93 protein-coding genes and 8 pseudogenes (1 of these 101 running past the window's edge) are annotated in these 115343 nt (G+C 70.1%); 53 read left to right on the top strand and 48 right to left on the bottom strand.

Annotated features, from left to right (window positions below):
• The 4 genes in view from ACQF4J_RS46865 to ACQF4J_RS46850 are tightly spaced (each overlapping or abutting the next) and all read left to right on the top strand, a layout consistent with a single transcriptional unit that may run on beyond the window.
• A protein-coding gene (locus ACQF4J_RS46865; protein ID WP_217367972.1) for a KAP family P-loop NTPase fold protein crosses the window boundary here: on the top strand, positions 1-239 show its 3' portion. Its footprint begins 1609 nt before the window's first position; 239 of the gene's 1848 nt are visible here — the last part of the coding sequence; its start codon lies off the left edge, out of view; its stop codon occupies positions 237-239.
• On the top strand, positions 239-1015 hold the full coding sequence (locus ACQF4J_RS46860; protein WP_120049520.1) for a hypothetical protein: 777 nt from the start codon (positions 239-241) through the stop codon (positions 1013-1015). Before ACQF4J_RS46865 ends, ACQF4J_RS46860 begins: the two co-directional genes overlap by 1 nt.
• Positions 1015-2304 (top strand): 7-cyano-7-deazaguanine synthase, encoded by a 1290-nt coding sequence (locus ACQF4J_RS46855; protein WP_120049519.1) that lies wholly within the window; start codon positions 1015-1017, stop codon positions 2302-2304. The genes ACQF4J_RS46860 and ACQF4J_RS46855 overlap by 1 nt, the downstream gene beginning before the upstream one ends.
• The gene (locus ACQF4J_RS46850; RefSeq protein ID WP_120049518.1) at positions 2301-3074 is read left to right on the top strand and encodes a TatD family hydrolase; all 774 of its coding nucleotides are present in this window, start codon (positions 2301-2303) and stop codon (positions 3072-3074) included. Before ACQF4J_RS46855 ends, ACQF4J_RS46850 begins: the two co-directional genes overlap by 4 nt.
• Positions 3075-3241: 167 nt before the next feature.
• Here the strand turns inward: ACQF4J_RS46850 and ACQF4J_RS46845 are convergent, their stop codons facing one another.
• From ACQF4J_RS46845 to ACQF4J_RS46830, 4 genes are all read right to left on the bottom strand, one after another.
• The gene (locus ACQF4J_RS46845; protein WP_120049517.1) at positions 3242-4351 is read right to left on the bottom strand and encodes an ATP-binding protein; all 1110 of its coding nucleotides are present in this window, start codon (positions 4349-4351) and stop codon (positions 3242-3244) included.
• Positions 4348-6726, bottom strand: coding sequence for a DDE-type integrase/transposase/recombinase (locus ACQF4J_RS46840; protein ID WP_120049516.1), 2379 nt, complete (start codon positions 6724-6726; stop codon positions 4348-4350). Before ACQF4J_RS46840 ends, ACQF4J_RS46845 begins: the two co-directional genes overlap by 4 nt.
• Entirely contained in the window at positions 6723-7457 is a 735-nt protein-coding gene (locus tag ACQF4J_RS46835; protein WP_120049515.1) for a hypothetical protein, read from the bottom strand. The genes ACQF4J_RS46840 and ACQF4J_RS46835 overlap by 4 nt, the downstream gene beginning before the upstream one ends.
• A 164-nt stretch (positions 7458-7621) precedes the next feature.
• Positions 7622-8572 carry a hypothetical protein gene (locus tag ACQF4J_RS46830; RefSeq protein ID WP_162951931.1) on the bottom strand — a complete coding sequence of 317 codons (951 nt, stop codon included), beginning with the start codon at positions 8570-8572 and terminating at the stop codon, positions 7622-7624.
• Between the two features lie 386 nt (positions 8573-8958).
• Between ACQF4J_RS46830 and ACQF4J_RS46825 the strand changes: the two genes are divergently transcribed.
• Positions 8959-12570 (top strand): DEAD/DEAH box helicase, encoded by a 3612-nt coding sequence (locus tag ACQF4J_RS46825; RefSeq protein WP_120049513.1) that lies wholly within the window; start codon positions 8959-8961, stop codon positions 12568-12570.
• A 53-nt stretch (positions 12571-12623) separates the two neighbouring features.
• Here ACQF4J_RS46825 and ACQF4J_RS46820 read toward each other — a convergent pair whose 3' ends face one another.
• The 4 genes from ACQF4J_RS46820 to ACQF4J_RS46805 all read right to left on the bottom strand — a co-directional run bounded on the left by ACQF4J_RS46820 (position 12624) and on the right by ACQF4J_RS46805 (position 17701).
• Positions 12624-14474: a hypothetical protein gene (locus ACQF4J_RS46820; RefSeq protein ID WP_120049512.1), complete on the bottom strand. Its 1851-nt coding sequence runs from the start codon at positions 14472-14474 to the stop codon at positions 12624-12626.
• Positions 14467-14943, bottom strand: coding sequence for an ABC-three component system middle component 2 (locus tag ACQF4J_RS46815; RefSeq protein WP_120049511.1), 477 nt, complete (start codon positions 14941-14943; stop codon positions 14467-14469). The genes ACQF4J_RS46820 and ACQF4J_RS46815 overlap by 8 nt, the downstream gene beginning before the upstream one ends.
• Complete coding sequence (locus ACQF4J_RS46810) at positions 14940-16055, bottom strand: ABC-three component system protein (protein WP_120049510.1); 1116 nt, start codon at positions 16053-16055, stop codon at positions 14940-14942. The genes ACQF4J_RS46815 and ACQF4J_RS46810 overlap by 4 nt, the downstream gene beginning before the upstream one ends.
• Positions 16056-16630: 575 nt before the next feature.
• The gene (locus ACQF4J_RS46805; RefSeq protein ID WP_246090766.1) at positions 16631-17701 is read right to left on the bottom strand and encodes a hypothetical protein; all 1071 of its coding nucleotides are present in this window, start codon (positions 17699-17701) and stop codon (positions 16631-16633) included.
• Positions 17702-17868: 167 nt separating this feature from the next.
• On the opposite strand from ACQF4J_RS46805, the gene ACQF4J_RS46800 reads away from it, so the two are divergent.
• The 7 genes from ACQF4J_RS46800 (at position 17869) to ACQF4J_RS46770 (ending at position 23966) form a co-directional block, all read left to right on the top strand.
• The gene (locus ACQF4J_RS46800) at positions 17869-18132 is read left to right on the top strand and encodes a helix-turn-helix transcriptional regulator (RefSeq protein ID WP_093457786.1); all 264 of its coding nucleotides are present in this window, start codon (positions 17869-17871) and stop codon (positions 18130-18132) included.
• A gap of 158 nt (positions 18133-18290) precedes the next feature.
• Positions 18291-19175 carry a DUF6083 domain-containing protein gene (locus ACQF4J_RS46795; RefSeq protein WP_427168757.1) on the top strand — a complete coding sequence of 295 codons (885 nt, stop codon included), beginning with the start codon at positions 18291-18293 and terminating at the stop codon, positions 19173-19175.
• A complete protein-coding gene (locus ACQF4J_RS46790) occupies positions 19172-19654 on the top strand; it encodes a hypothetical protein (protein WP_427168756.1) in 483 nt (160 codons plus the stop codon). The genes ACQF4J_RS46795 and ACQF4J_RS46790 overlap by 4 nt, the downstream gene beginning before the upstream one ends.
• Positions 19651-21216 carry a UvrD-helicase domain-containing protein gene (locus ACQF4J_RS46785; protein WP_427168754.1) on the top strand — a complete coding sequence of 522 codons (1566 nt, stop codon included), beginning with the start codon at positions 19651-19653 and terminating at the stop codon, positions 21214-21216. The genes ACQF4J_RS46790 and ACQF4J_RS46785 overlap by 4 nt, the downstream gene beginning before the upstream one ends.
• A gap of 296 nt (positions 21217-21512) precedes the next feature.
• The gene (locus tag ACQF4J_RS46780) at positions 21513-21803 is read left to right on the top strand and encodes a helix-turn-helix domain-containing protein (RefSeq protein WP_120049506.1); all 291 of its coding nucleotides are present in this window, start codon (positions 21513-21515) and stop codon (positions 21801-21803) included.
• Positions 21800-23365 (top strand): helix-turn-helix domain-containing protein, encoded by a 1566-nt coding sequence (locus ACQF4J_RS46775; protein WP_427168753.1) that lies wholly within the window; start codon positions 21800-21802, stop codon positions 23363-23365. Before ACQF4J_RS46780 ends, ACQF4J_RS46775 begins: the two co-directional genes overlap by 4 nt.
• Positions 23366-23393: 28 nt before the next feature.
• Positions 23394-23966 (top strand): transcriptional regulator, encoded by a 573-nt coding sequence (locus tag ACQF4J_RS46770; protein WP_427168752.1) that lies wholly within the window; start codon positions 23394-23396, stop codon positions 23964-23966.
• A 215-nt stretch (positions 23967-24181) separates the two neighbouring features.
• On the opposite strand, the gene ACQF4J_RS46765 is transcribed toward ACQF4J_RS46770, so the two are convergent.
• Positions 24182-24802: an NAD(P)-dependent oxidoreductase gene (locus ACQF4J_RS46765; protein WP_427168751.1), complete on the bottom strand. Its 621-nt coding sequence runs from the start codon at positions 24800-24802 to the stop codon at positions 24182-24184.
• 371 nt (positions 24803-25173) lie between these two features.
• Here ACQF4J_RS46765 and ACQF4J_RS46760 point away from each other — a divergent pair, with 371 nt between their 5' ends.
• The gene (locus tag ACQF4J_RS46760; protein ID WP_120049502.1) at positions 25174-25647 is read left to right on the top strand and encodes a hypothetical protein; all 474 of its coding nucleotides are present in this window, start codon (positions 25174-25176) and stop codon (positions 25645-25647) included.
• A gap of 63 nt (positions 25648-25710) precedes the next feature.
• Here the strand turns inward: ACQF4J_RS46760 and ACQF4J_RS46755 are convergent, their stop codons facing one another.
• Entirely contained in the window at positions 25711-27534 is a 1824-nt protein-coding gene (locus tag ACQF4J_RS46755) for a PQQ-binding-like beta-propeller repeat protein (RefSeq protein ID WP_427168749.1), read from the bottom strand.
• Positions 27535-28326: 792 nt separating this feature from the next.
• On the opposite strand from ACQF4J_RS46755, the gene ACQF4J_RS46750 reads away from it, so the two are divergent.
• The 3 genes from ACQF4J_RS46750 to ACQF4J_RS46740 all read left to right on the top strand — a co-directional run bounded on the left by ACQF4J_RS46750 (position 28327) and on the right by ACQF4J_RS46740 (position 30971).
• A complete protein-coding gene (locus tag ACQF4J_RS46750; protein WP_120049499.1) occupies positions 28327-29247 on the top strand; it encodes a dioxygenase in 921 nt (306 codons plus the stop codon).
• A gap of 84 nt (positions 29248-29331) precedes the next feature.
• Positions 29332-30114 (top strand): fumarylacetoacetate hydrolase family protein, encoded by a 783-nt coding sequence (locus ACQF4J_RS46745; protein ID WP_427168748.1) that lies wholly within the window; start codon positions 29332-29334, stop codon positions 30112-30114.
• 95 nt (positions 30115-30209) lie between these two features.
• Positions 30210-30971: an aldolase/citrate lyase family protein gene (locus tag ACQF4J_RS46740; RefSeq protein ID WP_427168747.1), complete on the top strand. Its 762-nt coding sequence runs from the start codon at positions 30210-30212 to the stop codon at positions 30969-30971.
• Positions 30972-31207: 236 nt separating this feature from the next.
• Here ACQF4J_RS46740 and ACQF4J_RS46735 read toward each other — a convergent pair whose 3' ends face one another.
• A complete protein-coding gene (locus tag ACQF4J_RS46735; RefSeq protein ID WP_120054163.1) occupies positions 31208-31717 on the bottom strand; it encodes a MarR family winged helix-turn-helix transcriptional regulator in 510 nt (169 codons plus the stop codon).
• A gap of 147 nt (positions 31718-31864) precedes the next feature.
• Here ACQF4J_RS46735 and ACQF4J_RS46730 point away from each other — a divergent pair, with 147 nt between their 5' ends.
• The 3 genes from ACQF4J_RS46730 (at position 31865) to ACQF4J_RS46720 (ending at position 34103) form a co-directional block, all read left to right on the top strand.
• Positions 31865-32473, top strand: a complete 609-nt coding sequence (locus ACQF4J_RS46730; protein WP_427168746.1) for an NAD(P)-dependent oxidoreductase — start codon at positions 31865-31867, stop codon at positions 32471-32473.
• 63 nt (positions 32474-32536) lie between these two features.
• Complete coding sequence (locus tag ACQF4J_RS46725; RefSeq protein WP_120049495.1) at positions 32537-32977, top strand: DUF6069 family protein; 441 nt, start codon at positions 32537-32539, stop codon at positions 32975-32977.
• A gap of 91 nt (positions 32978-33068) precedes the next feature.
• Positions 33069-34103 carry an SMP-30/gluconolactonase/LRE family protein gene (locus ACQF4J_RS46720; protein WP_246090762.1) on the top strand — a complete coding sequence of 345 codons (1035 nt, stop codon included), beginning with the start codon at positions 33069-33071 and terminating at the stop codon, positions 34101-34103.
• 316 nt (positions 34104-34419) lie between these two features.
• Here ACQF4J_RS46720 and ACQF4J_RS46715 read toward each other — a convergent pair whose 3' ends face one another.
• Genes ACQF4J_RS46715 through ACQF4J_RS46695 form a run of 5 tightly spaced genes read right to left on the bottom strand, consistent with a single transcriptional unit; the run spans position 34420 to position 39037 of the window.
• The gene (locus tag ACQF4J_RS46715; protein ID WP_427168745.1) at positions 34420-35430 is read right to left on the bottom strand and encodes an alpha/beta hydrolase fold domain-containing protein; all 1011 of its coding nucleotides are present in this window, start codon (positions 35428-35430) and stop codon (positions 34420-34422) included.
• Positions 35420-35818, bottom strand: coding sequence for a metal-sulfur cluster assembly factor (locus ACQF4J_RS46710; RefSeq protein ID WP_427168744.1), 399 nt, complete (start codon positions 35816-35818; stop codon positions 35420-35422). Before ACQF4J_RS46710 ends, ACQF4J_RS46715 begins: the two co-directional genes overlap by 11 nt.
• The gene (locus ACQF4J_RS46705; protein ID WP_427168743.1) at positions 35815-36891 is read right to left on the bottom strand and encodes an amidohydrolase family protein; all 1077 of its coding nucleotides are present in this window, start codon (positions 36889-36891) and stop codon (positions 35815-35817) included. The genes ACQF4J_RS46710 and ACQF4J_RS46705 overlap by 4 nt, the downstream gene beginning before the upstream one ends.
• Positions 36888-37379 (bottom strand): GlcG/HbpS family heme-binding protein, encoded by a 492-nt coding sequence (locus ACQF4J_RS46700; protein WP_427168742.1) that lies wholly within the window; start codon positions 37377-37379, stop codon positions 36888-36890. The genes ACQF4J_RS46705 and ACQF4J_RS46700 overlap by 4 nt, the downstream gene beginning before the upstream one ends.
• A complete protein-coding gene (locus ACQF4J_RS46695) occupies positions 37376-39037 on the bottom strand; it encodes a GMC family oxidoreductase (RefSeq protein ID WP_427168740.1) in 1662 nt (553 codons plus the stop codon). The genes ACQF4J_RS46700 and ACQF4J_RS46695 overlap by 4 nt, the downstream gene beginning before the upstream one ends.
• Positions 39038-39494: 457 nt before the next feature.
• Between ACQF4J_RS46695 and ACQF4J_RS46690 the strand changes: the two genes are divergently transcribed.
• Genes ACQF4J_RS46690 through ACQF4J_RS46680 form a run of 3 tightly spaced genes read left to right on the top strand, consistent with a single transcriptional unit; the run spans position 39495 to position 42194 of the window.
• Positions 39495-40793, top strand: coding sequence for an aromatic ring-hydroxylating dioxygenase subunit alpha (locus ACQF4J_RS46690; protein WP_120049489.1), 1299 nt, complete (start codon positions 39495-39497; stop codon positions 40791-40793).
• Positions 40794-40800: 7 nt separating this feature from the next.
• Positions 40801-41769 (top strand): PDR/VanB family oxidoreductase, encoded by a 969-nt coding sequence (locus ACQF4J_RS46685; protein ID WP_120049488.1) that lies wholly within the window; start codon positions 40801-40803, stop codon positions 41767-41769.
• A 23-nt stretch (positions 41770-41792) separates the two neighbouring features.
• A complete protein-coding gene (locus ACQF4J_RS46680) occupies positions 41793-42194 on the top strand; it encodes a YybH family protein (protein ID WP_246090758.1) in 402 nt (133 codons plus the stop codon).
• Positions 42195-42223: 29 nt separating this feature from the next.
• Here ACQF4J_RS46680 and ACQF4J_RS46675 read toward each other — a convergent pair whose 3' ends face one another.
• Positions 42224-42919 carry a TetR/AcrR family transcriptional regulator gene (locus tag ACQF4J_RS46675; RefSeq protein WP_246090756.1) on the bottom strand — a complete coding sequence of 232 codons (696 nt, stop codon included), beginning with the start codon at positions 42917-42919 and terminating at the stop codon, positions 42224-42226.
• Between the two features lie 127 nt (positions 42920-43046).
• A complete protein-coding gene (locus tag ACQF4J_RS46670) occupies positions 43047-43793 on the bottom strand; it encodes an SDR family NAD(P)-dependent oxidoreductase (protein ID WP_120049485.1) in 747 nt (248 codons plus the stop codon).
• A gap of 361 nt (positions 43794-44154) precedes the next feature.
• Here ACQF4J_RS46670 and ACQF4J_RS46665 point away from each other — a divergent pair, with 361 nt between their 5' ends.
• Both ACQF4J_RS46665 and ACQF4J_RS46660 read left to right on the top strand, forming a co-directional pair.
• Entirely contained in the window at positions 44155-45864 is a 1710-nt protein-coding gene (locus ACQF4J_RS46665) for an MFS transporter (protein ID WP_120049484.1), read from the top strand.
• A gap of 160 nt (positions 45865-46024) precedes the next feature.
• Positions 46025-46444 (top strand): nuclear transport factor 2 family protein, encoded by a 420-nt coding sequence (locus ACQF4J_RS46660; RefSeq protein ID WP_120049483.1) that lies wholly within the window; start codon positions 46025-46027, stop codon positions 46442-46444.
• Between the two features lie 28 nt (positions 46445-46472).
• Here the strand turns inward: ACQF4J_RS46660 and ACQF4J_RS46655 are convergent, their stop codons facing one another.
• Entirely contained in the window at positions 46473-47252 is a 780-nt protein-coding gene (locus tag ACQF4J_RS46655) for an IclR family transcriptional regulator (protein ID WP_120049482.1), read from the bottom strand.
• Between the two features lie 148 nt (positions 47253-47400).
• Here ACQF4J_RS46655 and ACQF4J_RS46650 point away from each other — a divergent pair, with 148 nt between their 5' ends.
• Positions 47401-48621: an FAD-dependent monooxygenase gene (locus tag ACQF4J_RS46650; protein ID WP_120049481.1), complete on the top strand. Its 1221-nt coding sequence runs from the start codon at positions 47401-47403 to the stop codon at positions 48619-48621.
• A gap of 212 nt (positions 48622-48833) precedes the next feature.
• On the top strand, positions 48834-50528 hold the full coding sequence (locus ACQF4J_RS46645; RefSeq protein WP_120049480.1) for a thiamine pyrophosphate-binding protein: 1695 nt from the start codon (positions 48834-48836) through the stop codon (positions 50526-50528).
• 133 nt (positions 50529-50661) lie between these two features.
• Here ACQF4J_RS46645 and ACQF4J_RS46640 read toward each other — a convergent pair whose 3' ends face one another.
• Positions 50662-51912 carry an acyl-CoA dehydrogenase family protein gene (locus ACQF4J_RS46640; RefSeq protein ID WP_162951927.1) on the bottom strand — a complete coding sequence of 417 codons (1251 nt, stop codon included), beginning with the start codon at positions 51910-51912 and terminating at the stop codon, positions 50662-50664.
• Positions 51913-52144: 232 nt separating this feature from the next.
• Here ACQF4J_RS46640 and ACQF4J_RS46635 point away from each other — a divergent pair, with 232 nt between their 5' ends.
• Positions 52145-52627 (top strand): VOC family protein, encoded by a 483-nt coding sequence (locus ACQF4J_RS46635; RefSeq protein WP_162951926.1) that lies wholly within the window; start codon positions 52145-52147, stop codon positions 52625-52627.
• A 140-nt stretch (positions 52628-52767) separates the two neighbouring features.
• Positions 52768-54060 carry a PucR family transcriptional regulator gene (locus ACQF4J_RS46630; protein ID WP_162951925.1) on the top strand — a complete coding sequence of 431 codons (1293 nt, stop codon included), beginning with the start codon at positions 52768-52770 and terminating at the stop codon, positions 54058-54060.
• Positions 54061-54166: 106 nt separating this feature from the next.
• Here ACQF4J_RS46630 and ACQF4J_RS46625 read toward each other — a convergent pair whose 3' ends face one another.
• Positions 54167-55198, bottom strand: a complete 1032-nt coding sequence (locus ACQF4J_RS46625) for an AraC family transcriptional regulator (protein WP_120049476.1) — start codon at positions 55196-55198, stop codon at positions 54167-54169.
• Positions 55199-55468: 270 nt separating this feature from the next.
• Here ACQF4J_RS46625 and ACQF4J_RS46620 point away from each other — a divergent pair, with 270 nt between their 5' ends.
• The 4 genes from ACQF4J_RS46620 (at position 55469) to ACQF4J_RS46605 (ending at position 59001) form a co-directional block, all read left to right on the top strand.
• Complete coding sequence (locus tag ACQF4J_RS46620) at positions 55469-56350, top strand: dioxygenase (RefSeq protein ID WP_381066822.1); 882 nt, start codon at positions 55469-55471, stop codon at positions 56348-56350.
• Entirely contained in the window at positions 56347-57420 is a 1074-nt protein-coding gene (locus ACQF4J_RS46615; protein WP_427168739.1) for a maleylacetate reductase, read from the top strand. Before ACQF4J_RS46620 ends, ACQF4J_RS46615 begins: the two co-directional genes overlap by 4 nt.
• A gap of 325 nt (positions 57421-57745) precedes the next feature.
• Complete coding sequence (locus ACQF4J_RS46610; RefSeq protein WP_427168738.1) at positions 57746-58306, top strand: flavin reductase family protein; 561 nt, start codon at positions 57746-57748, stop codon at positions 58304-58306.
• A 116-nt stretch (positions 58307-58422) separates the two neighbouring features.
• Positions 58423-59001 (top strand): NADPH-dependent FMN reductase, encoded by a 579-nt coding sequence (locus tag ACQF4J_RS46605; RefSeq protein WP_427168737.1) that lies wholly within the window; start codon positions 58423-58425, stop codon positions 58999-59001.
• Positions 59002-59175: 174 nt separating this feature from the next.
• Here ACQF4J_RS46605 and ACQF4J_RS46600 read toward each other — a convergent pair whose 3' ends face one another.
• Positions 59176-59754, bottom strand: a complete 579-nt coding sequence (locus ACQF4J_RS46600; RefSeq protein ID WP_120049471.1) for a TetR family transcriptional regulator — start codon at positions 59752-59754, stop codon at positions 59176-59178.
• A 191-nt stretch (positions 59755-59945) separates the two neighbouring features.
• Here ACQF4J_RS46600 and ACQF4J_RS46595 point away from each other — a divergent pair, with 191 nt between their 5' ends.
• Positions 59946-60500, top strand: a complete 555-nt coding sequence (locus tag ACQF4J_RS46595; protein ID WP_425471395.1) for an ATP-binding cassette domain-containing protein — start codon at positions 59946-59948, stop codon at positions 60498-60500.
• Positions 60501-60980: 480 nt separating this feature from the next.
• On the opposite strand, the gene ACQF4J_RS46590 is transcribed toward ACQF4J_RS46595, so the two are convergent.
• Together ACQF4J_RS46590 and ACQF4J_RS46585 are read right to left on the bottom strand one after the other, a co-directional pair.
• On the bottom strand, positions 60981-61340 hold the full coding sequence (locus ACQF4J_RS46590) for a lipocalin family protein (protein ID WP_246091273.1): 360 nt from the start codon (positions 61338-61340) through the stop codon (positions 60981-60983).
• 102 nt (positions 61341-61442) lie between these two features.
• Positions 61443-61511: pseudogene (locus tag ACQF4J_RS46585) on the bottom strand (hypothetical protein); the annotation flags it as partial.
• Positions 61512-62326: 815 nt separating this feature from the next.
• Here ACQF4J_RS46585 and ACQF4J_RS46580 point away from each other — a divergent pair.
• Positions 62327-62992, top strand: a complete 666-nt coding sequence (locus tag ACQF4J_RS46580) for a TetR/AcrR family transcriptional regulator (protein ID WP_246090752.1) — start codon at positions 62327-62329, stop codon at positions 62990-62992.
• An 80-nt stretch (positions 62993-63072) separates the two neighbouring features.
• Here the strand turns inward: ACQF4J_RS46580 and ACQF4J_RS46575 are convergent, their stop codons facing one another.
• The 7 genes from ACQF4J_RS46575 to ACQF4J_RS46545 form a co-directional block, all read right to left on the bottom strand.
• Positions 63073-63999, bottom strand: a complete 927-nt coding sequence (locus ACQF4J_RS46575) for a dioxygenase (RefSeq protein WP_174856855.1) — start codon at positions 63997-63999, stop codon at positions 63073-63075.
• An 11-nt stretch (positions 64000-64010) separates the two neighbouring features.
• Positions 64011-65078: a maleylacetate reductase gene (locus tag ACQF4J_RS46570; protein WP_120049468.1), complete on the bottom strand. Its 1068-nt coding sequence runs from the start codon at positions 65076-65078 to the stop codon at positions 64011-64013.
• The gene (locus ACQF4J_RS46565; protein ID WP_120049467.1) at positions 65078-65674 is read right to left on the bottom strand and encodes a nuclear transport factor 2 family protein; all 597 of its coding nucleotides are present in this window, start codon (positions 65672-65674) and stop codon (positions 65078-65080) included. Before ACQF4J_RS46565 ends, ACQF4J_RS46570 begins: the two co-directional genes overlap by 1 nt.
• 124 nt (positions 65675-65798) lie before the next feature.
• The gene (locus ACQF4J_RS46560) at positions 65799-67289 is read right to left on the bottom strand and encodes an aldehyde dehydrogenase (RefSeq protein ID WP_120049466.1); all 1491 of its coding nucleotides are present in this window, start codon (positions 67287-67289) and stop codon (positions 65799-65801) included.
• 148 nt (positions 67290-67437) lie between these two features.
• Entirely contained in the window at positions 67438-67854 is a 417-nt protein-coding gene (locus ACQF4J_RS46555) for a YybH family protein (RefSeq protein WP_120049465.1), read from the bottom strand.
• Positions 67851-68816 carry a PDR/VanB family oxidoreductase gene (locus tag ACQF4J_RS46550; protein ID WP_120049464.1) on the bottom strand — a complete coding sequence of 322 codons (966 nt, stop codon included), beginning with the start codon at positions 68814-68816 and terminating at the stop codon, positions 67851-67853. The genes ACQF4J_RS46555 and ACQF4J_RS46550 overlap by 4 nt, the downstream gene beginning before the upstream one ends.
• A gap of 10 nt (positions 68817-68826) precedes the next feature.
• The gene (locus ACQF4J_RS46545; protein WP_120049463.1) at positions 68827-70122 is read right to left on the bottom strand and encodes a Rieske 2Fe-2S domain-containing protein; all 1296 of its coding nucleotides are present in this window, start codon (positions 70120-70122) and stop codon (positions 68827-68829) included.
• A gap of 313 nt (positions 70123-70435) precedes the next feature.
• Here ACQF4J_RS46545 and ACQF4J_RS46540 point away from each other — a divergent pair, with 313 nt between their 5' ends.
• Both ACQF4J_RS46540 and ACQF4J_RS46535 read left to right on the top strand, forming a co-directional pair.
• Entirely contained in the window at positions 70436-71077 is a 642-nt protein-coding gene (locus ACQF4J_RS46540; protein WP_120049462.1) for a TetR/AcrR family transcriptional regulator, read from the top strand.
• Between the two features lie 117 nt (positions 71078-71194).
• Complete coding sequence (locus tag ACQF4J_RS46535; protein ID WP_120049461.1) at positions 71195-71617, top strand: GlcG/HbpS family heme-binding protein; 423 nt, start codon at positions 71195-71197, stop codon at positions 71615-71617.
• Positions 71618-71848: 231 nt separating this feature from the next.
• Here ACQF4J_RS46535 and ACQF4J_RS46530 read toward each other — a convergent pair whose 3' ends face one another.
• Positions 71849-73033 (bottom strand): cytochrome P450, encoded by a 1185-nt coding sequence (locus ACQF4J_RS46530; protein ID WP_427168727.1) that lies wholly within the window; start codon positions 73031-73033, stop codon positions 71849-71851.
• A gap of 188 nt (positions 73034-73221) precedes the next feature.
• Complete coding sequence (locus ACQF4J_RS46525) at positions 73222-74103, bottom strand: LysR substrate-binding domain-containing protein (RefSeq protein ID WP_120049459.1); 882 nt, start codon at positions 74101-74103, stop codon at positions 73222-73224.
• 71 nt (positions 74104-74174) lie between these two features.
• Between ACQF4J_RS46525 and ACQF4J_RS46520 the strand changes: the two genes are divergently transcribed.
• The 3 genes from ACQF4J_RS46520 to ACQF4J_RS46510 are packed head-to-tail and all read left to right on the top strand — an operon-like array spanning position 74175 to position 76761.
• Complete coding sequence (locus tag ACQF4J_RS46520) at positions 74175-75380, top strand: thiolase family protein (protein ID WP_120049458.1); 1206 nt, start codon at positions 74175-74177, stop codon at positions 75378-75380.
• Positions 75377-76072 (top strand): 3-oxoacid CoA-transferase subunit A, encoded by a 696-nt coding sequence (locus tag ACQF4J_RS46515; protein WP_427168728.1) that lies wholly within the window; start codon positions 75377-75379, stop codon positions 76070-76072. Before ACQF4J_RS46520 ends, ACQF4J_RS46515 begins: the two co-directional genes overlap by 4 nt.
• Entirely contained in the window at positions 76069-76761 is a 693-nt protein-coding gene (locus ACQF4J_RS46510) for a 3-oxoacid CoA-transferase subunit B (RefSeq protein ID WP_120049456.1), read from the top strand. The genes ACQF4J_RS46515 and ACQF4J_RS46510 overlap by 4 nt, the downstream gene beginning before the upstream one ends.
• Before the next feature lie 460 nt (positions 76762-77221).
• On the opposite strand, the gene ACQF4J_RS46505 is transcribed toward ACQF4J_RS46510, so the two are convergent.
• The 3 genes from ACQF4J_RS46505 to ACQF4J_RS46495 form a co-directional block, all read right to left on the bottom strand.
• Complete coding sequence (locus tag ACQF4J_RS46505; RefSeq protein ID WP_246090750.1) at positions 77222-78913, bottom strand: MFS transporter; 1692 nt, start codon at positions 78911-78913, stop codon at positions 77222-77224.
• A 169-nt stretch (positions 78914-79082) separates the two neighbouring features.
• On the bottom strand, positions 79083-79562 hold the full coding sequence (locus tag ACQF4J_RS46500) for a MarR family winged helix-turn-helix transcriptional regulator (protein WP_246090749.1): 480 nt from the start codon (positions 79560-79562) through the stop codon (positions 79083-79085).
• Between the two features lie 127 nt (positions 79563-79689).
• The gene (locus tag ACQF4J_RS46495) at positions 79690-80304 is read right to left on the bottom strand and encodes a TetR/AcrR family transcriptional regulator (protein WP_427168731.1); all 615 of its coding nucleotides are present in this window, start codon (positions 80302-80304) and stop codon (positions 79690-79692) included.
• Positions 80305-80601: 297 nt separating this feature from the next.
• Between ACQF4J_RS46495 and ACQF4J_RS46490 the strand changes: the two genes are divergently transcribed.
• Positions 80602-84270 carry a family 78 glycoside hydrolase catalytic domain gene (locus ACQF4J_RS46490; protein ID WP_427168732.1) on the top strand — a complete coding sequence of 1223 codons (3669 nt, stop codon included), beginning with the start codon at positions 80602-80604 and terminating at the stop codon, positions 84268-84270.
• Positions 84271-84965: 695 nt separating this feature from the next.
• Here ACQF4J_RS46490 and ACQF4J_RS46485 read toward each other — a convergent pair.
• Positions 84966-85640 (bottom strand): GntR family transcriptional regulator, encoded by a 675-nt coding sequence (locus ACQF4J_RS46485; protein ID WP_120049453.1) that lies wholly within the window; start codon positions 85638-85640, stop codon positions 84966-84968.
• 208 nt (positions 85641-85848) lie between these two features.
• Between ACQF4J_RS46485 and ACQF4J_RS46480 the strand changes: the two are divergent.
• From ACQF4J_RS46480 to ACQF4J_RS46450, 7 genes and pseudogenes are all read left to right on the top strand, one after another.
• A pseudogene (locus tag ACQF4J_RS46480) lies at positions 85849-87202 on the top strand (MFS transporter).
• Positions 87203-87207: 5 nt separating this feature from the next.
• Positions 87208-88113, top strand: coding sequence for a transketolase (locus ACQF4J_RS46475; protein ID WP_217367971.1), 906 nt, complete (start codon positions 87208-87210; stop codon positions 88111-88113).
• Positions 88110-89105 (top strand): annotated as a pseudogene (locus tag ACQF4J_RS46470) (transketolase family protein). The gene ACQF4J_RS46475 and the pseudogene ACQF4J_RS46470 overlap by 4 nt, the downstream one beginning before the upstream one ends.
• Positions 89106-89144: 39 nt before the next feature.
• A pseudogene (locus tag ACQF4J_RS46465) lies at positions 89145-89911 on the top strand (SDR family NAD(P)-dependent oxidoreductase).
• Between the two features lie 506 nt (positions 89912-90417).
• Positions 90418-90525, top strand: a pseudogene (locus tag ACQF4J_RS46460) (hypothetical protein); the annotation flags it as partial.
• A gap of 211 nt (positions 90526-90736) precedes the next feature.
• The gene (locus tag ACQF4J_RS46455; protein WP_427168735.1) at positions 90737-91258 is read left to right on the top strand and encodes a DEAD/DEAH box helicase family protein; all 522 of its coding nucleotides are present in this window, start codon (positions 90737-90739) and stop codon (positions 91256-91258) included.
• Positions 91240-92070: a helicase-related protein gene (locus ACQF4J_RS46450; RefSeq protein WP_427168734.1), complete on the top strand. Its 831-nt coding sequence runs from the start codon at positions 91240-91242 to the stop codon at positions 92068-92070. Before ACQF4J_RS46455 ends, ACQF4J_RS46450 begins: the two co-directional genes overlap by 19 nt.
• A gap of 2944 nt (positions 92071-95014) precedes the next feature.
• Here the strand turns inward: ACQF4J_RS46450 and ACQF4J_RS46445 are convergent.
• The 6 genes and pseudogenes from ACQF4J_RS46445 to ACQF4J_RS46420 form a co-directional block, all read right to left on the bottom strand.
• Positions 95015-95545 (bottom strand): hypothetical protein, encoded by a 531-nt coding sequence (locus ACQF4J_RS46445; protein WP_427169018.1) that lies wholly within the window; start codon positions 95543-95545, stop codon positions 95015-95017.
• 59 nt (positions 95546-95604) lie between these two features.
• A pseudogene (locus ACQF4J_RS46440) lies at positions 95605-96132 on the bottom strand (DEAD/DEAH box helicase family protein); the annotation flags it as partial.
• A 433-nt stretch (positions 96133-96565) separates the two neighbouring features.
• Positions 96566-97332: pseudogene (locus tag ACQF4J_RS46435) on the bottom strand (SDR family NAD(P)-dependent oxidoreductase).
• A 39-nt stretch (positions 97333-97371) separates the two neighbouring features.
• Positions 97372-98363, bottom strand: a pseudogene (locus ACQF4J_RS46430) (transketolase family protein).
• Positions 98360-99265: a transketolase gene (locus tag ACQF4J_RS46425; protein WP_217367971.1), complete on the bottom strand. Its 906-nt coding sequence runs from the start codon at positions 99263-99265 to the stop codon at positions 98360-98362. Before ACQF4J_RS46425 ends, ACQF4J_RS46430 begins: the two are co-directional and overlap by 4 nt.
• Positions 99266-99270: 5 nt before the next feature.
• Positions 99271-100623, bottom strand: a complete 1353-nt coding sequence (locus ACQF4J_RS46420; protein ID WP_427168733.1) for an MFS transporter — start codon at positions 100621-100623, stop codon at positions 99271-99273.
• Between the two features lie 208 nt (positions 100624-100831).
• Between ACQF4J_RS46420 and ACQF4J_RS46415 the strand changes: the two genes are divergently transcribed.
• Positions 100832-101506 (top strand): GntR family transcriptional regulator, encoded by a 675-nt coding sequence (locus ACQF4J_RS46415; protein WP_120049453.1) that lies wholly within the window; start codon positions 100832-100834, stop codon positions 101504-101506.
• Between the two features lie 695 nt (positions 101507-102201).
• On the opposite strand, the gene ACQF4J_RS46410 is transcribed toward ACQF4J_RS46415, so the two are convergent.
• Positions 102202-105870, bottom strand: a complete 3669-nt coding sequence (locus ACQF4J_RS46410) for a family 78 glycoside hydrolase catalytic domain (protein WP_427168732.1) — start codon at positions 105868-105870, stop codon at positions 102202-102204.
• A 297-nt stretch (positions 105871-106167) separates the two neighbouring features.
• Between ACQF4J_RS46410 and ACQF4J_RS46405 the strand changes: the two genes are divergently transcribed.
• The 3 genes from ACQF4J_RS46405 (at position 106168) to ACQF4J_RS46395 (ending at position 109250) form a co-directional block, all read left to right on the top strand.
• Entirely contained in the window at positions 106168-106782 is a 615-nt protein-coding gene (locus tag ACQF4J_RS46405) for a TetR/AcrR family transcriptional regulator (RefSeq protein ID WP_427168731.1), read from the top strand.
• Between the two features lie 127 nt (positions 106783-106909).
• Positions 106910-107389, top strand: a complete 480-nt coding sequence (locus ACQF4J_RS46400) for a MarR family winged helix-turn-helix transcriptional regulator (protein ID WP_246090749.1) — start codon at positions 106910-106912, stop codon at positions 107387-107389.
• Between the two features lie 169 nt (positions 107390-107558).
• Positions 107559-109250: an MFS transporter gene (locus ACQF4J_RS46395; protein ID WP_246090750.1), complete on the top strand. Its 1692-nt coding sequence runs from the start codon at positions 107559-107561 to the stop codon at positions 109248-109250.
• Positions 109251-109710: 460 nt separating this feature from the next.
• Here ACQF4J_RS46395 and ACQF4J_RS46390 read toward each other — a convergent pair whose 3' ends face one another.
• Genes ACQF4J_RS46390 through ACQF4J_RS46380 form a run of 3 tightly spaced genes read right to left on the bottom strand, consistent with a single transcriptional unit; the run spans position 109711 to position 112297 of the window.
• Positions 109711-110403 carry a 3-oxoacid CoA-transferase subunit B gene (locus ACQF4J_RS46390; protein WP_120049456.1) on the bottom strand — a complete coding sequence of 231 codons (693 nt, stop codon included), beginning with the start codon at positions 110401-110403 and terminating at the stop codon, positions 109711-109713.
• Positions 110400-111095 carry a 3-oxoacid CoA-transferase subunit A gene (locus tag ACQF4J_RS46385; RefSeq protein WP_427168728.1) on the bottom strand — a complete coding sequence of 232 codons (696 nt, stop codon included), beginning with the start codon at positions 111093-111095 and terminating at the stop codon, positions 110400-110402. The genes ACQF4J_RS46390 and ACQF4J_RS46385 overlap by 4 nt, the downstream gene beginning before the upstream one ends.
• Positions 111092-112297 (bottom strand): thiolase family protein, encoded by a 1206-nt coding sequence (locus ACQF4J_RS46380; protein ID WP_120049458.1) that lies wholly within the window; start codon positions 112295-112297, stop codon positions 111092-111094. Before ACQF4J_RS46380 ends, ACQF4J_RS46385 begins: the two co-directional genes overlap by 4 nt.
• Positions 112298-112368: 71 nt before the next feature.
• On the opposite strand from ACQF4J_RS46380, the gene ACQF4J_RS46375 reads away from it, so the two are divergent.
• Both ACQF4J_RS46375 and ACQF4J_RS46370 read left to right on the top strand, forming a co-directional pair.
• A complete protein-coding gene (locus tag ACQF4J_RS46375) occupies positions 112369-113250 on the top strand; it encodes a LysR substrate-binding domain-containing protein (protein ID WP_120049459.1) in 882 nt (293 codons plus the stop codon).
• Between the two features lie 188 nt (positions 113251-113438).
• Positions 113439-114623: a cytochrome P450 gene (locus ACQF4J_RS46370; protein WP_427168727.1), complete on the top strand. Its 1185-nt coding sequence runs from the start codon at positions 113439-113441 to the stop codon at positions 114621-114623.
• A gap of 231 nt (positions 114624-114854) precedes the next feature.
• On the opposite strand, the gene ACQF4J_RS46365 is transcribed toward ACQF4J_RS46370, so the two are convergent.
• A complete protein-coding gene (locus ACQF4J_RS46365) occupies positions 114855-115277 on the bottom strand; it encodes a GlcG/HbpS family heme-binding protein (protein WP_120049461.1) in 423 nt (140 codons plus the stop codon).
• Between the last annotated feature and the right edge of the window lie 66 nt (positions 115278-115343).

Below are 115343 nucleotides of genomic sequence, written 5' to 3'. Positions count from 1 at the left end.
CCGCCGTGCGCGGCGTCGTACGCATCACCACCGCCTACCCGCCCACCACGGAGCGGGCCGCACGGCTCCTGCAGTCCGTCCCGGCCAGTGAACTGGAACCGGCCACCATCCTGACCGTCCCGGCCGCCACCCCAGCCTTCCGCAGCGTCCTGGAACACTGGAACGTCCACGCCCCGGCCGACCCGGACCGGATCAAGCGGGCCCTGGAGATGGCGCTGAGCACAGGAAGCCACTCCTGATGGGCACCAAAGGCTCCTACACCGGAAGCGGCACACCGGCCAGCAAACAACTGCAGCAGAACGTCACGCAGTGGCTTGATGCCCTGGCCGGCTCCGGCCCTGGTGCACCCCCGCAACCCCTCAGTCCGGACCAGCTGCTGCCTGCCCTCGGTCTGTTCAGGCCCTCTGGCGGGCACGCGGACGGTCCCGGCGGCGGAGCGGGCGGGGGAGGCGCCGCCGGCGGAGGAGGCCGTGCCGGGGGAGCACAGCGCACGATCGCCCAGTCCTCCCGCACCGCGGGCCGCGCGGCTGCCGCGGCCTACGCCTACCGCACCGGCAACGTGCAGGCCCTGCAGGAACTCGGCCTCAACTACGCGGAACTCCAGGCCGCAGCCAGCGATCCGATCGACTGGACCCGCCGGATCGTTCAGGCCGCCTGCGGACCGCTGTCCGACGGCACCATCGAGGACCAGGAGCGCCGCTTCGTCGCCAGCGAGGTGGCCCAATGGGTCCTGGAAGCCGGTGCCGACGGCGCACCGCCAAGCCCCGAGGACGTCGTCCGGGAAACCCTGGCCCTGATCATCTTCGAGGCGGTCATCGGGGAGACCGCAGCAGGGATGAACGACGGCACCCGCCCTGCCTGGGCCACCGCCGACGGCGAACGCCAACTGCGCGAGACCGCACGAGTCCTGGCCGAGCGGGCCTCCCTCACGGTCACCGGTCCCAGCACCGCAGAGATCACCCGGGCTGTCGAAGAGGGCATCGACGCGATGCGGTCCATCTGGATGGAGCCCTGATGCCTGCCTACACCCTGCGCCTGGACGCGGACATCTCACCGTCCGAGCCCGACGGCATCACCCCGTTCTGGTGGCCTGCCGGTCCGGGCGGCTCCTTCGTCTCCACCCTCGGACCACGCCTGGGAGCACTCGGTCCCGTCCCCGAACCCAACATCGAACTGGTGCGCCTGGCCGCCCTCGTCTATGCCGCCGACCGCACGACACCCCGCCGTGCCGCCCGCGCAAACTGGACCCAACGCGCCTTCGAACTGGACGTGCCCGTCTACGCCCCGGCCCGCTGGGACGTGCTTCGTGAACGGCTCGAAGCCCTTCTGGGGTTCCTGTCCGGCGATCGGTGGTCGATCCGCTTCCACCGCGCCGACCCCCCGCAGGAAACAGTCCGCGACACCCCGTATCCCGGGGTCCGGCGCGTCGTTCTGCTCAGCGGCGGTGCCGACTCCGCGATCGGTGCTCTGCTCTCCCGCCACGACCTCGGCCCAGACCGGCATCTCCTGCTCTCCCACGTCGGCGCCACCACCCTCGCGCCGATCCAGCGGGACATCGCCGCCTGCATCGCCCGCCTCATCGACGGCCCTCCGCAGTACCACCAGGCGCTGCGGTTCTCCCGCAGAAGCCATCAGCCCACCGGCGCCAAGCTGCGCAACGAGTACTCCACCCGCACCCGCTCGCTGCTCTTCCTCGCCCTGGGCCTGGCCGCCGCAGCAGTGGAGAAGGTACCGCTGTGGATCCCGGAGAACGGCTTCGCCTCCCTCAACGTGCCGCTCACCGCCGACCAGCGCGGCGCCTTGTCCACCCGCACCACCCACCCCTTCTTCCTGCAGACCCTTGCCGCCGTCGCCCGCGATGCCGGAGCTCACGCCGTCATCCACAACCCCTTCGCCACCCGTACCAAAGGCGAGATGTTCACCCAGGCCGCCGAACTGGTCGGCCCCGCCCCGGCCGCCCGGCTGCTCAGCAGCACCCACTCCTGCGCCCACACCGGACACCGCAGCCATCGCATCCCCGTACGGACCCACTGCGGAGTGTGCTTCGGCTGCCTGCTGCGCCGGGCTTCCTTCCGCGCGGCCGCCCTCGACGACTCGACCGACTATCTCCACGCCCGCCACGACGAGAACCTCAACACCTACCTGCACGGCAAGTCAGTCGAACCGTCACTGCGCACCTTCCTTGCCCGCGGCCTGCGCCCGGCCGACATCACCACGCTGAACCTGCCCCCCGACTACCCCACCCGCCAGGCCTACGAGCTGTGCAGGCGGGGCATCGCGGAACTGGAGCTGCTGTACCCATGAGGACGAGCGCACTGCCGCCGCTGGACATGCACGCGCACATCGACACCAGCGTTCCGGCCGACGACCTCGCCGGCTTGGGTGCAGTCGTCTTCGCTGCCACCCGCTCCCTGGCCGAGGCCGCCCAAGCCGTCCAGCGGCATGACGAGCGGATCATCTGGGGAGTCGGGATCCACCCCGGACTCGCCCGCAGCCACACCGGCTTCGACCCTGACACCTTCACCCAACTGATCGACCGCACCCCCCTGGTCAGCGAGATCGGACTCGACGGCAAGAGCCGCATCCCGATGGACCGCCAGCAGGCCACCCTCCGCCGTGTCCTCGCCGTGCTCGCCCACACCCCGCGCATCGCCAGCATCCACAGCTACGCCGCCTGCGCGCAGGTGCTGGACGAACTCGAACGGTCCCCGGCACCCGGCATGGTCCTCCACTGGTGGCTCGGCGAACCCGCTCTGACCGCCCGCGCCGTCGGCCTCGGCTGCTACTTCTCCCTCAACGCCTCCGCCATACGCAACACCACGCTGCTGGAAGCCATCCCCCTCGACCGTGTCCTGACCGAGACTGACCACCCCTTCGGAGACCGCAGCTCCAGACCACCGCTCCCCGGCAACGTCGCCCTAGTGGAGCAGGCACTCGCGCGCCACCACCAGATGAACCCCGAGGACATCCGCCGGATCGTGTGGCGCAACCTGGCCACGCTCGTGCGCGACACTCGATGCGCAGCTCAGCTCAGCCGACGCGTGCGATCCCATCTCGCCTCACTCCCGCTGTGATGAGCGGATCAGCCTGGTGAAGCCTCGTTCCTCCGGCTTGGTCACACGACGAGCCGGAGGAGCGGCGTCATGGGTACGGGCGTCAGCGAGCCGGAGTCGGCGGGTTGCTGCCACCACCGGCGGCGGGCTTGCCGGGCTCTTGGCGAGTATGAGGGGACGGGGCCCGGTCACTGCGTCGTGTCGTTCTCGTCTGCTGTGGGCAGGCCGAGGTAGCGGGCAGCGTCGTACAGGACGTCGCGGGTGATGGCTTCCGTGCGGTCGAGGATGGCAAGCTGGCCGGCCATGCCGACCAGAGGGGTGAGATGTTCCATGAGCCCGTCGGTGATCCGGTAGATGTCCTCTTCGTAGTCCAGGAGGCTGCCGGGCCGGTGATGGCGCAGGCTCAGCCGCCCGTCGAGGGTGGCCACGGTGCTGACCCATTCGTCGGGGTGCTCCTTGCAGCGGGGCGGCAGCCGGTTGACCCACAGGGTGGGCACCGAGCGCGGCCGGATCTGCGCGGTGGCCTCGGTAGGACGCCGCAGGGCGGGGAAGCGAGCTGCGCGGGCTTCCCGGAGGATGTCGCTGGAGCCGATACCGCTCCAGAAGACGGTCAGCTCCAACTCGTCGGCGAGGTAGTCGAAGAAGTCGAAGGTCGGCTGCAGATCCTCGGGCCGCAGCCGGTCGATGCCGTCGACGAGGCAGACCTCGGTGCGGGAATGCCGCATGACGTGGACGGCAGGGCCGGTGAAGTCCTTCATGCGCTGCACGGGCCGCTGCTGGGTGTCGGGGCGGTAGAGGTCCCAGCCGAGGAAGGCGGCCAGGGCCGCGGACCAGTCGGCGGGCGTGCCGGGCTCGGGCGGGGCGTTGATGCAGACGACGGGGATGCGGCTGTCGTCGATGCCGTAGAGCTTTTCGCGGCGGCCCTGGTGACCCAGGCCGATGTGGTGCAGCAGCGTGCGTTTGCCCGTGCCGCGGCAGTCGCTGTCGATGGCGACGTGCGGGCAGGGATGGCGGCGTTCCCCGTTGTGACGCAACAGCCGCCGGGCGGTGAGCGATCCCTTGATGATGTCGGTGGTTTCGACGAGTCCGAGCTGTGCGTGGTAGCGCACGCGGGGGTCGTTCTCGTCGACTCCGTCCTTGCCGGCGGGCGTGGAGTCGTCGGCCGGTGGCGGGATCGGGGGACGGGAGGGCTTGTGCCGCACGCGGGCGCGCCAGCCGTCCAGGGTGGTCGGCGACCTCAGAGGCAGGACCGGGGCCGGGGGTGAAGGGCTGCGCGTGTCGCGTACGGGCGTTTTCACTGTTCGTCTCCTTGCCGACCGCTGCCGGGGCCGTCGCTGGGCAGGCCGCCAGGCGGCGCAGGATGGGTGTTGTTGTCTTCCGGCGTGGCGGGGCCGGGGCCGGGCGGATGCAAGCCGGGCAGGGACGCCAGGAAGTCCTCGAGGGTCTGCTCTGCGCCCCGGACGGGCTCGGGTGTGTCGAAGAGCTCTCCGGCGGGCCGGTCGAGCGTGCGGAACGGGCGGACGGTGTCCGGGTCCAGCGGCGGCATGTCGGCGGCGTAGGGCTTGGCGGGCGCCGGCAGCGAGGGCCGGGACGGGCGGGGTGCCGTAGCCGCGCGGGGGCTCGGTGACGCGTTGCCGGGCGCGGGCCCGGCGGCCAGGTCGCGCAGCAGCTGGGTGGTGGCCCGGGCGATGGCCGCCTCGTTGTGGCGGCTGCCGCCGGCGGCGAGGTGGATGCGCAGGCCTTCGGACCAGGCCTCCTCGGTCCACCGGTCAGTGAGCAGTCGGCGGTGGATGAAGGGCACCTCGATCCACGGGTCGGTGCCCGGTTCGGCCCGGTGGTTGAACAGCCAGGCGACCTCCGGGTTGTCGGGGGAGTAGTGGACCTCCCACCGGCCCTGCTGAGCGGTGATCCCGGAGGACCCGCGGCAGGGGTCCAGTTTTCCCCGGCCGAGGTTGTAGGTGCGGTTGTTGATCTGGAAGCCCTTGCGGCTGACCCGGACCCACACTGCCGGCAGCATTTTGCGGTTCTCCTGCGCGGTCAGCGCGGTGGACCGGTAGCCGCGCAGGGAAATCAGGGCTGCGTACATCTGGTTGGGGGTCAGGCACAGCCCGGGCGTGAAGGGGGAGCGGAGTGCTCCGTGGGGGGTCTGCTGCCAGTGCAGGACCACCCACTGCTCGAACAGCTCCTGGAGTTCGCGGATGGTCCACAGCGGCTGCTTGCGGACACGCTTGCCTCGCAGGTCAAGGCGATGGTGGGTGTAGGAGGCCAGGTACTGGCTAAAGCCGGTCTTCACCGCCCGCATGGCGCGCTCCACGATCGCCTTGTCGGCGGCGGTGCGCAGGCGAGCCTCGCGCACCTCGATGCCCACGGAGTGGCAGGCGCGGGTGAAGTCCGCCGAGATGAACGGCGAGCCGTGGTCGACGACGAGTGTTTCCGGCTTGATGACGGGCCGTGCGGCGGCACCGGCGAATCGGGGGTCGGCGGCCAGAAGGTCCTCGAAGGGCAGGTCGGAGCCTTCCATGAACGTCTCCGGTGCCCAGCCCGGCCGCGCGGGCAGCGGGGCTGTGGTCTGGGCAACGACCTGCATGGTGTCGAAGGAGCGGGTGGCCCGCCCGGCGAGCCACCGTCCGGTCCCGGCTGTGCGGGCGACCCGTTTGGGTACGATCAGCGAGCCGACGATGCTGCGGGTCGCGACACAGATCGCGATCGTGAGTTCCACGGAGATAACCCGTCCGTCGTCCCCGAGGACGAGGACGTCCAGCCCAGTGGTGTCGATTTGCACCAGTTCCCCGGGCCAGCGGGCCCAGGTCGCCCGCCGGGCGCCGGGCCGCGCCGACGAGATCGCGGGCCCGGCCGCATGCCGGGCCGCGGCGTCGTGCGCGTTTTCCGCAGTGATCCCCAGTCGTTCCAGCAGCCGGTAGAACGTCGCCGGACTGTTCACCAGCCCGCGGGCGGTTTCCGGGTCGAGGAGCAGGTGCGCGTAGCGGGCCCGGATCGTCTGCTCCACCCGGTCGATCAGCCGGGACAGCGTTCCCGGTGACAGGCCCCTGGCACGTTCGTCGTCCAGGATCTCCCACACGATGTCGACCACGCGCCCGTCGACGCGTCCATGCGAGGTCGCGGTGCGCAGGTGCCGTTTGTCGACCAAACCCATCAGGCCTTCTTTGCGCCAGGCCGCGCACTTTCGTTCCACGGTGGCCGCGGACACTGGCACTCCGGCCTGGGTGAGCTGCTCGGCCTTGGTCTGGTACCGCTGGCGCAGGGTACGGAGCTTCGGGTCGAAGGCCGGTCTGGGCGGCGTGGTGGCGGGAACGTTCGGGGCCTGCTGGTGCAGTACCTCCATGACATGCCGCTCCCACTTCTCAGCGGCCTTGCGTACGTCGCGGGGCAGGGCATGGAACTCGCCGATGCGGCCGGGCAGCGTACTGCGCGGGGCCGCCCGGTTCAGCACGGCGAAGTCGGGCGCCGAGGTCACTGCCGTCTGCAGGATGATCAGTGGCTCAGCCGGTTCCCCGGGTTCCACCGGCTCCGCGACGTCGAGGAAGAGACGAGGTCCGTGGAAGGCGGTGACCACCCAGGCAGCACCACGGAAGCGGATGGTGTCCCCCAGCGCGATGGTGTCAGCAGCAGCCGCTGCTGCCGCGGTGGCGGCGTGCCGGGGAGCTGCGGTCACGCGACCTCTCCAGCGCAAGCCCATGCCGTCGACGACGGTGTGAGCGGGATGCTCATGTCGGTGTGCAGACGCCGCGCCCAGATCAGGTGATAGGCGAGGTCCAGCCCCAACAACAGGGGCAGAGCGGCGGCGCGCACCCCGGAGCGGATGGTGCGCGGCGAGGTGAACTGCTCGGCCAGCACCTGGTCCTGCCCCACCGTGAGCCACCGTGGACTGCGGGTGGCATAGACGAGTTGGAGATTGTCCAGCTCGGCCCCCTCGGGGGGCACCAACACTCGGACCTGCCAGCCGGCGGCTGACGCCGCCACCGCCAGCACCTCCTGCTCGTACCGCCACTGGTCGGTGAGTTCCTCCGGCTGTACGCAGATCACTTCGCGCTGTCCTGCCCGAGAGACGACGAACGCCGGCCGCATACTGCGACGGCGCCCCTGCCCGCTCCAGCGCAACTCCATCGGCCCCGCGCTGCGCAGTCCCACCGCGGGATCGCGGTCCAGGAGGATGGCGCAGTGCTGCTGACGCAGCGAGCCGCACGCCAGCAACTGGTCGGTGGCCGAGGCCCACGCGTTGGTGACGAACGACTGTCGTCCCGGGTAGGGGATCGGCCGATCCAACGGGCCCAGCTCTTCGAACGGCACCTCGGCGACCCTGGTCACCGCAAGCTCACGCCGACGCCCGAACCGGTCTACATAAAGGACGGCGATATCGCCCGCGCTGACCGGGATCCCCAGCATGTCCGCCCCCTCTTCCGCCGGTGCTGCGGGCCGCAGCCGTGCGGGTCCCCGCTCCAGCATCCGGCAACGGAAAGACGTCCGCAGCGACTTGCGTCTCCATCATCCGATCGGGGAAGCGTGCGGACGTGTGTGCGAATCAAGGGGGGTCTCGCCCGTGCGGGACTTCATACGGCGGTGAACGGATCGCTCCAGTCCCAGGGCAGGCAGCAGCGGTCGAGTGACGCCGGATTCTCGTCGCCCTGATGGATCAGCGCCGTGACCGGCCGCCGCTCACGACGCCGGCCGCTGCCCTCACGGTCCCCTGCGGCCGGTGCGCACTTGTGGTGCCGGCCGAGCCACTCCGCCACCGGCACCTGCCATCTGCCCGGTGGCAGCCCGAGCTCACTAGCCAGTTGGGACAGCTCGGCCACCAGAGCAGCCTCGGCCGCGGCCCAGGGCCCGCCGGGCAGAGCGCCCCGCTGCAACTCGTAGCGCAGCAGCGCCCGGGCCACCTGCAGCACCTCCGGATACACCAGCAGCCATGCCGTCTCGACGTCTTCGGGCTGCAGCCCTGCCCGCGCGGCCCGCTCGGCCCACCGGCGGGTGTGCGGGGCACGGCGCCACCACCATCCGGCCAGAGCAAAGGCGTCCGCGACCAGCACGGCTGCGGTGGGTCCGAAGCGCCGCTCGAGCCTGCCCCGCCTGCGGTGCGCGCCGACGGACTCCGGCAGCCGGGCCAGATCGACGCCTCCCGGGCCGCCCTGGCGCACATGGGTGAACCGGCCGTGCCGCTCGCAGATCCTCCATCTCTCCGGCCAGACCAGCCACACCTCACCCCAGCCCCCGCCCCGCACCGCCGCGCACAACCTGCAGGCCGGCACCAGACAGTGCGCCAACGGCTCCCACGGCCACTCCCACCGCGCCCGCTCGCCTGGCAAAAGATGCGGTGCGCGCAGATGCGGCAGAGCCCACCGCAGCCGGGCGGACGACACACCGAGCATCTGCGCGAGCCGGTCCGCCGCCGCGCCACTCAGGAGCACTTCCGCCAGATGCGGGCGCAGGGCCTGCTGCCCCGGCGGCCCGTCACCCAACTCGGCGAGCAGGAAGCCGACCTCCACCCCCTGCACACCGGCCACCCGCCACAAGAACGAACAGTTCGACTCGTGCGCCACAAAACGAACCGGTTGCCGCGACAGGCTCCCGCCCCACACCGCATCCCCCAACATGTCGCCCGCGCCCGGGCTCAGCGGCCACCCGGCCACAGCACCCCCGCACAGCCCTTGTCGATCCTTGCCGTCCGCCCGGCTGATGGGCCGCGGGCAGCGCCCCGCCGTATGGCTGTCCCGGCCCTGGTGCCCTCGAAGCCCGTGCGGCACTGCGCCCTCTCTACCACGGCGCACCGCTCTTCGACCGGAGGGTTCACCCCCAGGGGTGAGGAGGCCCGTATTGAGCACCCAGTGCCGTACACCCGTCCGCATCCTGCCCTTTGAAGCATCATCAGCTCGAGCGGGGGAGCCATCCTGTGCTGCACGACCTGCCTGCCGAACGCCTGCCCAGCGAACTGTGGACGCGCCAGCGTGCGGCGGCGGACTGCGTGCTCAACGCGTTCGCCATGGGATCCGAACGCCAGCAGGTCATCATGCCGTGCGGCACGGGGAAGACCCACCTCGCCGTCCACATCGCCCACGAAATCACCTCCGGCAGCCGCACCCTGACGGTGATGCCGACCCTGGACCTGCTCAACCAGACAGCCCGCGTCTGGCACACCTCCGGCCGGCCGGGCCACTTCTTCGGCCTGTGCTCCGACAAGCAGACCAGCGAGCCCGTTCTCAGCGGCGTGCTCACCATGACCAACGACCCGGCCTGGCTGGCCGCCGCCGTGCGCGACGCAGACGGGCCCGTCAGCGTCTTCGCCACCTACGCCTCGCTGCCCAAACTCGTTGAGGCCCACCAGCGCCATCTGCTGCCGCGCTGGGACATCGCTGTCGTCGACGAAGCCCACCGAACCGCCGGCGCCCGCGCCAAGCCGTGGGCCGTCATCCACGACGACGACGCCATTCCCGCCCGCCACCGGCTCTACCTCACCGCCACACCCCGTATCTGGGACGTCAACCGCGGCATCACCACCGAGCCGATCGCCTCCATGGACGACGTCGACCTCTTCGGCCGCATCGCCTACCGCTACTCACTGGCCGAAGCCATCCACGAAGGACGGCTCGCCGACTACCGCATCGCCGCCCCCGAAATCCACAACGCGCAGCTGCACGCCTTCCTGGCCGGGCGCACACGCAAGGGGGCCCGCCGCACCCCCCAGGCCGACGCCATGCGCGTGGCGGCGGCCCAGCTGGCCCTGCTCAAAGCACGCGAAGATCACGCGATTCGCCGCGCGGTCGTCTTCAGCCGCAGCATCATCCAAAGCGAGGCCTTCGCCGAAACCTTGCCCGAAACCGCCGCCGCCATCCCCGGCGGCCACGCCGAGGACCTGTGGGTCACCAGCGTCCACTCCCGCAACCGCCGCCGTGAGCGGCAAGAGCGCCTGGCACGATTCGCACAGCCCCCACTAGACAAGCGCGCCGGCCGGCTGGCGGAGCTGAGCGTGCTGTGCAACGTCCGCCTGTGCGTCGAAGGCGTCGACTTTCCGCTGGCCGACTCCGTGCTCTTCGCCGACCCCAAGCAGAGCACCATCGACATCGTCCAGGCGATCGGCCGCGCGCTGCGCATCGGCCCCAGCATGAACAAGGTCTCCACCCTGGTCATCCCCGTATTCTTCGGGCCCGGGCAACGCGCCGAGGAAGCGGCGTTCGGCACCCCGTACCACCTGCTGCACCAGGTCATGATCGCGCTCAAGGCGTACGACGAACACTACTTCTACCGTCTCCCGGTCAACGGGCCCCGACTGCTGCTGCCCACACCGGCTTCCGCCATCCGGCCCGCACGCGCCCCGGAGATCGCCCCGCACCTGATGCTGCGGATCATGGAACCGGAGCCCGATGTCTGGGAGACCGGGATGGCCTGCGCGCAAGCCTTCTTCGACACCCACGGACACCTGAGCGTCCCCAGCAACCACATCACCCCCGACGGCTTCCACCTCGGCTGCTGGCTCGGCTACCAGCGCGCCCTCAAGGCCGCCGGCAACCTCTCCGCAGCCCGCGCCGCCGCGCTGGCCACCTGCAACATGCCCTGGGCGCACCCCAAGAACAGCACGGAGACCTTCCTGGAACTCGCCCAGGCCTACGCCCGCGAGCACGGCCACCTGCTCCCGGCACCGACACAGACCTACCGGGGCCGTCCCCTGGGCCAGTGGCTCGCCGAACAGCGCCGCCAGGCAGCCGACGGCACCCTGCCCGCCCCCTACCAGCGCGCCCTGAAAGACATCGACCCCTGGTGGAACCCCGCCTGGCCCGAAGAGTGGCAGCGCATGTGCGCCCGCGCCCGCACTCACGGCAAGACCCTGGCCATCCCCACGGGCACGCTGCCGGCCGACGCCGACGCCCTCACCCGCTGGCTGGACGAACAATTCGACACCTTCCCCGCCCTCGCCGAGGGCCAGCAGGCGCAACTGGCCGCGCTGCCCCTGCAGCACGACCCCCTGGCTCTCGCACTGCGGCGCCCCCTCGCCAGCCAGGCCGCCCATCACGCCCGCGGCCTGCGCGCCGCCCGGCGCTTCTACCGCGCCCACCAACACCTGCGCGTTCCCGTCGCCTACCTCGACGACCACACCAACCCGTGCTTCCCACTGGGCAAGTGGATCGCCGACCTGCACGTCCTCGCCAACGCGCGCCTCCTCAGCCGCGAAGAGATCGACTCCGTCGAAGCCCTGGCCATGGAATGGGCCCCAAGGCCCCAGCATGGGCGCACCCCGGCCACGCTCCCTGTCACATCAGCGGACACCACCGACAAGCACCCGCCTGCCCAGTGGCCGCAGCCGACACCCGGTATCGCCGACTCGCATGAACACGGTCAGGATTTCTGGGTCGCGGGCCGCGAACCGTCACCCCCCATGCTGCCCGACGTCATCCTCAACGGCGGCCGACGCATGCTGCTCAGCATGCCGGCCGGGGCAGGCAAGACCATGACGGTAGCGACAGCGGTCCATGAAGCCGCGAGCCGCGCGTGCCTGGTACTCGGGCCGGACCGGACCTACCTCCACCACGTGGTCAAGACCTGGCGCATGGTCAGCCGGGGGCCCCTCGTGGGCATCAACATCCGGCCCACCAACAGCGGCAAGGCGGGCGAGAAGCTGACCACCGCAGACCAACTGGCCGACTGGGTGGCACAACAGCCTCCGGGAGCCCTCGTGGTGGCCCGCTACAGCGATGCCGGGCTCATCGCCGAAAGCCACCGCGACCACCACCTGCCGCCCTGGGAACATCTCGTCGTCGAGGAAGCCCACCGCACTGTTGACGGCATCACCAGCTCGGACCATCCGCACGCTGTGATCCACTACGACGACGGCATCCTCGCGTACAAGCGTGTTTATCTGACGGCCACACCCCGCATCCCCAGCGAGCTGCCCGGCCCCGGCGACAGCCGAACCGAGACCGCCTGGGCCGTGGACATGCCTTCCCAGCCGATCTTCGGCACCCACCACCCGAGCGTGGACCGCGCAGAACTGGTGGACAAAGGACTGCTCAGCCCATACCAGCTGATGCGGATCCGAGTGCCCGAACTGCCCAGATTCCCCATCTGGCGGCCCCAGGCCCTCGGCGCAGCCCACCTCATCGAACAGCACCGCCTGCGCCGCGTGGTGGTTGTACTCCGGGACCGGAAGCAGGCCGAAGCCTTCGCCTGCCAACTCGCCGTCCGCATGCTCGACGCGGAGATCATCATCCCCGGGCAGGGAGCCGTGCGCTACCCGCACAACCAGCCGGTGATCCGCTGCCAGCGCGCGACCGACCCCACGCCTCCCGACCTCGACGCCCTCGTGCTCCCCTCCAGCGCCTACACCACGCTGGAACTGGTCGACGCCCTCTCGCCCCTGCTGGGCCAGCACTCCGAACGTGCCGCGCAGACAGCGATCATCGTCCCTGAACCCTATGACCCCGACGTCGACGCACCCCCCACCGCGCCCCCTGCCGTCCTGCGCCGCATCGCAGCGGCACTCTGGGCACACGACCCCGCCGGCCCCCGGTGACACCCGCCTTGCGGCCGGGCCGACGGGGAAGCAGCCACCGCTGCTGTACCCCGTTACTGTGCCGGGGCGGACGAAGACGTCAGAGGGAAGAATCCGAAGCGCTGGCCGTGGGCCTCGCGGCTGAACATGTAGACCTGCCCTTGATCGAGGACGTCGGAGGGCGGGTCGGTGTTCTCCACGACGACGGCCTGGCCGTGGAAGGCGTTGAGCAGGTGCCGGTAGAAGTGCTGGGGCACGTTCTGGCGCAGGTCCGCCTCCCGCACCCCGGGTTCCCGGAAGGTGACCAGGGGGGAGTCCAGCACGATGAACCCGGGATGGCTGCGCCGTTGCTCCAGGCAGTAGTCGGCCAGGGCGGTGGTGAACGCGGCGTGCAGGACGGCGCGCATGCCCTTGCCGTGGCCGGAGCGGGACCGGTCGCCCACGTACAGCTCCGCCGTGTACTGGTCGTAGGTCACCTCTTCCTCCCGCCGTACCCGCCAGGCATCCAGCGTCCGCTCGATGGTGCGATCGAAGCCGGTCAGCGTGGCGGGCGGGATGCCACGGCTGGGCTGCCCGCCCGGCTGGGCCTCTTCGGAGACCAGTTGTGCTCTGACGTCTTCCAGCTCCTCGATCCGTGCGTGCAGGCCGAGTTCGTTCTCCAGGCGGGAGCGGGTGGCCATCACCTCGGCCACCTGGTCCTGCAGGGGGGTGAGTTCCTCGCGTTCGATGCGGGTGATCTCGGCGTCCGCCTGCTCGGCCAAGGCGGCCTGTACGGCCTGGTCCTCGGCCACGTACGCGCGCTGCGAGCGCAGGTCCTCGATGGTGACCAGCAGGTCGGCCAGGAGCGTGCGGGTCTTAGTGCTTTCCGCGGTGACGGCCTGGTGCAAGGCGGTAGTTTCCATGGCGTCGTGGCCGGCTTGCTGGTGGTGGGGCTCTGCGCCGCAGAACACGCACGGGCCGCTGCGGAAGTAGCCGAGCAGGCTGCCGGCCTCGCTGACCATGCCCAGGCGGGCCAGGTCGGACTCGTACTGCGTGCGCAGCAGCTCGAACCGGCCCAGCAGGTCATCGGTCTCTGCCAGGCGCTGGGCGTAGTGGGCCAGCGCCACGGACAGGGTCGCGCGGTCGGAGGCCGCCTGAGCGTGGCGGCGGGTGACGTCCCGCAGCGACTCGGCGCGGTTTTCTTGATGTTCGAGCAGCCGCCGCAGCTGTTGCTGCAGCTGGCTCTGGTTGGCCTCGCGTGAGGCCAGTTGGCGTTGCAGTCCGAGGATCAGATCGTCCAGCAGGCTGATCTTGCCTTTGTGGACGCGGCGCTGTGCCTGGTTGAGGCGGCTGGGCGAGGGCTGCTCGCCCGCCCCGGTGAGCAGGAGCTTGAGGGACGACTTGTGCGCGGTCTGGCCGCTGGTGCCCGAGGTGCGCAGGACGGGGGAGACCTTCGAGACCATGCGGGTCTCGCTGATCAGGCACAGGTGCAGCAGGTCCCGGAAGCCGGCGAGTTTGGTGCCCCCGGAGTCATTGGTGGCCAGTAGCGAGCCGTCGAGCCCGATGCGCTCCATCAGGTAACGGGAGAGGTTCTTGGTGGTGCGGGGGCTGTGCTGGGCCGAGAGCACCAGGTCCGGCGACCGGTAGACGAGGTCGCGGATATCGTCCTCGAAGACGCTGACCCGCCCGGACTGGGGCGCCCGCATCAGGGTGATGACCGATGCGTCGGGCAAGGCGATGCCCAGCAGGATCTGCGAGTAGCCCTCGGCCTCGGGGATGAGGTTCAGCTTGCGGGCGCCGAGCATGTAGTCGATCGACTCGGTGACGAAGGACTTGCCGGTGTCCGAGGCGCCGTAGACGATCGTCAGGCGGGGATCGAAGTCCACGCGGGCCGTCTCGCGACCCATGCCGGCGTAGGTCAGATGCAGCAGGCGCAGCTCAGTCATCGTCGCCTCCCCGGCGCGGGAGACGGCTCTCGAACGTCTCCATCCACCGCTGGGTGATGTCGTCCGTGGCGGCGCGGCTGTCGGCCGGGGCGCCGTAATGGAAGGCCAGCGCCCACTGCGCCCGCTCCCGCAGGGCTGCGACATACGGGGCCTCGAGCAGGTCGAGGAAGCCCGGGCCTTCCTCGCTCGCCCGGTACATCAGCCCGCCGTCGTCCGCCTGCACGTCGGCCAGGCCCGCGCGCATCAGCACCACCAGTCCCTGCTCGAGCAGCTGGCGCTTCATGGCCAGTTCGCCCGGGCCGGCCGGCAGTGACGGGTGCACGCTGGGCGGCCCGTCCATCTCGCCGCTGTGCAGCATCGCGTAATCCAGATACACCAGTTGAGCCAGGTCCAGGGGCCGGGGAAAGGAGGCGGCGAGCAGCACCAGAGCGCGCACACCGACCTCCAGCGGGCTGTTGAGCGCTCTCACGTCTCCTCCTCGACCCAGGTCAGCCGGTCGTCGTTGGCGAGCTGGTGACAGATGCCCATACGGTCAATGGTCTCCACCACGTGGACCAGGACGTTCGTTCCCAGCGGCATGTCGCGTGCCGCGTCCTGCACCGCGTTGAGCCGGTCGAATCCGGTGGCGAAGTCCCGCCAGGTCACATTGACGACACCGTCGTAGACGTTCTTCTGCAGCGACTCGAAGGTGCCCTCCGGCACGCTGTCGCGGGCGAACACCCGCAGTTGCTCGGCGCAGTAGAAGGCTTCCCGCTGGTGCTGCAGGTGGGGGCCCGCCTTGGAATGCGCGCGAACCTGCCCCATCGCTGCGGGGTCACAGCCCCATTTCTCCTGGTAGACGTCCAGGAGCTTTTGGATATACCGGGTCTCCACCGGTGTGTGTTCCGGCGGGGGAGCCTGACGGGCTTCGCGGTCCGGCAGCCGCGTGCCGAATCTGCGCACGTGATACGGCGTGGTGGCGTGCTGTTCGAGGATCCGGTCGAGATTGGCCGCCTCGAAGCGGGCGAAGTCCGTCTCCCGGGCCAGCTCCAGCGCCGCGCCGAGCGGATCTGCGCCGTACTCCGCGGTCAGCCGGTCGGTGCCCTTGGCGGCCCAGTCGAGGAACGTCTCCTTCAGCTCCGCGGGTTTGGCCAGCAGCTGTGTGAGGGAGGCGCCGATCCTGGGTGCCACGAAGACGTAGCGCTCGGGCAGCGTGCGGTACTTGCCGTCGGCTACCACCGCGATGATCTTCAGTATCTCGACATAGGCAATGGCCGGGGTGAGCGCCTTCCCGTAGTGCTTGCACTGATAGCAGTGCCACCGGTCGTCCGTCCGGTGCGCCGTGAGGAACGCGGCGACATCGGCGCCGCCGTCGTGGGCGCCGCCCAGCTGCATCACGTCCACGTATCCCTCCTCCCTCAGCGCCAGCAGCCATTCGTAGACGAACTCCTCGAACTGAGTCGGCGAGTGATGCGCAAGGATCTGCTTGGGCGTCATCGCGGGGCCTGTCGCCATCATGGGGGACAGCACTGTCACTGGGACCTGCGACGGCTTGGGGACCTCGGAGAACAGCGGCTCGGCGGAGCCGTCGGGTGAACTCATGCATCCCCCGTCGCATGATCATGATCGTTGCCCAGAGCACGTTCTTACCATCGCCCACCGCGCCCCGAAAGTGTGCATTCCGCCATTCAGGACCCATGTGGCCGAGGTGCAGGCAATGGCTGGCGCCTCGGGGTGAGGGGGTCGACTGCGAAACCCTCGCATGGCGTTCGGTGGCCGTGCTGCTGCGCGCGACGGGCGGCCGACTCGGCGGCCATCTGCGCGGCGGACGACGCCGCCGTAAGCCTTCCGTCGCCGGGTGGATCCTCAGCCAGCCTGTCACACCGACGGCTCCCCGGCGGCTGTGCGACGGAAGGCGCTGGTTGATCTGGGCACGCCGCATGACGTGCGCGCGTGACGCTGGCCTTTCCTCGGTTCGCGGCCGCGGAGTGAAGCAGTGCGGGACGGCCGCGGCGACGCCGTGCACTGGCGCCGGAGTGGGCGGGCGGGCACGCCTGCTGTGTCAGGTCCTGGCGCAGAGGCAGTACGCGGGGCTGGAACTGCTTGTTCCGGTTGAGGGACGCCTTTCCGCTCATACCGTGAGGCGCTCATGGGCGGCTTCCCTGTCTGTGATGCCGCTATCGCAGGCGACCGGGTCCGGGCCGGGCCGGGTCGCGAGGTGTTGCGGGCGGCTGGGGCGGAGGCAGGTGCCAGGCCACCTCGTCGGTCTCCCGGTGGTGGTGCCAGGCCGTCAGGATGCGGGCGGCCACCAGCCGGTCGAGGAGTTCCTCGGTCTGGTGGCAGGAGTGCCCGCACAGTCGGGCCAGGATCTCCAGGTCGGCGCTGTGGCGGGCGAGCGCAGAGGTGTGCGCAGCCAGTACCAGCGTGGTCAGCTGCAGGGCGGAGGGGGCGGTGGGCGGCAGTGCCAGGGGAATCGGGTGCGTCGCCCAGTGGGCGGCTCGGTGGCGTGCGCTGCGGCCGGGTGCCTGGTCCAGGACCGCGGGATCGAGCAGACGCACCGTCAGGTGCGCCGGCCTGGGGGCAGGCAACTCCAGCCAGCCGGCGTGGGCCAGTTCCTCCCACAGCTCCCGGCGTCCATGCAGACGCATGCCGCGCAGCAGTCCCGCCGGCAGCCGGACGTGTCCCCGGCTGTCGGCACGCAGCGCGCACTGCAGGGCCAGGAGGCGGGCCGCGGGAGAGGCGAACTGGGGAAGCGCCGTTGCGAGGTAGGTGAGCATCTCCCGTACCCGCAGTTGCTCATGGAAAGTGGAGGGCGAGGCGGGCGCGGGGGCGGGGGCCGAGGTGCGTTGCGCGGCGTGGGGCCGGTGCGGGCCGAGCAGGGTGTCCGGTACGACGGCGGTGTTGCTCGTCGCTGCGGCGCAGGCCGCACACGTGTCGGCCAGCCGCCAGGCGCGGCCACCCCGGTCGCGGGTCAGAGCGAGCAGCACCGGCCCTGCACAGCCACGGTGCCGCGGATGCCAGCAGCACCCCTGCGCCCGGCACTGACAGGTGCGCAGATGTCCGGGCAGTACGTCGGTTCGGGCGTGGCAGGCCAGATGCGCCAGGACGGCAGACCGTGCGGAGGAGGCCTGGAGGGGAGGGGTGTGGGCGGTGCAGTGGACGCAGACGAGGCTCGGCCCGCCCGCCCGTGGGCGCAGTTCCACCGTCCAGATACGCCGCACCGTGGTGTGCGCGCCGGCCAGCCTCATCGGCCTGTCGCCCTCCTGTCTGTCGGTGCGCGGGCGTCCCAGCCACAGGCGTCTGGGACGCCCGCACGGTAGTGCAGATTTCTGCACCGCGAATGTCACTCCCCCTCCGGCAGATAGTGCAGAAGTCTGCACTGACAGGGCAGGGTCCTGCACCGTCGGATGGTGGGGTGACGATCTTGCCGCCCGATCCCGACCTCACCGCGCTGCGTGTCGAACTCGCGCGCCTGCGGGGCGAGCGCGGCTGGACCTTCGACGAACTCGCCGACCGGAGTGGTCTGGCCCGCCGCACCCTGATCGACCTGGAGCACGGCCGTACCACCGGCAGCGTCACCACCTGGCACGCTCTCGCCCACGCCTTCGATGTCCCCATCGAGCACCTGATGGGCACCCTCTGTGACGACCACACCCCGCCCGGGGCGAAGGACTCCTGACCCCGCCGAGCCCCCGTTCGTGAATCACCCGAACCGGCGAGCAGGCACCGAACGGTCACGCGGAAACTCGCATGCGCGTTCGCCCTGGATGGGCTGCCCGGGGGACACGTCCCCGCCGTTCCCGTCACGTCGGCGCGCCGCCTGGCACGGTCCGGGCCATGTGCCCCAACACCGCTTCCACCGGCCGCCACTGGGACGGCAGCCCCCGCGCCACCCGCGCCCATCGCCCGCTGCGGGTGGCCGACACCAGCCCCAGCCGCCTGCTGCGCTGCGGGCAGAGCGCCCGCTGCCGCCTGTGCGGCAACCGCATCGACGTCTACACGCGCAGCGACCAGCGGCCCATTGCCCTGCACCCCGACGAACTGGCCACCGCTCAGATCCCTGAACCCTGTCGCTGGCACCTGAGCTGCGGCATCGCCCACCCGCACGGAGACGGCAGCGCCTGGTGCCGCCTCCCGCACACCGTCCTGTGCCCCGGCCGCACCACACCGGCAACCGCCCAGCTGAGCCCGCGCCTCGAAGCGGTACGCCGCCAACTCGCCGTCCGCTCCCGCCGCCTGATCGACACCGGCGCATTCACCCCGCCGGCCCCGTCCGCCCCCGCCTGCCAGGAGCAGGTTTCCGACATCCGCCGCCCCGCCCGGCCCGCCCGGCCCGTCGTGCAACTGCTGCTGGGCCGCTACCTCGCCGACCTGCCACTCGAGGAGATCCGGTGCGTGGCCCAGACCCGCCAGCGCCACCGCTGCTCCCAGCACCTGCTCACCTCCCACACCCCCGCAGGCCGCTGGATCCTGCTGCCCGCCGGCCCGCAACGCGGCCAACTGGCCCTGCCCACAGTGCTGATGGCCGTCTACGACCTCAGCCGCCTGCCCTACCCCGAACAACTGCGCTGGCGCAGCCAGCGCTGCCCCGTCCACGCCGCGGCCCCCGGTGCTGCCGACCTCGCCCTGACCGGATGGCAGGTCTTCGATCCCCTCCGGCACGCCGAGCACATCCACACCCGCCTCCCGCACGCCTCGGCCAGCCGCCCGCGAGAGGCATGACGATGCCCCACCACGCCCTGGAGATCACCCTCACCCGGCCCCTCACCCCGGCCGAACTCCACACCGCCGCCCGCGTGCTGCCGCTCGCGGCCAACAACGACGCCACCCGCCTGATGGCCCTCGTGCACGCCAAATCCCCCGGCCGGGCCGCCCGCCGCCTGCGCCACCGGCTCGGCGAACGGCTGCCCGTCGATGTGATTACCACGCACTACCCGGACACGGCCCGGCGGGTCCTGCTCAACGTCGCCTTTCCGCCCGCCGTCCATGCCGCCATCCGTCACGCCGCCGGACAGGCGGGACAGTCTCCGGGGCTGTTCCTGAACCGGTCCCTGGAGCGTGCCCTGGCCCGGCACGCCAGCGAGGAGGCCGACCGCCTCGACCGGGCCGTGGGCGAACTCCTGGCCCACACCACCTCCGCTCACCTGCTGACGGCCCTCGGACGTGCCCTCAGCCGCTATCCCGGAGCCGCGCAGCCGTGAAAGCGACCGACGAACAGATTGCCGCAGCCGACGCCTTCCACACAGGCGACCACGTGTCCCTGCAGGCCGGTGCCGGGACCGGCAAGACCACCACCCTGGCCCTGCTCGCCCACACCACCACACGCCGGGGCCGCTACCTCGCCTACAACCGGGCCATCGCCCAGGACGCGGCGAGTCGCTTCCCGAAAAACGTCTGGTGCAAGACCGCCCACGCCCTGGCCTACGCCGCCGTCGGCCACCGCTACACGGCCCGCCTGAACGCACCCCGCCGCCCGGCCTGGCAGACCGGGCAGGCCCTCGGCATCACCAAAGCCATCCGCATCGGCGAACGCGACCTCTCCCCAAAGGCCCTCTCCTACGCGACCCTGCGCACCGTGGCCCGCTTCTGCCACACCGCCGACGACGCTATCGCCTGCCACCACGTCCCGCAGCTGCGCGGCCTGGAAGACCGCGGCCTGCGCAACGAACTTGCCGCCCATATCGTGCCGTTCGCCCAGAAGGCCTGGGTCGACCTGCAGCACCCGGACGACGGAGCGGTCCGCTTCGACCACGACCACTACCTCAAAATCTGGGCCCTCACAAGACCGACGATCGATACCGACTTCCTCCTGCTGGACGAGGCCCAGGACACCAACCCCGTCGTCGAACAGGTCTTCCTCGCCCAGCGCAGCCACGCCCAGCTGGTCATGGTGGGCGACTCCGCCCAGGCTATCTACCACTGGCGCGGAGCCAGGGACGTCATGACGGGCTTCGACGGCACCCGGCTGGCCCTGTCCCAGTCCTTCCGCTTCGGCCCGCTCCTCGCCGACGAGGCCAACCGCTGGCTGGCCATCGCCGAGGCCCCGATCCGGCTGACCGGCACCCCCGCGGTACCCACCGAACTCGGCCCCGTCGCCCAGCCCGACGCGGTGCTGTGCCGCACCAACGTCGGCGCCATGGCCCAGGCCATGGAACTGATGGCCGCCGGACACCGTGTCGGGCTGGTCGGGGGAGGAGACAGCCTGCGCGCTCTGGCTCTGGCCGCCCGGGACCTGAAGGAAGGGCGCCGCACCACCCACCCCGAACTGGTCCTGTTCCCCTCCTGGGGCGAACTGCAGGACTATGCCGCCCACGATCCGGCCGGGCGCGACCTGCGGCCCTTCGTCGACCTGGTCGACACCCACGGTACGGACGCCATCCTGGCTGCCGTTGCCCAACTCGCCCCCGAACATCAGGCCGAGGTGACGGTTTCGACCGCCCACAAGGCCAAGGGCCGCGAATGGGCCCATGTGAAGATCGCCGACGACTTCACCCCGCCCAAGGACAGCGATCAGCACGACGGCATCGGCCGCCCGGTACCCGGCCCCATCGACGACAGCGAGGCCCGCCTCGCCTACGTCGCCGTCACCCGCGCCCGCCACCGACTCGACATCGGCGGCCTGTCCTGGATCCACGACCATCCCGACGGATCGCCCGGCGCGCCCGTGCATATCGAGCAGCATGCTCACCCCACCCCGGCAGTGGAGCGAGCACCAGCCGCTTCTGCCGCATCCCGGGCCCAGCCCTGGGCCGAGAGTGGATGACCAACGCCGGACAGTGCGCCGCACGCCCTGCCTGCGGCCTACTTACCTGCCCGGCCGCTCACCTGAGACGACTCTTTGTCTGCGGCACCCCAGGGGCTGAGCATCAGGGGGCAGGGGAGAGGCTGAACGAAACGCCGGCCAGTCCCTGCCGGGCTCGGGTCACCCCGCGGTGTGCCCGGTGTGGAGCCCCGATGCACCGCGCCCGCCTCCCGCCGTTCCCCGAACTCCGTCCCAGGCCACTATGCGAATCACTCATCAATAATGCATAAATCGCATGACTTTGATAGGATGGGGTCATGGGGATGTCCTTGCCGGAACGAGTGCGGCTGGTGGTGGCGGCACTGATGCACGCCTCGGGCGAGTCGCAGGCGAGGCTGGCTGAGGCGCTGGGGGTGACGCAGGCACAGGTGAGCCGCCGTCAGTCCGGGGCCGCCGCCTGGAGTCTGGCCGACTGCGAGGCGCTGGCCGCGCACTACGGCATGGATGTCCTGGACTTCCTGGCAGGTCCGACCCGGGCGTGCGAGGCACTGCCCGACGCGCGCCGTGCCGGACGGCGGCGGCCGCCCGTGAAGGGAGAGGTGCGGTGAAGCCGCAGTTCGAGGCGATCGACGCCCTGCTGGCCGCGGCCCGCAACGAGGCCGAACTGCCCCCGGCCGAGCAGCGCCGCGCCCTGCGTGAAGCGCTGGACCTCTCCCGCGCGCAGGTGGCCCGGGCGCTGGGGGTGAGTCCCTCCACGGTCGGCGGCTGGGAAGCGGGCCGCGACCCGGCCGGTGACGTCCGTGAGCGTTACGCCTACTTCCTCAAAGGCGCTCACGCCAAGCTCGCCGACTTGGGTGCCGCCCGGCAGGCCGAAACCACTGCTCACGCCGGCCTCCCCCAATCCGGGCCCGCCACGTCGGGCGGCGATGATGCGACGGCTGCCAAGCGGCCGGTTCCGGCTGATCAGTCGTACCCGGCGCCGGAAGCCGACGACGTCGAGGACCTGGGAGTGCCCCGGCCGTGCGTTTTGTGCGGGCAGTCCGCCCTTCACCAGGTCGCCGGATTCCCGCAGCACCTGGACCCCGCCGAGTGCGTGCCGCAACCGGCCCCGCCGGCCGTGGCTGTTCCGGCGAGCCGTCCGCCCCGCCCCGCCGCGCCGGTGAGAACCGTGTCCGGCGCCCGCCGTGTGCAGGCCGCCTCCGACCTGCCGGATCCGATCGCAGAAGTTGTTGCGGCCGCACTGGCCAGACACGAGGGCGATGTGGAGGCCGCGACGGCAGCGCTGGTCAAGCGGGCGATCCCGGACGCGATGGCTCTGCTGGACAACTGCCGCAAGGGCGGCCGCTACGCCATCGTCGCCCACCCCTGGATCCCCGACATCCTGCGCAAGTCCTCCGCCCGCGGCGCCGACCAGATCTGGGAGGCACGTCCCAAGTGGACCCGTCCCGAACTGCCTGCCGGCACACACGAGGTGACGGCCCTGGACATCAACGGCGCCTATCTCAGCGCGCTCAAGACGCACCTGCCGATCGGCCAGCTGGAACACACAGCCGGCAACCACCACGACCGCCGCCGCGCCGGCGTCCACCTGATCACCCCGCCCGCATGGGAGCACGACGCCTATCTGCCCAACCCGATCGGCAACCGCGACGAGCCCGGCCCGCTCTGGGTCACCGAACCCACCCTGCGCCTGCTGCTGCGCCTGTCCGGCCCCAGGTACGGACTGTGCGAACCGCCGCAGATCCACGAGTCGTTCACCTCGGGCGCGACCGAGAGCCTGCTGGAGAAGTTCCGTATCGCACTGAAGGACGCCCGGGAGAAGGCGCTCGCCGAGGGCGACGAGGTGACGCTGGAGTATGTGAAGGCGATGTACTCCAAGTTCGTCTCCACGATGGGGGAGTCGAACTACAACCGGGAACTGTACCGGCCCGACTGGATGCACCTCATCCGCTCCCAGGCCTTCGCCAACCTCTGGATGAAGGCGCACAAGGCGCACGACGAGGGCTTGACGGTCGTCCGCGCGATGGGCACCGACGAACTCCACGTCATCGGCACCTGGCGCCGTGTCTTCCCCGAGGGCCGAGGGGTTTTTGAGGTGAAGGTCAAGGACGTCTACACCGTCGGCGCCCCGCCCGCAGACCCGGCCGCCGCCCAAGAAGCCGATGACTGAGAACCGACAGGGAAGAAGGACCTTTTAAGTGCCCGAGCGTACAGCCGAGTTCGGCAAGTACGGCGCCAGCGGAATCAGGGGTCACGAGGCCATCGCCCGTCAGCTCGACGCCCTCGCCGACTTCATCGCCACCCCCGTCACCACCCGGCGCGGCCTCATGGCCCGCCTGCACTACCTCACCCGCACCCCCCACGCCCGCGCCGCCGCCCACGACGCGGGCTTGACCGTCACAGGCCGCACCCTGAAGGCATGGCTGGCCGGCACCCGCAGCCCGACGACGCAGAACCTCGCCCGGATCGACGCCGCCTACCGCACCGTCCGCCGCCGCAACGTCGCCCGCTACCTCCTGGGCCGCCTCAACCGCGCCGGCCGGGGCACCCGCGTCGAGATCCACCCGCTCAACCAGTCCGGCGTGCGGCCCTCCCACCAGCGGGTCGTGGAACTGCGCACCCTCAACATCCGCCACTGGGAGGCCCTCGTGGCGGCCTGGTCCACCGGCGACGACCGGGCCTTGGACGAGGCCTGGATCGAGCAGATCGTCGACCTCGGATCACAGTGGGGCCAGTACGAATACGTCACCAACATCGGCTTCGCTGCCTGACCCCCGCAAGTCCGCATGTCGCGTATCCCACCCCGGCAGCGCGTGACATCGCCCCGGTCGACCGACGTGCCCGCCAAGGCGAACGGGCGCTCCAGCGCCGCGATACGCCGTCGCCCTCACCGTAGAACCCGGCGTACAGCCCGACTCGGTTGCCGCTCTTTACCTTCGCAGGTCAGGGCCCTTTTCCGGGCTGATCAACCCCTCGGGGCCGAAGCTCAGTTGGCGACGGTGAACCGCCGCCGGCGGTGGGCGGGCCGCTCAGCTCTGTCGATCAGGGCGACCGCGTAGTCCTCGGCGGAGATGGCGTCACCCGCAGGGGAGTCGCCGCCGAGCCGGTACGACCCGGTCCGCTCGCCGGGCTGGATGACCGGGGGCGGTGACAGGAAGGTCCACTCGACGCCCTCGGGCTGGGCCCGCAGCATGTCGAGGGCCTCGGCGACGATGAGCGCCCAGGGCTTGTGGGTGTCCGGGACGCCGGGCATGTCGACCAGCCGCACCCCGTCGGCCACCAGCGACCCGGCGCCGCCCACGACGATCAGCGGGGTGCCGCCGGAGGCGTCGGCCAGGTTCCGCGTGTGGTCGATGAACTCGCGCAGGTTCCCGCTTTCGCGGTTCGACCCGAAGTTCGGCCCGATCGCCGATACGACGACGTCGGCGTTGGCGGCGACGGTCTTGGCCAGGTCGGCGTTGCCCGCGTTACCGCGTAGGGCCATGACGCCCTCCGGCAGGCTGCCGCCGGACCGGGTGATGCCGGTGACCTCGTGGCCGCGCGCCAGCGCCTCGGCCACCACCCGGCTTCCGATCATGCCGGTTGCCCCGTAGACCGCGATCTTCATGGTCTCTCAACTCCTTCGCCGCGAGTAGGCGGCGAAACTATTCATTGAGCCCTCCGCACCTGGCAGGGTGGGCGGCCCGGCGGCGCTCAGGCCCAGGGAGCGGGCGGGTTTGAGTCGGTGGAGGCGCCCGTGACGTCGAGGTCGACGGCGAGCCGGGCCCGCTCGTGCCTCCTACCGGAAGATCTGCCGCTGTGCGGCGGGTTCGTGACTTTCCTGCCGTCGGGGGGTGAAGGCCCGCAAGGATGAGACGACGCGAAGCGGCGGACACCGCCGTCACCCTCGTCGCCGGACTGTCCCGGTGGTCGACGGACTTCCTCTGCCAGTGACCCCCGGCCGCACCCTGAACGCGCAAGAGGACAAGAGGAGATGCGATGAGTAACCACGACACCCCACTGCCGCCCCACGTCCCGGGCATCGCCGAAATGCAACTCCGGGCGGCGAGCGGGCACTTTGCCGACGAAGCAGCGATCTTCATCCTGCAACCCCACACCCTGCAGGTCCGCGATGCCCAGGATCAGGTCGAGATCCCCGACGCCGTCGAGTACCTGGTACGACGCACGGGTGGACAGCAGCTCACTATGACGTCCCTCTTCACCCCGCAGCGCACCCCGGGCTGGAGCGCCGAGCTGCGACTGCCCGACGAGGCCCTCGTGATCCGTTTCCCGGACACGAGCTACCTCTACGACGGCTCCATGCCGTCGCAGTCCACGTGGCAGCGCGCTGTCGCCGCCACCGGTGACGTCGTCGTCATCACCGGGCCGATGGCCGACGTGGACTGCATCGACCCCGCGATCCATGCCGGGCTCACCAGCTACGTGCGCGTACCGCTGTCGATCGAGCGCTGACAGCCCAGGCCAAGGCTGTGCCGACGACGGGGATGCGGTTGCCGACGACGCGGCCTGTAGCCTTCAGGGCAGTTCCCACGCCTGAAGCCAGCCGCTGCAGGTGGAGACGAACATCGTGTGGCCCTCGACGGCCGGCTGCCCGCCGCCCTCTTCGCTCCACCGCTCCAACTGCTGTGCCAGGGTTCGGCGGGTGCCCGGGTCCCAGCTGTGCAGGACTCCGGTACGGTCAGCCGCCCAGATGCGATCGCCCGCCACGAACGGCGCGGCGGTGAAGGCGCCGCTCACGCTCTTGCGCCACAACTCGCCACCCGAGGAGGGATCGAGGACCACCAGCCGCCCCGGGGCGAAAGAAGCGATACAGACGCCGTCGTCGGTGACCAGGGGAGCCGTAGTGATGCTCCGGGAGGCCTGAACGTCCCACCGCAGGCGTCCACCCTCTGCATCCCAGGCCAGCGCTCGGCCGCACCGGGTTGTCAGATGAACCGCCGTACCCGCATGCACCGGTGCTGCTGCCGCTTCGCCGGTCAGTTCGTGGCGCCACAGCAGCCCTCCGCTGATGCGGTCCAGGGCGACGATCTCCCGCTTGTGATCCGGTGTGTCGACAACGGCGGTGAGGACCTGGTCGCCGGCACTCCAGTGCGCGATGGCGCACGAGCCGCTTGGCCAGCACCACACCGTACGCCCGCTCCTTGCCTCGAAGGCAGCAAGAACCTGCTGCTCGCCCGCGGCTGCCGACGGGGCCTGCAGCAGCGCGAACACCGTGCCGCCATGAGCTTGGGGCGCTGCCGCGACCTGCAGGCGGTTCCCGGCGTACGACCACAGCACCGCCTTGGAGGCGACGTCGTAGGCGCTCAGCCCCGTCGCGGGGTGCGCGGCGAACAGCACCCCGTCCGACACCGCGGCCAGGCCGTCCTGCATGCGCAGGCGTAGCGGCGCGCTGCGCTGACCGGTGTGCAGATCCCGGGCCCGGGCATGGCCCAGAGGGTCGGAGGCGAAGCACGCCCTACCGGCGACCACCGCTCTGTGCCCGCCGCCGCCCTTCTTGCCCCAGCGTTGGTCGCCGGAGTCGACATCGAAGGCGAGCGTCCAGCAGCCGTCGACCACCACCACGGTGCCGTCGTCCACTTGGGGCTGGTGGGCCGTCCCGGACAGCAGACGTGCCTTCCACCGCAGCTTGGCGCGTGCAGGGCGCCGGCTCGGCCGTGACGTTCGCGTCGCTGGCCGGGCGGGCGCAGCAGCGGCGGGGGAGGGCAGGTACGCCGGGGCGAAGCAGTCCAGTCCCTGGAGGTCAGCGTGCAGCCGGGACAGATCCACCACCGCGCCGCCGGGAGCATAGGCGCCCACTTGCTCCGCGAGATGGGCGAACAGGGCGTGCGCCGCGTCGTTGCTGCGCTGCGGCGTCACGTCCCGCAGGCGTTCGACACTGTAGGTCCGGTCCGTGCAGTCGGCGCCTTCCAGGCGCATCTCGGTCAGACGCAGGACCGACAGCAGCCGCCAGGTCTCCCGCGCCGCCTGCGCCGACCACTCGGGGATCAGGGAGGCGACGATCGCCTCCAGCTGGGTCAGCCGGTTGCGCACCGCTGCCTGCAAGCTCCCCGGACGGCGCAGCCGGTCCTGAAACTCCGTCCAGCTGCCTGAGGCCGAAGCCATCTCGGCCAACGCCTTGAGCTGCTGAGCGGGAACACAGGAGGGCACCACGGCCAGAGCGAGCTTCCAGCGGCCGCTGTCCACCAGCGCCCGCCTGGTACACGCGACGTGCAGGAAGTCGGCGATGAGCTTGACGGAGTCCGCCTCGCTCGGTACCAGCTTCGGCTTTCTGCGCACCCCGATGGACAGCACAACTTCCGTCTTGTTGGGTGCCGTTCCGACCACAACGATGTCGTCCACACGGCTGACGGAACGCGCCTGAAAACGGATCGGACCGGTGTCACGGCGTCCCCCAGGCCAGGCACCGGCGTCCCGGTCAGCAGATGTGACAACAGCACCGCTCCATAGCGCTGCTCCAGGATGGTCCCGCCACCCCCGGTGGAGTAGGGGCTGGCGCCGGCCGGACCCGGCGAACCGTCCTGCTGCAATGCGCCGCGCTGAACGGGCAACGCGGCCGGAGCGCCGATACTGCGACGGTAGGACACGTCCCTCCCCATGGGTGATCCGTGACAGCCGGCGCACGCCGGGCCGGCCAAGGGGGAGTGACCCAACACGCGCGCACGCGCCCCGGTGCGTGAGTCCATCGGAGTGTCGCGCCTTGGGCGCACTGCCCCCTCTGGGCAACGCGCCATCGCACAGTCGGTTACCGGCTCTTTGGTACCGACGGCCCCTGGCCGGGGCTCGGGCGCCCGCCGATACCGGCGGCTCGGCTGGTGCTTCCGCTTCTCCACCGGCCCGCAGGGGTACGGACGCCGCGCCGTGGGGCCGCCGGACGACCCCCTAGCGACGGCGGAGCGGGCAGACAGCGTGAAGCGCGAAAGGGCGGAATGAGCGACGGCCGGCGACATCGACCTCCTCGAAGAGACCGATCCCTTTGGCCTGTCCGAACGTGTGTCCGGAGTTCATTCGGGCTGCGGCTCCTCATTGTTCACTGGATGAACACTGTCGTTGTGCGGGCCGAACGGCCTTCCGATACTTGCGTCGCAGTGTCGGCCACGGGTCAGCGGCCGACCGTCTCAAGGGGATGCCGACGTGATCATCCAGGACGAAGAGCAGCTCACTGCCGCGGTACTTGCCGAGACGGAGCGGGCCGGCGACCCGCGAGTCAAGGAGATCGTCCAGGCACTGGTGCGCCACCTGCACGATTTCGCTCGCGAAGTGCGGCTGACGGAGAAGGAGTTCGACACCTCCATCAACATCGTGACCAGGCTTGGCCAACTCACCACGCCCAGCCACAACGAGGTGAGGCTGATGGCGGGCTCGCTGGGCCTGTCGACGCTGGTCGCCCTGATGAACAACGGCAGCGAGGACGAGCCGACCTCGGCGAACCTGCTCGGTCCGTTCTGGCGCCAGGGCAGCCCGGTGATGAAGAACGGCGAGTCGATCGTCCGCTCGCCGACCGAGGGGCCGCCGCTGTTCTTCACCGGCCGGATCGTCGACACCGATGGAACGCCGGTCGCCGGCGCGGAAGTCGACGTCTGGCACGCGTCACCGGCAGGTCTCTATGAGAACCAGGATCCCGGGCAGGCCGAGTGGAACCTGCGCGGCAAGTTCTTCAGCGATGAGGAAGGCGTGTTCGCCTTCCGCAGTATCAAGCCTTCCGGTTATCCGATACCGATCGACGGGCCGGTGGGAGATCTCCTGACCGCGCTGGAACGCCATCCCTTCCGGCCGGCGCATCTCCATGCGCTGATCCACAAGCCCGGTTACAAGACGATCGCGTCCCAGCTCTACAGCCACGACGACCCGATCCTGGAGACCGACGCGCAGTTCGGCGTCGTACAGAGCCTGGTCGGCACGTACGTGCGCCACGAGAACGAGCCAGCGCCCGGCACTGACGTGACCGAGCCCTGGTACAGCCTCGAGTTCACTTTCGTCGTCGAGCCGGGTGAGGCATGGCTGCCGACCCCGCCCGTGTCGGGCAAGCGCGGCACCACGCCGGACGACGTGTGACCCGACTGCGCCGTCGCCGGGCGGGGGCGGCGCTGTGCCGCCGTACGCCGTGCGACTGCACTCCGTACCCCGAGAGGAACCCCGTTGATCACCGAAGCAGAACGTCGCGCGGCCGCAGTTGCTCTCATGCGGGCAGACGGTGAGCGTCAGCCGATCACCCAGCTCAGCCGGACTTACCCCGATCTGGAGATCGCCGACGCCTACGCCATCCAGCAGCTCTGGGCGGCGGAGCAGGTGGCGGCCGGTGCACGGCTCGTCGGGCACAAGATCGGACTGACGTCCCGCGCCATGCAGATGGCCTCGCAGATGACGGAGCCCGACTACGGCTTTCTCACCGACGACATGCTCGTCAACGACGGCGCCTGTCTCGACGCGAGCCGCTACATGAAGCCCCGACTGGAGGTCGAGCTGGCGTTCGTGCTCGGCGCCGACCTGCACGGGCCGAACCTGCGCGTCCACGACGTCCTGCGGGCGACGGAGTACGTCGTTCCCGCACTGGAGGTCATCGACTACCGCACCGAGGTGCCCCGCGCGATCACCGACACCATCGCGGACAACGCCGCCGCCGCGGCGATGGTCGTCGGCGGCCGGGTTGTGCGCCCGATGGACGTCGATGTGCGCTGGGTGGCCGCGACGTTGGCGAAGAACGGGGTGATCGAGGAGTCCGGCGTCTCGGCCGCCGTCATGGGACACCCGGCGGCAGGCATCGCCTGGCTCGGGAACAAGCTCGCCGCGGTCGGCGAGCACCTCCAAGCCGGTCAGCTGTTGCTGTCGGGCTCGTTCACCCGGCCCGTCCCGGTCGAAGCGAACACCGTCATCCACGCCGACTTCGGCCCGTTGGGCTCGATCGGGGTGTCGTTCCGGTGACCGTGCACCACCCGATCGGCACGTCGCGGCCCGCACCGGGCCAGTGGCCCCTGCCGCCGAACGTATTCAAAGCGGGGCTTGCCCGAGGCGAGCAGATGATCGGCCTGTGGTGCTCGCTGGCCGATGCCTACCCGGCCGAGATCGTCGCCGGTGCCGGCTTCGACTGGCTGCTTCTCGACACCGAACACTCGCACGCCGATGTCGCGACCGTGCTCGCACAGCTCCAGGCGGTCGCCCCCTACCCCTGCTCACCCGTGGTGCGTCCTGCGGTCAACGATCCCGTCCTGATCAAGCGGCTCCTGGACGTCGGCGCGCAGTCGTTGCTGATTCCCCAGGTGGAGTCGGCCGAGGAAGCGCGCGCCGCGGTCGCCGCCACCCGTTACGCCCCCGCGGGCGTCCGTGGCGTGGCCGGCTTGACCAGGGCCACCCGGTTCGGCCGGGTCAAGGACTACGCCACGCGCGCCCACAGCGAACTGTGCGTGCTCGTCCAGGTCGAGTCGCACCACGCTCTGAGAGAGATCGAGCAGATCGCGTCCGTCGACGGCGTGGACGGCATCTTCATCGGCCCCGGCGACCTGGCCGCCAGCCTCGGCCACCCCGGGGACCTGAACGCTCCGGCGGTCATCTCGGCGGTGGAGGAGGCGATCGGGCGGGTACGTGCGGCTCGCAGACCGGCCGGCGTGCTGACGACCGACCCCACGTTCGCGCGCCGGTGCATCGACCTCGGGGCCACGTTCACCGCCGTCGGTGTGGACGTAGGCCTGCTGGCGCGCGGTGCCGACGCCGTCGCCCGGAGTTTCACACAACAGGTCACGGCGACAGCTGCGCCGGTCGCCGCGAACCAGGATCTGGTGTGAAGTGCCGCGTCGCGCCTGGGGCGCATGCGCGTGACGGAGAACGGCTGGCCGTCCGGGCGGAGCGTTCCGCGGAGCGTGCCCCGTCCTGGGATGCCTGGGACGTGCCGTCCAGGGCCCGATGTTCACGAGGTCTCGCGGGTGCCTTCGCGCTGGATGCCCGACTGCTCGATGACCCGGGGTCATGGGTCGGCGTGCAGGATTTCCTGGGCGGCCGCCGTCTGTGGATGAACGTCCGGTCAGCGTGAGGGGTCTGTGCGGTGGACGCCGTCGCCGTGGTCGGGGGCGATGGTGTGCAGGATGCGCTGGCCGATGTGGCCGAGCTGCCTGACCTGCGCTTTGGTCAAGGGGTCGAACACCAGCCGGCGCACTTCCGCCACGTGGCCCGGAGCAGCGCTGACGATCTTGGCGTACCCCTCGTCGGTCAGGGTGGCCAGGGTGTAGCGGCCGTCGGCCGGATCGGGGCGGCGGTGGACGTAGCCCTTGCGTTCGAGGCGTGCCACGACCTGGGACAGACGGGAGAGGGAGCCCTCGGCGTACGCGGCGAGCGCGCTCATGCGCAGTTCACGCTGCGGAGACTCCGACAGCGCCGCCATCACCCCGTACTCGAAGTGCGTCAGCCCTTCGCCGCGCAGTTGCGTGTCGAGTGCCTGTTCCAGGCGTCGCATGATGCCGACCAGGCCGAGCCAGGCGCGACGCTCCTCCTCGTCAAGCCAGCGGGGCGCCTCGTCGGCCGGGGTGTTCGTCATGCCCTCCACTGTACCGACGCTTCATGCTTGAAGTGAACCCGCCCCGCGATCACTTGAAGGTTGAAGTCATTGCCGCTACTTTTGACTTAAATCTTGAAGTGACTGCCCGGGGTTCCGAGCAGCGTCGCAACCTTGAGGAGTCCCTCTGTGAAGCTGCTCGTACTCGGCGCCACCGGTGCTACCGGACGCCTCGTCGTCGACCAGGCACTGGCCGCGGGCCACACCGTGCGGGCGCTCGTCCGCTCACCCGGCAAGCTGAATGCGCGGCCCGGCCTCGACGTCGTCGCCGGTCAGGCCACCGACCCCGGTGACGTCACGCAGGCCATGACGGGCGTCGGCGCGGTGATCAGCACGCTCGGCGCCACCGGCGGAACCGTCATCACCGACGCCACGCGGGCCGTCATCTCCGGTGCCGCCACCACCGGTGTCAGCCGGTTCGTGGAGCTGTCCTCATTCGCCGTGCTGCGCGAGCGTCTGAGTGCACCCGCCAAGCTCATGGCCGGCACCGCCATGGCCGCCATGGTCAAGGACAAGGCCGCCGCGGAGGACTCGCTGCGCGCCAGCGATCTCGACTACACGCTCGTCCATGCAGTCCGCCTCACCAACGGCCCCGCCACCGGCACCACCGAGCAACTGTCCGAGTCGGCCACCTTGCGCATGGCCGACACCATCAGCCGCGCCGACGTCGCCGCCTGGATGCTCACCGCCCTCACCAACCCCACCACCAGCCGCCGCTCTGTCGTCATCGCCGGCTGACCACAGCCGCAGCCTGAACCGACCCACGCCCTGCACCGCCCTCACCCGATCCGGAGAAACATCATGAGTGGACAGCTCGCTACCCGCCCGGCCCGCCCCGGCGGCCTCGTCGTCGCCGGCGGCCTGATCGGCACCGCTGTCGTCGCCGTCGCCCTCAACGCCATCGTCGCCGCGATAGCCCACGCTGCGGGTGCCTCCCACGATTTCCAACCCCTGCAGCTCTCCGCCTACGCGCCCCTCACCGTCATCGGCGTCCTGGCCGGCGCCGTCGGCTGGGCGATCGTCCGCGCCCGCTCGGCACGCCCCTCCCGGCTGCTGCGCATCCTCGTGGTCGTCGTCGTCATCCTCAGCCTGATCCCGGACATCATGGTCGGCGTCTCCGACAGCAGGCCCGGCACCAGTTGGGGTGCCGTCGTCGCCCTGATGGTCATGCACGTCGTGGTCGCCGCCGTCGCCGTCCCCGCGTACCACCCCCTTCTCCCTCTCCCCGCCGCCCAGGACTGACCTCATGCGTCCCGCCCGGACGGGCGCGGCTTCACCCCTTCATGTCCCACTTTCCGCGCAGCCGCAGCTGCACCCTTTCGAGAAAAGTGCGATGACCTCCATGGAAAACTCCACCACGGCCTCCGCCGCAACCCACCTGAAGAAGCGCTCCACGCGTGTGGCGGTGATCGCCGCGGCGGCCGTCCTCGCCTCGGCACCGTATGCCTCCGCGGCGACACAACAGGCGTCCTCCAAGCCGGTCGTCACCGACGTGAGAACGCTCGCCGCACTGGACTTCACCGCCGGCGAATCCCCGGAGAACATCACTGTCGGCCCGGACAACTCGCTGACCGTCTCCACGCTGGGCGGGCACACCGCGGCGGGCGAGCGCCCGGCACTGTTGCGGATCGACCCGTCCGGGCACAGCACGGTGCTCGTGGCCGGGCAACCGGGCGACGCGTTCAGCGGCATCACGCGCGGTCGCGACGGCACCACCTACTACAACGTCGCCTCTGACGACGACTCCCGGGCCGGTGTGTGGAAGCTGCCCCCGGGTGGCACCCCGCGCCGCATAGCCGCCCTGCCCACCGACGGACTCGCCAACGGCCTGGCCCTCGACCCCGCCGGGCGCACCCTGTACGTGGCCGACAGCAGCAAGGGCACCGTATGGGCCGTCCCGGCCTCCGGCGGGAAGGCGACCGCCTGGCTGACCGATCCCGCCCTTGCGCCCGACCCGTCCGTTCCGTTCGGCGCGAACGGGCTCCGCTTCCACCGGGGCGCCGTCTGGGTCTCCAACAGCGCGCACGGCACTCTGCTGCGGATCCCGGTCACCGCCGCCGGCGCCCCCGGCCGCATCCACACCGTGACCAGCGGCCTCACCAGCGTCGACGACTTCACCTTCCTCAACGACCGCTCCGACGTGGTGTTCGCCGCACAGAACGGCCTCAACCAGGTCGCGGTCGTCCATCCCGACGGGACCAAGGAAACCGTCCTGACCGCCTCGGACGGCCTCGCCTCACCCACCTCCATCGCGCTACGCGGAGACCGGATCTACATCACCGACGCCGGTTTCGCCGAGCCCCACGACGCGAAAGTGCAGCGCGGAACGATCAACCCCGCCGCCCTGAACTGCGGTCCGGCCGCCTGAACACGCCACCGCTGGCGGCGTGTTAGTGACGGCGTTCACTGTCAACTCGGTGGACGCCGTCACCGCTGTCATCCGCCGCCGAGGTGAGACCCTCCGAAGTCACCCGGCCGGCGGGCCTGTCGCGCGCCCTCTGGCCGGTCCGGAACGGGAAGGCTGCGATGAATCGGCCCGGCAGGGGCACCGCTTCACGAAGGTCTCCGCTGCTGCGCCGGACTTTCCGGGTACTCCCACACGTGACGGCCCCCGGAGATTCCGGCGGCGGTCGGCGCGAGCCGGGACAGGGCGCTGCCGATGCCGTAGTAGCGCAGCTGGTGTATCAGGCGTTCCAGGGATCGGTTCGCAGATGGCGGTCGAAGAAGCGCTCGATCAGCGCGGGGGTCAGCCGCACGGAGTGCTCGGTGTCCGCAGTGCGGGAGGAGAGCAGGGTGGCCGTCATGGGGTTCAGTTCCCAGCCGCCGGTGTTGAGCAGGCCGTGGTCGGCGCCGTGCACCAGCAGCAGGTGGGACTCGGCGCCCGCGGCGGCCAGGGCGTTGTGGAGGCGGCGGCTCTGTGCCGGGCCGATGAGGAGGTCGGCGTCGCCGTGCAGCAGGAGCACGGGTGGCACCCGCGCGTGGACCTGCCGGGCCGGGCTGGCCTCGACCGCGGCGGCGGCCCTGTCCGAGGGAGGGCCACCCAGCAGACCCCAGGCCGGATCGGAGGCGTCCACGCCCAGCATCCCGCCGGGTAGCGCGTCCTCATCGAGACGGAGCAGGTCGGTCGGGGGATAGCCCGCCACCACCGCGCCTACGCCGGACGCCGCGGGGGAGCCGTCGGCTTCGGTGGCGAAAGCCGCGAGCAGCGCGAGGTGGGCACCGGACGAACTGCCCCACAGACCGACCGACGCCGGGTCCAGGCCGTGCGTGTCCGAGAGGTCGCGCAGATGGCGCAACGCGGCCTGGACGTCGTGCAGTTGCGCAGGCCAGAGGGCGGCCTCGGAGGAGCGGTACTCGATGTCCGCCATGGCGTATCCGCGTTCGGCGAAGAGCCGGGACAAGCGGGGCCCGTAACCCCGGCGTTGGTGGCGCCAGCCGCCGCCCGCCAGCCACACGATCAGGGGAGTGGGGGCCGTCGTGGACGGCGGGAGATACAGATCCATCCGCAGGTCCGCGCCCGGTGCCGAGCCGTATGCGATGTCGCGCACCACCCGGACGGGAGTCGGGTCGACCCTCTCGGGCGGGAGCGGTGCCCGGCTGAGCCCTTCCATGAAGCGGCCCATGACAGCGGCGTTGTTCGCCGACACGGCCGTCAGGTCAAGGGCGAGCGACTGCTGCGGGGTCTCACTGGTCACCGGCTCGTCCTGTCCTGGTCACGGCGAGGAGGGGGAGGGTACGGCGCTTGTATTCACGGTGTTCGTCGAGCCGTTGCCGGTAGTGCGGTGCGAGCTTCTCCGGGGTCCAGTCGAAGTCGTCCGCAAGCCGCACGTCCACCGCGGACACACCGGTCAGAGCCGTGAGCCGGACCTGAGCCTCGGCCGCGAAGGAGCCGATGAGCACACAGCTCGGCTCGGTCACGCCGACGGTGACCGCGACGCGCTGACCGCCGGTGCCATCATCCTGCACGTGAATATCACCGACGAGTCCCATGTCGTCGAGGCCGGCGGGGACTCCCGCGGTGATGCTGCACGGATCGAGTATCTCGTTGAGTGCCGCGCGGACCTGGGCTTCCGTGACCGTCATCGGGCACCGGCCAGGGCGTCGTCGGCCGGGGCGACCCGTCCGCCCCAGGGCTCTTTGAGTTCGGTGGTGTCGAACTCGTCGCCGCGGATGCGCTCGCGGAGGTCGTTCTCGTCGATGCCGTGCATCCGCAGGAAGTTGCGGCCGAGGATGTCGGCCTTGATCTCGTTGGTGAGGTCGGGCAGCCCGTACTCCTCGATCAGGTCACGGGGCATCTCGAAGTTCCAGAACGCCTCGATCGCCGGCCGGGGGTGGACCGCGTCGCAGCCGGTCGCCCAGATGATCCGCTCGGCGGCACCGGCCTGCAGGAAGGCGCCCAACGCCTGGGCGAAGCGGCCAGGTGCGTAGACCGCCATGAAGGACGTGGCCTCCAGGTTGACCCATACGTTGCGGAAGGACTCCAGCTGAAGGGCCGTCTCCTCGACGAAGGCCATGCCGCCGTGGACGACCTCGAAGGTGAGGTCCGGGAAGGCCAGCGCGGCTGCCTCGACGTCACCCATCCCGAGAGCGGAGGTCGGCCCCGGCCCCACCGGGAGCGCCTTGTGGATGGCCACGACCTTCAGACCGTGCTGCCGGGCCCGCTCGAACAGCGGGAAACAGATCTCCGGGTCACCCATGTCCAGCGCGGTCACCCGGCCCTCGACGACATCGATCGGATAGAGCTTGAGCGCGTTGACCCGGTGCTTCTCCACCAGCTCGTCCACCCGGTCCAGGGCGCCGGGGCGCAGCGGGGACACCGCGCCGTAGATCAGCACGCGCTCGGGCCACTTCTCGCGCATCTCCAGCCCGACGCCCAGCGCCGAGCCCCCGTCCCGGAAGTGGCCGTAGATAGGCGTCTCGTGGTACGCGATCACATCGGTCTGGCTCTCCGCGAGCAGGGCCCGGCCGATGATGTCCGCGCCCGCCCCCCGCATGTAGGTGGAGCGCTCCAGGGTGTACGCGGGGCCGCTGACCCGCTTGTGCAGGCCGTAAAGGTGCTCCCCGATGGCCGCCCCGATGTGCGGGTTGACGCAGTTCTCGGGCCGGAAATTGTAGTTGTGGGCCACGCCCTCGACGACGAGGAAGTCATCGATCACGGTCGTTCTCCTTCACGTGCCGGGGACATCCCGGGAGTTGCGGGTGCAGCGGGGAGCACGGCCGCTCGGTCGAGCAGGTCCCCCAGGCCCTCCAGGGCGCGGGAGGCGAGTCGCTCGTCGGTCTCGGCGTCGGCACCGCCGACGCCGACGGCGCCGATGACCTCGCCGTCGTCCACGGTGATGGGCACACCGCCCGGCACCGGCAGGAGCTCGGCGTCGACCAGGTGCACGGGCGCGTGCGCCATCGCGGGGGACGCGGCGAGAGCGGCGAACTTCGAGGTCGGCAGGCCGGTGACGGCGGCGGTGTAGGCCTTGCGGCGCGCGGTCTCGATCCCGATGCGCCCCACTCCGTCGTCGCTGAGCAGCACCTTGATGACGCCGCTGCGGTTGACGACCGCCACGCAGACGCGCGCGCCCTCGGCCCGGGCCGCCTCCAGCGCGGCCTCGGCCGCCCCGTGAGCGACGGTGTACGACAGGGCTTCCCTCATCCCGCGCTCCTCTCCTGAAGCGCGGCGCCGGAGGCCGCCGGGATTCCCCGGATCAGGTCCGACGCCTTCTCGGCGACGGCGATGACAGTGGCGTTGATGTTCGCGCCGGGCACGCTCGGCAGCACCGACGCGTCGACGACGCGCAGTCCGTCGACGCCGCGCACCCGCAGCTCGGGGTCGACGACGGCCGCCTCGGAGGTGCCGATGGCGCACGTGCCGCAGGCGTGGTTGGCGGAGTAGCCGGTCTCCCGGAAGTAGCGCTCGAAGTCCTGGTCGGTGCGCACGTCGGGGCCCGGCGCGAGCTCCGCCCGGATCATCGGGGCGACCTCGGGGCTGCGCAGGACGGCCAGCGTGGTGCGCACGGTCTCCCGCAGCGCGGCGACGTCCTCCGGCTCGGTGAGCAGGTTGAACGTGATCCGCGGCGGGGCGGCCGGGTCGGCGGAGCCCAGCCGTACCTCGCCGCGGCTGCGGGGGGTCGCGACGGCGTTGAGGGCCACGCAGTGACGGTTCTTCAGCGGCCGTATGCCGGGGAACCAGGGCCGGGCGTCGAAGCCACCGCCCAGGATGCCGAGGAACCCGTCGGGACGGTCGAGGTCGGGACGGGTGCGGACGTAGGCGGACAGGAACTCGGGCATTCCGGCCAGCGGGCCGCTCCCGGCCAGCAGCCAGCGGACCGCGCCCAGGACCGCCCGGTCGGCACGCAGGTGCTCGTGGAAGGTCACCGGGTCCTTGACGTCGAACAGCACGGGCGCTGCCGGGTGGTCCTGCAGGTTGGCCCCGACCCCGGGAAGGTCCAGCGCCGTATCGACACCCAGCCCGCGCAGCTGGTCCGCCGGACCGATGCCCGAACGCATCAGCAGTTGCGGTGAGTTGTAGGTGCCGGCGCACAGCACCACCTCACGGGCGGCGCGGATCACCCGACTGCGTCCGCCCTTGACGACGCGGACACCGCTCGCACGCCCTCGCTCCAGGAGGACCTTGTCCACCAGCACTCCGGTGAGCAGGGTGAGGTTCGGCCGCTGCCGCAGGACGGGGCGCAGGTAGGCGGCGGCGGTGCTGTGGCGGCGGCCGCGGCGGATGGCGGTCTCGTTCTGCCCGGCTCCGGTGGGATCCCCGCTCTGGGTGTCGTCGGGGAACTCGATGCCGAGCGAGCGGGCGGCGCTGTCCAGACGCCGGCCGAAAGGACCGCGCCGGACAGTGGTCGACACGGTGACGGGCCCGTACCCGCCGTGGTGCTCGGTCTCCCCGCGCCAGCTGCTCTCCGAGCGGCGGAAGTACGGCAGCAGGTCGTCCCAGCCCCAGCCGGTCGCACCGGACTTGACCCAGTCGTCGTAGTCGAGGCGGTGTGCGCGGACATGGGTCGAGCCGTTGATCGATCCGGTGCCGCCGACCAGCCGGCCGCGCGGGACGGGGATCCGCCGGCCGTTCAGGCCCGGCTCGGGCTCCGACTCGTAACCCCAGCTGATGTCCTTGCGTTTCGACAGCAGCCCGACCCCGAGGGGCAGCCGCACCAGCAGGCCGCGATCCGCGGACGGGCCGGCCTCGATCAGCAGTACCCGTGTCCCGGGGTCCGCGGACAGGCGCGCGGCGAGGACGCACCCGGCCGTCCCCGCGCCGACGACGACGTAGTCGTACTCGGTGCCGTGCCCGGCGCTCATGCGGAGGCTCCTGTGGGGGGTCGGGACATCTCGTCTCCTTCGGCTCTGGACGAACGCACGCTTAAGGAGCTGCGGAAAATCGCGGGGGAGGCGGTCGCCGGCTCGGCACGTTCTCAGGTGTGGGCCCGAGGCGCTGGCTCGGTCCGCGAGCGGCTCGTCACCTCGGTGCCGCACCACCGTAACAAGGCGTCCGGCGATCCGACAGAGGTCTGCAAGTAATTCATCAAACGAGGTCAGGGCCATTGACAGTTTTTCATCAGGCCCGTACAACGGCATGAACGCCCCCTGGGCGCCAACCGCTCGCCGCGCCCGTCCGAGCGTGCCGCAAGAGCCGCCGCACGCACCTGGGACGACGCCTCGCGACCGTACGAAACGGCCTCGACCGCGGGTTGTCCGAGCCCTCGAAAGCCCTCATACAAGCGTCCCCGCTGCCTCAACGCCGAGGAGATGGATCCACATGACCGACACGACCGTGACCGACACGGGAACCGGCTACGGGCGCAAGCCCTCCTCGCACGACGCCCGTCTGACCGAGGTCGGCCCCGGCACGCCGATGGGTGAGGCGCTGCGCCGTCACTGGCAGCCGATCGCCAGCTCCACCGCCCTGACCAGCGACGTTCCCCACCGTGTCCGCATGCTGGGCGAGAACCTGATCGTCTTCAGGGACGGCCAGGGCCGCGCTGGTGTCGTCTTCGAGCGGTGCGCACACCGGGGCAGCAGCCTTTTCTACGGCCGCATCGAGGAGGACGGCATCCGCTGCTGCTACCACGGCTGGAAGTTCGACGTGCAGGGCCACTGCCTGGAACAGGCCTGCGAACTCGACGGCGGCCGCCGCCGCGACCTCGCCCGCCAGCCCTGGTACCCGGTGGAGGAGGCCTACGGCCTGGTCTTCGTCTACATGGGCCCGCCCGAGCTCAAGCCCCCGCTGCCGCGCTACGACAGCCTCGAACCCCTGGGCGAGGGCGAGAGCTATCACACCAGCTGGGCGGTGCCCGGCGCCGAGGTGATCGGTCTGGAGCAGGACTACAACTGGCTCCAGCTGTTCGAGAACGCCGTCGACCCCGTGCACGCGGCGTGGCTGCACTCCAACCACAGCGGGTTCCAGTTCCAGGGCACCGGCACGACCGGCTTCCCCGAGCACTACTACGACCCCTCCACGGCCGCCGAGCGCACCACCTACCACCGCACCGGCAACGGCGTGAAGTACATCTGGCGCTACCAGGACGACCTGGGCGCCGACGGCGCGAGCGTGGACCTGGAGTGGTCCGTGGAGTGCATGCTGCCCAACATCATCGCCCTGCCCGACTTCATCCGCTCGACCCCCGACGTGCGCTGCGACATGCTGATCTGGGTGGTCCCGGCCGACGACACCCACCACCGGCTGGTCTTCTCCGTCCGCTCCGCCGACCCCGAGCGGGCCACGTCCTTCATGTTCGGCATCAAGCAGAACGGCAAGGACGGCTGGCTGCTGAGCGAGGAGGAGAAGCAGCGCTTCCCCGGCGACTACGAGGCCCAGTGGTCGCAGGGCCCCATCACCCAGCACTCCGAGGAGACCCTGGCTCCGTCCGACAAGGGCGTCGTCATGCTCCGGCGCCTGCTGCGCACGATGATCGACGACGTCGAGGCCGGACGCACCCCGCTCGGCGTCGCCACCCCCGGCGAGCCGGTCCGCCACGTGGAGGCCGGCCTCGTCACCCGGCCCCAGGCACCCGCGGAGACCGACCGGGCGGCCGCGCCCACGGCAGCGGGGGCGTGACCAAAGCGTGAGCACCACCTCCTGGACGGACGTGGTCGTCGTCGCCCGCTACGACGCCACGCCCAGAATCGCGGTCTTCGACCTCGCCCGCGCCGACGGCGCCGACCTGTGGGAGTACGAACCCGGCGCCCACATCGACGTAGAGGTCGGTGAAGCGGCACTGGTCAGGCAGTACTCCCTGTGCGGGCCGCCCGGCCTCCACAAGCAGTACCGGATCGCGGTCCTCGACGAGGCCACCTCGCGCGGCGGATCACGCGCCATGCACGCCCTCACCGAGGGCGACACACTGCGCATCGCCGCACCGCGCAACCGCTTCGGCCTGACGTCCGCACGCCGGCACCTGCTCCTCGCGGGCGGCATCGGCATCACCCCGCTGCTGTCGATGGCCCAGATGCTCGACACCACCGGCGGCGACTACCACCTGCACTACTGCGCCCGCAGCCGCAGCGAGGCCGCCTTCCTCGCCGAGTTGGAGGACCATCCGCGGGTCACCCTCCACTTCGACGACCAGGCACCCGGGCAACTCCTGGACCTGCGGCGCGACGTGGGGGCACCCGCCCCCGACACCGCGGTCTACGTCTGCGGTCCCGGCGGGTTCATGGACTACGCGCTGGGGCGGGCCGCCGAGCTGGGATGGCCCGCGTCCGCCCTGCACAAGGAGCGCTTCAGCGCCGCGCCCCCGGCCGCCGCCGAGCCCGACGGGACAGGGGCGGGCGGGTTCATCGTTCGCCTGTCCTCGACGGGAGCGGAGTATGCCGTCCCCGAGGACCAGAGCGTCCTGGACGTCTTGCTGGCGAACGGGGTCGAGGCGCCCTACTCCTGCGGGCAGGGCATCTGCGGCGAGTGCATCGTACGGGTGCGGGCCGGTGAGCCCGATCACCGAGACGACATCCTGACCGACGAGGAGCGCGCGGAGGGCCTGTTCACCCCCTGCTCGTCCCGGTCGAGATCCCCGATCCTGGAGCTCGAACTGTGATCGACTCACCGACACACGCGACAGTGGAGACCGCGCGCTCTGTCCCGGCCACTGTTGAGGACGCCGAGGCCGCCTGGCTCGCCGCGCAGACGCTCCCGGACCCGGAGCCGGCGATCCGTGCCCTGCTGCGTCCCGACTGCGTGATCGTGCACTCGGCCGTCGGCCACATCCACGGCGCGGACGACTGGCTGGCGTACGCCAGGCGCATGGGCCGCACCAGCCAGGTGGACACCTTCGACGTGACCGTGCAGAGGTTCGGCACCACGGCCGTGGTCAGCTGCCTGCAGGAGATGCGGGTCGCCTACGTCCCCGACCTGCCCCCGTTCGTCGTACAGGCCGCCGTCACACGCGTCTGGGTGCGGTCCCCGGAGGGCGGGTGGCAGCTGGCGCATCTGCAACTGGCCCGGCGGCTGCCGCCGGGCTGAGCATCCCGGCCCCGTGAAGACGGTGGCCGTCAGTCCTGGGGCTCGCCGTTCACCGGCGGGCCTTCGTCCTGTGGCGCTTCGGCGAGTGCGGAGATGATCTGACCCACCTGGTTCGCGTAGTGGTCGATGAACTCCGGTGAGGCAGGGTCCTGCTGGACGAGTTCACGAGCGATCCACGGGATGGCCACCGGAGCGATCGAGGCGGCGAAGAAGACGAGGGCCACGGCCCCCACGTCGAGGTCACTGCGGAACTCACCGCGCGCCTGCCGTTCGCGGAGTTCCTCGACGTGCTTGAACAACTCGGCGGCTCGCTCGTCCTCGGCGGGCGGGCGTGTGCCGGGGTCTTCGCGGGTGACCATGTGCACCCACCCCGGGTCCTCGTGTGCCCAGTGGACGTAGCGCCGCACGGCCTCCGCGAAGGTGTGGGTCTGGCTGACCCGCATGGACTCCTCGAGCCACTGCTCGCTCAGTGCCTCGTACAGCCCGCGTTTGCCCCCGAAGTAGTAGGTGATCAGCTGATGGCTGACGCCGGCCGCCTCGGCGATCCGTACGACCCGGGCCCCGTCGAAACCATGGGTGCCGAACTCCGTCGCGGCGGCGGACAGGATGGCCCGCCGGGTGCCCACCGGGTCCCGCTGGCGGTCGGGATTCTTGGGGGCCCTGCGGCGCTGCTGTCGGCCCGACGGTGCTTCCGGCTTTCCCGACGTCGTTTCCTCCGCTGTCACACGGCCGACCTTACCGGCGCTCTCGTTGGACGGGCCAACTACCTGCGGCCCCGTGGTGCTCGCGGCCGGAGCCCCCGTCGCCGGTGGTCACCGGTGCTTCGCGTCCGGTACCGGGGCAGGAGATGTCTCAGCGGCGCGTGCTGCCGCCGTCCGCGACGATGATCTGCCCGGTGACGAACGCGGCGTCGTCGCAGGCGAGGAAGGCCACGACTCCCGAGACATCGGCCGGTATCTGTACACGTTTGATGTTCTGGATCTGGACGGTCTGCTCGAAGAAGAGCTCGCTCGTCTTCTCCGCGGCCGCGGCCGTCCGCACCAGACTCGCCGCGACGCCGTTGACGGTGATGTCATGAGCGGCGAGGTTGGCGGCCAGCACCGAGGTGAGGCCGTTCAGCGCGCCCTTGGCGGAGACATAGGAGACGAAGGGCGGCGGGGGAGTCCAGTAGCTCGAGGACGTGATGTTGATGATCCGTCCCGACCCGGACTTCTTCAGGTCCGCCAGGAACGCCCTGGAGGTCAGGAAGGGGCCGTCCACGTTGACGGCGAAGGTGCGGCGCCAGTCGTCGTAGGTGACGTGGTCGATGTCGGCCAGCAGGACGACGGCGGCGTTGTTCACCAGGATGTCGGTGGCGCCGAGCTCACTTCTCACCCGAGCGGCAAACTCGTTGATCGCGTCCTCGTCGGAGATGTCGACCTCGTCACTGAGGAACCGCTGACCGGTTGCCGCAACGAGTTCCCGCGTCTCGTCGGCCGGATCGACGTCCGCGACCGCGATGTCCGCGCCCTCCGACGCGAGTCTGCGAGCGATCTCCTGCCCGATTCCGGCACTGCCCCCGGTCACGACGGCGGTCTTGCCCGCCAGTCTTCCAGTCATGGCTCATTTCTCCTTGGCCGGCGCTCGAACGGAAGCGGAGCGACACACAGCGTCCTGGGGATTGTGCGCGTCGAGGCTGCGGCCAAGGTCGGCCTGTTCGTCCAATGAACATGTCCATTGAGTGCGACGGGGGTCATTCCTACCTTGTCGCTGCTCGGCTGGTTGGCCACCGGGACGAGCGTCCTGAATCAGAGCCGTTCGAATTCAGTTTTGGTCGATGAGCCACGCGGAGGCGCTCCGCAAGGCCTCAGGGGCGGTTCGGCAGCGTGTTGCCGGGATGACCGCGACAAGAACACCCACAGCGAGATCCGGCAGCGGACGCCGGTTCCGACAGTTGCGCCCTGCGCGCGAGGAGTCATCCATGGTTCAGACCGACACACCCAGTGCGGCACAGGAAGAGGGTGGCAGATACACCCTGAGAGCAGGCACTCTGGCGGCGGTGGTGCTCGCCGTGTGCCTCGCGCAGATAGCCCTCTCCGTCCCCTCGCTCATCAACGGGCTGGTCCAGCAGGATCTCGCACCGTCCTCGGCCCAACTGACGTGGGTCACCGAAGCCTTCATGCTTCCGGTCGCCGCCATGGGACTGGGCTTCGGCGTGTTCGGCGACCTGTTCGGCCGCAAGCGCCTGCTCGTCGGGGGCGCCGCGCTCATCGCCGTGGGCGCGACTCTCGCGATCCTGACACCGGGGGCGGGATCCTCTCCCGACACCCGGGTGACGTTGCTGATCCTTGCCCAGGTCCTCAGCGGCATCGGGGCCGCGGCCATCTTCCCGACGAGCCTCGCCATGGTGGCGGCCGGCACGCACACCACCGCCGCCCGCGCGCGCGGCGTCGCGGTCTGGGCCACCGCGCTCTCGGTCGGCGGCTTCCTCGGCCCGCTGCTGGCCGGCATCGCCGCCAAGATCGATCTCGGCTGGGCCGGGAACGCGAACTGGCGCTGGGCCTTCGTCGGCGTCCTCGTCATCGCCGTGACGAGTGTGGTCCTGTCGCTGGCCCTCGCCCAGAACTCCTCCGCGCCCGAGGGCCGGTCCATCGACTGGCCGGGTCAGATCACCGCCACGCTCGGTCTGTTCGCTCTGATGTACGCCGTGATCCAGGGCTCCGAGAGCGGCTGGGGCAGCCCGCAGATCGTCGTCGCGTTCATCGTCGCGGCCGTCCTCCTCGTACTGTTCGTCCTTGCCGAGAGCCGTGCGGCCGAGCCCCTCCTTCTACTGAGCGTGTTCAAGAACCGGGCGTTCGCCGTGAACTCGGTGGTCACGCTGATCGGTATGTTCGCGTTCCTCGTGATCATGTACGGCACCAGCATCCGCCTCACCATCATCCAGGGATTCAGCCCCCTGCAGAGCTCCGTCGCCTACCTCTTCTTCGGAGGCATCGGCTTCGTCCTGCTGCCCCTCACCTCCAAGCTGCTCGAGCGCTTCAACCCCCGGTGGGTTCTCTGCGGGGCCCTGACCCTCATCGGCGCCAGCGGGCTGTGGTTCGCCGGCATTTCGACGAGCAACCGGGCGCTGAGCGCCATCTTCGGGCCGCTGATTCTCGCCGGCGTCGGCTCGGCACTCGCCTTCGCTTCCATCAGCGCGGTCGCGGTCAACACACTTCCCAACCACCTCGCCGGTATGGCGAGCGGGGTCACCAGCACGTTCCGGGATCTCGGGTTCGCTCTCGGCCCCGCGATCGCCGGCGCCATCGCGCTGAGCCGGGCCGCCGACGAGATCGCCCGCAAGCTGTCCGGCGATCCTCAACTGAGGAACGCCTACGAGGCCTTCCAGGCTTCGGCGGCCCATGCTCCCGCCGCGCAGAGACCGCAGCTGGAGGCGGCGGTGCACGCCGTGCAGTCGGGCCCGCTCGGAGCCAACTCGGTGCCGTCCAGCATCACCACGCCGGATGGCCACGTCGTGCCCTTCAACCCCCTCAAGCACGTCGCTTTCGACGCCCTCAGCAGCAGTTACTCCCTCGCGTACGTTCTCGGTGGCGTGGCCGCCCTCGTGGCGGCGGCACTCACTCTCGTCGGCGCGCGCGGTGGCGCGGTCCAGGCTCATCTCGAGGACGACCCGCACACCCTCGACGGCTGACCTTCTGAGGAACGGGCCGGCGCCGGAACACAGGCAGCCGGCCGACCAGGACAACAGAACAACCACAGCGCCCGCCGCGATCTCCCTCGGGAGCAGTCGCGGCGGGCCACGGCGTACCAGGCACCACGACCAGCAGACGCACTCGGACAGGAGTCGAACAATGACCACCGCGCACCCAGGTCCGGCCAGTATGAACGGCATCCGCATGCCGGACACGGTCGATCAGGCGGAGGCGGCATGGCTCGTCGCGATCACGGCCGGCGATGAGGAGCAGCGCCGGCTCATGCTTCCGGACTGCGTGATCGTGCACGCGCCGGTCGGGAACGTCCATGACCGCGAGCGCTTCCTCAGCTACAACGCGTCCATGGGACCCACCCTCGAGGCGGAGACCAGCGAAGTGACGTGTCGGGAGCGAGGGGGGCGGGCGATCGTCACGTGCTACCAGAAGATGCGCATCCGGCGCCTGCCCGACCTGCCGCCGTTCCTGGTGCAGGCCGTGGCCACCCGGGTGTGGTTCTCGACCGACGAGGGGTGGCGCCTGGGCCACATGCAGCTCTCCCGGCGGCAGCCGCCGGTATGACGCGCCGGTTCCCTCGCGCTGCGAGGGGTCATGCGGCGCGAACGGGAATGCCCGGCCTCCAGCCCAGGCTCCTGGACAGTCCCAGTCCGCTCGCGACCAGTGTGGGAACGGCCGCCTGCAGTTTGATCGATCCGGCGGCCACCACCACGGACATGGCCGCGACGACGTTGCCGCTGCCGTCGACGATGCGCGTCGCGACCGACTCGGCCCCTTCGCTCAGCTCTTCCTTGACGACCACCGTTCCGGTCGCGCGGCAGGATGCCAGTTCGCGACGGAGTTCGGCGGGGTCCACGATCGTCCTGGGGGTGAAACGCTGCAGCCTTCCCGCCAGCACCTCATCGATGAAGGCCGGGCTGCTGTGGCTCAGCAGCACTTTGCCGACGCCTGAGCAGTGCAAGGGCAGAAGGCCGCCGACCTGCGAGGTCAGACCGACGGCGTTGACCGCCGACAGCCGCTCGATGATCACGGCCTGGTCGCCCTGGAGGACGGCCAGCTGCACATGCTGGCGAAGGGCGGTGTACAGGTCCTCCACGAACGGCTGCGCGGCGCTGCGCAGCGTCTCGGCGCGCGGCGCGAGAGTCCCGAGGCGCCACAGCGGCAGACCGATCGCGAACCTGTTGCCGCTGGTGCGCTCCAGCGCGCCGGCCTCCAGAAGGTCGAGCGTGAGGCGTCTGGCGGTGGCGTGCGGCATGCCGGTACGCCGGACCAGGTCGGCCAGGCTCAGCTCGGTGTGGTCGGTGTCGAAGGAGTACAGCAGATCCCACAGGCGAGAGCTGACCGATCGTCCTGGCTCTTGCGCGCGGGGCATGGCCTCTCCTCCATCGTCAGTGGCTTCGGCCACCCTACCTCGCATGTTCGTTGGATGAACCACTCTGTTCTAACAATGCGCGATGTGCCGAAGTCTTGCGCAGAGCCAGTCACCTACCTCGGCTCAAGGCCCATGGGAGGGAAAGAGAATGACGAGTACGGAAGCCGGCCCGAAGATCGCGATCCTGGGCGGCGGCATCGGGGGCCTCGCCGCCGCGGCTTTCCTTCGCGAGAAGGGCTTCGACAGTGACGTCTACGAACAGGCGGCCGCCCTGACCGAAGTCGGTGCCGGCCTCGTGATCGCGCCCAACGCCGCCCGCCTGCTGCGACGTCTGGGCGTGCTGGACCGGTTCATCAAGCGCGCGGTGCGGATGGAGACCGGCTGGGAGTTCCGGCGCTGGGAGAACGGCCAGGTCCTGTCCGCGGAAAACCTTCAGGAGGGGTGCGTACGCCTGTACGGCGAGCACACCTATGCCGCCCACCGCGCCGACCTGCTGGACGCCTTGAGGTCGGCCGTCCCCGAGCACTCGATCCACCTCGGCAAGCGCTGCGTCGCGGTCGAGTTCGAAGGCGACCAGGCGGTTCTCCGGTTCGAGGACGGTGAGACGGTTCGCCCGGACATCCTCATCGGCGCGGACGGAGTCCACTCACGCGTGCGCGGCGCCATCGTCGGACCGACCGAGGCCAGGGAGTCGGGCATCTGCGCCTTCCGGGCCCTCGTACCTGCTCAGAAGGCACCCGACTTCGCCAGGCGGCGCGCCCAGACCCTCTGGATCGGCCCCGACCACCACCTCGTGCACTACCCGGTCTCCGGCGAGGAGTACGTCAACCTCGTCGCCTTCGCACCTGCCGGAGCCAACAGTGTCGAGTCATGGACGGCCACCGCGACACTCGAAGAACTGCTCGACGAGTTCGCCGGCTGGGACCCGCGTCTGGTGGACCTGATCACGGCGGCCGACACGCCGGGACGCTGGGCATTGCTCGACCGCGAGCCCCTCGACAACTGGAACCGCGCAAACGCGACCCTGCTGGGCGACGCGGCCCACCCGATGTTCCCGTTCTTCGCCCAGGGCGCCGCCCAGGCGATCGAGGACGGCGCCGTCCTGGCCCTGTGTCTCGCGGAGGATCCGGAGAATCCGGTCGCGGCGCTGGGACGCTACGAAGAGCTTCGTCGCCCCCGCACGACACGCCTGCAGGAGGTGTCGCACGGAAGGTCCCACATCAACCACCTTCCGGACGGCCCTGAGCAGCAGGCGCGCGACCTGGCGTACGCGCAGGCCGACCCCCTCAGGGCGAACGGCTGGATCTACGCCTACGACCCCGAGGTCGCCGCCGGGCGTGTGATCAAGGCCGAGCCGAGGACGCCGTAAGCCTGACACCGCATCCGCTCATCCGCGCACGGTCCGGTCGGCGCGGTCGCGAACCGCGCAGGTCGGACAAGGCGTTGACCATCCAACGAACACAGGCATTGTCGCTCCCCAGACCTCACCCGAGACTGCGGAACGGGCGGCCCGGGACGCGGCCCGGTCCCCAGCGCATCGTGTCGAAAATCCTGAGCACGTCCAGAAGGGCGGATCATCGAATGGCAACCACAACCGGTAGTGGGCTCGTCGTGCGAACCCTGCAGCGAGCCGGCGTCAACGTGGCCTTCGGCCTGCCCGGAGCACACATCGACGGCATCCTCCAGGAGGCCCTGGACGCCAAGCTGCGGATCGTCGACGTGCGCCATGAGGTGAACGCCGGCCACGCCGCCGAGGGCTACGCACGGGTCACCGGGGGCCTGGGGGTTGCCGTCGTGACAGCGGGCGGTGGCTTCACCAACGTCCTGACCTCGATCGCCAACGCCCATCTGGACCGGACCCCCGTCCTCTACATCGCGGGCTCCGGCCCGCTGGAGACGGACCAGGTCAACGACCAGCAGGCCGGGTTCGACCAGGTAGCCATGGCCACTCCGGTGACCAAGTTCGCGCACCGCGTGACCCGTACCGAGCTGATTCCCCGTCTGGTCGCCCAGGCCGTCCGCATCGCGCAGTCGGAGCCCAAAGGCCCGGTGCTCCTGGACATCCCATGGGACGTCCTGCGTCAGCAAATCGAGGGCGACGAGGTCGAGGACTACCGCGTCGAGATCGACGGCACCGGCATCGCCCCGGCCGGCGGCGTCGACCGGATCATCGAGGCACTGGGCGCCGCCCGTCGGCCCATCGCACTGGTCGGCAAGTCCTTCGTCACCGCCGAAGCGCGCGCCCAGTTGCACGAGTTCGCCGCCCGTACCGGGACGCCCCTCTTCTCCGACTGGGAGGGACTCGGTGCCATTGTCGGGTCCGAGCAGCACGTCGGTCTCCTGCAGACCCTGGCCACCGTCCCCGAGGACGAGCGACCCGACCTGGTCCTGATGCTGGGGCTGCGCTTCGGCTTGGCCACCCAGTTCGGCACGGGCCGCCTGCTCCCGAAGAGCGCACGGATCTTCCAGATCGACCCCGACGGCCGTGAACTCGGCCGTCTGCAGACGGTCGAACTCGGCGTCCAGGCAGACCCGATCGCCACGATCGGCCTGCTGAACGAGCGTCTGGGCGACGGGCCCGCGCCCGCGGGGCGCGACGACTGGCTGGCAACACTGCGGGACATCTCGGCCACCCGGCGGTCCGCGCTCGCCGCCGAGACCGAGGAGCACGAGGGCGCGATCCACCCCTACCTCGCGGTCCGCACGATCGCCGAGAGCGTCCCCGACCAGGCCACCGTGGTCGTCGACGGCGCCCTGACCGAGCTGTGGCTCTCCGAGACGATCGCGCTCGCACCGCTGGCCCACTACCTCGGCCACGGCTACCTCAGCTCCATGGGCAGCAACTTCGGCGTGGCGCTGGGAGCGCAGTACGCGAGTCCCGACAAGGCGACGATCCTCGTCACCGGCGACGGCGCCGTCGGCTACAGCCTCGCCGAGTTCGACTCCCTCGTCAGGGCGGGACTCCCGGTCGTCGTGATCGTCCTCAACAACCAGGCCTGGGGCGCCACCCTGCACACCCAGCAGTTCTTCTTCGGACAGGACCGCGTCACCAACAACCGCCTGGAGAACGGCTCCTACAGCGGCGTGGCACGCGCTCTCGGCGCCGACGGCGTCGACGTCACGGAACTGGACCAGCTCGCCCCGGCGATCGAGGCAGCCCTCGCGGCCGGCCGACCGACCTGCATCGACGTGCGCGTCAGCCTCGCGCCCATTCCTCCGGAGGAGCGGGTCCTGAACGGCGGAGCACCGTTCGGCGGCATCGAGATCGACGCATGAGGCGCTTCCGGTAGTACAGGGGGCGCCCCCGGCTGGGCCGTCGCGCCGCACGGTCTCCAGCAGATGAGCCCTGTCCCACAGGCCCCGCGGGCTTGGTGGGACAGGGCTCACCGGCACCGGCTCTGAGCGCGCCCTAAGCGGAGTGCAGGTCCAGCCCGAAGTGCGCCCTCGCCGTCGTCACCGTGATGACGGGCACGTGCTCCGCGATCTGCGCCTTCGACATCTGCGTCACCAGGAAGTAGTCCTGAAGCGGCAGCCCCTTGCGCGCCACCGAGGAGCCCACCGAGCGGAACAGCAGTTCGGTGGCCTCGTGCGACAGCCGGCACGACGTGTACAGCACATTGCCGAGGGCGACCCAGTCCTCGAAGGAGGGGATGTCACCGCTCGCCCAACGCTCGCCGAGGCGCTCGTAGTCGTGGGCCGCGGTGAGAAGGACCGCCTGCGCGGCGTCGATCGTCGCCCGCGCCTGGCCCCAGATCCGCTGGCCCTCCTCGTGCTTGTACCGCTCGACCAGCGGCGGGTACAGGCGCTTCTTGGTCAGGATGGTCTCTTCGTAGGCGTCGAGTGCCGCCCACGCCGTACCGACCTGGACCGCCGCGAGCGAGGCCGGATACAGCGGCTGGATCTGACCCAGATACAGGGGGTTACCGGTGGAGCGGGTGCCGTGCGTGCCTTCGGGGAGGTTCGAGTAGCCCCATTCGAACAGCGGGGACACGTTCTCGGCGGGGACGAAGACGTCTTCCGCGACCACCGTGTTGGACCCGCTCGCGCCGAGGGCCATCGTGGCGTGTGCCCCCCAGTCGTCCCGCACGGAGTAGTCGTCGCGGGGGAGGAGAGCCACCACCGGGACGGGATCGGTGCCCTCGGCCAGGATGACCGTGCTCACCATCGCGTGGGTCGAGTACGGGACACCGGACGAGTACGGCCATGCACCGGTGAGGCGGTATCCGCCCTCCGTGGGGACCAGCGAGCCTCGGGGGTTGGCGGAGTGCGGCGCGATGAAGACACCGTCCTCGCCGAAGGCATCCCGCACGACCTCCTCCGGGAAGTGCGCGACCAGGGGGATCGTGTGACCGGTCCCCAGGGTCAGACACCAGCCGATACCGGGGTCCCCGCGCGAGATCTCGATCATCGTCCGGTAGTACGTCTCCAGGCCGAACTCGTACCCCCCGTACTTCCGCGGCTGCACGAGGCGGTAGAAGCCGGCATCCTCGAACGCCTTGTGGATCTCGGGGGAGTACGTGCCCTCATCCGCCGCTTTCACGCGGTTCTCCCGGAGGGTCGGGCGCATCGCCGCGGCACGGGCGATGACCTCCTCCGCGGTGAGGTCCGGCTCCGGTATCCGAAGATCGCCGAACACGGCGGTCGTGTCGTGCGACGACATCGTCGCTCCCTTCGTCCGCTCCGTCTCATCCGGCCTCAATGCCGTGAGACGAGGAGTGGATCGAGTCAACGCCCGGCTCCCCGCGCGCCGCTTGCCCCGATCCGCCAAATCCGGCACAGCGCATTGACCCGCGGAGGCAAGCGAAATGAACGCGTGCCGAACGAGCATGAGAGCCACCTGTTCGATGAACGCGCAGTGGCACGACGAAAGAAGCAACGAAGGGGTTGTTGAAATGGCGAGTGTTCAGCACCTGGCTGTACGCGTCTCGGACCTCGAGCGCTCCACGAGGTTCTACGTCGAGACCTTCGGCGGCAAGGAAGTCCTCAACCCCTACCACACCGGCAAGCAGATGACGGAGATCATCTTCGGTCTGAAGGACACCGACTACCGCATCGGATTCGTCGAACTGCCCGACGGCTTCGGCCTCGAACTGTTCCAGTTCCTCCCCGATCGCAACCCCACGATCGGGGTGCCGCAGCCGGAAGCGTCGTTCATGCACTTCGCCATCGCCGTCGACGACGTCGAGGCCACGCTGGCGCGTGCGGTGGCGAACGGCGGGGAGAGCTTCGGCGATCCGGCCGGGTGGGCTCCGGGCGACCCTGCGAAGTACACCTACATCAAGGACCCGGACGGGAACATCCTCGAAGTGAACGACACGACCTGGGAGCGCATCCTGCACTCCGCGATCGAGCTGTACCCCGAGGCCAAGCGGTAACGACGGCCGGATCGAAGGGAGGGCCGGAGCGCCCCGGCTCTCCCTCCAGCGTGCTGCCCTTCAACGGGTGCACCCGTATATCGTGATGCCATCAAGCCCGGCCCCATCGGGCGCTCGCGACGATGCGAGAGGGGACGCGGATGCCCGCCACCAGATCCTGGGTGTGTCAGCTGCGCCCCACCGCCCTCCCCGACGACCTCGAGCCGGCCTGCCTTCCGCAGACCTGGAACCGGACCGTCGCCGACATCGGTATCGGGGCGTCCGCGTGGGCCGTCGAGTTCTGTCACGAACTCGCGGGGCTCGCGGTCGACCCCGACATCCTCGCAGTCCGTCGCACGGAAGCCGCTGAGGAGCTGCGCCCCACCGCCGAGGCGGTCGTCATGGAGGCCCTGGCAGCTCTGTGTCACGGCCGACCGGTCCCCACGACCGTCCCCCCGGAGACGGCCCGGCAGATCGCCCGCGCGGTCCGACAACGGATTCCGATCGAGCGTGTGCTCGCGTTTCAGCGGGCCTCCCATGCCCGCTTCAGCGACGCTCTCGTCTGCGAGTTCCGGCGCCTCGTGCCGGCCGATCAGCAGTCGGAAGGCCTCTTCGACCTGTCTCGGTTTCTGGTCGACCTCGTGAGTACCTTCTCGCTCGCGTGCAGTGCCGCCTACGCGGCCGAGGAGCAGGCGTGGCTTGCGAGCACTGACGGCTCGCGAGGGGAACTGGTCAGGGCTCTGCTGCGGGGCGACCACATGGATGTGAACCCCGCGAAGGCGCTGCGGTACGAGCTGGCGAACCGGACCCATGTCGGCCTGATACTGCGACGCGACGCACACGACGACGCGGCGTCAAGCAGCCTCGATCGAGTGGCCGCAACGCTCCTGACACAGATCGGCGCGATCGGGCACCTGGTGATCCCGTCGGACGAACGCGAGGTGTGGGCATGGGGCGCATTCGCCGACCCGCGCAGCGCGGCGGTGCGCTCGCTCCCCGTGGTGCCGGGCGCCCTGGTCGCGGTCGGGCGCCCGGCGCGCGGCCTCGACGGCTTCCGAGCCACCCACGAAGAGGCGACCGCGGCGGCCCGCGTCACGCTGTACTCGGCCGCCCGCTCACACGATCGCACGGTCTTCTTCGACGACGTCCGACTCGCGGCGCTGCTCACCTCGGACCCGGAGGGGGCGCGAAGCTTCGTCCGGGACGAGCTCGGGGCTCTGGGGCATCCGCGAGAGGCGGTGCTCCAGAAGACCGTGCGCGTCTACCTCGAATGCAACTGCAGCCCCGCGACCACCGCGGCGCGGCTCGGCGTGGTGAAGAACACCGTCGTATACCGCATTCGACGTGCCGAGGAAATTCTGGGACGGAGCGTCAAGGAACAGCAGGGGATCCTGTGGGCGGCGCTCCATCTCGTCGATGTCGTCGACCCCGTGGAGTCGCAGTATTCGGCCTGATGACGGAACGCCGGACGGGGCGAGGGGGCTCGGGGCCGGGTTGTATGCCCGTGTGTCCTCGCGCGGTCGAAGGACCGATTCGCGCCGAACACCACCGCTGTACCGGCTATCCCCGTACAGGCCCGCCGTCGTACCCGAGTTCGTTCCGCTCACCGCGGTGCCGGCCGCCGGACCTGGCCAGTATCTCGGAGGGCGCGGTGCCGAAGCGTCGGCGGTAGGCGGCGGAGAACCGGCTCAGGTGGGTGAAGCCCCAACGCCCGGCCGCTTCGGTGACTCCCGTGGCGCCCGTCAGCAGTTCGGCATGGACACGGTCCAGACGGACGTTGCGCAGGTACGTCATCGGGGTCACACCGAGGTACTCCCTGAACCCCTCCTGGAGGCGTCGGGCACTCACGCCCGCCGCCCGGGCCAGGTCCCCGACGGTGAAGGGGGTCTCGGGGCGGGCGTCGATCAGCTCGACGGCCTTGCGTACCGTCCGCGGGTAGGCCGGCGGCTGCGGACGCAGCAGCGCTTCGGTGTAGGTGTGCGGCTGGGCCAGCAACAGGCCGCTCACGAGGAGGCGCTCGAAGTGCTGCTGGATCGGCCGCTCACGGATGAGTCCGCCAGTGCTGTCGGACTCGGCCACCAGTAGGTCGAGAGTGTTGCGCCAACTGCGGCCGGGCGCGGACGTCAGGTCGAAGTCGAACGCGAATTCCAGCGGAGCCTGCAGCGGACGGCCCAGGAGGGCCTGCAGTTCGGTCTCGACAAGCCCCCGGTCGATCTTGATCCCCAGATGCTGCTCGCCGTTGTCGCAGCTCAGCAGCCGGTGCTGCTGTGTCGGTGTGAAGACCATGGCGTCGCCGGCGGTCGCCGTCATCTCCTGCCGCCCGGTGGCTGCCTCGAGGGAGCCGCGCAGGACGACATTGATGTGGTAGTGCGACGGTGTCCGCCCGGGATCGACGCGTGTGCGCTGGCCGAAGGTCATCAGGCCGACGGTGACGTGCTCGGTGCGCGTGCCACGGAGTTCCCCGCCGGGGCCGTCGGTGCCCGACAGCGGGGTGACGTCCGCCGGATAGAACAGATCGTTGAGGCGCTCGCGGAAGTCCTCGAAGCCCGATTCGCGGCACAGCACGTGGCTCGCCAGTAGTGAGCGGACCATGCGTCATTGTTATCCGCTCCATGTCCGCACAACAAGGAGCGAGCCACCGGCTTTTGCGCATACTGCCAGGTCATCGGCTTGGTGAGAGGAGTGTCACATAGCAGGTGGATGACCCGAGCCCGGTAGGCCCGAGCCGTCTGAGAATCAGTCGCGGGATTCGGCTGCCGATCGCGCTTCGCGGATGTCGCTCCCCGCCGCGCTTTCATAGCGTTTTTCAGTCTGTTCGTCCGGCCCCTTCCGGCGAATGTCCGCCACGACTGGAGGTCCGTCATGACCGGCACCGACCAAGCGGCGAAGGCCGTCACCGCCGCGGCCGTCGAGAGTTTCCGCGACACCCCGGACCCGCGGCTGCGTGAACTGCTCCAAGGTCTCGTCCGTCATCTGCACAGTTACGTCCGTGAATTGCGCCCCACGATTCAGGAGTGGGAGTACGCCGTGGAATACCTCACCGCCGTCGGGCAGAAATGTGACCCCACTCGCCAGGAGTTCATCCTGCTCTCCGACGTGCTGGGCGTCTCCATGCTGGTCGAGACGGTGAACGAGCAGGGCGGCGGAACCGAGAGCACGGTCCTGGGCCCCTTCCACGTAGTGGAGTCCCCGAAGCGCGAAAGCGGGGACGGCATCGACCTGATGAGCGTGGGAGAGCCCTGTGTCGTGTCGCTCCGTGTCACGTCGGCGGACGGCAGTCCGCTGGCCGGCGCGAGCGTGGACGTCTGGCAGTGCAGCGCGGACGGCTTCTACGACGTGCAGCAGCCCGACATCCAGCCGCTGGGCAACGGACGCGGTCTCTTCCGTACCGACCACGAGGGCCGCGTGTGGTTTCGCACCGTCGTCCCGAGCCACTACCCCATTCCGACCGACGGCCCGGTGGGAGTGCTGCTCGACGCCACCGAGCGGCACCCCTACCGCCCGGCCCACATCCACTTCATCGTCGAGGCCGACGGCCACCGACCGCTGACGACGCACATCTTCGTCGCCGACGGCCCCTACCTGGACTCCGACGCCGTCTTCGCAGTCAAGGAGAGTCTGGTCGCCGACTTCGCGCAGGTCGACGAAGCGGAGAGGGCCTGCGCGTACCAGGTCACCGCGCCGTTCCGGCTGGCCGAGTTCGATATCGCCGTCGAGCCCGAGACGGACAAGGACGCCGGATGAACGTCCCGCTCGCCTTCGCCTACCAGGCTCTCCCCATGCGGGTGGTGCTGGGTGCCGGAGCCCTCGACCGGCTGGCCGACGAGATCTGCCACGCCGGCCTCCAGCGGGTGATGGTGCTGTGCGCGCCCGGCCGGCGAGACCTGGCCGAGACCGTTGCCGAGCGCATCGGCCCGCACGCAGTGGACATCCATCCGCACGCCCGGATGCACGTGCCCGCCGAGTCGGCGGCCGAGGCCCAACGACGGGCGGAAGAGGTGAACGCAGATGGCTGCGTTGCCGTCGGCGGCGGCTCGGCGATCGGGCTCGGGAAGATCATCGCCCTGCAGTACCGTCTGCCGGTCATCGCCGTACCCACGACGTACGCCGGGTCCGAGATGACACCGGTGTGGGGCCTGACGGAGAACGGCGTCAAGCGCACCGGCAAGGACCCCCGCGTGCTGCCGGTCTCGGTGCTGTACGACCCCGCGCTCACCGTGACCCTGCCCGTGGCTGTCTCCGTGACCAGCGGCATGAACGCGATCGCGCACGCGGTCGAGGCGCTCTACGCGCCGGACGCCTCCCCGGTCATCGATCTGATGGCCGAGGAGGGCGTGCGCGCGCTGGCCACCGCGCTCCCGGGCGTCGTGGCCGACGGTGCCGACCTCGATGCACGCGCCCGTGCCCAGTACGGCGCCTGGCTGTGCGGAGCCTGCCTCGGGGCCACCAGCATGTCCCTGCACCACAAGCTCTGCCACGCCCTCGGCGGCACCCTCGACCTGCCGCACGCTCCCACGCACACCGTGGTGCTTCCGCACGTCCTCGCCTACAACCAGGGCGCGGCGCCCAAGGCGGTCGCCGCCCTCGGTCGTGCCCTCGGCACCCCCACCGACCCGGCCACCCATCTGTGGGACCTCGCGGGCCGGCTCGGCGCTCCGAGGTCCCTGCGGGAACTCGGCATGGCCAAGGGCGACATCGACCGCATCGTCGATGTCGCGCTGACCAACCCCTACGCCAACCCCCGCGAGGTGACCGCGGAAGCCCTTGGCCGACTCCTGCGCTCCGCCTGGTCCGGACAACCCCCGGCTCCCTGAGAGTCCCCTGAGAACGCATTGGGTCCAGTCGGACTTCGACGGTCGGCCGAATGGAACTCCGAGCATGGGCAGCTGTCACAAGCCCAGATGCTTTCGACGTATCGCCCGTCCCGGTGCAGGGCGCGGGACGCCAATCCGCGATCAGGAGCGGGCCGTCGCCCTACGAGGCGTTGGTTGTTCGGCGCAACCGGCGATGAATGGTTTGGTGAAACCGGGCAAGAGGGCAGGCCGACAGGTCGGGTTCCATGAGCACATCGTTTCGTCGATGTGAACTGGAGGCGCGCCGATGTCCAAAACCGCTGATCGAAATCAGACGCGGCAGCACGTGACCTTGATCGACGACGGCTCGCTGGAGCCCGGGCTGTCGGCCGACGGCTTCCGTGAGGCGTTTCGCAACCATCCGGGCGGGGTCGCGGTCGTGACCGCTGATGCCGGCCGAGGCCCGGTCGCCCTGACCGCGACGTCGGTGATATCGGTGAGCGCCACGCCACCGCTCCTGGTTTTCTCGGTGGCGGCCCTCTCGTCGGCGACGCCGACGATCCTGGAGTCGTCGTCCGTGGTGGTGCACCTGCTGGGAGCCGGTCAGATCGATCTCGCGCGTCTGTGCGCGACGAGCGGAGCGGATCGCTTCGCTGACACGGAGGCATGGGCCCGGCTGGCGACCGGTGAGCCGTACTTCGTCGCGGCTCCGGTGTGCATCCGAGGCACCATCGCCGCCACCTTCGCAGCGGGCGCCTCGACGCTCGTCGTCGTCAACGCCACACACGCGCACTACGGGCCGACGGGCGCCGCCGCCCGGAGCGACGCGTCGCGTCCGCTGGTCTACCACGACCGGACCTGGCATCAGCTCAACGAGCAGTCCCAGCTTGTGTCGAGCGCGCAGTAGTGCGATCGCGGTGCCTTCCCCGAAAAGGCAAAGACCTGAGGACTGCTGTCTCTGACCGGTACTTCACCAGCTGACCCATGCCTCACACCCCGTACCAAAGGAGCGGAGAACCTCCCATGGCCAAGCTTGAGATCATCATCGCGAGCACGCGACCGGGCCGGATCGGCCTGGCCGTGGGCGAGTGGTTCGAGACCCGGGCGAAGGAGCACGCAGGCTTCGACGACATCGAGTTGGTGGACCTGGCGGAGGTGAACCTGCCGTTCATGAACGAGCCGCACCACCCGCGCCTGGGCGAGTACACCCACCGGCACACCCGTGACTGGAGCGCCAAGGTCGCGGAGGCGGACGCCTTCGTATTCGTGATGCCGGAGTACAACTTCGGCTACAACGCCGAGTTGAAGAACGCCATCGACTACCTGCACCGAGAGTGGCAGTACAAACCGGTGGGCCTGGTCAGCTACGGCGGTGTCTCCGCGGGTACCCGGGCCGCGCAGATGATCAAGCAGGTGGTGACCACTCTGAAGATGACGCCGGTCGTCGAGTCGGTGTCCATTCCGTTCGTCCACCAACTTCTCGACGAGGAGGACGGCCTGGTGGCGAACGACATCATGATCGGCTCCGCGACGGGGATGCTCGACGAACTCGCCCGGGTTGCTGACGCCCTGCGTCCACTACGCGGGGCCGCGGCGGAGTGAACCCGGATGGCACACACCGTTGCCACGCCCGCAGTCGAGGCGCGTGCAGTGCAAGCCCAGGGCTGCTCCTGCCCGGTCACCGGTTCTGGTGCTGAGCTGGTCGCTGCGCACCAAACCCCGTCAAGGTCCGCAGCCCTGGGAGGACGCCGACTCCGCGCCGGCCCCGGACAGGAGTCAGGTCTGGCTGCCGTCCGCTGCTGAGAGGGCCCGTACCGCCTGGGCGACATCCGCGCGGAGGTCGTCGAGGCTGTGGCCGGGGCCGAGGACCATGCGCCGCAGCTGGGGCATGGCGATGCTCCAGCCGGTCAGGGCGAGGGTGAAGAACACGCGGGCGCGGGCGTCGTCGCCCTGGCCGCCTGACGCCGCCGCGTCGATCTTGTCCTGATAGTGGGCGGTGCGGACCTCTTCCGCAGGGACCGGCTTCTCGCCGAGCTCGAGGGCCTCCCACATGACCAGCCGCAGGGCCTCGGGGTGGGCGCGGTGGTAGTCGAAGAGGCGCTCGGCGTAGGCGGGGAGGTCTGCGCTGGGCGGTACGGCGTCGGCGAGTTCGGCCAGGGCGCGTTCCAGGACGACGGCGAAGAGGGTGTTCTTGTCGCCGAAGTAGTCGTAGATGGCCCGCTTGTTGGCCTTGGCCTCACTGGCGATACGGTCCACCCGCGCACCGGCGACGCCGTGCGCGGCGAACTCCGCGGTCGCCGCAGCGAGGGCCTGGGCCGGTGAGTGCGCTGGCTCGACGGGCGACCTGTTCACCATCACGGTGGACGTCCCCCCGACGGCTCCTGGACTCGATCCTTGACGAGACCACCCTGCGCGCCGACCCGCCGGCCACCCCCGCGGATGTACTCGAAACGGAGACCCGATGACCACGCTGCTGGAGGTGAGCGACCTGCGTGTCACCTACCCCGGGCGGGGCTTCCGAGCCCGCCCCCACGAGGTCCTGCACGGTGTGTCGCTCACCCTGGGACAGGGCGAGACCCCCGTCCCTCACCATCGGCGACATCCTCAGCGAACCGCTGATCGTGCAGGGCGTCGCGGCGGATGCGGCCCGGCACCGGGTGGCGGAGCTGCTCGACCAGGTGGGACTGCCCAAGGACGCTTCGCAGCGGCTGCCGCGAGAGTTCAGCGGCGGTCAGCGGCAGCGCGTCGCGATCGCCCGCGCCCTCGCGCCCGCCCCGCGGCTCATCGTCTGCGACGAACCGGTCTCGGCGCTCGACCTCACCACCCAGGCCCGCGTCCTCGATCTGCTCGTCGGCATCCAGCGGCGCACCGGGGTCGCCTACCTGTTCATCTTGCACGACCTCGCGGTCGTCCGGCACATCAGCCACCGCGTGAGCGTCATCCAGCGGGGCGACATCGTCGAGACCGGGCCGGCCGGCGAGGTCACCACGAACCCTGAACACCCCTACACCCAACGGCTGCTGCTGGCCGCGCCGGTCGCGGACCCGGCCGAACAGCGTCGGCGGCGCGCCGGCACCTGTGACCCGCACGCCCAGGACTGACGAGGACCGAATGGCGCACCACCCCTTGAACGAAGACCAGTCGACGTCGGCGAAACGCACGTACTGCAACCCGCTCGACCTCGCCTACGCAGCGTCGATCCCCTGTCCGACAACTTCGTCGAGGTCACGCCGAGGACCTTCCCCTTCTGGGACCCGAACCTGTTCCAGGACGGGGACGGGGCCGGGGTCGAGTGGGACACAGCATCCGGGGCCACCAGGTACAACGTCCGCTACGGCCGCCACCCGAGGAAGCTGTACCACAGCTTGCTGGTGCGGCCCTGGGCCCGCGATCCCTCAATGCGGGAGCGGAGCACTGGGTGGCCGTCGATTCGTTCGGTGAAGCGGGCATCACCTCCGGCGAACCGGTGTCCGCGACACGGGCCGGCACCCCTGTCAAGGGCGCCACAAGCGGCCTGCGGACGGCCGGGGTGGTCGGCCAGGTCGTCCGCAGCATCCGCCGTCACCGGCCGCCGCCGGCGGCTACTGTCCGTTGGTGAGTTCGATGTAGGTGGTGCCGGTGACCGGGCGGTGGTCGTAGGTGCCGTTGATGGCGGCGCTGCCTTCGTAGCCAGGTGTGGGTACGGTCAGTTCCTGGTCCTTGGCGTAGACGGTGACGTTCAGCTTGGCGTCCTCGCCCGGGATGGTGACCTTCCAGCGCGTGGGGTAGCTCTTGCCGGTGGCCGGGCTGGTCCAGCGGGTGGCCTCGTCAGGTGTGAGGGTGGCCTCGGTGACGGTCTGGGTGCCGTCGGGCTTGAGGATGGTGGCGAAGTTGTTCTTCTTGTCGCCGTACTTCTGGTTCCAGACGCTGACCTTGTCGCCGTTGGACAGGTTGAGGTTCATCCAGGACCACGAGGCGTCGCCCGTGAAGAGGTCGGGGAGAGGTCCCCACTGGCGATCCACCCAGGACTGCCCGCGGACCTTCTCGGCGCGGCCGCCCAGGGTGAGCGTCCCGTAGGTGTCCACGGTGGGCAGGGCGTACTCGTAGTTGGAGTACTTTGCGTCGCCGAACATGGGGAAGTACCCCGTGCCCATGTTGTAGAGGTGCTTCCGCGGGGGCGCAGCGTGACGTCGATGGTCCCCTCGGGGACCTTGGCGCGCAGCTTCATCTCCTCGGCGTCGCCGGTCCAGGTGATGTTGTCGGTGTGGATGTCCACGCCCTGCTTGCCGGAGAGACCCGTCGCGGCAGGCAGGGGGATCTCCGACTTCGTGTACCAGCCGGTGTCCTCGTTGACGACCGACACCCTGGAGATGGCGCCTGCCTGCTTGCCGAAGCTGGAGTTCAGGTAGTGGGCCAGGAACCCGTAGCGGTGGCCGCCGGCGGTCACGTGCGCGGTCACGTACCAGGACTGGTTGGCCTGGTCGGGGTCGTAGGTGAGGTCTGCGGCGGGGTCGATGAGGACCGGGAGGCTGGTCTGGGCCAGGCCCTGCTTGGAGGCGGTGGCGTGCGCCCCGGTCGGGTCGGCGGTGGGCGTCGCCGTGGCCGGTCCTCCTGCGGCGAGGGTGAGCGAGGCGACGAGCACGGAGGCTGTGGCGGCCGCGCCGACGGTGGTCTTGCGCATGATGGCTCCTTGTGTACGAAACGGTTTCGTACCCATTGGGGATAGGGCGGGGTGATGAGCGGACCCTGCCGTGTGGGGGAGGGGTGGAGGTAAATGGCGGTCCGGCGGCGCGGCTGACTGTGCGCGGGTGTGCCGTCCGGCGGTCCGGAGTGATATCCGACAGGTGTCAGTTTATCTGCCGTGCGACAGGTGTCAACGGGGATCGGGCCGCGGCTACGCTGGTCGGACCGGCGGCCACGCAACCGGACGACGGGCCGAGGAGGACACGTGGAAGGCAGGTCGAGCACCACTCGACGCCCCGGGCGCCCCGGCGCGGGTTCCGCCGGGGTGCCGGCGGAGCGGGACGTTCTGCTGCGGGGTCTTGAGGCGTTCGCGGAGCTGGGGTACGACCGGGCGTCGGCCCGGGAGCTGGCCCACCGTCTCGGAGTGAGCCACACCTTCATCAACGACCGCTACGGCTCCAAGGCGGCCTTCTGGCGTGCCGTCGTGGACGCCGCGCTGGGGGCCCAGCTCACGCGCATGGCGCCGGCCGCGCCCGGGGGCGACGACAAGGACGTGGTGCGTCAGTTCGTCACGGAGTTCTACCGCGTCAACGTCGGCGAGCCGTACCTGGCGATGCTGATGCTGGACGAGTTCGGGCGGGACACCGAGCGACTGGACTATCTCTACCAGCGCTACATCGAGCCGACGCTCGCCCTCGTCGTGCCCAGCATCGAGCGGTTGACGGCATCCGGGGACATGGCACGGGTCCCGATGGACGTCCTGTTCTTCGCCATCATTGCTCCCGTGGGCGGACTGGTGCAGGAGCCTTTCGCCCGGCGCCTGGGCCGCCCCGAGCACCTTACGCAGGCGGAGCGCCTGGCCAGGGCCTCCGCCCTGGCCCAACTGGTGGTGGACGGCCTGCTCGCCCCGGGCGCCGCGAAGCGCCGATAGCGCGGGTGGAACGACCCCGTCGCGACGCGGCCCGCCGTCTCGACGGCGGGACCCTCCTGCTCGGTCTGAGCGGCAGGCAGTCACACGCCCTTGGGAGCGAGGACGATGTCGAAACGCACCCGGCTCCACGTGCCGTCGATGACGCGGCCGTCGGGCGTCGGCGTGCCTGTGGGCTGCCGCTCGAACCGCTTGATCAGCGAGTCCTTGACGCCGAAGACGGTGTCCTTGCGGCCGATCGGGTCGCCTTCGGGGAAGATGTGGGTCACCAACGTGCGCGCTCCCTCGTAGGAGACCATGAAGTGCAGGTGGCTGGCGCGCAGCGGTGAGCGGCCGACCGCGTCGAGCATCTTGCCGACGGGTCCGTCGTTCGGGATGGGGTACGGCGTCGGGGTGAGGCCCCAGAAGCGGTAGCCGCCGTCGGCCGCGGAGAACAGGTGTGCCCGGCCGGCGCGTTTGCCGGCGTCGTACTGCACGTCGTAGAGGCCGTCCTCGTCGGCTTCCCAGACCTCGATCCGCGCGCCGGGGAGCGGGGTGCCGTCGGTGTCGGTGACGGTGCCCTCGACCCAGCAGGGTTCGCCGGGGGCACCGAAGGCCAGGTCGTCGCCGCGTTCGATGGCGGGGGAGCCCTCGACGAAGAACGGCCCGAAGACGGTGGCCTCGGTAGCGCCTTTGTAGGCCTGGTTGTTGACGTTGATGGTCTGCATGCTCGCGCCGAGGGTGTCGGAGAGCAGGATGAACTCCTGCCGGACGTCGTCGGTGATGTGGCCGGCCTTGGTGAGGAAGTCGATCGCGGTGCCCCATTCCTCTTCGGTCAGCCGGACCTCGCGGATGAAGGAGTGCAGGTGTTTGACCAGCGAGATCATGACTTCTTGCAGCCGCGGGTCCTGGCAGGCGTCGAAGGAGGCCACGACGTTGTCGACGAGCTGCTGCTCGACCGCCTGCTGCTCCGGCGCCACCTCGCGGTAGATGGCGGCCTGGGCCGAGCCGGGATTGACGTAGGTAGCCATGACGGCCTCCTTCAGCTGATCGGGTCGCCGGCCCACGCCGCGTGCAGCAGCGCGGTCAGGTTCGCGTAGGTGACAGGGGTGGGGTTGTTGGCCGGTATCGCCTTGATGATCGGCCCCAGCGCCTTGGCGACGCCGTCCTCGGGCATGCCGTAGTCGCGCAGCGCCCGCGGCGCGTCCAGCGCCTGGCGCAGGGCGCCCAGGCCGGCGCTCGCCGTCCGCGTGGGGAACACCGCGCCCAAGGCCTGGGCGATGCGCGCCTCCGCCTCGGGGGCGTGCGGCGCGTTGAAGGCCAGCACGTGGGGCAGCACGACCGCGTGGGTCTGTGCGTGCGGGAGGTTGAACATGCCGCCGAGGACGTGGCAGATCTTGTGGTGCATCCCTGAGCCGGCCGAGGCGAAGGCGACGGCGGCGAGGTAGGCGCCGTACAGCGTCTGCTCGATGCCCTCCGTGCTCGTCGAGTCGTCGGCCACCGCCGGCAGGCCGGTCGCCAGTGCGCGGATGCCCTCCTGGGCCAGCGCCCGGTCGATGGGGTCGGCGTGCGGTCCCCACATCGAGTCCACACAGTGCGCCATCGCGTTCAGGCCGCTGGCCACGGTCATCTCGCCGGGCAGCGTGGTCAGCAGACCGGCGTCGTAGACGACCGACGCGGGCAGCACCTTGTCGTCCACGCCGGTGGTCTTGGTCTCGCCCTCGGTCAGGCCCCACACGTTGGTCGCCTCCGAGCCGGCGTAGGTGGTGGGGACCGCGACGATCGGCAGTCCGGTGGTCAGCGCCACCGCCTTGGCCAGGCCCGTGGTTGAGCCGCCGCCGACGCTGACCAGGATGTCCGCGCCCGCGTCGGCCGCCGCCCGCAGGGCCCGCCCCACGACCTCGACCGGCACATGCATCACGACCTCTTCGTGACGCAGCACAACCGGGAGCTCCTTGGCGATGGGGTCGGCCAGCTCCCGCTCGCGGTCCGATGCGATCAGCATGACCTTGGAACCGCCGAGCGCCTCGACCTCCGCCGCGACGGCGGCGGGTGACTGCCCGGCCGCGAACACCACGCGCTGGGGAAGGGTTTCGTGGGTGAACTTCATCAGGCCTCTGCCAGCCATTGCTTGCCTTCGTCGTAGAGCTGTTCGACTGCTGTGCCGGTGAGGCCGGGAAGCCCGTCCTTCACCGTGAAACCCGCCTTGGTCTGCAGGTAGGCCAAGTGCCGGTAGCCGGTCGGGAACCGGTTGAGGAGTTCGGGGTCCAAGGTCAGTGAGGCGGCGGGGTCGACGACGTCGAGCCGGTCCTTCTCGTAGATCGGCTGCCGGCGCATGAGGGTCCAGCGTCCCTCGTGGCGGGCGAGGAAGTCGTAGAAGCGGCCGGTGCACACGACGTCGGCCTCGATGCCGTCGACGCTCGCGCGCTGGTTGATGGTCATCTTCGTCTGGGCGAGGGCCCGGTCGCCGGCGATGTCCGCGGTGTGGCCGCCGAGGAAGTGCAGGATGCTGACGCCGTTGTTGAAGCCCTCGCGGCTGGCCTTGATGAAGTCGGTGGCGCTTCCCTGGAACCAGGTGGCGCTCATCCGGCCGTCGCGCGGATGCCAGAGTGTGGCGAAGCGGTCCCAGTCCCCGGCGTCGCGCCACAGCGCCCAGTTCTCGACGAGCTGCCGGATCTCGTGGCGGTCGGTGTCGGTCTGCGACATGGTTCGATCTCCGCTCGGTCTGGTACGACGGGGTGCAAGCCGCCTGCGATGGGCAGCTGCGGCGGGGAATGTCGGGCCCGGCGCACGCTGTCTCACGTGCGCCGTACGACCTCGCTCGCGTCCCTCAGATGGGGTAGTGGCGGGATCCCGACTGGATGGTGATCCAGCGCAGCTCGGTGAACTCCTCCAGTGCGGCGCGGGAGCCGAAGCGGCCCCAGCCGCTGGCGCCGACGCCGCCGAAGGGCATCTGGGGCTCGTCGTGCACGGTGGCGCCGTTGATGTGGCAGATGCCGGACTTGATCCGGCGGGCCACGTCGAGGGCGGCGGCGGCGTCCTTGCCGAAGACCGCGGCGGAGAGCCCGTACTCGGTGTCGTTGGCGACGGCGACGGCCTCGTCGGTGGAGTCGACCTCGATGATCGAGACGACCGGGCCGAAGGTCTCCTCGGTGTAGATTCGCATGTCCGGTGTGACGCCGCGCAGCACGGTGGGCTGCACGAACAGGCCGTCGGCCGTGCCGCCGGTCAGGACCTGGGCGCCCTTGGCGCGGGCGTCCTCGATCAGCGCGACCACGTGGTCGCGGGCGGCGGCGTGGACCAGCGGACCGATCTGTGAGGCGGGGTCGCTCGGCGGGCCCACGACCAGCTTGGCGGCCCGGTCGGCCAGGCGGGAGCAGAGTTCGTCGGCGACGGTCCGGTCCACGATGACGCGTTCGGTGGACATGCAGATCTCGCCCTGGTTCATGAAGGCTCCGAAGTTGGCCGCGGCGGCGGCCTCCTCCAGATCCGCGTCGGGCAGCACCAGGAAGGGCGCCTTGCCGCCGAGTTCGAGGACCACGCGCGTCAGATACCGGCCGCCGAGTTCGCCGATGATGCGGCCGACGCGGCTGGATCCGGTGAAGTTCACGCGCGTCACGGCGGCGTGAGCGATGAGGGCCTCGACGACGCTCGGGCCGTCCTCGGGCGCGTTGCTGATGAGGTTGACCGCTCCGGCAGGCACGCCTGCGTCGTGCAGTACCTGGACGATGGCGGCCTGGGTGAGTGGCGTCTGCTCGGAGGACTTCAGTACGACGGTGTTGCCCCACACCAGCGGCCACACGATGGAGCGCACGCCGAGGATCAGCGGAGCGTTCCACGGTGCGATGCCGACGACCACGCCGACCGGCTGGCGCACGCCGAGAGCGGTGAGGCCGGGCACGTCGGAGGGGATGACCTCGCCGACGGCCGCGTAGGCCTGGGCCGCCGCTTCGACGAACATGCCCTTCGCGACGTGCACGTTGAAGCCGCACCAGGGGAGCGTGGCGCCCATCTCGCGGCTCATCGTGGCGACGATCTCGTCCGTGCGCTCACCGAGCAGGACAGCCGCGCGCTCCAGCACCGACCGCCGTGCGGCCGGCGGTAGGCCCGACCACTCCTCAAGGGCGGCCGCCGCCGCGTCCACCGCGAGATTGACGTCCTCGGCGGAGGCCGCGGCGACCCGTGCGATCGGTTCACCGGTCAGGGCCTCGACCGTCTCGAAGTAGCGGCCGTCCCTGGCCGCGACGTGCTCGCCCGCGATGAGGAGGTCGCTGGTCCGTACCGCGCCGGACGTGGCTGCCTCGATCTCTGTAGCTGACATGTGTTGTCCCACTTCCACAACAGCGGCGATTGCCGCACGAACCGTCTGGGCCGAACTCTGCGTGGTCGGCGTCCCGCCCTGAACCCTCATGTCCGTTCATCGAACAGCGGCGGCGGCATGAGGGCAGGACGGTCGGCCTTCCCGGGGCTCAGACCGGGGGCATGCGCTTGGCCTGGTGCGAGTGGGCCAGGCGCCAGCCCTCCGGGGTCTCCTCCCAGACCCGCGTCACCGTCTCCTGGACCGGGAAGGGCGGGAGGTTCTCGTCGAAGATGATGTGCATCTCCTGGAGGCAGGTGGTGATCGCGGTGTTGCCCCGCACCGTGATGCTGAGCTCCTCGGCCCTCGTGAAGACCATGCGGCGGCGGGTCCAGGTGAAGTGGACGAAGTCCTTCCCGGCGTCGATCTTCCCGACGGGGCCGTGGACGGCCCGGCAGTCCTCGAGCATGAGGGCGTTCATCGCTTCCTCACCCTTGGTGAGAGCCACGAGCCAGGCCGCCTCCGCCTGCTCGATCGCCTGGACGGTCTCGGCGGTGGAGGTGGCGGATGTTGTCGATGTGGTGGTCACAGGTCCAGCTCCAGAATCGGTGAGTGTGCTCGCGATGAGCAGGTGGTGAACATGCCGTCCGCGCGTTCACGGTCGGTCAGGATGTCGTCGCGGTGGTCGGGCTCTCCGGCGAGGACGCGCACGATGCACTCGCCGCAGATCCCTTGCTGGCAGGAGTAGGGGGCGTCGACGCCGCCCGCGAGCAGGACGTCGAGGACGCTCTCGCCCTCCTTGACCTCGTACTCGCCCCCGGATTTGGCGAGCCGCACGGTGAAGGTCCCGCCGGCCGTGTGCGCGGCGGCGTCCTCGACGGGAGCGAAGCGCTCCTTGTGGATCGCCTCGGCGGGCCATCCGGCTTCGCGGGCGCAGGAGATCACGAAGTCCATGAAGCCGCCGGGACCGCAGACGTAGATCGCCGTCTCGGGCTCCGGCGGGCCGATGTCGGCGGCGATGCCGAAGCGCTGGTCGTCCGGGCCGTCGTCGAAGTGGAGCCGCACGCGGGGGCTGTGCTCCAGCTCGTCGAGGAACGCCGCATCCTCCCGGCTCCGGGCGCAGTAGTGCAACGCGTACTCCGCGCCCCTGGCTTCGAGCGCGTGCGCCATGGCCAGCAGGGGAGTGACGCCGATACCGCCGGCCACCAGCAGATGGCGACGCGCCTGGTCCGAGACGCCGAACCTGTTGCGTGGACGGGAGATCCGCAGCCGGTCGCCCTCGCGGAGCCGGTGCATCCCCAGCGAGCCGCCGCGCGACGCCGTCTCGGCCAGTACCGCCAGCCGGTAGCGGGTGCGGTCGTGCGGGGGCCCGCACAGGGAGTACTGGCGGACCAGCCCGGCGGCACCGTCCACGAGCACGTCGACATGGGCGCCGGCGGCGAACTCCGGCAGCTCGGCGTCGCCGGGAGTGACCAGGTCGAGCACCATGATCCGGGCGGTCGCGTCGCGCCGGGCCGCCACGATGGTGTCGAGCCAATCGTTGTTGCTCATTGCTTCCTGCTCAGATGCCGGCGGCGGCCGGGGCGTCGGCGCTGTCACCCGCCGGGCGTTTGCCGAGGGTGAAGAGGCCGGACTGGGTGCGGTGGACCACCGACGCGTCGCGGACGATGTTGATCGGGTCCCGCCCGGCCTCGACGTCGTCGGCCATCGCGAGCAGCATCCGACGGAGCATGACGACGCCACGGTCCCCGGTGGCCAGGGTCTCCTCGGAGTCCAGAGTGATCGCGCCCTGCGAGCCCTGGGCCTCCGTGTCACCGGGGAACTGATGGCGCTCCTCGTCGGTCAGCTCGTGGTTCTGCTTGCCGTTCTGCGTGATGCCGATGACGAAGCGGACCATGCGCTCGGGGTCGTTGGTGCGGATGGAGAAGAAGAGCCGGTGGCTGGTGTCGTCGGAGGGCACGACCCACAGCAGCTGGTCCGGGCGCGCGTCGGGGGTGACCTTCACGTAGTCCGGCAGGCCGAAGACGTTGGGCAGGTGCTGCTCGACCGCGAAGCCGTACTCGGTGATCTCGCCGTCCTCGCCCTCCATCTCGAAGCGCTGGGTGTACTTCACGCCGTGGTCGGTGCGCTCGTACGTCAGGCGCTCGGCGATGGTGGCCGGGTCGAAGAAGTTCTCGGGGTAGCCGAAGGTGCCGGTGCCCAGCATCTGGTAGCCGCTGTGTGTGGAGTGCAGCCAGGTGACGTGCGTCGGGTCGGCGGAGTTCTCGTAGATGTTGAGCCAGCTGAAGTCCGCCGGCATGCCGAGGACCGCCGCGTGCGGGACCGGCCAGCTCGCGAAGTACTTCTCGTCCTGCGCGGGGTCCTCCAGCGCGTCGTAGCGGGGGAGTTCGGGCTTGAGCTCGGGCGGGCCCATGTAGACGAAGACCAGGCCGTAGCGCTCGGCGGCGGGATACCACGGCTGACGGGCCGCGTCGCGCCTGCGCCCCAGGGCCGGCTCGCAGGCCTGCTCGACGCAGCGGCCCTCGACGTCGAACTTCCAGCCGTGGTAGCAGCAGCGGATGCCGTCGTCCTCGACCCGGCCGTAGAAGAGGCTGGCGCCGCGGTGGGCGCAGCGCTCGATCACGACACCGGGCCTGCCCTGCCCGTCCCGGAAGACGACCAGGTCCTCGCCGAGCACCCGCGTCTTCTGCGGCAGGGCGCCGGCGACGAGCGCCTCCGAGCTGGCGACCGGGTGCCAGTAGCGGCGCAGCGCCTCGCCCATGGGCGTACCGGGCCCGACCTCGCGCAGACGGGCGTTGTACGAGGGCTTCGGACGACCGTAGGCCGTGCCGGTGTCGACGTCTGAAGTGGTGGTCATCGTTGTCTCCCGTGCGGCTCGGGAGCACAGCCGGTGGCCCTGCAGGGCGGTGGGGATCACCTGCGAGGGCACCGTCGTGTGCAGCCCTCAAATAGGATTGTTAATTCACATTCGCATTTCTTCTCGCGTGGCGTCAAGGGTCATGTCCGGGCCCTCGGGAGGGGGTCCGTCGAGGTGCTCCGGCCGGTCGAGTGGGCCGGCGACGCAGGGCCTGGCCGAGTGGGACACCGGCCGGACGCCCCGCAGTTCGCGGCCCGGCGGCCCGCGTGCGCGAGCTGCCGGGGCGCATGCCGACGGCGTATACGCTGAGGCGATGAGTACCGAACCGTCGCTCGATCTGCCGCCGGCGCAGCAGGCGCGCAGCAGGCTGACCCAGCAGCGGATCCTGGAGGCAGGCACCGCCCTCCTCGAAGAGGGCGGCACCGAAGCGCTCACCGTCGCGGCCGTGGCTGCCCGGGCGGGTGTATCCGTGGGCAGTGTCTACCGACGGTTCGGCGACAAGGACCGCCTGATCGCGGCTCTGCAGCACGACATGATCGACCAGTTCCGCGCCGACATCATCCGCCGCTTCGCTCCGCAATGCACAGAGCCGACCGTGCTGGTCGCCTCGGCGGTCGCCGGACTCGCGGAGACGTATCAAGCGCACGAGCGCCTGATGCGCGTCTTCCTGGCCGCGGGCGCCACCGACCCCGCGGTGGCTCGGGTCGGGTCCGAGGCTGCCATCGATGCCGGCCACGTCTTCCGGCGGTACCTGGAGCCGATCCTCCCGGTGATCGACGCACCGGAGCCGGACTTGCGTCTGGATGTCGTCTATCGCTTGATCTACGGGACCTGTCAGAACCGCGTGCTCTACGGCGAACTGTTCGAGTCCGACCGGCCGCTGGCGTGGCGTCAGCTGACGGACGAGCTGGTGAACGTCGCCCGTCTGTACCTGCTCGGCACGCCGGCGCGGTGACCTCCGGGCCCGGAAATGTGAATGTGATTCCCCCTTCACATTTGCCTGAATTGGCGACATACTGAGCGGACTCCACGGAAGACGGCCGGCGGAGTCGACCAGGGAAGGAACCGCTCCATGCGAGAGCCGCTCAGCTACGAGATCGCACACGGCGCCGCACTTGCCGCTCTGGAAGCGGGGAGGGCCGACGGGCACCAGGTGTGCGCTGTCGTGGTCAACCGAAGTGGCGTCACCAAGGTCCTCCTCAGCGACGACGGCGTCGGCCTCCTCGGCGTGGAGACCGCGCGACGCAAGGCCTACACCTCGGCCGTGAGCGGTGTCCCGACGGCCAAGTTCGCGGCCTTCGCGGCGTCCCCCCAGATGCAGGTGGCGCCTCCCCACCTGGTCGATGCCAACCTTCTGCCGGTCGCCGGCGGCGTGCCGATCGTGACGGCCGAAGGGGAGGTCATCGGGGCGATCGGCGTGGGCGGGGCGGACGACGTCACGGACGACCGCATCGCGCAGCAGGCTCGCGATTCCGTCGCGAAGATCGTCGCGTAGGCCTGTCGCCTGATCGGCACGGTGGCCGTCCTGGGCGTCGTCGCGTCCCCTGGGCAGGGCTGATCTCCGTGTGCCGGTCAGCATGCCGGACCCCGCGTCGCGCGACCGGCTCGCCCCGGAACGTCGATCCGGGGCTATATGACGAGGACGGTGCCCATGTCGGGGGGTGAGCCGGAGGCCGCGGCCGAACCGCGTGTGCGTCTCAGTCACGCCTAGTCTCCGCACAGTCCCTCAGGACCAGTACAGACGAACCGGCAGGGACTGCAGATGCCTTACGGTCAGGCCGGGCTGGTAGTCGAGTTGCTCCGGTGCAACCGCCAGCTCGAAGCGTCGCACCGTGTGCAGCAGCACCTCCAGAGCGGTGCGCGCCTCGAGGCGGGCGAGGGCGTGACCCAGGCACGTGTGTTCTCCCCGGCCGAACGCGAGGTGTGCGTGGGGCGAGACACGGTCGAGGTTGATCTCTGCGGGCCGTTCGGTCAGCCTCGCGTCACGGTTGCCGGCTCCGAAACTCACCAGGAGGCGAGCGCCGGCCGGAATCGGGGTGCCGCCGAGCTCGGTGTCTCGGGTCGCGGTCCGGAACAGCCCCTGAACGGGCGACTCCAGGCGCAGCGACTCCTTGACGAACGTGGCCAGCCGCGACGGGTCCTGCCGCAACTGGTCGGCCAGCCACGGATCCTCGGCCAGCAGCCTGACGCTGCTGCTGATGGCATCGGCGGTCGTCACGTTGTCGGCGAACAGCAGCTCGAGGACGAACCGGGTGGCGTCCTCCGCGTCGAGCCCGGAGGCCGCGATCGTCTGCAGAATGGTGGTCTCCTGCCCGACACCGGCGGCCGCTTCCAGCGCCGGCGCCAAAAGCGCGCCGAACTCCTCGCAGGCCCGAATGAAGCCGCCCAGGTCCGGTGAAGAGGTGAGGGAGGCGAGCACCTTCTCCGAGAGCCGCCGCATCTCGACGGTGTCCGCTTCCGGGACACCCAGCACCGTGGCGATGACAGCGATGGGCAGCTTGATGGCGAAGTCGGCCACGAAGTCAACATCATCGCGCCCACGCAGGCCCTCGATCAGCTCCGTGAACGTCGCCCGGATCTGCTGTTCGAAAGGAGCGATCCGGCGGGCTGTGAACGCCCTGGCCGCCGAGCGACGGCGCCGGGTGTGCTCCGGCGGATCACTGGTGATCAGATAGAACCCTGTCTTCGTCGCCCCACTCCTCGACTCGATCGGCGGGAGTCCGAGCGCGTCGGGCGAGGAGAACGTCTCGACGTCACGCAGTACCGCGTCGATGTCGTCGGCCCGAGTAACCATGAAGGCGTTGACCTCCTCGACGAAGGCCACCCCTTGCTGCCGCAATTGGGCGTAGAGCGGGTAGGGGCAGTACGAGGTCTTGGGCCCGGCCTGGGCAGTCATCTCAGGGTTGGACACGGCTTCCTCCCTGTCTGTTCGGCGGCTCGCCGACATTCAAAAGCCGGGGCGCGCGCACCCAGGGCCCGTGGAACATCGTCAGCGGGTCATGCTGTACGGACTCGGCCGGTGAGGACATAGCAGTGGCCGTTGAATGAACAACGCCTGCCGAGCGGTCACGAACCGAGAGAGAACGGACTCAACGCCTCTCAGAACATCGCCTGGATGATCCCCACGGTGCGCGCCAGATGTGGCTCGGAGCGGTCCGTGCGGTGGGCGACGGCCAGCTCCACACGTGCGTCGGGTCCGGCCAGCGGCAGGTAGGCGACGCCGTCGAGCGTCAAAGCGGTCACCGGCTCGGGTACGACAGCGACGCCGAGCCCGCCGGCCACGAGCGTGATGAGCGTCGAGGTCTCGCCGACCTCGTGGCGGATGTGCGGTTCGACGCCGGCGTCGCGCAGCAGGCCCAGGACGACGTCGTACATCACCGAGCGGCGGTCGGCGGAGTGCACGATCAGGTCGGCATCCGCCAGGTCCGCTGCCCGCAACCGCTTCCGGCGGGCAAGGGGGTGGTCGACCGGTACGGCCACGACCAGCCGGTCCCGCCGCACAGTACGGACGGTGAGGGAGAGGTCGGCCACGGGAGGTCGCAGCAGGGCCACGTCGATCGCGCCGCTGCGCAGTGCCTCTACCTGGTCGGGCGCGAGCATCTCGCCACGGAAGGAGAAGTCGACGCCGGGCAGCTCCTTGGTGAGCCGCCGCGAGAGCGCGGGCAGGAGGCTGTACGTCGCCGAGCCCACGCACCCGATCGCGAGGTGCCCGACCGAGCCCGCGGCGACGAGGCGTGCGTGCTGGGCGGCCTCGTCGACATCGGCCAGGATGCCGCGCGCCCGCTGGAGATAGGCCCGGCCCGCCTCGGTCAGGTCCACGCGTCGTGTCGTGCGGTGCAGCAGCTCGACGCCGAGCTCCGCCTCCAGCTGCCGGATCTGCTGGGACAGCGGGGGCTGGGCCATGTGGAGCCGCTCGGCCGCACGACCGAAGTGCCGCTCCTCGGCCACCGCCACGAAGTACCGGAGATGGCGGAGATCCATATGTCGTCCATATCAATCGGCTCGGATATGCGTACTTCAGAATATCGCCGCCCAAGGCTAGCGTCGTTCCCATGAGTGCCTTCCTCTACGCCGCGACCCGGACACCGTTCGGCCGCTTGGGCGGCGCGCTGGCCGGCGTCCGCCCGGACGACCTCGCCGCCGCCGCGATCACCTCGACGCTCGCCAGGGTGCCGGGCTTCGACCCGGCCGCGATCGACGACGTGGTGTGGGGCAACGCCAACGGCGCAGGCGAGGAGAACCGCAACGTCGGCCGCATGGCCGCGCTGCTCGCCGGCCTCCCGGTGAGCGTGCCCGGCACCACGGTCAACCGGCTGTGCGGTTCGAGCCTCGACGCGGCGATGACGGCCAGCCGGACCATCGAGTCCGGCGATGCCGAGGTGGTGCTGACCGGCGGTGTGGAGTCGATGACGCGTGCGCCGTGGGTGCTGCCGAAGTCGGCGAAACCGTTCCCGGCCGGTGACGTCACCGCCGTCTCCACCACTCTCGGCTGGCGGCTGGTCAACCCGCGGATGCCGAAGGAGTGGACGGTCAGCCTCGGCGAGTCCAACGAGCAGCTCCGGGAGCGTTTCGGGATCTCCCGGGAGCGGCAGGACGAGTTCGCCGCCCGTTCCCACCAACTCGCCCATGCCGCGTGGGAGTCGGGCTTCTACGATGACCTGGTGGTGCCGGTCGACGGCGTCGACCTGGCCCGTGACGAGGGCATCCGGCCCGGCTCCACACCGCAGGTGCTGGCGGGCCTCAAGCCGGTCTTCCGTACAGCGGAGCAGGGCGGCACCATCACCGCGGGCAACGCCAGCCCGCTCAACGACGGCGCCTCAGCGGTGCTGCTGGGCAGCGAGAAGGCCGCCGCCGCGATCGGCGCCGATCCCATCGCCCGCATCGCCGGCCGCGGTGTGATGGCGCTTGAGCCGCAGGCCTTCGGCTACGCCCCGGTCGAGGCCGCGAACCGTGCGTTGGCCCGGGCCGGGATCGGCTGGGACCAGGTGGGGGCGGTCGAGCTGAACGAGGCGTTCGCGGTGCAGTCGCTCGCCTGCCTGGACGCGTGGAAGATCGACCCGGCCATCGTCAACCAGAAGGGCGGCGCCATCGCGATCGGGCATCCGCTGGGCGCCTCGGGCGGCCGCATCCTCGCGACGCTGGCCAAGGTGCTGCGCGAGACGCGGCAACGCTACGGCGTCGCCGCGATCTGCATCGGAGTCGGCCAGGGCCTGGCCGTCGTACTGGAGAACTGCGACGTCACGGAGGCGACCCGATGAGCCGGGCGGAGATCGTCGAGAGCGCGGATGCGGCCGTCGCCGGGATCGAGGACGGGTCGACCGTCCTGGTCGGCGGGTTCGGCCTGGCCGGGATGCCGTTCGATCTGATCGACGCGCTCATCCGGCAGGGCGCGAAGGACCTCACGATCGTGTCCAACAACGCCGGGAACGGCGATGTCGGCCTGGCTGCGCTGCTGGCCGCCGGCCGGGTGCGCAAGGTGCTCTGCTCCTTTCCGCGCCAGGCCGACTCCTGGGTCTTCGACAGCCTCTACCGCGCCGGGAAGGTCGAGCTCGAAGTGGTGCCCCAGGGCAACCTCGCCGAGCGGATGCGCGCGGCCGGTGCCGGCATCGGCGCGTTCTACTGCCCGACCGCGGTCGGCACGCCGCTGGCCGAGGGCAAGGAGGAGCGGGAGATCGACGGCCGGAGGTACCTGCTGGAGTACCCGATCAAGGGCGACTACGCGCTGATCGGCGCGCACGTCGCGGACACGCTGGGCAACCTCGTCTACCGCAAGACGGCCCGCAACTTCGGACCGGTCATGGCCACGGCCGCGACGACGACCATCGTCCAGGTCGACGAGGTCGTCGAGCCCGGAAAACTCGACCCCGAGGCCGTCGTCACCCCGTCCATCTACGTCGACCGGGTCGTCCAGGTGAAGGCCCGCCACTACACCGTGCAGGGGGCCCGATGACCACGACATCAAGCGACCGGATGCACACCGACCACCCGCTCTCGATGGACGAACTGGCCGCGGTCATCGCACGCGACATCCCGGCCGGTGCCTTCGTCAACCTCGGCATCGGGCAGCCCACCAGGATCGCCGACCATCTGCCGGCCGGCTCCGGGGTGGTGCTGCACACCGAGAACGGCATGCTCAACATGGGCCCGAAGGCCGAGGGCGACGCGATCGACCCCGACCTGACCAACGCCGGCAAGGTCCCGGTGACCGAGCTGCCGGGGGCGGCCTATTTCCACCACGCCGACAGCTTCGCGATGATGCGCGGCGGCCATCTCGACGTCTGCGTCCTCGGTGCCTACCAGGTGGCCTTCAACGGAGACCTCGCCAACTGGCACACCGGCAGACCTGACGACATCCCCGCCGTGGGTGGCGCCATGGACCTGGCCATCGGCGCCAAGGACGTCTACGTGATGATGAGCCTCTTCACCCGCTCCGGTGAGCCCAAGCTCGTACCGCGGTGCACCTACCCGCTCACCGGCGTGGGCTGCGTCAGCCGCGTCTACACCGACCACGGCGTCTTCGACGTCGGCCCCGAGGGCGTACGGATCCGGGAGACATACGGCATCGAGGCCCACGAACTCGCGCAGCGACTGGGCATCCCGTCGGCTCAGGGCACCGGTGGGATTCACCAACAGCCTTAAGACGCAGCCGCCCGCTCCCGTCACCACTGGTCGCGTGGCCGCACAAGCGGTCCGCGCACCCTCTCTCCCCGGACGAGTCAGCGGAAGCGGCCGCACCGGCCCGGGGTTCCGGTCCGGGCCGGTGCGGTTTCGGGGGATCGCGTCCGCTGCGTCGGCCGGCGGCGTCGGGCCGCACATCATGGACGGGTGCTGGTGACTCACACGTGGACCGGGCTCCGCTCGGATCCGCGGCAGCTCGCACGGGGCGTCGCGTTGCGGCTCGCGGCCGTCTTCGGCACCGATACGGGCTCTCCCACATCGGCCACTGGGCGACGGCCCGGCAAGGGCCGACGGCCATGTGCAGTGAATCCCGGACCGGTGGCGGCAGGCCGTTCCCTACCGCCACCGACCACCGGGTCCAGATTTCTTCACCGCCAGGCCGGCCACCCTTCCACCTCTGGCGCGTCCGGCCCGGTGTCTGTCACTCGCTCGGGTGGAAGGACCGGACGGCGGTAGCGGCACCCCCGGTCGCCGCCGGGACGGGCGAATCGTGTGCAGTCGGCGCGCCCGGGACAGCGGCCGGGCTCGGCACGTTCTCGTCATTCTCGTTCGTCCGGCCTCGGAGGCCGCACGCCGCGAGGGCGGCGCCCACGAGGGCGAGGATGCCGGTGACCAGCACGGCGGTGTGGACGCCGTTCATGAAGGCGGTGTGGCTGCCCTCCACCACGGCCGCCCTGAGCTGGGCGGGCATCGCATCGGAGACCGGGGCGACGCCCATCGCGACCGCGTCCTTCGCCTCCTCGAAGCGGGCGGCTGCCGAGTGGGGCACGCCGGCGTCGGTCAGTGAGTCGGTGAGCGTGGAGCCGACGCGGCTGCTGATGAGGGAGACGAGCACCGATGTGCCGAGCGCGCCGCCGACCTGGAGCGAGGTGGCCTGGAGACCACCCGCGATGCCGCCGTCCTTGACAGGGGCGTTGCCGACGATCGCGTCGGAGGACGCGGACATCACGATGCCGACGCCCAGGCCGAGCGCGACGAAGGGCGGCCACAGGACGGCGTACGACGAGTCGGCGCTCCACGCGAGCATCGTGAACGCGGCGCCGGCCTGCAGCACCATCCCCAGCGGCATGGTCAGACGCGGGCCGAACTTCTCGGTGAGCTTCGCGCCGAGCGGCGAGGCCAGCATGGAGGCGAGGCTGAGCGGCAGGGTGCGCACGCCGGACTCCACCGGCGTGAAGCCGCGTACGTTCTGCAGGTACAGCATGATGAAGAAGATCGCGCCGAGCAGGACGAAGAAGTTCAGCGCGGTGACGAACGTACCGATCGTCAGGGCCGGGTTGCGAAACAGCCGCATGGGCAGGAGGGGGTGCGCGACGCGGGTCTCGTACCAGCCGAAGAGGACCAGGACGACGACGCCTCCGACGATCGCGCCGAGCGTGCCGGCCGAAGTCCAGCCCCACGTCTCGCCCTTGACGACGCCGAAGACGACGGCGAGCAGTCCGAGCGCGAGCAGCACGACGCCGGGCACGTCGAACTTCTCACTCGCGGCGGCCTCGTTCCTGGACTGCGGCAGCACCAAGAGGCCGAAGACAAGGGCGATGACGCCGATGGGGGCGTTGATGTAGAAGACGGACTCCCAGTCGACGTGCTCGACGAGCAGTCCGCCGACGATTGGGCCGAGCGCGGTGGAGACGGACGAGATCATCGCCCAGATGCCGACCGCCATGCCGAACTTCTTCGGCGGGAACACGGCACGCAGCAACGCGAGGGTGTTGGGCATGAGCATCGCACCGAAGAGGCCCTGCACGGCCCGGAAGGCGATGACGCCCTCGACCGAGCCGGCGAGGCCGATCGCGACGGACGCGACGGTGAATCCGACGACGCCGACGAGGTAGACCGTACGGCGACCGAGGCGGTCGCCGAGCTTGCCGCCGAGGATGAGGGCGGCGGCGAGCGCGAGCAGGTAGGAGTTGGTGACCCACTGCAGTTCGGCGGTGGAGGCGTTCAGGTCGCGGGCGATCTCGGCGTTGGCGATCGAGACGACGGAGCCGTCGAGGCCGACCATGAACAGGCCGAGACCGACGGCGATCAGCGTCAGCCAGGGGTTGGCGCGGCGAGCGTGGCTGCGGGGGCCGGACATGGAGGGCGCTGTGGAGACAGCGGTGACAGGCATGTGTGAGCTGTCCTCTGGGACGTGAGGCGCGCGGCTGGGGCGCGGGGACATGTGCGGGGAAGCTGCGTAGGGGAGCAGCACACCCAGCCCCGCCGCATGAGCGGCAAGGGCAAAGGGCGGTAGGCGTACGGAGAGCCGGACCGGTAGGCGGACCCGTCAGCCGGACCGGTCAGGCGGCGTGGTCACGCAGGCGCCGGGTGAGAGCTTCGAGGGCGCCGAGCGCCGAGCCGAGAGCAGCGCGGTCGCCTTCGGTGAGGGTGCGCAGCGCGGACGCGAGATACGCCGCCGCGAAGTTCTCCACCTCGCCGATGCGCTGACGAGCCGTGGCGGTGACACGCAAGTGCGCCACGCGCTTGTCGGTGTCGTCCTGACGCCGCTCGAGCAGGCCCGCCTCGGTGAGGCGGGTGACCAGGGCACTGACGTTGTTCGGCACCATCCGCAGTGCCTCGGCGGCGTTGTGGACGGTGGCGCCGTCGTGCTCGGCGACGTACTGGAGCAGGGCCAACTGCCGCTCGGGCAGGTTCGGATAGGGCAACTGCCGGTCGATGCTCTGCTTGAGGTGCCGGTTCAGTGCAGGGAGGCACGCCACGAGGCCTGCGGCCACCTGGTCGACGCCCTGGCTCCTGTGAGCCTCACTGATTCCGGTCACGTCACCAAGTTATCTATGAGGAGAAACCTATGTCAAAATACTTATTGGCTCCACGAGGTCCAGGTTCGTGACCCGAAGTGCGGCGGCGACCAGGTCCGCCGCCGCGTCGAACGTCTGCCGTCGCTGTTCAGTCGACGCCCTGAGCGGCGTCCCGGCCGAACAGCAGTCGTACGAAGTCGGTGACCGGCCCCACGATGTCGAGGTCCTGATCAAGGACCCACTGCAGCTGGAGGCCGTTGAGCACGGCCTGGAAGAGGACGGCGGCACTCTCGGGGCTGACGCCCTCGCGAAGCCTGCCGCGGGCCGTCTCGTCGGGGAATCCGTCGATGAACTGGGCACGGCTGCGTTCGTAGCGCTCGACGAAGTAGGTGTGCGCGGGGTGATCGGGCCGGGAGGCCGCCGCCGCGAGCTCGATCCACAGCCGCATCAGCTCGGGGGTCTTCTGGTGGTGGCGGATGAGCCCGGCGAGGTAGGGCCCGAGTTGGTCGGGGCTGTCGACCTCCTTCAGTCCTTGCTGCCACTCCTCGGTGTCACGGTCGGCGAGCACCTCGGCGAGGAGCTCGTCCTTGTTGCGGAAGTGGTGCAGCAGCCCGGCGTGGGTGATGCCGGCCCGTTCGGCGATGTCGCGCAGGGACGCTTTGGCGTAACCGTGCTCGGCGAAGCTGTCGCGTGCCGCCCGTACGATCTCCGTCCTGCGGGCAGGGGTCTTGGCGTACGGTCCCCGCGCCTTTGCCTGATCCACGGTGCGCCCACCCTCCTCGACGAAACCGGTCGGGACCGGTTGTTCGCGTCAGCCGAGCTCCAAAACCTACCGCGAGGACAACGCCCTGATTATCGATCCGGGCCATTGTGCTGTGGCCGAATCTGTTCATAAACTTTCCACGCGGAAGGTATTGAAACGTTTCATCGCGTGTTTCATCACGCCTGGCCGTCGGCCGCTGCCCGCCTGCAGCCCACCACGTGTCCGGGGGCGGGGCGCCCCCGTTCCAGCACGGTTATGAAAGGAATCCCTGCCGTGGCCGAGGAGAACAGAAGTGCGTTGAGCCGCCGACACATGCTCGGCATCATCACGTCCGCGGCAGCCGGGGCCTCGCTGCCGCTCGCCACCGCGCCGAACGCCGTCGCGGCGGGCGCAAAGGCAGCGGTCGGTCACGCTTCCGCACCGGTGGAGCTGCAGGTCAACTCACGGGTCGCGCCCCTGGGTACGCAGACCGCTCCGGCGTTCAGCTGGGTAGCGCCGGTGGGAAGACAGACCGCGTACGAGATCCAGGTCGGCTCCTCACCGGGCAGGGCCGACGTGTGGCGCAGCGGCAGGGTGGCGGGCTCGAACAGCACCGAGGCGGCCTACGGGGGCGGCGCGCTGCGGTCGGAGCAGGGGTACTTCTGGCGGGTGCGGACCTGGGACGAGACGGGCGCACCCGGCCCGTGGAGCGAGCCCGCTGTGTGGGAGACAGGCCTGCTGAAGGGCGAGAAGGACTGGTCGGGCGCGCGGTGGATCGGTGGCCGCGAGACGCAGGACCACGACTGGGAGGATCTGACCGCGACCGTCGTCTTCCGCGGCGGTCCCGACGCCGCAGCCGGTCTGTCCCTTCTGCTGCGCGCCGAACCCGTCGGCAAGACCTGGGGCGAGGGCCTGAACTGGACCGTCCGGCAGAGCGGCGACGACATGCGTCTGGTCATGACGACCAGTCACTACGCGGGCAACACCTGGGTCGACGACGGGACTTCCGAGCCCGACTGGGGGGTCGACCACTACGACCCGCAGAGCGAGACCAACCCCACCACCTCGGGCACCCGCAGCGTCCCGGTCGGCACGGTCACTCTCCCCGCCTCGACGGGCCTGACGAAGGACACCTGGGCCACCCGCGACCACACGGTGATGGTAGCCGTGAGCGGTCTCACCGCCACCACCACCGTCAACGGTGTCGAGGTCGACAGCCGCATCCTCACCGGCGACCAGATCCGCCGCCACGGCAGCTTCGGCTTCGCCGGCGGCACCTCCGCCACCGTCCGCAGCGTCCATGTGACCGGCACCGGCGCACGGGACTTCTCCGCCGACCTGACCACGGGCGCCAACCCCTTCGAGAACGGCATCGCCACCCTCGCCGGTCTGACCTTCTCGCCGAAGAACCCGTTCATCCCGTCCAAGAACAGCGTGCTGCCGATCGCCAACCCGGCCCCGGTGCTGCGCCGCGCGTTCACCCTGCCCCGAGGCCGCCGCATAGCCAAGGCCCGTCTGCACCTGAGTGCGGCAGGAAACGTCACCTTCACCGTCAACGGCGAGCCGATCACCGTCGACGGCAAGCAGGCCAACCACGGTCGGACCAATGTGCCCCGCCTGCTCACCGACCAGAGCACCTACGACCGCACGGTCCTCTACGACACCTTCGACGTCACCGAACTGTTGGAGGCCGGCGGCCCCAACGTGCTCGCCGCCGAACTCGGACGCGGCTGGTACGGGGTGACCACACCCCAGGAGTGGTACTGGCAGCTCGCCCCTTACGCGGGCCAGCCCCGCCTGCGCGCGAAGCTCGTCGTGACGTACACCGACGGCTCCCACACCACGCTCGTCACGGACGAGGACTGGCTCGCCACGGACGGGCCCACGACCTTCGACTCCGTCTACTCGGGCGAGAAGTACGACGCCCGCCGCGCCGACGACCTGGGGGAGTGGCGCTCGGTCGACTACCGTGCCGGCCGCGACTGGCGCCCCGCCACCGTCCTGATCCCGCCGGGCAGTTGCTCCGGCCCCTCACCCAAGTACCACGGCAGGCTGCCCGCCACGACGATCCCCGACGGCTTCAAGCCCGCCATCCTGCGCGCCCATGAGGCGGAGCCGGTGCTGGTCAGTCAGACGCTGCGCCCCGTCTCGATCACCGAGACGGCGCCCGGCTCGAAGACCTGGGTCCTGGACTACGGCCAGATCCTGACCGGCCTCGTGCGCCTTCAGCTCACCGGCCTGCGCCCCGACAAGGAGGGCCTCACCCTGCGCGTCCGCGGCGGCAACCGGATCGTCGCCGGCGACGGCACGGCCGCCTCCCCGCTCTCCGTGGAAGAGGAGAACTTCCAGCACGACGCCAACCTCCAGACGCACTACTACACCCTCGGCAGACGGTCGACGCAGACCTGGGAGCAGCAGTTCAGCCACTTCGGCTTCCGCTACCTGGAGGTCATGAACCTGGAGGCGGTCCTCGGCCGAGCCCCGGACCTGGCGCAAGACGCGGACCTCCTGACCGTCGGTGTCGCCCGCACCGGTTTCGCCCGCACCGGCACCTTCACCACCGACAACGCCCTGCTCAACCGCCTTCAGCGCAACCTCGAGTGGGCCGAGCAGAACAATCTGGTCCAGAAGCCCACCGACACCCCCTCCCGGGAGAAGAACGGCTGGAGCGGCGACGCCATGGCCAGCTCCGAGTCGCAGTCCCTGACCTGGGACGTCAACGCCGTCCTCACCAACTACCTGCGCCACTTCCCCGACACCCAGATCTCCACCGGCCAGCTGCCCATGTTCGTCCCCGTCGCCAAGGGCGGCTACGGCTACGACCGCACCCCCGGCTGGAACGCCACGTGGAAGGCCGTGCCGGCCTGGGACTCGGCGTACTTCGTCATTCCGAGGGAGCTGTACACGTACTACGGCAACAGCAGCCTGTTCGCCGAGCTCTACGACCACCAGGACACGCTCCTGACGTACTACGAGACGCTGTTCACCGCCGAGAACGACTACAAGTTCGAGGCATCGCTCGGCGCCTACTCCGGAGCCGAGCCTCCCGGCAGCAACGCCGTCATCAGCCTCGCCTTCTACATCCACTTCTGCGACTACATGGAGAAGGTGGGCCACAGGATCGGCCGCACCGAACGAGCGGCCCACTACGCCCAGTTGGCGCGCACCCTGCGCAAGGCGTTCATCGCCAACTACTGGGACGCGTCGAAGGGGTACTTCACCCAGGGCAGCATCTCCAGCGAGAACGCCATGGCCATCGCCTTCGACCTGGTCCCCGGCTCCGACCTGGGCCCCGGCGATCCCCGCCATCTGGCCGGCACCAAGACGCTGGAGGAGAACAAGAAGGCCCTCGCGAAGCTCCTCGCGGACCGGATCGTGGCGGCGGACCAGCACATCCAGAACGACATGTACGGCTCGCGCTACGAGTTCAACATCCTCAGCGAGTACGGCTACACGGACATCGCGTTGAAGGCCGTCACCCAGACCGGCGTCCCCGGCTACGTCCACCAGATCGCCAAGGGCGCCACCTCGCTGTGGGAGCAGTGGACCGACCGGCTCTCGGTCAACCACCACTACCGCTCCAACGTGGCCACCTGGTTCTACCAGAGCCTGGCCGGCATCAGGCCGACCTCAACCGCCTACGAGACGCTGCGGATCCGCCCGTACGTCCCCTCGGCCGCGGTCAACAGCCAAGTCCCGACGAGCGTCGACGACACCGACCTGTCTCCCGCGACCCTCGACCACGTCAGTGCCTCGATCGACACGGTGCGCGGTGTGGTGTCCTCGGAGTGGAGGCGCGGCTCGGACGGCCGGATCGACCTAGCGGTGACCGTGCCGTACAACACCGAGGCCGAGATCTGGGTGCCGACCCAGGGCAAGCCCGTCAGCGCGCCCCGGGGGGCCGCCTTCGTCCGTGACGACACCTCGGGCGGCGCGCCGTACAAGGTCTACCGGGCCCGGGCGGGCTCGTACCGCTTCAACGCGTGACCTGGCCGGCTCCCTTCTGCGTCAGTCGCCAGAGGGGAACCCGGCAGCCAGGGTGTTCACCCCGCTGTGCCGATCGGCTGGGGACGGGCGTCCCGGTTGTCCTGCCGACTGCGACGGCCGACCTGGTACGCCGCAGTTCATGGGCGAAGCGCTGCACAGCACCGGCGCGGGGGTCGACCGGCTTCTCGGGACGCCCCACCGACGCACTCACCGCAACGCTCTCCGACGCATTCGAACAATTTCTTCACCCACGACGTGCGCGGGCAACCATGGCGCGGCCCGCGGGCCGGTCTTGGGCGTCCTGCGGTCCGGGCTCTGTGCGGCCACCTGGTTCAGGCGGCCGGTTGCGACCGGTCCACTCGACGGCCGTGGTGCCCAGGCCGCAGGAGTCGGCCGCCGGTGAGGTCATGGAAGCGAGCGCGGCGGTGTGGGTGGCGACCCGCGAGGCGAAGTGGACGAGCCCCCCGGGCAGGACACGTGCGGCTTGAAGGGGCCGACCTTGGCGTCGGTGCAGCAGACGACGCGCACACCTCGCGCGTGCATGGCCGCCGAGCGTCAGGGACCTCGTGCGCGATGGTGTTGCTCGACTCTCCAGGTGTATGAGCCACTGCCGTCCGGGAGCCACGGGCACCTTGGCGTGCCAGGGCAGCTCAGAGAGCGTTTGCTCGCGCGCAGCGCGCCCGCCAAGTCGTTGGTCAGGCCGTCTCGTCGGTGGCTTCCGGCCCGATGCCCAGTTGTTCGACCGCCGAGGTCATGTGCCGGTGCAGGATCTCCTGGGCCGCTGCCGCGTCTCCGCGCGCGATCGCGTCGGCGATGGGGGAGTGGGAGGTCGCGGACATGGCCACGTCGCGGCGCTCGCCGGCGGCGCTCATGATGACCACGCGCATCGGCCCTTCCAGCTGTCGCCATGTTTTGAGAAGGATCGAGTTGCCGGAGAGTTCGCACAGCAGGAGGTGGAAGCCGAGGTCGGCCTCGACCTTCGCGGCCAGGTCCGCTCCTGACTCGAAGGCGTCGTGGAGCTTTTCCAGGGCCTCGCGCAGGGCTTCGGCCGCGTCCTGTCTGCGGGGTGAGGCGATGATCTGCGCCACCGCGAGGCCTTCGAGCGCTTCCCGGACCTGGAAGAGTTCCCGCACCTCGGTCGGGGTCAGCTGGGACACGCGCAGCATGCCGCGGGCGCCCGCGGTGACGAGCCCCTCCTGCTGGAGGTGGCGCAGAGCTTCGCGTACCGTGCCGCGGCTCACTGACAGGTGCTCGGCGATCTCCACCTCTCCGAGGTGGTCGCCTGGGCGGTACTGGCCTGTGGTGATGGCCGTCCGCAAGGCGACGAGCGCGCGCTCCCGGAGGGTCGTCGTGCGGGTGAGACTGGACAAAGCCTGACCGGACACGGTCGAAACCCCTTTCAACGCCGCGAGCGATCATTGTAGCCCAGCTGTCGTCTGTTGACAGTCGGCAGTTCGACCGTCCGGGAGGGTTGACAGGTCTCGCCGTCGGGCCCAGCATCATCTCTCGACTGTTAACAGTCGACAGCCAACAGCGAGTCCGGGACGGCTCGCTCGCCCACGATCAAGGAGGATCGGCATGGCTGAGTCCACGGCGTCGCAGCAGGCGGCGCAGGGGTCGCCCGAACGTCTGAGGGTTGCCGTCGGGTGCGGTGTCGGCGCGACCATCGAGACGTACGACTTCATCGGCTTCGGAACGGCCGCAGCCCTCTATTTCGGTGATGTGTTCTTCCCGGACTCCGATCCGCTCTCGGCCACCCTGCTCTCGTTCGCGACGCTCGGCATCGGCTTCGCCGCACGGCCGCTCGGCGGTGTGATCGCCGGCCACCTCGGCGACCGCATCGGCCGCAAACCCGTGCTGGTCGGATCCCTGCTGCTCATGGGCATCGCGACGGTACTGATCGGCTGCCTGCCCACGTACCAGATGGTCGGGATCTGGGCGCCGGTCCTGCTGGTCGTCGTCCGGGTGATCCAGGGGCTCGCCTTCGGCGCCGAATGGGGCGGCGCCATCCTGATGACCTTCGAGCACGCCCCCTGGAAGCGGCGCGGTCTGTACACGGGCATCACCCAGGCCGGCTTCCCGGTCGGTCTGCTGCTCGCCAACCTCGCCTTCCTGTTCAGCCGACACACCCTGGACGACACCTGGGCCTGGCGCGTGCCCTTCCTGCTCAGTGCCGTCCTGATCGCCGTGGGCATCTTCATCCGGCTCAGGATCGACGAGTCACCCCCAGTTCGAGGCCCTCAAGGAGTCCGGCGAGGTCGTCAAGAACCCGCTGCTGGAGGTGATCCGGGAGGACTGGCGCAACGTGCTGCGGGCGTTCTGCCTGCGCATCACCGAGACCGCCGGATACGCCGTCTCGGTCACCTTCGTCCTGTCCTACCTGGACGACGGCGACGCCCCCGACGTCTCCAGCACCACCACGCTCACCGCTCTGGTGACCGCCGTGGCCGTCGGCATCGCCGCCACCACGCTCTGGGGCCGCCTGTCGGACCGGGTCGGCCGCCGCCCGGTGTACCTGCTGGGCTGCGCGGTGAGTTTCGCCTGGGGCATCCCGTTGTTCCTGCTCGTCAACACCGAAGCCGCCGCCCTCGTCCTGATCGCCTTCCTGATCAGCTACGCCGTCTGCCAGAACTCCCTCGCAGGCGTCCAAGGGGCCTGGTTCTGCGAGCTGTTCGCCACCAGGACCCGCACCGCAGGGACGTCCCTGGCCTACCAACTGTCCGCGGTGGTCTCCGGGTTCACTCCCATGATCGCCACGGCGCTCTACTCCGCCACCGGATGGACCGGCCCCGCGGTTCTCTTCACCTGCTACGGGTTGCTGGGCCTCGTGGCGACCCTGGTGACACGCGAGACATGGGGCCCGGAAGAACGCCGGCAAGCGGACCGGGCCATGACCGCGTCCACCGAACCCGCCCTGCCCACCGCTCACTGACAGAGATGAGGATCAACGTGATGTCCACCCCGGCACCAGAGACGGTGGCGCCGCCGACCCGGCGTATCAGCGCCCTGAAGGACTCCGCCCACCGCATCCGAATGCACGCGCTGGACATGGGGGAGACCCAGGGCCAGGGCTACATCGGGCAGGCGCTGGGCGTGGCCGACATCCTGGCCGTCGTCTACCAGGACGTTCTCAATCACCGTCCCGCCGAGCCGGACTGGCCGCAGCGCGACCGGTTCCTGCTGTCGATCGGCCACTACGCCATCGCCCTGTACGCGGCGCTCGCCGAGGCCGACGTGCTGGACGTCGCCGAACTCGCCACCTACGGCAGCGACGACTCACGCCTGCCCATGTCCGGCATGGCCTCCTACACCCCCGGCATGGAGATCTCCGGCGGCTCCCTCGGCCACGGTCTCGGCGTCGCCACCGGCATGGCACTCGGCCTCCGTCACCAGGGCAGCGACGCACGCGTCTACAACCTGCTCTCCGACGGCGAGTTGGACGAGGGCTCCACCTGGGAGGCGGCGCTCGCCTGCGCCCACCACGGCCTGGACAACGTCACCGCCATCGTCGACGTCAACGCCCTCCAGGCGGACGGCCCCACCAAGGGCGTACTGCGCACCGAGCCGGTCACGGCCAAGTGGGAGGCGTTCGGCTGGCATGCCGTCCGCGTGGACGGCAACGACATCGAGGCACTCGTCGCGGCCTTCGACCACCTGCGCGAGCACCGCGGTTCACCGGCCGTGCTGATCTGCGACACCCGGATCGGCTGCGGCGTACCGATGCTGGAGATGCGGGAGAAGGCGCACTTCATGCGGGTCGAGGAACACGAATGGCAGCTGGCCCGTGAGCAGTTGACGGAGCGTCACCACGCGACCGCCCAGAAGGAGGGAACCGCTCGATGAACACCCAGACGCCGCAACGCAGGCTCACCACCTCCGCGATGATCGCCTCCATCGCCGAAGAGGGCCAGCGCACCACCAAGGCACCCTTCGGACACGCCCTGGCCCGGCTCGCCGACGAACGCCCCGACGTGGTCGGCCTCTCCGCCGACCTGGCCAAGTACACCGACATGCACGTCTTCCGCGAGGCCCACCCCGACCGCTTCTTCCAGATGGGCATGGCGGAACAGGTGATGCTGGGCGCGGCAGCGGGCCTGGCCGAGGTCGGCCTGACCCCGTTCGCCTCCACCTACTCCGTCTTCGCCACCCGCCGCGCCTACGACTTCCTCTGCCTCGACATCGCCGAGCCGCAGCTGGGCGTCAACGTCGTCGGCGCCCTGCCCGGCCTGACCACCGGCTACGGTCCCAGCCACCAGGCGACCGAGGACCTGGCGATCCTGCGCGGTATGCCCGGTCTGACGATCGTGGACCCCGCCGACTCGGTCGACATCGAACAGGCCGTCCCGGCACTGGCCGCTCACGACCCGGCCCCACCTACATGCGGCTGCTGCGCGGAGCCGTCCCCACGGTCCTGGACGAGTACGACTACCGGTTCGAACTCGGCAAAGCGGCGCTGCTGCGCGGCGGACGCGACGTCCTGTTCGTCTCGACCGGCCTGATGACGGTACGTGCCCTGACTGCGGCCGAGGCACTCGCGGCGGACCACGTCGATGTCGCCGTCCTCCACGTGCCGACGATCAAACCGTTCGACCGCGAGACGGTGCTGCGGGAGACGGCGGGGGGACGTCTGGTGGTGACGTTGGAGAACCACAGCCTCGTCGGAGGCCTCGCCGAGTCCGTGGCCTCCTGCCTCGCCTTCGCCCAGCAGACGGCACACATCGTCCCGGTCCGGCCTGCCGGACGCCTTCCTCGCCGCAGGCGCGCTGCCCACCCTCCACGACCGCTACGGCCTCTCCGTCGCGGCGATCAAGGAACGCGTCCGCCGCGAACTCTGATCCTGTCACCCCTCTCTCCCCAGTCCTCAGGAGCACACCATGGCCACCCCATCCACCCCTCGCACCGCCGTCATCACCGGTGCGGGCTCCCGCCGCGGCATCGGCCGCGCCACCGCGCACGCCCTGGCTGCCGCCGGCTACCACATCGCCGTCCTCGACCTGGACAAGGAGGCCGCCGAGGACGCCGCCAGGGAAGTCGCCGCCCGGCACGGCGTGGAAGCCCTGGGCCTCGCGGCGGACGTCACCGACGCCGACGCCGTCGACGCCGCCGTCGGAGCGGTCGAAGCGGCGCTCCCGCCGGTCGGCGCCCTGGTCAACAACGCGGGAATCACGTCTCCGACCCGCTTCCTCGACGTCACACCCGCCGAGTGGGACCGCATCTTCGAGGTCAACGTCCGCGGCAGCTTCGTGGTCACCCACCGCGTGGCTGCCGGATGGCCGAGCGCGGGTTCGGCCGCATCGTCCTCCTGTCGTCCGTCTCGGCCGAGCGCGGCGGTGGGGTGTTCGGGGGAGTGGCCTACTCGGCGGCCAAGGCCGCCCTGCTGGGCTTCGCCCGGGCCCTCGCCCGCGAACTCGGCCCGTCCGGAGTCACGGTCAACTCCGTTGCCCCGGGATTGATCGACACCGACATCACCCAGGGCAAGCTGGAGGAGCGGCGCAAGGCAGCCATGATCGCGGATGTTCCGGTACGCCGCATCGGCGAGGTCGAGGACGTCGCCGACGTCATCGCCTTCCTGGCCCGGCCCGAGTCGGGCTACCTCACCGGCGTGACGTACGACGTCAACGGAGGGTCTCACATGCACTGACCGAGCCAGCCGGGACAAGAAGAGGCAACATCGCCAACTGGACGACTCGACGTCGAAAAGGCCCCCCAGGGCATCGCCACCACAGCCCCTCGCATCCCCGCAGCTGCTACTTCGTCGAGTCGCCTCAGAAACCCACACGAGGTGCCAGCGCACGCCGCGGTCGGTGCTGGCCGGTGTACCCCCGGAAGGTCGCGATGCTCCCGCCGTCGTACACCACCGGCGCCACCGCGCTGGCGGCGCGCTCGGCCTTGTCGAAGGGAGCCGCATCCCAACGCACGGCTGTCCCACCAGCCGGGGCGAGAGGCTTGCTCGGCTGGACAGGAAACTGCGCCTTGGACAACCCGCCCGCAAGCGCGGGAATCCACCCCGCACGGAGTTACTCCTCAGGCCAGAATGGCTACCTGCCCTGTCTGCGCCGTACGCCGAGGACCCGCGTGACGCCCTCCAGCCCCGCAACCCCCCAGTCGACCACCCGCCTGGCCCTGCGCACCGATCAGCAGTAAGGCATCGCCGACACGGTCCGCCACCTGCGTCGACCGCACACCCGCGGCCACGTCGTCTCCGCCTGCGGCACCGGCAAGACCCTCCTCGCGCTGCGCGCCTCCGAGGAACTGGAAGTGCGGCATCTGGCGGTGGCAGTGCCGAGCCTGGACCTGATCGCCCAGTGGGCGGCCGCCGCCCGCGCCGACCTCCGCCGCGAGCCGATGATCACCGTCTCGTCGCTGCGCGCCGCCTCTCACCCGGTGCTGGCCGCAGCCGGCGCCGATTTCCACCAACGCCGGGGAGTACCTGGCCTACTGGCTGGCCCGCCACCCCCGAGCGACGGTGTTCTTCACCTTCGACTCCCTGTACAAAATCGAGGAAGCCCAGCACTCCGCCGTCTTCCCCGCCCCCGTCTTCGACCTGCTGGTCGTGGACGAGGCCCACGCCACGGCCGGCACCTGGACCAAGAACTGGACGGCGCTGCACGACAACAGCCGTATCCCGGCCGACCGCCGTCTCTACCTCACCGCCACCCCCTACGTGTGGGAGGCACCGCGCCTGGCCGAGCCGCCACCACCGGCCCGACCCCCAAACGCACGACCGCGACTGCCCCGGAATGGGACGACCCCACGCTGCTGGCCACCATGGACCCAGCCGAAGATCTTCGGCCCCCGCCTGCACACCTACTCCCACGCCGACGCCATCGACGACGGCGTCCCTGGCCGACTACCAACTCGTCGTGCCCACGCTCACCGACGACGAACTGCGCACCGCGCTCACCGATCCGGAAGCCGGGCCCACAGCGCGCCGCACCACAGCCCTGCATCTGGCCATCCTCAAGTGCCATGCGAGAGCAGGACCTGAAGCACGTGTTCGTGTACTTCCAGCAGATCGCCGACGCAGCCGACTTCGCCCGCCAGCTCCGCCACACCCTGCGGACCCTGCCCGATGACCAGCGCCCCGACTGGGCCGACCACCTGAGCATTGAGTCCATCGACGGCACCCACAGCCCCCACCAGCGCGCCGACATCCTCGCCCGCTTCGCCACCGCACGCCGCGGTGTGCTGGCTAACGCCAAGGTCCTCGGCGAGGGCGTCGACCTGCCGGCCGTCGACGCCGTCGTCTTCGCCGACCGCACCGGCAGCGTCCGCCGCATCGTCCAGGCCCTGGGCCGCGCCCTGCGCAAACCCCCCACCCTCACCGCCAAGACGGCCAGCCTGGTCATCCCCGCCTACATCCCGCCCGGCGCCGATCCCACCGACCTGCTCGGCACCCCTTACGAAGCGCTCTGGCTGGTCACCGCCGCCCTACGCCACCACGACCAGACGATCGCCGCCCGCGCACCGCGCGGCAAGAACACCCACCCCGCCCGCGACTCCCACACCTACATCACCCGCCGCTTCCGCTTCGACTTCACCCTCGATCCCGCCGCGATCGCTCACGCCCTGGACCTGCTGGTGTGGCCCGCGGGCGGCGCTGTCCTTTCCGCCCCGCGCCGTGCCGGGCTCGCCGCCGCCCTGCGCTACCGAGCCGAACACGGCCACCTGCGCGTACCGACCGACTACGAAGACGCCTACGGCTACCGGCTGGGCGCCTACATCACCGGCCAGCGCACCGCCTACCAACCGGTGCCCTCGAAGAGAGCTGGATCGCCGAACTCGAAGCGCTCGGCATGATCTGGGACGAGCATGAAGCCGCCTGGCAGGGCCACATGGCCACCGTCGAGGCCTACCACGCCGAACAGGGACACCTCGCCATCCCTGCGCAAGAACCCGGCGGCCAGTTTCCTCGTCGACCAGCGCGCACTGGCCCGCAAAGGCCGCCTCACCCCCGAACGCGAAGCCCGGCTCACCGCCCTCGACACAGACTGGAAACTCCCGCACGGCCCCGACTGGCACCGCAAGTACCACGTGCTGCGACGCCACATCGAAGCCGGCAACCACCCCAGCACGCTGGCCCGTGACACAATGATCCACGGAGTGAAGGCGGGCACCCTGGCTGCACCGCCAGTTCACAGCCTGGGACCAACTCGATCCCGGCCAGCGGGACCTACTCACTCGCCTCGACCTCACCCCCGACCGCATCCCGATCGACCGTCAGGACGGAACAGGCGCGGACGCCACCCCACGAAGGCGCACCTTCGCACAGACTGCACACATCCTCAGCCTGTTCCTTGAGCGATGGGGACGCACTCCCGGCGCCCGCGAGTGGATCGAAGTCGACGGCGAGCGCGTCATGATCGGATCCTGGCTGGCCAAGGCCCGCACCAAACTCAACGCCGGACAACTACCCAGCAAACACGCCCAGTTGTTGTCCGAGACCCTCGCGGGCACGGGATCATCCCGGCCGACCAGCCCTGAGCACAACCAGAACGGAGGGCCGCTGCCGCTCACCCAACAACGGGGAGGACCTCAAACTCGAACCTTCCATAGTTTCTTATCTAAGGAAGCAGCCCGAGCCTGTAAGCTGAGACACGAGCATCGGTAGTCGCGCGGAGCGGTTCCCAACCCGACATCCCCCTCAACCAGCCCGGTTATTCAGGTACCTGACCAACAGTCAAGACTGTGCGAACCCGCCACCGCTTCTACTCGCCCCCGTCTTGTCGGCTGGCCTGAGCCGGTCGCGGAGCGATCCGGCTCTTTAACTCACCTATGCACGAAACCACTTGTACTGAGCAAGCCCAGAGAAGTCGGAGCGGAGGCCCGATCGCGGAGCGAGCGGGACACCGCACCGACGACCGAGCAAGTGATCCGCGGAGCGGATCACACGGCCCCGGAGGGGCCGGCGTCTCCGCGGAGCGGAGACGGGTACCGACGCGTAGCGTCGGCGCGTCGTTCCTGCTCCGCAGGAACGCCGCGCCGACGCTACGCGTCGGTACCCGTCTCCGCTCCGCGGAGACGCCGGCCCCTCCGGGGCCGTGTGATCCGCTCCGCGGATCACTTGCTCGGTCCGTCGGTGCGGTGTCCCGCTCGCTCCGCGATCGGGCCTCCGCTCCGACTTCTCTGGGCTTGGCTCAGTACAAGTGGTTTCGTGCATAGGTGAGTTAAAGAGCCGGATCGCTCCGCGACCGGCTCAGGCCAGCCGACAAGACGGGGGCGAGTAGAAGCGGTGGCGGGTTCGCACAGTCTTGACTGTTGGTCAGGTACCTGAATAACCGGGCTGGTTGAGGGGGATGTCGGGTTGGGAACCGCTCCAGCGCGACTACCGATGCTCGTGTCTCAGCTTACAGGCTCGGGCTGCTTCCTTAGATAAGAAACTATGGAAGGTTCGAGTTTGAGGTCCTCCCCGTTGTTGGGTGAGCGGCAGCGGCCCTCCGTTCTGGTTGTGCTCAGGGCTGGTCGGCCGGGATGATCCCGTGCCCGCCGAGGGTCTCGGACAACAACTGGGCGTGTTTGCTGGGTATTGTTGTCCGGCGTTGAGTTTGGTGCGGGCCTTGGCCAGCCAGGATCCGATCATGACGCGCTCGCCGTCGACTTCGATCCACTCGCGGGCGCCGGAAGTGCGTCCCATCGCTCAAGGAACAGGCTGAGGATGTGTGTCAGTCTGTGCGAAGGTGCGCCTTCGTGGGGTGGCGTCCGCGCCTGTTCGTCCTGACGGTCGATCGGGATGCGGTCGGGGGTGAGGTCGAGGCGAGTGAGTAGGTCCCGCTGGCCGGGATCGAGTTGGTCCCCAGGCTGTGAACTGGCGGTGCAGCCAGGTGCCCGCCTTCACTCCGTGGATCATTGTGTCACGGGCCAGCGTGCTGGGGTGGTTGCCGCTTCGATGTGGCGGCGCAGCACGTGGTACTTGCGGTGCCAGTCGGGGCGTGCGGGAGTTTCCAGTCTGTGTCGAGGGCGGTGAGGCCGGGCTTCGCGTTCGGGGGTGAGGACGGGCCTTTGCGGGCCAGTGCGCGCTGGTCGACGAGGAACTGGCCGCCGGGTTCTTGCGCAGGGATGGCGAGGTGTCCCCTGTTCGGCGTGGTAAGGCCACTCGACGGTGGCCATGTGGCACCTGCCAGGCGGCTTCATGTCGTCCCAGATCATGCCGAGCGCTTCGAGTTCGGCGATCCAGCTCTCTTCGAGGGCACCGGCTTGGTAGGCGGTGCGCTGGCCGGTGATGTAGGCGCCCGCCGGTAGCCGTAGGCGTCTTCGTAGTCGGCTCGGGTACGCGCAGGTGGCCGTGTTGGCTCGGTAGGCAGGGCGGCGGCGAGCCCGGCACGGCGCGGGGCGGACAGTGGACAGCGCCGCCCGCGGGCCACACAGCAGGTCCAGGGCGTGAGCGATCGCGGCGGGATCGAGGGTGAAGTCGAAGCGGAAGCGGCGGGTGATGTAGGTGTGGGAGTCGCGGGCGGGGTGGGTGTTCTTGCCGCGCGGTGCGCGGGCGGCGATGACTGGTCGTGGTGGCGTAGGGCGGCGGTGACCAGCCAGAGCGCTTCGTAAGGGTGCCGAGCAGGTCGGTGGGATCGGCGCCGGGCGGGATGTAGGCGGGGATGACCAGGCTGGCCGTCTTGGCGGTGAGGGGGGGGGTTTGCGCAGGGCGCGGCCCAGGGCCTGGACGATGCGGCGGACGCTGCGGTGGGGGTCGGCGAAGACGATCGGCGTCGACGGCGGCAGGTCGACGCCCTCGCCGAGGACCTTGGCGTTAGCCAGCACACCGCGGCGTGCGGTGGGCGAAGCGGGGCGAGGATGTCGGCGCGCTGGTGGGGGCTGTGGTGCCGTCGATGGACTCAATGCTCAGGTGGTCGGCCCAGTCGGGGCGCTGGTCATCGGGCAGGGTCCGCAGGGTGTGGCGGAGCTGGCGGGCGAAGTCGGCTGCGTCGGCGATCTGCTGGAAGTACACGAACACGTGCTTCAGGTCCTGCTCTCGCATGGCCTTGAGGATGGCCAGATGCAGGGCTGTGGTGCGGCGCGCTGTGGGCCCGGCTTCCGGATCGGTGAGCGCGGTGCGCAGTTCGTCGTCGGTGAGCGTGGGCACGACGAGTTGGTAGTCGGCCAGGACGCCGTCGTCGATGGCGTCGGCGTGGGAGTAGGTGTGCAGGCGGGGGCCGAAGATCTTCGGCTGGTCCATGGTGGCCAGCAGCGTGGGGTCGTCCCATTCCGGGGCAGTCGCGGTCGTGCGTTTGGGGGTCGGGCCGGTGGTGGGCGGCTCGGCCAGGCGCGGTGCCTCCCACACGTAGGGGTGGCGGTGAGGTAGAGACGGCGGTCGGCCGGGATACGGCTGTTGTCGTGCAGCGCCGTCCAGTTCTTGGTCCAGGTGCCGGCCGTGGCGTGGGCCTCGTCCACGACCAGCAGGTCGAAGACGGGGGCGGGGAAGACGGCGGAGTGCTGGGCTTCCTCGATTTTGTACAGGGAGTCGAAGGTGAAGAACACCGTCGCTCGGGGGTGGCGGGCCAGCCAGTAGGCCAGGTACTCCCCGGCGTTGGTGGAATCGGCGCCGGCTGCGGCCAGCACCGGGTGAGAGGCGGCGCGCAGCGACGAGACGGTGATCATCGGCTCGCGGCGGAGGTCGGCGCGGGCGGCGGCCGCCCACTGGGCGATCAGGTCCAGGCTCGGCACTGCCACCGCCAGATGCCGCACTTCCAGTTCCTCGGAGGCGCGCAGCGCGAGGAGGGTCTTGCCGGTGCCGCAGGCGGAGACGACGTGGCCGCGGGTGTGCGGTCGACGCAGGTGGCGGACCGTGTCGGCGATGCCTTCCTGCTGATCGGTGCGCAGGGCCAGGCGGGTGGTCGACTGGGGGGTTGCGGGGCTGGAGGGCGTCACGCGGGTCCTCGGCGTACGGCGCAGACAGGGCAGGTAGCCATTCTGGCCTGAGGGAGTAACTCCGTGCGGGGTGGATTCCCGCGCTTGCGGGCGGGTTGTCCAAGGCGCAGTTTCCTGTCCAGCCGAGCAAGCCTCTCGCCCCGGCTGGTGGGACAGCCGTGCGTTGGGATGCGGCTCCCTTCGACAAGGCCGAGCGCGCCGCCAGCGCGGTGGCGCCGGTGGTGTACGACGGCGGGAGCATCGCGACCTTCCGGGGGTACACCGGCAGCACCGACCGCGGCGTGCGCTGGCACCTCGTGTGGGTTTCTGAGCGACTCGACGAAGTAGCAGCTGCGGGGATGCGAGGGGCTGTGGTGGCGATGCCCTGGGGGGCCTTTTCGACGTCGAGTCGTCCAGTTGGCGATGTTGCCTCTTCTTGTCCCGGCTGGCTCGGTCAGTGCATGTGAGACCCTCCGTTGACGTCGTACGTCACGCCGGTGAGGTAGCCCGACTCGGGCCGGGCCAGGAAGGCGATGACGTCGGCGACGTCCTCGACCTCGCCGATGCGGCGTACCGGAACATCCGCGATCATGGCTGCCTTGCGCCGCTCCTCCAGCTTGCCCTGGGTGATGTCGGTGTCGATCAATCCCGGGGCAACGGAGTTGACCGTGACTCCGGACGGGCCGAGTTCGCGGGCGAGGGCCCGGGCGAAGCCCAGCAGGGCGGCCTTGGCCGCCGAGTAGCCACTCCCCCGAACACCCCACCGCCGCGCTCGGCCGAGACGGACGACAGGAGGACGATGCGGCCGAACCCGCGCTCGGCCATCCCGGCAGCCACGCGGTGGGTGACCACGAAGCTGCCGCGGACGTTGACCTCGAAGATGCGGTCCCACTCGGCGGGTGTGACGTCGAGGAAGCGGGTCGGAGACGTGATTCCCGCGTTGTTGACCAGGGCGCCGACCGGCGGGAGCGCCGCTTCGACCGCTCCGACGGCGGCGTCGACGGCGTCGGCGTCGGTGACGTCCGCCGCGAGGCCCAGGGCTTCCACGCCGTGCCGGGCGGCGACTTCCCTGGCGGCGTCCTCGGCGGCCTCCTTGTCCAGGTCGAGGACGGCGATGTGGTAGCCGGCGGCAGCCAGGGCGTGCGCGGTGGCGCGGCCGATGCCGCGGCGGGAGCCCGCACCGGTGATGACGGCGGTGCGAGGGGTGGATGGGGTGGCCATGGTGTGCTCCTGAGGACTGGGGAGAGAGGGGTGACAGGATCAGAGTTCGCGGCGGACGCGTTCCTTGATCGCCGCGACGGAGAGGCCGTAGCGGTCGTGGAGGGTGGGCAGCGCGCCTGCGGCGAGGAAGGCGTCCGGCAGGCCGACCGGGACGATGTGTGCCGTCTGCTGGGCGAAGGCGAGGCAGGAGGCCACGGACTCGGCGAGGCCTCCGACGAGGCTGTGGTTCTCCAACGTCACCACCAGACGTCCCCCCGCCGTCTCCCGCAGCACCGTCTCGCGGTCGAACGGTTTGATCGTCGGCACGTGGAGGACGGCGACATCGACGTGGTCCGCCGCGAGTGCCTCGGCCGCAGTCAGGGCACGTACCGTCATCAGGCCGGTCGAGACGAACAGGACGTCGCGTCCGCCGCGCAGCAGCGCCGCTTTGCCGAGTTCGAACCGGTAGTCGTACTCGTCCAGGACCGTGGGGACGGCTCCGCGCAGCAGCCGCATGTAGGTGGGCCGGGGTGAGCGGCCAGTGCCGGGACGGCCTGTTCGATTCGACCGAGTCGGCGGGGTCCACGATCGTCAGACCGGGCATACCGCGCAGGATCGCCAGGTCCTCGGTCGCCTGGTGGCTGGGACCGTAGCCGGTGGTCAGGCCGGGCAGGGCGCCGACGACGTTGACGCCCAGCTGCGGCTCGGCGATGTCGAGGCAGAGGGAAGTCGTAGGCGCGGCGGGTGGCGAAGACGGAGTAGGTGGAGGCGAACGGGGTCAGGCCGACCTCGGCCAGGCCCGCTGCCGCGCCCAGCATCACCTGTTCCGCCATGCCCATCTGGAAGAAGCGGTCGGGGTGGGCCTCGCGGAAGACGTGCATGTCGGTGTACTTGGCCAGGTCGGCGGAGAGGCCGACCACGTCGGGGCGTTCGTCGGCGAGCCGGGCCAGGGCGTGTCCGAAGGGTGCCTTGGTGGTGCGCTGGCCCTCTTCGGCGATGGAGGCGATCATCGCGGAGGTGGTGAGCCTGCGTTGCGGCGTCTGGGTGTTCATCGAGCGGTTCCCTCCTTCTGGGCGGTCGCGTGGTGACGCTCCGTCAACTGCTCACGGGCCAGCTGCCATTCGTGTTCCTCGACCCGCATGAAGTGCGCCTTCTCCCGCATCTCCAGCATCGGTACGCCGCAGCCGATCCGGGTGTCGCAGATCAGCACGGCCGGTGAACCGCGGTGCTCGCGCAGGTGGTCGAAGGCCGCGACGAGTGCCTCGATGTCGTTGCCGTCCACGCGGACGGCATGCCAGCCGAACGCCTCCCACTTGGCCGTGACCGGCTCGGTGCGCAGTACGCCCTTGGTGGGGCCGTCCGCCTGGAGGGCGTTGACGTCGACGATGGCGGTGACGTTGTCCAGGCCGTGGTGGGCGCAGGCGAGCGCCGCCTCCCAGGTGGAGCCCTCGTCCAACTCGCCGTCGGAGAGCAGGTTGTAGACGCGTGCGTCGCTGCCCTGGTGACGGAGGCCGAGTGCCATGCCGGTGGCGACGCCGAGACCGTGGCCGAGGGAGCCGCCGGAGATCTCCATGCCGGGGGTGTAGGAGGCCATGCCGGACATGGGCAGGCGTGAGTCGTCGCTGCCGTAGGTGGCGAGTTCGGCGACGTCCAGCACGTCGGCCTCGGCGAGCGCCGCGTACAGGGCGATGGCGTAGTGGCCGATCGACAGCAGGAACCGGTCGCGCTGCGGCCAGTCCGGCTCGGCGGGACGGTGATTGAGAACGTCCTGGTAGACGACGGCCAGGATGTCGGCCACGCCCAGCGCCTGCCCGATGTAGCCCTGGCCCTGGGTCTCCCCCATGTCCAGCGCGTGCATTCGGATGCGGTGGGCGGAGTCCTTCAGGGCGCTGATACGCCGGGTCGGCGGCGCCACCGTCTCTGGTGCCGGGGTGGACATCACGTTGATCCTCATCTCTGTCAGTGAGCGGTGGGCAGGGCGGGTTCGGTGGACGCGGTCATGGCCCGGTCCGCTTGCCGGCGTTCTTCCGGGCCCCATGTCTCGCGTGTCACCAGGGTCGCCACGAGGCCCAGCAACCCGTAGCAGGTGAAGAGAACCGCGGGGCCGGTCCATCCGGTGGCGGAGTAGAGCGCCGTGGCGATCATGGGAGTGAACCCGGAGACCACCGCGGACAGTTGGTAGGCCAGGGACGTCCCTGCGGTGCGGGTCCTGGTGGCGAACAGCTCGCAGAACCAGGCCCCTTGGACGCCTGCGAGGGAGTTCTGGCAGACGGCGTAGCTGATCAGGAAGGCGATCAGGACGAGGGCGGCGGCTTCGGTGTTGACGAGCAGGAACAACGGGATGCCCCAGGCGAAACTCACCGCGCAGCCCAGCAGGTACACCGGGCGGCGGCCGACCCGGTCCGACAGGCGGCCCCAGAGCGTGGTGGCGGCGATGCCGACGGCCACGGCGGTCACCAGAGCGGTGAGCGTGGTGGTGCTGGAGACGTCGGGGGCGTCGCCGTCGTCCAGGTAGGACAGGACGAAGGTGACCGAGACGGCGTATCCGGCGGTCTCGGTGATGCGCAGGCAGAACGCCCGCAGCACGTTGCGCCAGTCCTCCCGGATCACCTCCAGCAGCGGGTTCTTGACGACCTCGCCGGACTCCTTGAGGGCCTCGAACTGGGGTGACTCGTCGATCCTGAGCCGGATGAAGATGCCCACGGCGATCAGGACGGCACTGAGCAGGAAGGGCACGCGCCAGGCCCAGGTGTCGTCCAGGGTGTGTCGGCTGAACAGGAAGGCGAGGTTGGCGAGCAGCAGACCGACCGGGAAGCCGGCCTGGGTGATGCCCGTGTACAGACCGCGCCGCTTCCAGGGGGCGTGCTCGAAGGTCATCAGGATGGCGCCGCCCCATTCGGCGCCGAAGGCGAGCCCCTGGATCACCCGGACGACGACCAGCAGGACCGGCGCCCAGATCCCGACCATCTGGTACGTGGGCAGGCAGCCGATCAGTACCGTCGCGATGCCCATGAGCAGCAGGGATCCGACCAGCACGGGTTTGCGGCCGATGCGGTCGCCGAGGTGGCCGGCGATCACACCGCCGAGCGGCCGTGCGGCGAAGCCGATGCCGAGCGTCGCGAACGAGAGCAGGGTGGCCGAGAGCGGATCGGAGTCCGGGAAGAACACATCACCGAAATAGAGGGCTGCGGCCGTTCCGAAGCCGATGAAGTCGTACGTCTCGATGGTCGCGCCGACACCGCACCCGACGGCAACCCTCAGACGTTCGGGCGACCCCTGCGCCGCCTGCTGCGACGCCGTGGACTCAGCCATGCCGATCCTCCTTGATCGTGGGCGAGCGAGCCGTCCCGGACTCGCTGTTGGCTGTCGACTGTTAACAGTCGAGAGATGATGCTGGGCCCGACGGCGAGACCTGTCAACCCTCCCGGACGGTCGAACTGCCGACTGTCAACAGACGACAGCTGGGCTACAATGATCGCTCGCGGCGTTGAAAGGGGTTTCGACCGTGTCCGGTCAGGCTTTGTCCAGTCTCACCCGCACGACGACCCTCCGGGAGCGCGCGCTCGTCGCCTTGCGGACGGCCATCACCACAGGCCAGTACCGCCCAGGCGACCACCTCGGAGAGGTGGAGATCGCCGAGCACCTGTCAGTGAGCCGCGGCACGGTACGCGAAGCTCTGCGCCACCTCCAGCAGGAGGGGCTCGTCACCGCGGGCGCCCGCGGCATGCTGCGCGTGTCCCAGCTGACCCCGACCGAGGTGCGGGAACTCTTCCAGGTCCGGGAAGCGCTCGAAGGCCTCGCGGTGGCGCAGATCATCGCCTCACCCCGCAGACAGGACGCGGCCGAAGCCCTGCGCGAGGCCCTGGAAAAGCTCCACGACGCCTTCGAGTCAGGAGCGGACCTGGCCGCGAAGGTCGAGGCCGACCTCGGCTTCCACCTCCTGCTGTGCGAACTCTCCGGCAACTCGATCCTTCTCAAAACATGGCGACAGCTGGAAGGGCCGATGCGCGTGGTCATCATGAGCGCCGCCGGCGAGCGCCGCGACGTGGCCATGTCCGCGACCTCCCACTCCCCCATCGCCGACGCGATCGCGCGCGGAGACGCGGCAGCGGCCCAGGAGATCCTGCACCGGCACATGACCTCGGCGGTCGAACAACTGGGCATCGGGCCGGAAGCCACCGACGAGACGGCCTGACCAACGACTTGGCGGGCGCGCTGCGCGCGAGCAAACGCTCTCTGAGCTGCCCTGGCACGCCAAGGTGCCCGTGGCTCCCGGACGGCAGTGGCTCATACACCTGGAGAGTCGAGCAACACCATCGCGCACGAGGTCCCTGACGCTCGGCGGCCATGCACGCGCGAGGTGTGCGCGTCGTCTGCTGCACCGACGCCAAGGTCGGCCCCTTCAAGCCGCACGTGTCCTGCCCGGGGGGCTCGTCCACTTCGCCTCGCGGGTCGCCACCCACACCGCCGCGCTCGCTTCCATGACCTCACCGGCGGCCGACTCCTGCGGCCTGGGCACCACGGCCGTCGAGTGGACCGGTCGCAACCGGCCGCCTGAACCAGGTGGCCGCACAGAGCCCGGACCGCAGGACGCCCAAGACCGGCCCGCGGGCCGCGCCATGGTTGCCCGCGCACGTCGTGGGTGAAGAAATTGTTCGAATGCGTCGGAGAGCGTTGCGGTGAGTGCGTCGGTGGGGCGTCCCGAGAAGCCGGTCGACCCCCGCGCCGGTGCTGTGCAGCGCTTCGCCCATGAACTGCGGCGTACCAGGTCGGCCGTCGCAGTCGGCAGGACAACCGGGACGCCCGTCCCCAGCCGATCGGCACAGCGGGGTGAACACCCTGGCTGCCGGGTTCCCCTCTGGCGACTGACGCAGAAGGGAGCCGGCCAGGTCACGCGTTGAAGCGGTACGAGCCCGCCCGGGCCCGGTAGACCTTGTACGGCGCGCCGCCCGAGGTGTCGTCACGGACGAAGGCGGCCCCCCGGGGCGCGCTGACGGGCTTGCCCTGGGTCGGCACCCAGATCTCGGCCTCGGTGTTGTACGGCACGGTCACCGCTAGGTCGATCCGGCCGTCCGAGCCGCGCCTCCACTCCGAGGACACCACACCGCGCACCGTGTCGATCGAGGCACTGACGTGGTCGAGGGTCGCGGGAGACAGGTCGGTGTCGTCGACGCTCGTCGGGACTTGGCTGTTGACCGCGGCCGAGGGGACGTACGGGCGGATCCGCAGCGTCTCGTAGGCGGTTGAGGTCGGCCTGATGCCGGCCAGGCTCTGGTAGAACCAGGTGGCCACGTTGGAGCGGTAGTGGTGGTTGACCGAGAGCCGGTCGGTCCACTGCTCCCACAGCGAGGTGGCGCCCTTGGCGATCTGGTGGACGTAGCCGGGGACGCCGGTCTGGGTGACGGCCTTCAACGCGATGTCCGTGTAGCCGTACTCGCTGAGGATGTTGAACTCGTAGCGCGAGCCGTACATGTCGTTCTGGATGTGCTGGTCCGCCGCCACGATCCGGTCCGCGAGGAGCTTCGCGAGGGCCTTCTTGTTCTCCTCCAGCGTCTTGGTGCCGGCCAGATGGCGGGGATCGCCGGGGCCCAGGTCGGAGCCGGGGACCAGGTCGAAGGCGATGGCCATGGCGTTCTCGCTGGAGATGCTGCCCTGGGTGAAGTACCCCTTCGACGCGTCCCAGTAGTTGGCGATGAACGCCTTGCGCAGGGTGCGCGCCAACTGGGCGTAGTGGGCCGCTCGTTCGGTGCGGCCGATCCTGTGGCCCACCTTCTCCATGTAGTCGCAGAAGTGGATGTAGAAGGCGAGGCTGATGACGGCGTTGCTGCCGGGAGGCTCGGCTCCGGAGTAGGCGCCGAGCGATGCCTCGAACTTGTAGTCGTTCTCGGCGGTGAACAGCGTCTCGTAGTACGTCAGGAGCGTGTCCTGGTGGTCGTAGAGCTCGGCGAACAGGCTGCTGTTGCCGTAGTACGTGTACAGCTCCCTCGGAATGACGAAGTACGCCGAGTCCCAGGCCGGCACGGCCTTCCACGTGGCGTTCCAGCCGGGGGTGCGGTCGTAGCCGTAGCCGCCCTTGGCGACGGGGACGAACATGGGCAGCTGGCCGGTGGAGATCTGGGTGTCGGGGAAGTGGCGCAGGTAGTTGGTGAGGACGGCGTTGACGTCCCAGGTCAGGGACTGCGACTCGGAGCTGGCCATGGCGTCGCCGCTCCAGCCGTTCTTCTCCCGGGAGGGGGTGTCGGTGGGCTTCTGGACCAGATTGTTCTGCTCGGCCCACTCGAGGTTGCGCTGAAGGCGGTTGAGCAGGGCGTTGTCGGTGGTGAAGGTGCCGGTGCGGGCGAAACCGGTGCGGGCGACACCGACGGTCAGGAGGTCCGCGTCTTGCGCCAGGTCCGGGGCTCGGCCGAGGACCGCCTCCAGGTTCATGACCTCCAGGTAGCGGAAGCCGAAGTGGCTGAACTGCTGCTCCCAGGTCTGCGTCGACCGTCTGCCGAGGGTGTAGTAGTGCGTCTGGAGGTTGGCGTCGTGCTGGAAGTTCTCCTCTTCCACGGAGAGCGGGGAGGCGGCCGTGCCGTCGCCGGCGACGATCCGGTTGCCGCCGCGGACGCGCAGGGTGAGGCCCTCCTTGTCGGGGCGCAGGCCGGTGAGCTGAAGGCGCACGAGGCCGGTCAGGATCTGGCCGTAGTCCAGGACCCAGGTCTTCGAGCCGGGCGCCGTCTCGGTGATCGAGACGGGGCGCAGCGTCTGACTGACCAGCACCGGCTCCGCCTCATGGGCGCGCAGGATGGCGGGCTTGAAGCCGTCGGGGATCGTCGTGGCGGGCAGCCTGCCGTGGTACTTGGGTGAGGGGCCGGAGCAACTGCCCGGCGGGATCAGGACGGTGGCGGGGCGCCAGTCGCGGCCGGCACGGTAGTCGACCGAGCGCCACTCCCCCAGGTCGTCGGCGCGGCGGGCGTCGTACTTCTCGCCCGAGTAGACGGAGTCGAAGGTCGTGGGCCCGTCCGTGGCGAGCCAGTCCTCGTCCGTGACGAGCGTGGTGTGGGAGCCGTCGGTGTACGTCACGACGAGCTTCGCGCGCAGGCGGGGCTGGCCCGCGTAAGGGGCGAGCTGCCAGTACCACTCCTGGGGTGTGGTCACCCCGTACCAGCCGCGTCCGAGTTCGGCGGCGAGCACGTTGGGGCCGCCGGCCTCCAACAGTTCGGTGACGTCGAAGGTGTCGTAGAGGACCGTGCGGTCGTAGGTGCTCTGGTCGGTGAGCAGGCGGGGCACATTGGTCCGACCGTGGTTGGCCTGCTTGCCGTCGACGGTGATCGGCTCGCCGTTGACGGTGAAGGTGACGTTTCCTGCCGCACTCAGGTGCAGACGGGCCTTGGCTATGCGGCGGCCTCGGGGCAGGGTGAACGCGCGGCGCAGCACCGGGGCCGGGTTGGCGATCGGCAGCACGCTGTTCTTGGACGGGATGAACGGGTTCTTCGGCGAGAAGGTCAGACCGGCGAGGGTGGCGATGCCGTTCTCGAAGGGGTTGGCGCCCGTGGTCAGGTCGGCGGAGAAGTCCCGTGCGCCGGTGCCGGTCACATGGACGCTGCGGACGGTGGCGGAGGTGCCGCCGGCGAAGCCGAAGCTGCCGTGGCGGCGGATCTGGTCGCCGGTGAGGATGCGGCTGTCGACCTCGACACCGTTGACGGTGGTGGTGGCGGTGAGACCGCTCACGGCTACCATCACCGTGTGGTCGCGGGTGGCCCAGGTGTCCTTCGTCAGGCCCGTCGAGGCGGGGAGAGTGACCGTGCCGACCGGGACGCTGCGGGTGCCCGAGGTGGTGGGGTTGGTCTCGCTCTGCGGGTCGTAGTGGTCGACCCCCCAGTCGGGCTCGGAAGTCCCGTCGTCGACCCAGGTGTTGCCCGCGTAGTGACTGGTCGTCATGACCAGACGCATGTCGTCGCCGCTCTGCCGGACGGTCCAGTTCAGGCCCTCGCCCCAGGTCTTGCCGACGGGTTCGGCGCGCAGCAGAAGGGACAGACCGGCTGCGGCGTCGGGACCGCCGCGGAAGACGACGGTCGCGGTCAGATCCTCCCAGTCGTGGTCCTGCGTCTCGCGGCCACCGATCCACCGCGCGCCCGACCAGTCCTTCTCGCCCTTCAGCAGGCCTGTCTCCCACACAGCGGGCTCGCTCCACGGGCCGGGTGCGCCCGTCTCGTCCCAGGTCCGCACCCGCCAGAAGTACCCCTGCTCCGACCGCAGCGCGCCGCCCCCGTAGGCCGCCTCGGTGCTGTTCGAGCCCGCCACCCTGCCGCTGCGCCACACGTCGGCCCTGCCCGGTGAGGAGCCGACCTGGATCTCGTACGCGGTCTGTCTTCCCACCGGCGCTACCCAGCTGAACGCCGGAGCGGTCTGCGTACCCAGGGGCGCGACCCGTGAGTTGACCTGCAGCTCCACCGGTGCGGAAGCGTGACCGACCGCTGCCTTTGCGCCCGCCGCGACGGCGTTCGGCGCGGTGGCGAGCGGCAGCGAGGCCCCGGCTGCCGCGGACGTGATGATGCCGAGCATGTGTCGGCGGCTCAACGCACTTCTGTTCTCCTCGGCCACGGCAGGGATTCCTTTCATAACCGTGCTGGAACGGGGGCGCCCCGCCCCCGGACACGTGGTGGGCTGCAGGCGGGCAGCGGCCGACGGCCAGGCGTGATGAAACACGCGATGAAACGTTTCAATACCTTCCGCGTGGAAAGTTTATGAACAGATTCGGCCACAGCACAATGGCCCGGATCGATAATCAGGGCGTTGTCCTCGCGGTAGGTTTTGGAGCTCGGCTGACGCGAACAACCGGTCCCGACCGGTTTCGTCGAGGAGGGTGGGCGCACCGTGGATCAGGCAAAGGCGCGGGGACCGTACGCCAAGACCCCTGCCCGCAGGACGGAGATCGTACGGGCGGCACGCGACAGCTTCGCCGAGCACGGTTACGCCAAAGCGTCCCTGCGCGACATCGCCGAACGGGCCGGCATCACCCACGCCGGGCTGCTGCACCACTTCCGCAACAAGGACGAGCTCCTCGCCGAGGTGCTCGCCGACCGTGACACCGAGGAGTGGCAGCAAGGACTGAAGGAGGTCGACAGCCCCGACCAACTCGGGCCCTACCTCGCCGGGCTCATCCGCCACCACCAGAAGACCCCCGAGCTGATGCGGCTGTGGATCGAGCTCGCGGCGGCGGCCTCCCGGCCCGATCACCCCGCGCACACCTACTTCGTCGAGCGCTACGAACGCAGCCGTGCCCAGTTCATCGACGGATTCCCCGACGAGACGGCCCGCGGCAGGCTTCGCGAGGGCGTCAGCCCCGAGAGTGCCGCCGTCCTCTTCCAGGCCGTGCTCAACGGCCTCCAGCTGCAGTGGGTCCTTGATCAGGACCTCGACATCGTGGGGCCGGTCACCGACTTCGTACGACTGCTGTTCGGCCGGGACGCCGCTCAGGGCGTCGACTGAACAGCGACGGCAGACGTTCGACGCGGCGGCGGACCTGGTCGCCGCCGCACTTCGGGTCACGAACCTGGACCTCGTGGAGCCAATAAGTATTTTGACATAGGTTTCTCCTCATAGATAACTTGGTGACGTGACCGGAATCAGTGAGGCTCACAGGAGCCAGGGCGTCGACCAGGTGGCCGCAGGCCTCGTGGCGTGCCTCCCTGCACTGAACCGGCACCTCAAGCAGAGCATCGACCGGCAGTTGCCCTATCCGAACCTGCCCGAGCGGCAGTTGGCCCTGCTCCAGTACGTCGCCGAGCACGACGGCGCCACCGTCCACAACGCCGCCGAGGCACTGCGGATGGTGCCGAACAACGTCAGTGCCCTGGTCACCCGCCTCACCGAGGCGGGCCTGCTCGAGCGGCGTCAGGACGACACCGACAAGCGCGTGGCGCACTTGCGTGTCACCGCCACGGCTCGTCAGCGCATCGGCGAGGTGGAGAACTTCGCGGCGGCGTATCTCGCGTCCGCGCTGCGCACCCTCACCGAAGGCGACCGCGCTGCTCTCGGCTCGGCGCTCGGCGCCCTCGAAGCTCTCACCCGGCGCCTGCGTGACCACGCCGCCTGACCGGTCCGGCTGACGGGTCCGCCTACCGGTCCGGCTCTCCGTACGCCTACCGCCCTTTGCCCTTGCCGCTCATGCGGCGGGGCTGGGTGTGCTGCTCCCCTACGCAGCTTCCCCGCACATGTCCCCGCGCCCCAGCCGCGCGCCTCACGTCCCAGAGGACAGCTCACACATGCCTGTCACCGCTGTCTCCACAGCGCCCTCCATGTCCGGCCCCCGCAGCCACGCTCGCCGCGCCAACCCCTGGCTGACGCTGATCGCCGTCGGTCTCGGCCTGTTCATGGTCGGCCTCGACGGCTCCGTCGTCTCGATCGCCAACGCCGAGATCGCCCGCGACCTGAACGCCTCCACCGCCGAACTGCAGTGGGTCACCAACTCCTACCTGCTCGCGCTCGCCGCCGCCCTCATCCTCGGCGGCAAGCTCGGCGACCGCCTCGGTCGCCGTACGGTCTACCTCGTCGGCGTCGTCGGATTCACCGTCGCGTCCGTCGCGATCGGCCTCGCCGGCTCGGTCGAGGGCGTCATCGCCTTCCGGGCCGTGCAGGGCCTCTTCGGTGCGATGCTCATGCCCAACACCCTCGCGTTGCTGCGTGCCGTGTTCCCGCCGAAGAAGTTCGGCATGGCGGTCGGCATCTGGGCGATGATCTCGTCCGTCTCCACCGCGCTCGGCCCAATCGTCGGCGGACTGCTCGTCGAGCACGTCGACTGGGAGTCCGTCTTCTACATCAACGCCCCCATCGGCGTCATCGCCCTTGTCTTCGGCCTCTTGGTGCTGCCGCAGTCCAGGAACGAGGCCGCCGCGAGTGAGAAGTTCGACGTGCCCGGCGTCGTGCTGCTCGCGCTCGGACTGCTCGCCGTCGTCTTCGGCGTCGTCAAGGGCGAGACGTGGGGCTGGACTTCGGCCGGCACGCTCGGCGCGATCGTCGGAGGCGTCGTCGTCCTGGTCCTCTTCGGCTGGTACGAGACCCGCGTCGCGCACCCCCTCCTGCCCATGCGGCTGTTTCGCAACCCGGCCCTGACGATCGGTACGTTCGTCACCGCGCTGAACTTCTTCGTCCTGCTCGGCGCGATCTTCTTCATCATGCTGTACCTGCAGAACGTACGCGGCTTCACGCCGGTGGAGTCCGGCGTGCGCACCCTGCCGCTCAGCCTCGCCTCCATGCTGGCCTCGCCGCTCGGCGCGAAGCTCACCGAGAAGTTCGGCCCGCGTCTGACCATGCCGCTGGGGATGGTGCTGCAGGCCGGCGCCGCGTTCACGATGCTCGCGTGGAGCGCCGACTCGTCGTACGCCGTCCTGTGGCCGCCCTTCGTCGCGCTCGGCCTGGGCGTCGGCATCGTGATGTCCGCGTCCTCCGACGCGATCGTCGGCAACGCCCCTGTCAAGGACGGCGGCATCGCGGGTGGTCTCCAGGCCACCTCGCTCCAGGTCGGCGGCGCGCTCGGCACATCGGTGCTCGTCTCCCTCATCAGCAGCCGCGTCGGCTCCACGCTCACCGACTCACTGACCGACGCCGGCGTGCCCCACTCGGCAGCCGCCCGCTTCGAGGAGGCGAAGGACGCGGTCGCGATGGGCGTCGCCCCGGTCTCCGATGCGATGCCCGCCCAGCTCAGGGCGGCCGTGGTGGAGGGCAGCCACACCGCCTTCATGAACGGCGTCCACACCGCCGTGCTGGTCACCGGCATCCTCGCCCTCGTGGGCGCCGCCCTCGCGGCGTGCGGCCTCCGAGGCCGGACGAACGAGAATGACGAGAACGTGCCGAGCCCGGCCGCTGTCCCGGGCGCGCCGACTGCACACGATTCGCCCGTCCCGGCGGCGACCGGGGGTGCCGCTACCGCCGTCCGGTCCTTCCACCCGAGCGAGTGACAGACACCGGGCCGGACGCGCCAGAGGTGGAAGGGTGGCCGGCCTGGCGGTGAAGAAATCTGGACCCGGTGGTCGGTGGCGGTAGGGAACGGCCTGCCGCCACCGGTCCGGGATTCACTGCACATGGCCGTCGGCCCTTGCCGGGCCGTCGCCCAGTGGCCGATGTGGGAGAGCCCGTATCGGTGCCGAAGACGGCCGCGAGCCGCAACGCGACGCCCCGTGCGAGCTGCCGCGGATCCGAGCGGAGCCCGGTCCACGTGTGAGTCACCAGCACCCGTCCATGATGTGCGGCCCGACGCCGCCGGCCGACGCAGCGGACGCGATCCCCCGAAACCGCACCGGCCCGGACCGGAACCCCGGGCCGGTGCGGCCGCTTCCGCTGACTCGTCCGGGGAGAGAGGGTGCGCGGACCGCTTGTGCGGCCACGCGACCAGTGGTGACGGGAGCGGGCGGCTGCGTCTTAAGGCTGTTGGTGAATCCCACCGGTGCCCTGAGCCGACGGGATGCCCAGTCGCTGCGCGAGTTCGTGGGCCTCGATGCCGTATGTCTCCCGGATCCGTACGCCCTCGGGGCCGACGTCGAAGACGCCGTGGTCGGTGTAGACGCGGCTGACGCAGCCCACGCCGGTGAGCGGGTAGGTGCACCGCGGTACGAGCTTGGGCTCACCGGAGCGGGTGAAGAGGCTCATCATCACGTAGACGTCCTTGGCGCCGATGGCCAGGTCCATGGCGCCACCCACGGCGGGGATGTCGTCAGGTCTGCCGGTGTGCCAGTTGGCGAGGTCTCCGTTGAAGGCCACCTGGTAGGCACCGAGGACGCAGACGTCGAGATGGCCGCCGCGCATCATCGCGAAGCTGTCGGCGTGGTGGAAATAGGCCGCCCCCGGCAGCTCGGTCACCGGGACCTTGCCGGCGTTGGTCAGGTCGGGGTCGATCGCGTCGCCCTCGGCCTTCGGGCCCATGTTGAGCATGCCGTTCTCGGTGTGCAGCACCACCCCGGAGCCGGCCGGCAGATGGTCGGCGATCCTGGTGGGCTGCCCGATGCCGAGGTTGACGAAGGCACCGGCCGGGATGTCGCGTGCGATGACCGCGGCCAGTTCGTCCATCGAGAGCGGGTGGTCGGTGTGCATCCGGTCGCTTGATGTCGTGGTCATCGGGCCCCCTGCACGGTGTAGTGGCGGGCCTTCACCTGGACGACCCGGTCGACGTAGATGGACGGGGTGACGACGGCCTCGGGGTCGAGTTTTCCGGGCTCGACGACCTCGTCGACCTGGACGATGGTCGTCGTCGCGGCCGTGGCCATGACCGGTCCGAAGTTGCGGGCCGTCTTGCGGTAGACGAGGTTGCCCAGCGTGTCCGCGACGTGCGCGCCGATCAGCGCGTAGTCGCCCTTGATCGGGTACTCCAGCAGGTACCTCCGGCCGTCGATCTCCCGCTCCTCCTTGCCCTCGGCCAGCGGCGTGCCGACCGCGGTCGGGCAGTAGAACGCGCCGATGCCGGCACCGGCCGCGCGCATCCGCTCGGCGAGGTTGCCCTGGGGCACCACTTCGAGCTCGACCTTCCCGGCGCGGTAGAGGCTGTCGAAGACCCAGGAGTCGGCCTGGCGCGGAAAGGAGCAGAGCACCTTGCGCACCCGGCCGGCGGCCAGCAGCGCAGCCAGGCCGACATCGCCGTTCCCGGCGTTGTTGGACACGATCGTGAGGTCCTTCGCGCCCTGCCGGATGAGCGCGTCGATCAGATCGAACGGCATCCCGGCCAGGCCGAACCCGCCGACCAGGACGGTCGACCCGTCCTCGATCCCGGCGACGGCCGCATCCGCGCTCTCGACGATCTCCGCCCGGCTCATCGGGTCGCCTCCGTGACGTCGCAGTTCTCCAGTACGACGGCCAGGCCCTGGCCGACTCCGATGCAGATCGCGGCGACGCCGTAGCGTTGCCGCGTCTCGCGCAGCACCTTGGCCAGCGTCGCGAGGATGCGGCCGCCCGAGGCGCCCAGCGGATGCCCGATCGCGATGGCGCCGCCCTTCTGGTTGACGATGGCCGGGTCGATCTTCCACGCGTCCAGGCAGGCGAGCGACTGCACCGCGAACGCCTCGTTCAGCTCGACCGCCCCCACCTGGTCCCAGCCGATCCCGGCCCGGGCCAACGCACGGTTCGCGGCCTCGACCGGGGCGTAGCCGAAGGCCTGCGGCTCAAGCGCCATCACACCGCGGCCGGCGATGCGGGCGATGGGATCGGCGCCGATCGCGGCGGCGGCCTTCTCGCTGCCCAGCAGCACCGCTGAGGCGCCGTCGTTGAGCGGGCTGGCGTTGCCCGCGGTGATGGTGCCGCCCTGCTCCGCTGTACGGAAGACCGGCTTGAGGCCCGCCAGCACCTGCGGTGTGGAGCCGGGCCGGATGCCCTCGTCACGGGCCAGGTCGACGCCGTCGACCGGCACCACCAGGTCATCGTAGAAGCCCGACTCCCACGCGGCATGGGCGAGTTGGTGGGAACGGGCGGCGAACTCGTCCTGCCGCTCCCGGGAGATCCCGAAACGCTCCCGGAGCTGCTCGTTGGACTCGCCGAGGCTGACCGTCCACTCCTTCGGCATCCGCGGGTTGACCAGCCGCCAGCCGAGAGTGGTGGAGACGGCGGTGACGTCACCGGCCGGGAACGGTTTCGCCGACTTCGGCAGCACCCACGGCGCACGCGTCATCGACTCCACACCGCCGGTCAGCACCACCTCGGCATCGCCGGACTCGATGGTCCGGCTGGCCGTCATCGCCGCGTCGAGGCTCGAACCGCACAGCCGGTTGACCGTGGTGCCGGGCACGCTCACCGGGAGGCCGGCGAGCAGCGCGGCCATGCGGCCGACGTTGCGGTTCTCCTCGCCTGCGCCGTTGGCGTTGCCCCACACCACGTCGTCGATCGCGGCCGGGTCGAAGCCCGGCACCCTGGCGAGCGTCGAGGTGATCGCGGCGGCGGCGAGGTCGTCCGGGCGGACGCCGGCCAGCGCGCCGCCCAAGCGGCCGAACGGTGTCCGGGTCGCGGCGTAGAGGAAGGCACTCATGGGAACGACGCTAGCCTTGGGCGGCGATATTCTGAAGTACGCATATCCGAGCCGATTGATATGGACGACATATGGATCTCCGCCATCTCCGGTACTTCGTGGCGGTGGCCGAGGAGCGGCACTTCGGTCGTGCGGCCGAGCGGCTCCACATGGCCCAGCCCCCGCTGTCCCAGCAGATCCGGCAGCTGGAGGCGGAGCTCGGCGTCGAGCTGCTGCACCGCACGACACGACGCGTGGACCTGACCGAGGCGGGCCGGGCCTATCTCCAGCGGGCGCGCGGCATCCTGGCCGATGTCGACGAGGCCGCCCAGCACGCACGCCTCGTCGCCGCGGGCTCGGTCGGGCACCTCGCGATCGGGTGCGTGGGCTCGGCGACGTACAGCCTCCTGCCCGCGCTCTCGCGGCGGCTCACCAAGGAGCTGCCCGGCGTCGACTTCTCCTTCCGTGGCGAGATGCTCGCGCCCGACCAGGTAGAGGCACTGCGCAGCGGCGCGATCGACGTGGCCCTGCTGCGACCTCCCGTGGCCGACCTCTCCCTCACCGTCCGTACTGTGCGGCGGGACCGGCTGGTCGTGGCCGTACCGGTCGACCACCCCCTTGCCCGCCGGAAGCGGTTGCGGGCAGCGGACCTGGCGGATGCCGACCTGATCGTGCACTCCGCCGACCGCCGCTCGGTGATGTACGACGTCGTCCTGGGCCTGCTGCGCGACGCCGGCGTCGAACCGCACATCCGCCACGAGGTCGGCGAGACCTCGACGCTCATCACGCTCGTGGCCGGCGGGCTCGGCGTCGCTGTCGTACCCGAGCCGGTGACCGCTTTGACGCTCGACGGCGTCGCCTACCTGCCGCTGGCCGGACCCGACGCACGTGTGGAGCTGGCCGTCGCCCACCGCACGGACCGCTCCGAGCCACATCTGGCGCGCACCGTGGGGATCATCCAGGCGATGTTCTGAGAGGCGTTGAGTCCGTTCTCTCTCGGTTCGTGACCGCTCGGCAGGCGTTGTTCATTCAACGGCCACTGCTATGTCCTCACCGGCCGAGTCCGTACAGCATGACCCGCTGACGATGTTCCACGGGCCCTGGGTGCGCGCGCCCCGGCTTTTGAATGTCGGCGAGCCGCCGAACAGACAGGGAGGAAGCCGTGTCCAACCCTGAGATGACTGCCCAGGCCGGGCCCAAGACCTCGTACTGCCCCTACCCGCTCTACGCCCAATTGCGGCAGCAAGGGGTGGCCTTCGTCGAGGAGGTCAACGCCTTCATGGTTACTCGGGCCGACGACATCGACGCGGTACTGCGTGACGTCGAGACGTTCTCCTCGCCCGACGCGCTCGGACTCCCGCCGATCGAGTCGAGGAGTGGGGCGACGAAGACAGGGTTCTATCTGATCACCAGTGATCCGCCGGAGCACACCCGGCGCCGTCGCTCGGCGGCCAGGGCGTTCACAGCCCGCCGGATCGCTCCTTTCGAACAGCAGATCCGGGCGACGTTCACGGAGCTGATCGAGGGCCTGCGTGGGCGCGATGATGTTGACTTCGTGGCCGACTTCGCCATCAAGCTGCCCATCGCTGTCATCGCCACGGTGCTGGGTGTCCCGGAAGCGGACACCGTCGAGATGCGGCGGCTCTCGGAGAAGGTGCTCGCCTCCCTCACCTCTTCACCGGACCTGGGCGGCTTCATTCGGGCCTGCGAGGAGTTCGGCGCGCTTTTGGCGCCGGCGCTGGAAGCGGCCGCCGGTGTCGGGCAGGAGACCACCATTCTGCAGACGATCGCGGCCTCCGGGCTCGACGCGGAGGACGCCACCCGGTTCGTCCTCGAGCTGCTGTTCGCCGACAACGTGACGACCGCCGATGCCATCAGCAGCAGCGTCAGGCTGCTGGCCGAGGATCCGTGGCTGGCCGACCAGTTGCGGCAGGACCCGTCGCGGCTGGCCACGTTCGTCAAGGAGTCGCTGCGCCTGGAGTCGCCCGTTCAGGGGCTGTTCCGGACCGCGACCCGAGACACCGAGCTCGGCGGCACCCCGATTCCGGCCGGCGCTCGCCTCCTGGTGAGTTTCGGAGCCGGCAACCGTGACGCGAGGCTGACCGAACGGCCCGCAGAGATCAACCTCGACCGTGTCTCGCCCCACGCACACCTCGCGTTCGGCCGGGGAGAACACACGTGCCTGGGTCACGCCCTCGCCCGCCTCGAGGCGCGCACCGCTCTGGAGGTGCTGCTGCACACGGTGCGACGCTTCGAGCTGGCGGTTGCACCGGAGCAACTCGACTACCAGCCCGGCCTGACCGTAAGGCATCTGCAGTCCCTGCCGGTTCGTCTGTACTGGTCCTGAGGGACTGTGCGGAGACTAGGCGTGACTGAGACGCACACGCGGTTCGGCCGCGGCCTCCGGCTCACCCCCCGACATGGGCACCGTCCTCGTCATATAGCCCCGGATCGACGTTCCGGGGCGAGCCGGTCGCGCGACGCGGGGTCCGGCATGCTGACCGGCACACGGAGATCAGCCCTGCCCAGGGGACGCGACGACGCCCAGGACGGCCACCGTGCCGATCAGGCGACAGGCCTACGCGACGATCTTCGCGACGGAATCGCGAGCCTGCTGCGCGATGCGGTCGTCCGTGACGTCGTCCGCCCCGCCCACGCCGATCGCCCCGATGACCTCCCCTTCGGCCGTCACGATCGGCACGCCGCCGGCGACCGGCAGAAGGTTGGCATCGACCAGGTGGGGAGGCGCCACCTGCATCTGGGGGGACGCCGCGAAGGCCGCGAACTTGGCCGTCGGGACACCGCTCACGGCCGAGGTGTAGGCCTTGCGTCGCGCGGTCTCCACGCCGAGGAGGCCGACGCCGTCGTCGCTGAGGAGGACCTTGGTGACGCCACTTCGGTTGACCACGACAGCGCACACCTGGTGCCCGTCGGCCCTCCCCGCTTCCAGAGCGGCAAGTGCGGCGCCGTGTGCGATCTCGTAGCTGAGCGGCTCTCGCATGGAGCGGTTCCTTCCCTGGTCGACTCCGCCGGCCGTCTTCCGTGGAGTCCGCTCAGTATGTCGCCA

This window comes from Streptomyces sp. C1-1 (assembly GCF_050214755.1).
Lineage (GTDB): Bacteria > Actinomycetota > Actinomycetes > Streptomycetales > Streptomycetaceae > Streptomyces.
Note: the sequence above shows the minus strand (reverse complement) of the source record. Positions and strands in the feature narration are given on the sequence as shown.

Coding starts and splice junctions, on each gene's coding strand:
- ACQF4J_RS46860 (WP_120049520.1), top strand. CDS start 239: ATGGGCACCAAAGGCTCCTACACCGGAAGCGGCACACCGGCCAGCAAA.
- ACQF4J_RS46855 (WP_120049519.1), top strand. CDS start 1,015: ATGCCTGCCTACACCCTGCGCCTGGACGCGGACATCTCACCGTCCGAG.
- ACQF4J_RS46850 (WP_120049518.1), top strand. CDS start 2,301: ATGAGGACGAGCGCACTGCCGCCGCTGGACATGCACGCGCACATCGAC.
- ACQF4J_RS46835 (WP_120049515.1), bottom strand. CDS start 7,457: ATGCTGGGGATCCCGGTCAGCGCGGGCGATATCGCCGTCCTTTATGTA.
- ACQF4J_RS46820 (WP_120049512.1), bottom strand. CDS start 14,474: ATGACTGAGCTGCGCCTGCTGCATCTGACCTACGCCGGCATGGGTCGC.
- ACQF4J_RS46810 (WP_120049510.1), bottom strand. CDS start 16,055: ATGAGTTCACCCGACGGCTCCGCCGAGCCGCTGTTCTCCGAGGTCCCC.
- ACQF4J_RS46805 (WP_246090766.1), bottom strand. CDS start 17,701: ATGAGGCTGGCCGGCGCGCACACCACGGTGCGGCGTATCTGGACGGTG.
- ACQF4J_RS46795 (WP_427168757.1), top strand. CDS start 18,291: ATGTGCCCCAACACCGCTTCCACCGGCCGCCACTGGGACGGCAGCCCC.
- ACQF4J_RS46790 (WP_427168756.1), top strand. CDS start 19,172: ATGACGATGCCCCACCACGCCCTGGAGATCACCCTCACCCGGCCCCTC.
- ACQF4J_RS46780 (WP_120049506.1), top strand. CDS start 21,513: ATGGGGATGTCCTTGCCGGAACGAGTGCGGCTGGTGGTGGCGGCACTG.
- ACQF4J_RS46765 (WP_427168751.1), bottom strand. CDS start 24,802: ATGAAGATCGCGGTCTACGGGGCAACCGGCATGATCGGAAGCCGGGTG.
- ACQF4J_RS46760 (WP_120049502.1), top strand. CDS start 25,174: ATGAGTAACCACGACACCCCACTGCCGCCCCACGTCCCGGGCATCGCC.
- ACQF4J_RS46740 (WP_427168747.1), top strand. CDS start 30,210: ATGATCGGCCTGTGGTGCTCGCTGGCCGATGCCTACCCGGCCGAGATC.
- ACQF4J_RS46735 (WP_120054163.1), bottom strand. CDS start 31,717: ATGACGAACACCCCGGCCGACGAGGCGCCCCGCTGGCTTGACGAGGAG.
- ACQF4J_RS46725 (WP_120049495.1), top strand. CDS start 32,537: ATGAGTGGACAGCTCGCTACCCGCCCGGCCCGCCCCGGCGGCCTCGTC.
- ACQF4J_RS46720 (WP_246090762.1), top strand. CDS start 33,069: ATGACCTCCATGGAAAACTCCACCACGGCCTCCGCCGCAACCCACCTG.
- ACQF4J_RS46710 (WP_427168744.1), bottom strand. CDS start 35,818: ATGACGGTCACGGAAGCCCAGGTCCGCGCGGCACTCAACGAGATACTC.
- ACQF4J_RS46700 (WP_427168742.1), bottom strand. CDS start 37,379: ATGAGGGAAGCCCTGTCGTACACCGTCGCTCACGGGGCGGCCGAGGCC.
- ACQF4J_RS46695 (WP_427168740.1), bottom strand. CDS start 39,037: ATGAGCGCCGGGCACGGCACCGAGTACGACTACGTCGTCGTCGGCGCG.
- ACQF4J_RS46690 (WP_120049489.1), top strand. CDS start 39,495: ATGACCGACACGACCGTGACCGACACGGGAACCGGCTACGGGCGCAAG.
- ACQF4J_RS46670 (WP_120049485.1), bottom strand. CDS start 43,793: ATGACTGGAAGACTGGCGGGCAAGACCGCCGTCGTGACCGGGGGCAGT.
- ACQF4J_RS46665 (WP_120049484.1), top strand. CDS start 44,155: ATGGTTCAGACCGACACACCCAGTGCGGCACAGGAAGAGGGTGGCAGA.
- ACQF4J_RS46660 (WP_120049483.1), top strand. CDS start 46,025: ATGACCACCGCGCACCCAGGTCCGGCCAGTATGAACGGCATCCGCATG.
- ACQF4J_RS46655 (WP_120049482.1), bottom strand. CDS start 47,252: ATGCCCCGCGCGCAAGAGCCAGGACGATCGGTCAGCTCTCGCCTGTGG.
- ACQF4J_RS46650 (WP_120049481.1), top strand. CDS start 47,401: ATGACGAGTACGGAAGCCGGCCCGAAGATCGCGATCCTGGGCGGCGGC.
- ACQF4J_RS46645 (WP_120049480.1), top strand. CDS start 48,834: ATGGCAACCACAACCGGTAGTGGGCTCGTCGTGCGAACCCTGCAGCGA.
- ACQF4J_RS46640 (WP_162951927.1), bottom strand. CDS start 51,912: ATGTCGTCGCACGACACGACCGCCGTGTTCGGCGATCTTCGGATACCG.
- ACQF4J_RS46635 (WP_162951926.1), top strand. CDS start 52,145: ATGGCGAGTGTTCAGCACCTGGCTGTACGCGTCTCGGACCTCGAGCGC.
- ACQF4J_RS46630 (WP_162951925.1), top strand. CDS start 52,768: ATGCCCGCCACCAGATCCTGGGTGTGTCAGCTGCGCCCCACCGCCCTC.
- ACQF4J_RS46625 (WP_120049476.1), bottom strand. CDS start 55,198: ATGGTCCGCTCACTACTGGCGAGCCACGTGCTGTGCCGCGAATCGGGC.
- ACQF4J_RS46620 (WP_381066822.1), top strand. CDS start 55,469: ATGACCGGCACCGACCAAGCGGCGAAGGCCGTCACCGCCGCGGCCGTC.
- ACQF4J_RS46615 (WP_427168739.1), top strand. CDS start 56,347: ATGAACGTCCCGCTCGCCTTCGCCTACCAGGCTCTCCCCATGCGGGTG.
- ACQF4J_RS46605 (WP_427168737.1), top strand. CDS start 58,423: ATGGCCAAGCTTGAGATCATCATCGCGAGCACGCGACCGGGCCGGATC.
- ACQF4J_RS46600 (WP_120049471.1), bottom strand. CDS start 59,754: ATGGTGAACAGGTCGCCCGTCGAGCCAGCGCACTCACCGGCCCAGGCC.
- ACQF4J_RS46590 (WP_246091273.1), bottom strand. CDS start 61,340: ATGAACCTCAACCTGTCCAACGGCGACAAGGTCAGCGTCTGGAACCAG.
- ACQF4J_RS46575 (WP_174856855.1), bottom strand. CDS start 63,999: ATGGCTACCTACGTCAATCCCGGCTCGGCCCAGGCCGCCATCTACCGC.
- ACQF4J_RS46570 (WP_120049468.1), bottom strand. CDS start 65,078: ATGAAGTTCACCCACGAAACCCTTCCCCAGCGCGTGGTGTTCGCGGCC.
- ACQF4J_RS46565 (WP_120049467.1), bottom strand. CDS start 65,674: ATGTCGCAGACCGACACCGACCGCCACGAGATCCGGCAGCTCGTCGAG.
- ACQF4J_RS46560 (WP_120049466.1), bottom strand. CDS start 67,289: ATGTCAGCTACAGAGATCGAGGCAGCCACGTCCGGCGCGGTACGGACC.
- ACQF4J_RS46550 (WP_120049464.1), bottom strand. CDS start 68,816: ATGAGCAACAACGATTGGCTCGACACCATCGTGGCGGCCCGGCGCGAC.
- ACQF4J_RS46545 (WP_120049463.1), bottom strand. CDS start 70,122: ATGACCACCACTTCAGACGTCGACACCGGCACGGCCTACGGTCGTCCG.
- ACQF4J_RS46540 (WP_120049462.1), top strand. CDS start 70,436: ATGAGTACCGAACCGTCGCTCGATCTGCCGCCGGCGCAGCAGGCGCGC.
- ACQF4J_RS46535 (WP_120049461.1), top strand. CDS start 71,195: ATGCGAGAGCCGCTCAGCTACGAGATCGCACACGGCGCCGCACTTGCC.
- ACQF4J_RS46525 (WP_120049459.1), bottom strand. CDS start 74,103: ATGGATCTCCGCCATCTCCGGTACTTCGTGGCGGTGGCCGAGGAGCGG.
- ACQF4J_RS46520 (WP_120049458.1), top strand. CDS start 74,175: ATGAGTGCCTTCCTCTACGCCGCGACCCGGACACCGTTCGGCCGCTTG.
- ACQF4J_RS46515 (WP_427168728.1), top strand. CDS start 75,377: ATGAGCCGGGCGGAGATCGTCGAGAGCGCGGATGCGGCCGTCGCCGGG.
- ACQF4J_RS46510 (WP_120049456.1), top strand. CDS start 76,069: ATGACCACGACATCAAGCGACCGGATGCACACCGACCACCCGCTCTCG.
- ACQF4J_RS46505 (WP_246090750.1), bottom strand. CDS start 78,913: ATGCCTGTCACCGCTGTCTCCACAGCGCCCTCCATGTCCGGCCCCCGC.
- ACQF4J_RS46475 (WP_217367971.1), top strand. CDS start 87,208: ATGAGGATCAACGTGATGTCCACCCCGGCACCAGAGACGGTGGCGCCG.
- ACQF4J_RS46450 (WP_427168734.1), top strand. CDS start 91,240: ATGCGAGAGCAGGACCTGAAGCACGTGTTCGTGTACTTCCAGCAGATC.
- ACQF4J_RS46425 (WP_217367971.1), bottom strand. CDS start 99,265: ATGAGGATCAACGTGATGTCCACCCCGGCACCAGAGACGGTGGCGCCG.
- ACQF4J_RS46420 (WP_427168733.1), bottom strand. CDS start 100,623: ATGGCTGAGTCCACGGCGTCGCAGCAGGCGGCGCAGGGGTCGCCCGAA.
- ACQF4J_RS46395 (WP_246090750.1), top strand. CDS start 107,559: ATGCCTGTCACCGCTGTCTCCACAGCGCCCTCCATGTCCGGCCCCCGC.
- ACQF4J_RS46390 (WP_120049456.1), bottom strand. CDS start 110,403: ATGACCACGACATCAAGCGACCGGATGCACACCGACCACCCGCTCTCG.
- ACQF4J_RS46385 (WP_427168728.1), bottom strand. CDS start 111,095: ATGAGCCGGGCGGAGATCGTCGAGAGCGCGGATGCGGCCGTCGCCGGG.
- ACQF4J_RS46380 (WP_120049458.1), bottom strand. CDS start 112,297: ATGAGTGCCTTCCTCTACGCCGCGACCCGGACACCGTTCGGCCGCTTG.
- ACQF4J_RS46375 (WP_120049459.1), top strand. CDS start 112,369: ATGGATCTCCGCCATCTCCGGTACTTCGTGGCGGTGGCCGAGGAGCGG.
- ACQF4J_RS46365 (WP_120049461.1), bottom strand. CDS start 115,277: ATGCGAGAGCCGCTCAGCTACGAGATCGCACACGGCGCCGCACTTGCC.